Source organism: Bacillus sp. AFS017336, from assembly GCF_002555445.1.
Lineage (GTDB): Bacteria > Bacillota > Bacilli > Bacillales > Bacillaceae_G > Gottfriedia.
Window position 1 is genome coordinate 1 of record NZ_NUCO01000139.1, and the last position, 97683, is coordinate 97683.

Consider the following 97683-nt stretch of genomic DNA (forward strand, 5'->3'; position numbering starts at 1 on the left):
AGCGGGAAGGCTGAGACCCCACAGGCAAAGCCGAGGAGGCTCAGGTCTCGCCCCATGGAAAGCGAGAATTCTGTAGTGGAAATCAACCACATTCAGCCTCTTTTCAATGAAAAAATTATTGATTAATTGACAAGTTCATTTTTTCAACAGCATGCAAAAAGAGGATGATCAATTTCATCCTCTTTTTTTATGTATTCATTATCGATAGTTCAAGAATTGAACATCAACTGATAAGTCTGCAGATTTTACAGCTGCGATGATTGATTGTAAATCATCTCTACTTTTTGCAGTTACACGGACTTGATCATCTTGAATTTGTGATTTAACTTTTAATCCACTATTTTTAATAATTGTATTAATTTTTTTTGCGTTTTCTTTATCAATACCTTGAACTAATTTAGCTCTTTGTCTAACAGTACCGCCTGAAGCACCTTCAACTTTACTATAATCTAGGTTTTTGATAGGAACATTACGTTTAATTAATTTGCTAATTAATACATCTTTTAATTGCTCTAATTTATAATCATCATCAGAAATTAAAACTAGTTCTTCTTTTTCTAATGAAATTGAGCTTTTGCTTCCTTTGAAATCATAGCGAGTTGCGATTTCCTTATTAGCGAGTTGAATCGCATTTGAGACTTCTGGTAAGTCTACTTTTGAAACAATATCAAATGAACTTTCCTTTGACATAGATAGAATCCCTCCAATTCGTTAATACTTGTATTATAGTGTATGATAGACGAAGTAACAAACTTTCATTATGCATGATATAATAATTTTTAGTTTGGAAGTTTAGAGAGGATGTAACAAAGAATGAGTTTACAAGCAGGAGAGATTGTCACTTTAGAGTGCAGTCGAGTAACTGAAATAGGGTATATGCTTGCCCAAGGTCAAGAAGAAGTGTTTTTACATAATAACGAAGCATCAGGTGAAATTGAAATAGATCAAGAAGTAACTGTTTTCTTATATCATGATTCTAAAGGAAGATTATCTGCAACAATGGAAATGCCTTTTATTACGACTGAAGGTTATGGATTTGCTAAAGTAGTAGATAAACTTGATGGAGTAGGTGTTTTTGTAAACATCGGTATTTCAAAAGATATCCTTTTAGAAAAAGGTGACCTTCCACCTCTTCAAGAAGTATGGCCTGAAGAAGGTGATGAAATTTTTTGTACGTTAAAGCAAACAAATCAAGGTAGATTATTAATTAAACTTGCAACTGAACCTGTTATGAAAGAGTTCTCAGTGCAAGCTGAGCCTAGTATGCTTAATAAAAATGTTTCAGGTATAATCTATCGTACATTACGAGTAGGGTCATATATTTTAACGGATGAGCGATTTATCGGTTTTATTCATGAATCTCAAAGAAAAACTGAGCCACGTATTGGTGAAAGAGTTAGCGGACGCATTATCGATGTCAAAGAAGATGGTAGCACTAACGTTTCGCTATTACCTAGGGCTCATGAAGGTTTAGATCTTGAGGCAAATGAAGTTTATGAATATATGATGAGTCGCGGTGGGGCAATGCCGTACTGGGATAAAAGTGATGCAGAGGATATTAAAGCGCGATTTAAACTTAGCAAAGCTGCATTTAAACGAGCAATGGGTAGATTATTAAAAGAAAATAAAATCTATCAAGAAGACGGCTGGACATACGCAAAAGAACTTTTTGAGAAAAAAGAGCAATAATTAAGTTTTGAAACCACTTCAATAAGAGAAGTGGTTTTTTGTTATGTAAACACGAACAGACAGTGAATAGCTTGAATAATAGGGAAAGTGGCTTAATAAACAAAGAAAGCAGCATCCAAATACTATCTTGTATACCCAACTCATTAAATGAAGTTGTTTTTTGCTATTATTTTACAACTTACAGGCATACTAAGCTTATGAATAATTAGGAGGAAACTTATAAGTGAGTGACAAAAAGGAATTGTTTATAAAAGTTCTTGTTGTAATATTTGGGGCATTAATGAATGCATTTGCTATGAATTGTTTTTTAATCCCTGTAAGTGTTTATTCAAGTGGTTTTTCGGGGCTTGCTCAATTACTTTCAAATTTATTGAATGACTTTACTTCTTTATCGGCTTCTACTGGTATATTACTTGCGATATTAAATATTCCTGTAATCATTTTAGCATGGAAAAAAATAGGTCCATCTTTTACGTACTTCACGATTTTAAGCGTTGGTATTACAACTTTATTTTTAGAGATTATACCAGTGACACCTTTATTTTCAAAAGACATTTTACTAAACTCAGTTTTTGGAGGTCTAATCGTTGCTGTTGGGATTGGATATACATTAAAATTTGGTGCATCAACAGGTGGTTTAGATATTGTTGCGCTAGTGTTATCGCGTTCTAAAGGAAAACCAGTTGGCACATATTTCTTTTTGTTTAATGCGTTAATTATTTTAACGGCCGGTTATATTTATGGGATGGAAAAGGCTCTATATACACTTATAAATTTATATGTAACTTCTAGGTTCATTGATGCGATTCATACTAGTCATATTAAGGTGACTGCTTTTATTGTTACAACGAAAGGTGATGAATTACGTAAAGTGATTCATTCAAAACTAGTTCGTGGGATTACGGCGATTAATGCAAAAGGTGCATTTACGAATCAAGATAAACAAATATTAATGATGGTATTATCACGATATGAACTCTATCATTTATCAAAAGTTATTAAGTCAGTTGATGAAAAGGCGTTTACAAATATTGTTCAAACGATTGATGTGTTTGGAGAATTTAGGAAATTTTAGAGGTGAGAAGTAAGAGTTGAAAAGTTGTCTAAATTCTTGGAATAAATAGTTAAAAAAACTGTTCAACCTTACAAAATTGACTCGTAAGGTTGAACAGTTTTATTTTTTGAATCTTATCAATAATAAGGCTTTTTCTAGTTTTTAAAGTTCTTATTGTCTTTCAGAAATAAATAAATATACTTAAATTATTGGATGAAATTCTACGTTGAAAATGATGTTTTTTAAACTGTTTAAATTAGGAATTAAAATTAAAGATGATCGACACTTTTAGAAAAAGATTTCTTACCAGCTTGTGCATTTTTTCTTTCTTGAGCATTTTTCTTTTCTCTTATTGCGTTATTATCTTTTGCTTTTTTGTCATTATCACTAGTATGTGGCATATCGAGTCTCCTTTTATAAATGATAATGTTAGGTTTGCCCATATCATTTGAAATATGTATGATCGTACGTTTTTAACTGTCTGACAATGTGAGTGTAAGTAAGGTTTTATTTTATGGTTTCAACTTTTTTATATAGAGAGATTGGTTATTTTGTTTTTAGGAGGATCTGAGTTGGTGGAAAGAAATAAAGAGCTTTTATTTAAGTTAGTCGTAGTAATAGTCGGTGGTTTCTTAAATGCATTTGCAATGAATTGTTTTTTAATCCCTGCTAATGTTTATTCAAGTGGTTTTGCGGGACTTGCGCAATTACTTTCAAATATTATTACTGACTACACGCCGTTTACAGTAACAACGGGGATTTTATTGGCGTTATTAAACATTCCAGTTATCGTTTTAGCTTGGAAAAAAGTTGGTCGTTCATTTACTTTTTTCAGTTTCTTTAGTGTAGGTGTAATGACATTATTTTTAGAAATATTACCTGTTAAACATCTTTTTTCTAGTGATATTCTACTTAATGCCGTGTTCGGTGGTTTAATTGCTGCGATTGGAATCGGTATGACATTAAAATTTGGTGGCTCTACTGGTGGATTAGATATCATTGCCTTAGTTCTTTCGAAATCAAAAGGTAAACCAGTAGGAACGTATTTCTTCTTGTTTAATGCAATCATTATTATTACTGCTGGTCAGCTATATGGAATGGAAAAAGCTCTTTATACTTTAATCAACTTATATGTTACTACTCGTGTAATAGATAGTGTTCATACAAGTCATGTTAAGCTAACAGCAATGATTATTACAACTAAAGGTGAAGAACTAAGAAAAGAAATTCATGCGAAACTTGTTCGTGGAATTACGCAAATGAACGCTACTGGGGCGTTTACGAAACAAGATAAAGATATATTAATGATTGTTTTATCTCGTTACGAATTATACGATTTAGAACGTATTATAAAAAAGGTAGACCCAAAAGCTTTTACAAACGTAGTACAAACAGTCGATGTGCTAGGGGAATTTAGAAAGATTTAAAAAAATGTTATGACTAGCAAAAGTTAAAATTGCTAGTCATTTTTCATTTCTATATTCTTTTTTAATTTCTTATTTATAAACTTTCATTGGCAAGGAAGTTAAAGACTGCCCAGTAGCTGAAGCTGTTAAATTTTTTTCCAATTCAAATCCTTCCACCGGTGCAATAGAAGAAAACTTTGTTAAGAAGGCCTCTAATGCAATTTTCATTTCCAATCGCGCAAGAGGTGCCCCTAAACAGAAATGAGGACCATTTCCGAAAGTTAAATGTTTTTTATTGTTAGAACGATGAATATGTATAGAGAATGGGTCTTCAAACATACTTTCGTCCATGTTGCATGCACTCATCCAAGCTATAACAGCATCTCCTTTTTTTAAATCTATACCTAGTAAATTATTGTCTTGTTTGACTGTGCGATCTCTTCTAGACATATGGAAGCGATATCGTAGCATTTCTTCGACTGCGTTTGGTACTAATTCCATATTACTTCTTAGCTCTCCGTATAATAACTCATCATCATAAAGCAATGAATAAAAAGTATTCGCTATCGCATGGCTTGTTGTTTCAACACCAGCACCTAAGAGTAACATTGTAACTTGGACAATTTCGTCATCTGTAAATTTTTCACCATCTACCTCAGCTTGGAGTAAGTCTGAGATAATATCATCGGAAAGATTCGATCTTTTTTGAACGACAATTGGGTATAAGAATTGGAAGTATTCTTTTGCAGCCTGTTGTTTTTGTAACTCAATTTCATCAAGTCTTTCTTGGTTATAAGGTTGGAAAAGGATATCTACCCATTTTTTAAATTGATATCGATCTTGAATTGGTACCCCAAATAAATCAGCGATAACTAAACTTGGCAGAGGGGATGCAAGTGCTTCAACAATATTTACAATAGAGTTTTCTTGAATGTCATTTACAAGTTCGGTTGCAATTTGTTGAATACGCGGTTCCCAGTTTTTTAAACTGCGAGGAGTGAAAGCTGCTGCTAATAAAGAGCGGCTCTTTCTATGATTTGGAGGATCTACATTTGTAATGTTAGTTATAGAAGATTGTTCTTGTTTGTTTTTAGCTCCAACAAAAATAGTCGTTCTAGTACCTTCGCTTGAAAAGAATTCATAGTTACTTAACACTTGTTTTACATGCTCATACTTAAATAAATTCCATGTATTTGTATTTTCATGATAATAAATAGGATGATGTTTCAGCATATCTTTATACCATTCAATTGGAAAAAATTCGTCTGAACGTGATTTGAAATTTGTGATTTCATTAACTGGAATGACTTCTTTATTCATTTTATTCCTCCTAGAAAATGGATTACATAACCCATTTTTTTATTTTTACTCCCTAATCTACATTAATCTAATAAGAATAGTTTTTATAGAGGAGATGGTAGTAGGACATGGAATATGATTGGAAATACTTTAAGAGGCGATAGTAGGAGTTTTATTTTTGTGGATGAACGAGATAAAATAAAATATTTCACTTAATTGTTGAAAATAATTTCTAGTTTCTTTGGTATAATTTAGCAAAAGGATCTTAAAAAGGTGGGGATTATTTTGAAAAAGGGAGCGATTCTCTTGTTAGCTTGTACACTGCTTCTTTCGGCATGTGGTGCAAATAGTGAAAAGGAAGTAAAACCAGCATCAAGTACTAAAGAAACAGTAACTCAAAATAATAGTATAGATGTGGAAAAATTTTCACCAAAGCTAGAAGTTACTGAAGCGAATGGCCAAGTTACAATGAAATATTCACTTCACAATGGGAATACAATCCCTGCAAATTTTTCATTCTCATCATCACAAATAGTCGATTTTACAATTAAAGATGAAAGTGGGCAAGTTGTTTATCAATCTTCAAAAGATATGATGTATGCTCAAGTGCTTACTAATATAACTATTCCAGAAGGTAAGACACAGGTTTGGGAAGAGAAAGTAAATTTCGTTAATAAAAAACTTCCGTATGGTAATTACGAGATCACTGCAAATTTTGTTTCAACAAAAGTTAATGATGAGGATCTGAATGGTGGGATTAAACTTGTTTCACAACCTTTTTCTTATCATCAAAGTTCAGCTGTGAACGAAGAGGACTCGAAGATTATTGTAAGTGGCGAAAATGGTCAATACGCAGTTAAAGGGATGTATATATCAGACAAGGATACAATTTATTACTCAGTTGAGGATGGACATAATAATTTAATTGATGAAACAAAGCTACCAATTAAAATGAAATCTGGTACAGTCAATTTAATTGATTTTAATGTAAATATTCCAAAAGAGGTTTTACCTTCTAATGGTACTGTTACACTTGAGATTTACGAAAAAGGCAATGATGATCAAATTTCAAAATCAATGTCAATTACATTGCAACAATTTAAATAGAGCAGCGGGTATGTACGAAAAAATAGAAAACAACCATGGAATAATCCACGGTTGTTTCTATTTTTAATGCTTACGCATTGAAGCTTTGACTATTATTCGCTTTTCGCTCTTCAGCTTCAGCTAATGTGAAGTGATAAGGGAACTTTTCAGAGTATTTTGTAACAGAATCAGAACTTTGTTGAATAAAGCGCTTAGACTTATTACTTTTGCCCATGAGAAATCCCTCCAAAATAGGAAAGCTTTTTTTGTTGACTTCATTAAGAACTTCCAATAGTAATTGATCGATATCAAAAATTAGATAATCCTTTTGTTGAAGTCCTTTATAGATTGCACAAATAATAAATTATTATGATTGGTTATTATTACTGAGATTGTTATTAATTACATATATTTAGTTTAGTTATGATTTTAAATTAAAAAAATCTTCCAAGAAAATAGCAATTCCATCATTTTGATTAGAGAGGGTTGTGTGTTTTGCTAAGTTTTTTAATTGTTGTATAGCATTTTCCATAGCGACCCCATGTCCAGCATATTCAATCATTTCTAAATCGTTATCTTCATCGCCAAAAGCAATAATATTTTTTCGGGGAATATTGTAGTATGAGGCTACCTTTTGCAAGCCAATCGCTTTATTCATACCAGCTTTAACAATTTCTATAATATGATGTGGTGCAGCCCAACGACGATGATCAATTACTTCAGCATGTACATCCGATAAATGGTTACGAATGCTTGCGACATGATGCTCTTCACTATCAATTAAAAGGCAAGTTGGTGCTTGTTTAAGATTATTAACTAAATCGCCGTGAATAATATCTTCTTTTAAATAATGGAAAAGTGGGATAATTTCCTCTTCATGTTTATGTGCATAAACATCATCCATTACTTCAGCGTACATATTTTTTAATTCATATTCTTTACAAGAACTTATGACTTCTTTTGCAACGTCTAATGGTAGAGATTCGTGAAAAACTCCCCATGAATGATCTAATGGGTGATGAACATAAGCACCGTTAAAATTTACAATTGGAGTTGTAAGATTCAATTGTTCGTAATACATTTTACTTGCTCTATAAGGTCTTCCTGTTGAAATGCATACTTCATGACCTGCATTTTTCAACTTTTGAATCGCTTTTAAAGTTCGTTCGGATATTGTTTTTTCATCCGTGAGTAAGGTGCCGTCTAAGTCGAGTGCAATTAAGTGTTTTGTTTTCATATTCATCACCTTTTTATGTTTTAATTTTCATCTATTAAAGAAAAAATATTATTGGATTTTACGCCAATAATTACTAATAATACCATCTTTTTAAAAGAAATAACTTTTATTTTAGAGGAACAATAAGAACCTAAATAAAAGGAGGAATGGACCATGGGACAAGCACATCAATTTCGACCAGGTGATAAAGCACCGAATAATGGGATATACGTAGAAATCGGTGAAACAGGAAGTAATGTAAATCGACCAAAACAAATTAAACTTCAAGCTGGAGAAGTTTTTCCTGAAACACAAAACCATAATAGAAAATGGTCATACAAATCAAAGTTTAAATAATTTATTAAGTAATGTTTTAAAAAAAAGGTAATAAAAAAGCGCTTTCGATTATTTGATCGATGCGCTTTTTTTTAGTTCACAACATCCAAAATTTCAAAAAAGAAGTCGGGATTTTTGGATTCTATTAATAATCTATAACCATAAATGGTGGCATATGTATGTACCAAGTTGAACATTTTTGGGTGCTACAACATATGTTATATATAGATTTTAGTGGTGTTTTGCAACAGGTTCATTTGGAATTAATGCTTCGCTAATAACTGAAATCGCTACTGATAATACAACAGCCATAATTGAAGCAGTAGTGAAATTATATTCTCCGCCAGTCATTGAACTTAAAACATAAGCTCCCATTTGGCATAAAATAAAGCTCCAGAACAATGTCATAATAAAACGCACTTTAATCACTCCTATCTAGTTGGTTCTTATCATATTATATACCTAGAAAATTGATAATTGAAGTTATAATTAAAAAGTTTTAATTAAAAAAATAACTTAGGGATATTTTTATGCCTATTTTATAATTCCCCAAAAATAATACATTAATAATAAGGTGATAGGAATGCCTGTAACTGAGAGATTTTTTAAACAAGAAGATCAATATGCAGTTATTCATCTACCTATTAGACCGAATGGTTTCGGAGTTCTCTATATCGGTGGGAATACGCACTATGTGGATAGTAGTCACAGTTGCTTATTGCAGCATTTTGATAAAAAGAAGTTATTATCAACATTAACAGATGAAGGGTATACAGTGTTCACTTCAAATTTATATGGAAAAAATTGGGGTTCTGATGATGCTGTCGCATTAGCCGAAAGCTTATACCATTCAGTTTTAAGAAAAGAAATATTGAATCCATTTATTCATATAATTGGGGAAGGTACAGGCGCATTAGTCGTATGTAAATTACTTGGTTATTTAAAAGGCAAAGTTAGAAGTATTTCATTATTAAATCCATCATTAAATTTAAAAAATGAATTAGATTTAGAACTAGAAAATAAATTTTTCTATAAGAGAACAGTTCATGAAATTTTAAAAGCATATAAAGTCTCAGACCTCTATATGGTTATAGATAGAGAATGTTTTTTCTACGAAACCATCTCACCAATTAAAATCTATTCAACTACAAGAAATCATTTTAAATGGAAACGAGATATTCGACTACTAGAAGAAGAGCGGAATAAAAATAATTTACCTATTTCAATTTTGATTTCGTTAGAAGAGAAGAAATATGACTGTGGAAAGAACTTAATTAGGTTTTTGAAGAAACATCAGACTATATTATAAGCTAATTTTATTTGATGTAAATTTCTGAAAAGAAGGAGGTTAATAATGAAAAGGTGTGCGGTTATTGGTTCTAGTGGGTTTATAGGATATGAGCTGGTCTGTCAATTAATGGAGTATACTGATGTAACAGCAGTAATGGTGGATAGAGGGAATGAAAGTGAATTAATTAGTGAAGAGAAGATTTTCTCCATTGGTAGAAACGCAAGAGTTGTTTTTTTAGATGAGGAACAATTTTTGTCAGAGAATGAGCAATATGATACCGTTTTTATTTGCCATTATTATGATGAATTAAAGTTAAAAGGTACGACAAAAGATATGGAGTTAAACGATTCAATCTTTAACAATATTAGTACAAAATGCAAAGACCTAATCATCTTATTATCTGCAAATAATGAATTATCAACATTTGAAAGAAATATAAATGATTTAAGTGAGAATTTGAATAGTAATATAACGTTTATTGAAATTCCATCTTTATATGGACCTTGGGAGCCATCTTCCGGTTTAGTACATGAATTAATCGTTCAAGACTTAGGCAAAAGAAATGATTCAAAGAAAAATGTATACGGATCGAATGAAATTCTATTTGTAGAAGATGTAGGAAAAGCAATAAGAATTATTTCTGAGAAAGAATTAAAGGAAAGTAAATATTTTATTACGGCGAAACAATGTATGTACTTACCAGAAGAGGGTAATTTCACTGGAATACAAAATATGATTGATGGAATAAAGTTCTCACAGATGAGAAATTATAAAGGTGCAACTCCTTTTGTAATTATTAATACTACTTCACTAGAAGAAGGTATACAAAAACAAAAGCAGCAAATTCAACAACATTTTCATCTTTACTAATTAAAATGAATTGTGATAAATTCAAAAGGCTGAATCGAAGGAAATGGTTCTTTTTGAACTGTTTCCTTTTTTGCATATTAAGAAAGTATAAATTGGCAACGGTGAAGAAAAGTCGATGTAGATGCCAATTTTAGGTATAAGTATAAGTGCAAATGCGCCTCTGTCTACGCCTGTCGGTTCGCCAATCAAATCAGTGAGTTTTCTTTATAGATTATGAAGAAAAATTGACGTACTTTCCAATTTTAGGTATAAGTATAATTGCAATTACACGTCAAATTTCATCTAAAGGCTTGCTAATCGATGAATTTTATATAGTGCAAAGTATGTAAACTGTACTATATGCCGTGTTTTTATATGAAAGATCACTCTTTTTAACTTACTCTAGCTTTTAAGAGATAAAAATGTAGACAAAGTACTTTTTATTTCATAAAATTAGTACCAGGTAATAATAATAAGACATAAAAAAATAAAAAACTAAGGCGGGATATTATTATGAATGCTGGAATTTTAGGTATTGGCTCATACGTACCCGAAAAAAAATTAACAAATTATGATTTAGAACAAATGATGGATACTTCAGATGAGTGGATTGTTAGTCGTACGGGTATTAAAGAAAGAAGAATTGCTAGTGACGAACAAGATACTTCTGATTTAGCATATGAAGCTGCAGTAGCGGCATTGAAAGATGCGGATGTTAAAGCTGAAGAACTTGACTTAATTTTAGTTGGTACTGTTACACCAGATAAGTCGTTTCCATCTGTTGCATGTGTAATTCAAGAAAAACTTGGAGCGAAAAATGCTGCCGCAATGGATATTAGCGCTGCTTGTGCTGGGTTTATTTATGGAGTTGTTACTGCAGCTCAGTTTGTAAATACTGGTACATATAGTAGAATTCTTGTAATCGGAGCTGAAAAGTTAACTAAAATTGTTAACTGGGAAGATCGAAATACGGCAGTTTTATTTGGTGACGGTGCAGGTGCAGCGATTATCGGACCAGTAAGTGATGGAAGAGGAATTCTTTCTTATGAACTAGGTGCAGATGGAACAGGTGGAAAACACCTTTATAAAGGTGGGGACCACTTAATAATGAATGGACGAGAAGTCTTTAAATTTGCAGTTCGTCAAATGGGAGATTCTTGTGAGAGTGTATTAAAGTTAGCTGGATTAACAAAAGAAGAAGTAGACTTCTTAATTCCTCATCAGGCAAATACACGTATTATGGATGCAGCAAGAGAAAGATTACAGCTTCCTAAGGAAAAAATGAGTGTGATTATAGATCGCCATGGTAATACTTCTTCATCTTCAATTCCGATTGCATTGGTAGAAGAGTATAAAAATGGTAATATTAAAGAAGACGATGTATTAGTATTGGTTGGATTTGGCGGCGGATTAACATGGGGTGCAATTGCACTTCGATTCGGAAGATAATCTAGTTCGAAGGGAGATTTTTTGATATGAATAAACGAGTTGTTATCACTGGTATAGGTGCGGTATCGCCTATCGGTAATGATATAGATACAATATGGGAAAGTTTAATGAATGGAAAGAGTGGAATTGGACCTCTAACTCGAAAAAATCCAGATGATTTTCCAGTAAAAGTTGCAGGAGAAGTAAAAGACTTTGATCCTGAAAAATATATTGATAAAAAAGAAGTAAAACGTATGGACCGTTTTACTCACTACGCAATCGCGGCCTCGAAAATGGCGTTAGAGGATGCTAACTTTACAATCAATGAAGAGAGCGCTCCTAAAGTTGGTGTGTGGATCGGTTCTGGAATCGGTGGAATGGAAACTTATGAAGAACAGTTTAATACTTTCAAATCAAAAGGTGCACGTCGTGTAAGTCCATTCTTCATCCCAATGCTAATCCCAGACATGGCATCTGGACAAGTCTCAATCTTAACAGGAGCTAAAGGTCCGAACGGATGTACAGTTACAGCTTGTGCTTCTGGTGCAAGTTCGATTGGTGATGCATTTAAAATTATTCAACGTGGCGATGCAGTTGGAATGATTACTGGTGGTGCAGAAGCACCGATTACTGATATGGGTCTTGCAGGTTTCTGTGCTGCTAGAGCTCTATCATTAAATCCAGATCCAGTTTCAGCATGTCGTCCATTTGACAATGCTCGTGATGGCTTTATTATTGGTGAGGGTGCAGGTATTGTATTCCTTGAAGAATTAGAACATGCATTAGCTCGTGGTGCGAAAATTTATGCTGAAATCGTCGGATATGGAACAACTGGTGATGCACACCACATTACAGCACCAGCTCCAGGCGGAGAAGGTGGAGCACGCGCAATGAGAATGGCATTAGATGATGCAGGTTTATCAGTTGAAGACGTACATTATATCAATGCACACGGAACAAGTACTGAATTAAACGATAAATTTGAAACAATGGCGATTAAAGAAGTATTTGGAGAACATGCGTACAATGTACCGATCAGTTCAACAAAATCTATGACTGGTCATATGCTTGGAGCAGCTGGTGGTATTGAAGCAATCATTACGGCGTTAACAATTCACAATAAAGTAATTGCTCCAACAATTAACCACCAAGAAACTGATAGCGAATGCGATTTAGATTATGTACCAAATGTTTCTAGACCATTTGATGTAAAAGCGGCTATCTCAAACTCACTAGGGTTTGGTGGACATAACGTAACATTAGCATTTAAAGAGTTTACTAAATAAATTAATCAATCATTTAAAAAAGCTTAGGTTTTTACCTGAGCTTTTTTTATTTGGATAAAAAAATAAGGGGAATGGTAAATTCGTTCAATATTTATTTTCATGCTCTTGTTTTTGTAACTTTTAGTGGGTAAATATCATACTTTATATAAATTGAGGTGATTAACTTGGGATAATGCCAACGTATAAATGGATTGATTTTATTGGAAGTAAACAAGAAGTTATGAAAAAACTACTACCTTATTTCCCAAAATACGATGAGGATAGTTTGTATAAGTATCTTCTTTCCCATGGTTTATCAAAGCTGACAATAGAAAGTAAGGATGATCTGACTAGTTTGTATGAAAAAAATATATGGAAAAGCCTATCGGATGAGTTTGAGAAATTAAAAAAAGAATTTAATGGACCTGACTTACCTATATTTATTTTACCTTGTCACCAAACGAGAAGTATGTTTAAAAACAAGACTTATCATAGAGGTGGAATAGCATATAAAAATTGTATTTGTTTATTTTTATCTCCATTAGAAGGAATTTTGCAACATAAAGCAGTATTATTACATGAGTATCATCATATTGTAAGATTGACTAAGTTATATAAAAACAAAAAAGTCACATTACTAGATGCAATGATTTTAGAAGGGTTAGCAGAAACTGCAGTTTTAGATAAGTACGGTGAAGCGGTACAAGCGCCATGGACAAATCAGTATTCTTCTGCGCAATGTGAAATTTATTATAAAAGATATTTAATTGATAAACTTAATTTAACAAGTAATGATGATGACTTTTCAAAATACTTGTATGGTGGGAACGGAATTCCAAAATTATTGGGTTACAGTGTTGGATATGACATTGTTAAAAGTTGTACAGAACAAACAGAATGGTCAACTGAAATTCTTTTACGAACGCCAAGTAAAAAGATTAAGGAAAATGCGATTCAATATATTACACTTTGAGTGCAAACGATTCCAAATAAGTTGTAATAAATCGACTTGTAAAAATCATCAAAAATATCTAGAACATTGATATTTTAATGCTTTTTTGGCCATTATTTATTCAGTTTGTTAAAACACTTTTTGTAATTCAGTGGATAAATGGAATAATTTAGTGAATCACTGACCATACTGAAAGTTACATACAGTTGTGAAGTGAGGGGTAGTAAATGTTGTATTTACATGATGTATGGGTCAATTGGTTTGAAGGTGAAGAAAATGGTTACAATGTCTGTCATTTTTTTGAATGGAGAAAAGATGATAGTGTTGAATTATTAGACCAAGTTCCAGTCATTAAAGTTACTCCAGAGATCTATCAGTATATTGAAAATGAACTATTAGAGCTTCCATCCGGTCTATTAACAGAAGTGTTTCAAAAGTCCTATGTAAGAAAGAACCATGAACGTATTCAGTTAGATTATTGCTTTGTAGTAACAGATGGTAATGGAATTATTGCGGTGGACACAATTGGATATAATATTCCGATTAGAAAAAGCCGTTTAATTCCAAGGCAAGAACAAATGGTATATGATATGACAGCTGAGCTTGAGGAAATTCAATATAGTCTTCATAGTTTAATGACAGAAGAAAATAAAGAACATCATATACTGTCACCGTCGCCAATTATTATGAGCGGACTAACAAGAAAAGAAAGACAACTGAAGCAGTTATTATTTATGGCATTAGATCAACTGCATTCGTCAAAAAATCCTTCGGAAATCCGATATTGGTACACTGAGTGGAATCCAACATCGTATCAACAAATACAGGATTTGACATTTGAGGATATTTGGTCTCAATTATATGATGAAATAAAAAGTGGATGGTCCGATCGTCATGAGCAATTATGTGGAAGAATCGTTAAAGGTCAACCTTTCTTTGAAAAGTTATGGGAAATGGAACACGAGCAAAAAGTAAATTAAAGCGGGGTCCTTTAAAGATCTCAAAGAACAAACCCACAAGGAGATAAAAATTCCTTGTGGGTTTTCTTTGTTTACAACTAGATTATCAAAGAAAAAAGAGTATCTAAAGTTCTGTAACTTTAAGATAACTCTTTTAATTAGTGGTTATTTTTTTCTTTTGCGACCTAATCCCATTGCATTTTCCATCTTTTTAATCATCTTATTTGCAACTGCATTTGCTTTCGCAGCACCAGCATCTAAAATATCATCTAATTCAGTTGATGAGATGATTTCTTGATATCGTTCTTGTAAAGGTCGTAAGCCATTTACAACTACATCCGCAACATCTTGTTTAAATTCTCCATAATTTTTACCAGCGTATTTATTTTCTAGCTCTTGGATTGTTTCGCCTGTAAATGCTGAGTAAATGCTTAGTAGGTTCGAAATACCAGGTTTATTTTCTTTGTCATATTTAACGATTCCTTCAGAGTCAGTTACAGCACTTTTAATTTTCTTTTCAATGACTTTAGGTTCATCTAAAACAAAGATTGTAGCTTTTTGATTTTCATCAGATTTACTCATTTTTTTAGTAGGCTCAGCCAAGCTCATTATTCTAGCAGCGTCTTTACTAATTCTAACTTCTGGTACTGTGAAGATCTCGTTGTATTTCTTATTGAAACGTTCTGCTAAGTCGCGTGTTAGTTCTAAATGCTGCTTTTGGTCATCACCTACTGGAACTAAGTGAGTACCGTATAAAAGGATATCTGCAGCCATTAAAGGTGGGTAAGTTAATAATGCTGCCGATACACTATCTTTTCCAGATGATTTATCTTTAAACTGTGTCATACGCTCTAACTCGCCGATATACGAAACACATTGCATCATCCATCCAGCTTGTGCATGCGCTGGAACTTCTGATTGGATGAAAATTGTCGATTTTTCTGGATCTAATCCAGCTGCAACATATATTGCAGAAAGACTTTGAATGTTTTTACGTAATGCTAGTCTGTCTTGTGGTACTGTAATTGCATGTTGATCAACGATACAGAAATAACAGTTATAATCATTTTGTAATTCAATGAATTGCTTTACAGCACCTAAATAGTTACCTAATGTAATACCTCCAGATGAAGTTGGTTGAATTCCGCTAAATATAGTTTGCATTTTAAAATCCTCCTATTAAAAGCTAATTAAAATAAAAAAAGCGGCATAATCTCTCTATTTACATAGAGACGATTAAACCGCGGTACCACTCTAGTTATTCCATTAAGGAATCACTCATGCATGAAATCATGCCCTCATCTATCGTTTGAGTTACGTCGAAGCCTACTAAACTGTTCGGTTCGAAGCTCAGAAGCCCATTCGACAGGAGGCACGACTTGTTTTCACCATCCACAAGCTCTCTTAACATGCCAATTCTGTGTACTACTCTTCGTCATAGCTTTTATATACTTTCTATAGATAATATCTTAATTATATTCAACTTACAAGATGCTGATACATCATTTAATAAATAATGATAAAACTGAACAGATAAGAGATGATCACTAAAGTGATGGACGTCCATAGTAAAGGCTTTGTTATTGAAAAATTATATCTTCTATAAATCATATCCTTATCGACTGTTAGTGTTTCATCACCTGTCATTTCGGCCATTTGCTTGTCACGTGTACCAAAAACTTTACGCATTCCAAAACGAGTAATATTAAAGAATCCACTTTGGACGATTAATAAGAATCCGCCGATTACAAATAATGTTAGTCCAATATAGAAAGTAACATTGGTGAAATGAAGGAAAAAATGTAATGTTCCCTGGGTGAGAGAAATGATTGCTGCAAGTAATATCCCCGAAAATACGCTAATAATATAGTGTTTTGCCATTTAGTTTAAGATCCCCCTATTGGAAAGAATTATATATTGTAGACCTATTATTGCTATACTATAATAACATTGTAAACAGTTTCAACTAATATTTACAATTTTATTTTAATTTTTAGCATTTTTGAGAGAATTCTCTTAATTTCAACAAATTTATTAATTTAATTTTGTCAAAATTGTTGTAAAACTCTAATAAAAATGTATAATAAAATTTGTAGAAAAAAATCGATTACTATCGAAAATTCTACTATAAAAATTCAGAATTGTATATTAACTTTCTGCATTTTAACCTACATTGCATTGCATCTTAGGGGGTATACATCATGGATTGTGAGATATGTTACGATAAATAGTTTGTTATACTAAAATTGCATTTTGAAATCAAAGTATACTTTCATTTTTTTACTAAAATTTATGAATAAATATCTGAATGAGCTATTTTAATAAGGATTCCAATTTTAAATGAACAGGAATTTCTAATTAAAATTATCAGTCTAGAATAATAATTTTGAATTTTCGAGTAAAAAAAATATTGACCAATAACGTCATTGCGAATACGCTTACATTATTGGGAAAAAAGCTTAAGCAAATTTTTACACCAATTTACATTAAAAGAAAAAAATGGACTAAATGATTGAATCCATGTTTGAGAATAATATGGACAAGAAGCAAAAGCGATCGAAACAGTCTAGAAATGAAAATAAGAGTATTTTAACTACTCTCATTTTTAACAAAAAAAATATAAAAAAATTTTTAAAATTAATAAGGGGGTGCTGTTGTGGGACGTTACGTGCTACAGAGATTTATTTACATGTTTGTCACACTATTTTTGATTTGTACTGTTACATTTTTCTTAATGAAGTTGTTACCAGGTTCTCCATTAAAAAACCCAGAGAAATTAACGCCTGAACAAAAACAAATTATTTTTGCAAAGTATGGGTTAGATAAGCCTATTCCAGTTCAGTACGCAACGTACATGAAGAATCTAGCAACAGGAGATTTAGGAGATTCATATAAATACGATAACCGTAAAGTAACTGATATGATTAAAACTCGTATTGGTCCATCAGCTCAATTAGGTGCTCAAGCTTTATTATTAGGAGCATTTATAGGATTAATCTTAGGGATCATTTCAGCATTAAAAAACAATACAATTTTTGATTACGGAGCTACAGTTCTAGCAGTTCTTGGGATCTCGATACCTTCATTCGTATTCGGGGCCATATTACAATATTATTTAGCAGTACAACTAAAGTGGTTCCCAGTAGCATATTGGGAAAGCTTTAAATTCACGATTTTACCGACTATTGCATTATCAGTATTCGTTATTGCAACGGTAGCTCGATTCTCAAGATCTGAATTAATCGAAGTAATGAACTCTGAATATATCGTAACTGCTAAAGCAAAAGGTATTTCTCAAGTTGGCGTAGTTATTAAACACGCATTAAGAAATGCATTAATACCGGTTGTTACAATTTTAGGCCCTATGGCAGTAAACTTAATGACTGGTACATTAGTTATTGAAAATATGTTTGCTGTACCTGGATTAGGTTCTCAATTCGTGCAATCAATCCAAACAAATGATTACTCATTAATCATGGGTACAACAATTTTCTATAGTGCATTATTATTAATTGTAATCTTCGTAGTAGATATTTTATACGGTGTAATTGATCCACGTATCCGTTTAGCAGGAGGTAAATAAGAATGAACAATAATACAGCTCAAAAAATTTCATCTGATTTATTTCAACCTGCAAACGTAGATTTAAATAATGCAGATAAAATTTCAAGACCCTCAGATTCTTTCTGGAAAGATGCAAGAAGACGTTTTATGAAAAATAAAGGTGCGATGTTAGGTTTTATTATCCTAGGCATCTTATTAATCTTCACTTTATTTGGTCCAATGATTAGTGGCCATTCTTACAAAGATCAAGATTTAAAAAGATCAAAATTACCACCAAAAATTGGTGTATTAGCAAATGTAAAATTCTTACCATTTGATGGATATGATCAATATGGAAATGACGTTTATAAAGAAAAGGGAATCAAAGAAAATTACTGGTTTGGTACAGACGATCTTGGACGTGACCTTTTCACAAGAACATGGGCTGGTGCTCGTGTATCAATCTTAATCGGTTTACTAGCAGCAGTAATTGATATGATAATCGGTGTTACATTTGGTGGTATCTCAGGCTTCTTTGGTGGACGTGTGGATACAATCATGCAGCGTATTGCCGAAGTTTTAATGGGTATTCCATATTTAATCGTAGTAATCTTGTTTATCCTGATCTTTAAAAACCCAGGTATTCTTTCAATCGCTTTAGCGATGGTTATTACAGGCTGGGTAAGTATGTCACGTATCGTACGTGGTCAAATGTTAAAATTAAAAAATCAAGAATTCGTTTTAGCTTCAAGAACATTAGGTGCGACTAATACTCAATTAATTGCAAAACACTTAATTCCAAATATTATGGGTCCAATTATCGTAATGATGATGTTTACAATTCCAAGTGCTATCTTCTCTGAAGCGTTCTTAAGTTTCATTGGTTTAGGTATTGCACCACCAAAAGCATCATTAGGTTCTTTAGTAAGTGATGGCTTTAAGTCATTACAAACTTTCCCTCATATGATGATTATTCCGGCGATTGTAATCAGTTTGTTAATTTTAAGTTTCAACTTAATTGCTGACGGCTTGCGCGACGCTCTAGATCCAAAATCGAGTAAGTAATTTTGAAAGGAGAATGAACAATGAGTAAATTATTAGAAGTAAAAGATCTGTGTGTCTCCTTTTATACTCATGCTGGTGAAGTTCAAGCAGTACGCGGAGTTTCATTTGACCTAAAAAAAGGTGAGACATTAGCAATTGTAGGTGAATCTGGTTCAGGTAAATCAGTAACATCTAAAGCATTAATGGGGTTAATTCCAAACCCTCCTGGAAAAATTAAAAGCGGTGAAATCTTATTCGATGGAAAAGATTTAGCTAAAATAAGCGAAAAAGAAATGCAAGCTATTCGTGGAAAAGATATTTCAATGATTTTCCAAGATCCTATGACTTCTTTAAATCCAGTATTAACGATTGGATATCAAATTACAGAGGGTCTAATGAAGCACCAAAAAATGAGCAAAACTGAGGCAAAGAAAATTGCGATCGAATTAATCAACCTTGTTGGTATTCCACAGGCTGAAGAACGTTTTAAACAATACCCGCACCAGTTTTCAGGTGGTATGAGGCAACGTGTTGTTATTGCAATGGCGCTTGCTTGTAATCCAAAATTATTAATTGCCGATGAGCCAACGACAGCTCTTGACGTTACAATTCAAGCTCAAATCCTTGAGCTAATGAAAGATATTCAAAGAAAAACTGATTCAGCAATTATCTTTATTACACATGATTTAGGTGTAGTAGCGAATGTTGCCGATAAAGTAGCAGTTATGTATGCAGGTCGAGTAGTTGAAATTGGAACTGTAGACGATGTTTTCTACAATCCAAAACATCCTTATACTTGGGGACTTTTAGCTTCAATGCCTGACTTAGATAATGAACAAGGAGCAGAATTAGTAGCTATTCCTGGTACGCCGCCAGATTTACTAAATCCTCCAAAAGGTGATGCGTTTGCACCACGTAATCCAAATGCTTTAAAAATTGACTATGAAATGGAACCTCCTATGTTCAAAGTGTCTGATACACACTACGCTGCAACATGGTTATTACACGAGGATGCTCCTAAAGTTGAACCACCTGAAGCCGTTAAGAAGCGTATTCAACGAATGAAGGAAGGTGAAGTAAATGTCAAATAAAACAGCAGAAAAATTAGTTGAAGTTAAAAATTTAAAACAATACTTTAATACAGGTAAAACAACTGTTAAAGCAATTGATGATGTTACATTTGACATCTTCCGTGGAGAAACATTCGGTTTAGTAGGTGAATCAGGTTCTGGTAAATCTACAACTGGCCGTGCAATCATTCGTTTATACAATGCTACGGATGGACAAGTAATTTTCGATGGTGAAGATGTACATGGAAAGAAAAGTAGTAAAGAATTAAAGAAATTTAACCGTCGTATGCAAATGATATTCCAAGATCCATACGCTTCACTTAACCCGCGTATGAAAGTTGCTGATATCATCGCTGAAGGTATTGATATTCACGGCTTAGCTCGTAACAGACAAGAACGTACGAAAATGGTATATGACTTACTTGACACAGTAGGTTTAAATAAAGAGCATGCTAATCGTTTCCCACATGAATTCTCAGGTGGACAACGTCAACGTATCGGTATTGCAAGAGCACTTGCTGTACAACCAGACTTTATCATTGCCGATGAGCCAATTTCAGCTCTTGACGTATCGATTCAAGCTCAGGTTGTAAACTTAATGAAAAAGCTTCAAAAGGAAAAAGGCTTAACATATTTATTTATTGCCCATGACTTATCAATGGTTAAATACATTAGTGACCGTATCGGTGTAATGTATCACGGTAAAATCGTTGAGCTTGCAGATAGTAATGAATTATATGATTACCCAATGCATCCTTATACAAAATCTTTATTATCAGCAATTCCGCTTCCAGATCCAGTGTATGAGCGCAACCGTAAACGTATCGTTTATGATGCATCTCAACACGACTATTCTAACGAAGAACCAAAATTACGTGAAGTTCGTCCAGGACATTTCGTACTTTGCTCTGAAGCAGAATTTAAAAATTACCAACAAATGTATAAATAAAAACAGTGCCTAGTGAATAATTCGCTAGGCATTTTTTTATTGGGGTTAGGGACGGGAAGAAGGATAGGAAATTATATTAAGGTGTAGATAAAAAAGGTTCTAGAGTTAAAAAAACGGAAGAAGCATAGAATTTTTAACTCATAAAGGGTTCATGAGTTAAAAAAAACGGAAGAACCATCGAATTTTTAACTCATAAGGTGCTCACCAATTAGAAAAAGTAAAAAATCTAACTCTAATGAATCTCAAGGTATTATGAAATTAAAGGAAAATTAAGATGAAAGTTCTAAAGTTATCAATGCAGGCAAGGGTAGGTAGAAGAATGGGTGGACTAGCTGTGGAGAAGAAGGAAGAACAATAGTGTATAATGGTGCGGTATAAATTTATTTTCAAAGCCCCTGAATCTAATATTCCTTAGAATACTGAACCAACTATACCTTAAACATCTCCTAAAGACTCAACCTTTTTTGAAGCAAAAAAAAGAAAGGGCTTTTGCCCTTCCTTTTCCTAAAACCTTTGTTCTACCTAATACCTGCACTATTAATAAGTTTTCTTACGGAATTTGCCTTGGCCACCAACTTGTTTGAAGTTAGCAGACATTCTGTCAGACATCTCAACAAATTGACTTTTTTTACTTCTACCGAATATTTTTTCGCCGATCGCGTTTGTAAACACACCATTAAGTGCAGTAATTCCAATTACTAACACTGCAACAATCAATAAATCAGTTATGTAAGCTGCCATTAGATTAGCCTCCTAGGAATGTAAGCGTTACTATTATTGTATTAAAAAAGTGGTGAAATATAAAGCGTAATTGGGTATTTTCAAAATAATTATTTTGAATTTATTGGGTTTTAAATTTACTGAAAATTGTACACCTTTTGTATAGGTTTTTTTAAATTTTTTTACAAATTAGTCTATATTTATCTTAAGCAATACTGTATAATGTGAACATATAGTGGTAGATTAAACTTATTATAATTAACCAATTCTTATAAATTAATAAACATAACTATATTACTTTTTTTAAAAGAATAGTTAGGGGGAGCGCAAAATGGTAATTTTGTATAATTCACCAAGTTGTACGTCTTGTAGAAAAGCAAAAATGTGGCTAGAAGATAATAATATTCCTTATAAAGAAAGAAATATTTTTTCAGAACCATTGTCAATTAATGAGATTAAACAAATATTACGCATGACTGAAAGTGGTACTGATGAAATTATATCAACAAGATCAAAAATATTCCAGGAATTAAACGTGGACCTTGAAAGTCTTCCTTTACAAGACTTATACGAAATCATTCAAAAATATCCGGGTTTATTAAGAAGACCTATAATTATTGATGAGAAACGTTTACAAGTTGGTTATAATGAAGATGAAATAAGAAGATTCTTACCACGTTCAGTTCGCACATATCAATTACGAGAAGCACAACGTTTAGTTAATGAGTAATCTTTTGATTTGAATTGTGAAAAATATTACAATTCTTGATTAACATTCTCATTCATATTGAACAAATACTTATGAATAATATATAAAAAGCTGTAAAAAGTTTATTGAATACTTTTTACAGCTTTTTTTTAACAATTAAGAAGTTCGCTTACGATATCGAATATTATTAAAATAGTAACCTATAATAATCGTGAAAATGACACAAGATGAACTGACAATTAACTCCATATCGTTTCTCCCGTTAATATACGCATTAATAGCTGGTTCGTCTATTAACATTTTGCTTGCTGTAATTGAAAGAACGGAAGCACCAACAAAGCTAAGGACTGGATATCGTTCTAAAAACCATAAAACGACCTTACTTCCCCAGATAATAATTGGAATCGAAATCGAAAGACCTATAATTACTAATGATGGCTTTCCATTCGATGCCCCTGCAATTGCTAATACGTTATCGATCCCCATTACAAGGTCAGCAAATACAATTGTACGGATGGCATGGAAAACGGTATAGTTTTCCTTTATGGAAGAAAGATTGTCCTCTTCCTGGATAATTAGTTTGCATGCTATGTACAAAAGTAATATTCCGCCGATTAAATGTAGAAAAGGAACCTTTAAAACATAAATTGCACCAATTGTTAAAATGATTCGTAAAACAATTGCGGTTATACTACCCAAAATGATCGCTATGTTTCGTTGTTTATATGGTAATTTTCTACATGCTAATGCAATGACAATAGCATTATCACCACCTAAAACAATATCTATGATGACAATCATTAAAAAGGACCATATATACTCAAGATCTATCATGAATTCACCTCACTTACAAATGCTTTATGTTTGTCCTAATAATACTAGGTATATGATGATTTTTAAAAAATAGGTGAATTTTATTTCCAAAATTTTAATTTGTATCATAAAATAGAAGTGTAGTTACTATTCGCATTTAATAATTTTTCATGGTAAGATAGATAAAAATTTACTTATTAAAGCTAAATTTTTAAGAGTATTTTTCTAATTTACTATTTCAGAATTTTATATTTAATATAAAATTCTTTAACTATATTTATTCTATTTCGTCTAACGCAATTACTTGTTGTTCATTAAAGGAGGGGGAAAACAATGGAAATAGAAAGAATTAATGAGAATACGTTTAAATTCTCCATATCCTACTTAGACATCGAAGAGAGAGGTTTCTCGAAGGATGAAGTATGGTTAGACCGAGAAAGAAGTGAAGAGCTTTTCTGGGAATTAATTGATGAAGCGCATTTGACTGAGGAATTCATTGCAGGTGGCCCCCTATGGATTCAGGTACAGGCACTAGACAAAGGCTTAGAAGTAGTTGTCACAAAAGCTGTAATTTCTAAAGATGGTAAGAAAGTAGAAGTTAACTTAGGTGAAGGAGAAAAGAATTTAGAAATACCTTTTATTTCTGTAGATGATGACGATGATTCAGAAGAAGATGATGATGACGACATTTTTGAATCGATGGATGAAGAGGAAAATGAAATTATTTTATCCTTTAAAAATCTTGAAGATCTCATTTCTTTATCTCATTCTGTTAATCAAGAATCATTTGAAAGTACACTTTATTCCTTCCAAGATTATTACTATCTTTATGTTAAATTTGAGGAAGATTTACTTGATGAAGTTCAAGTTGAATACCTATCATCAATGTTACTTGAATATGGCCATCGTTCAAAGGTAACTATTCATGTTTTAGAGGAATACGGAAAATTGATTTATGAGAAAACAGCATTACCTCATTTTAAATCAATTTTTCCATTACTGTAATAGCCGATGCCTTAGGGATCGGTTTCTTTTCTGTATAAAGGAGAATATTGATGCAATTTCGATTAAAGATTTTAATATTTTTATCAATTGTAGTATGCATTTTATATTTTGCTTCTCCGACTATTAAATTCATTTGGCTAATGAATTTTGCTTTTTTTGAGAAATCTACTGTTTTTAGATTAATAAGTATTATGTTTTCGATAACGGCAATAGGTGTATCGATTATTATTTTCTTAGAAAATAGAAATCCTGCTAGAACCTTAACGTGGATCATTCTCTTGGCCATATTTCCGTTGTTTGGTTTTGTTTTTTATTTAATTTTTGGACAAAATTACAAAAAGAAAATGGTTTATCGAAAAAAAGCAATTAATGATCAGAATGCAAATGGGTTAATCAATGGGTCAGATGACGAAGAAGTGAAAGATTTTATTTATCAAAATAAAAGATTGGAATATTTAATTAATATCGCTGCAAAACAGAGTAATACACCAGTCACTATGAATACTTTTACGAAAGTTTTAACGAATGGAAGCGAAACATTTCCTAAAATTATTGAGGAATTAAAAAAAGCAAAACATCATATTCATATTGAGTTTTATATAGTAAGAGATGACGAAATTGGTAAACAGCTTAAAGAAATTCTAATTGAAAAGGCAATGAGTGGAGTAAAAGTTCGATTTTTATATGACGCTGTAGGAAGCTGGAAGTTATCAAGAAGTTTTGTAAAAGATTTACGAAAAGCTGGAGTAGAAATACTACCATTTTCCCCTGTGAAAATTCCAGTATTAAATGATACCATCAATTACCGGAATCATCGTAAAATCATTGTAATTGATTCAAATGTCGGTTTCGTCGGCGGTTTAAACATTGGAGACGAGTATTTAGGCAAAGATCTTTATTTTGGTAAATGGAGAGATACACATCTATACCTTAATGGAGAAGGTGTGCGAACACTACAATTCATATTTCTACAAGACTGGTATTATATGACGAATGAGTTAATTGATAAAAAAGAATATTTTGATATTAATTCAAATGATTATTCCTCAAAAGGAGCAATTCAATTAGTTTCTGGAGGACCAGATCGGAAACATGAAGTCATTAAAGAGTTATTTTTTGCCATGATTACTAGTGCAAGAGAAAGTATTTATATTGCTTCACCGTATTTTGTACCGGATGAAGATATATTAACTGCGCTTAAGGTGGCAGCAAATGGTGGGGTAAAAGTAAAAATTCTAATGCCAGATCGTCCAGATAAAAAGATTGTATTCTATGCCTCACGTTCTTATTTTCCAGAGTTATTAGAGGCCGGAGTAGAAATATATGAATATAAGCAAGGGTTCTTACACAGTAAAATATTAATTGTAGATGGAGAAGTCGCTTCTGTGGGAACAGCAAATATGGACATGCGAAGTTTTCGTTTGAATTTTGAAGTAACTGCATTTTTATATTTGGAAGAAAGTATTGATCACTTAGTTAATGATTTTAAACATGATATCCTTGATTCAGAAGCAATTATATTTAACGAATTTAAAAAGAGACCTATATACAAAAGGATATTTGAATCATTATCAAGGTTAATGGCACCACTACTTTAAGTGCAGAATTACTTGAAAAAGATTGGGAATTTGTATGAATAACTTCATTATAAAGAACAATTTTATATAAATGCATAGACAAAAAAAGCCTACCAAATTGAAAATTCAATTTTTGGTAGGCTTTTTTACACATTAAGAAAGTATAAGTTGGCAACTGTGAAGATCAGTCGGCGTAGATGCCAATTTTAGGTATAAGTATAAGTGCAACTACCCCTCTGTCATCGCCTAAAGGCTCGCCAATCGGCGAGTTTTCTTTAATTGAAAAATCGTTTTTTATTTTTTTGAAGGATATTATGAGGAGGATAGTGAAGTAGAGTGGAAAGGAGGTAGTTTTTTTCATGATCGTTGCATTAAATTCAAAGAAAGATATTATTAATTTATTTGAAATGAAAACTCCAGAGGAATTAGTCAGATTGAAAAAAGTTGGGCCATACTATTGCCCTAATTGCCAAAAACCGGTGAGGCTCAAAGCTGGTCTAAAGAATGTTCCACATTTTGCTCATATTGATTTGACGGAATGTGAAAATGAAGGAAAAGAAAGTCTTGAGCACATAAAGGGGAAATTTGCTTTATATCAATTTTTTAAAAAATTAGCGTTAAATGTTGAAGTTGAAAAATTTTTTCCAGAATTAAATCAAAGGCCAGATTTGTATGTTAGTTTACAAAGTTTTCAATTATGTATTGAGTATCAATGTTCTATTATACCGTTAGATCTAATGGTAAAAAGAACTAGTTCCTTAAAGAATAGTGGAATGAAAGTAATGTGGATCTTAAATGATAAGCTATTAAAACAAAAAAGATGGTCATCGTTTTCTCTAAATTCACTCTCCGTTTATTCTCTTATTAAGGTTAACGTAAATTCTCTTCTGTATTATAATCCTACGATGGATTCATTTATTGTCCTTTCCTCACTAATAGCATTCTCCCCAGTCCAATATATTGGACAAAAGCAAGTTTATCCAATAAATCATTTTAATCTAAAGAAATTATTATCCCAAAATAAAATTGATAAAAAAGAATTCATTGATCGATGGAATCGTTTAAAAAAAGATTATAGACTTTATCAACATCTGCATACTAAAGGTAAACTTAAAATTTTAAAACAATATTTGTATAAAGCAAATATTGTTTATTTTCCGGCTCTAATCGGTGTGCCATTAGAAAGTAACTGTATTATTAAGGAACATTGTATCTTATGGCAAGGGCTAATATATTTTAAATTTTTTCATCATGTGGAGATTGGACAACGGATTGATATCGAGAATATTAAGCAATATGTAAATTTAGAAGTACAGAATAATCATTGGAGGATTAATCAGTTTCAGGATAACGAAATAGGTAATTTGGAGAAATGTGTAGAAAAGTATATTGACTTTTTAGTAAAATTTAGAATCGTAAAACGGATTAAAAATGGTAAAATAATGAAGATAGCTAATGCTATTATTCCATCATCATTCGAACAAGCATTGGATGAAGACTGTCTGAGTGCTAATACAGCATTTGATTTATTGTTTAACGTAGAAACCGATTCAAATGATTATTAATATCAGGCGTTGGAAGGTTATTAATACAATAATAATAATAATTTAGGGGGATCAGACATGCTAGAACAAAAAGCTGTAAAAAAACTGCCGACTAGAAATGAAGTTCAAGAAGAATTAACTTGGAAGTTGGAAGATATTTATGCAACTGATGCTAAATGGGAAGAAGAGTACAAGAAAGTACTTGAATTAATCCCATCATTTTCAGAATTTAAAGGCAAATTAGGAGAATCTTCTCAAACGCTTTTAAATGCATTAAAAAAGCAGGACGAAATCTCGTTCTTATTAGGTAAGTTGTATACATATTCTCATATGCGTTACGATCAAGATACAACAAATTCAACATATCAAGCGTTAGATGATCGCGCTAAAAACTTATATACTAAGGCTGGAAGTGCAATGTCATATTTCGTGCCTGAATTACTAACAATTTCAGATGATACATTGAAAAAATTTATTGATGAAAACAATGACCTAAAATTGTACGAGCATTCTTTAGAAGAAGTTTTAAAACAAAAACCGCATGTTCTTTCAGCAGCTGAAGAAGAAATTATGGCTCAAGCATCTGAAGTATTATCATCTTCTAGTAATACATTTGGAATGTTAAATAATGCGGATTTAAAATTCCCAACGATTGAAGATGAAAATGGTGAAGAAGTAGAAATTACTCACGGTCGTTATATTCACTATTTAGAAAGTGCAGATCGTCGAGTTCGTAAAGATGCATTTGAAGCAGTTTACAATACGTATGATGCGTATAAAAACACTTTTGCAAGTACTTTAAGTGGAGCTGTTAAGAAAGATAATTTCAAGGCTAAAGTAAGAAAATACGATAACGCTCGCCATGCAGCATTAAGCAATAATGCTATTCCTGAAGTTGTTTATGATCAATTAGTTTCTACTGTAAATGATCATTTAAGCTTATTACATCGCTATATTGATATTCGTAAGAAAGCATTAAAATTAGACGAAATTCACATGTATGACTTATTTACTCCTTTAGTTGAAGAAGTAAAAATGGAAGTTAAATATGATGAAGCAAAAGAAGTATTATTAAAGGCATTAAAACCTTTAGGTGAGGAATACATCGAAATTCTTAAAGAAGCATATGAAAACCGCTGGGTAGACGTTGTAGAAAACAAAGGAAAACGTAGTGGTGCATATTCTTCTGGTGCGTATGGAACGAATCCATATATCTTAATGAACTGGCAAGACAATGTAAATAATTTATTTACTTTAGCACATGAATTTGGACATTCAGTGCACAGTTATTATACTCGTAAAAATCAACCATATGTTTACGGAGACTATTCAATTTTCGTAGCAGAAGTTGCGTCTACATGTAATGAAGCGATATTAAATGAGTATTTACTAAAAAATACAGAAGACCATAAACAAAGATTATATTTATTAAATCACTATTTAGAGACGTTTAGAGGTACTGTTTTCCGTCAAACAATGTTTGCAGAATTTGAGCACAAGATTCATGAATTAGCTCAAAATGGTGAAGCATTAACGCCAGATTTACTAACAAAAACATATTATGAACTAAATCAAAAATATTTTGGTGAGGATATCGTAATTGATGAGTTAATCGGGTTAGAATGGAGCAGAATCCCGCATTTCTATTACAACTACTATGTGTACCAATACGCAACAGGATTCAGTGCGGCTACAGCTCTTTCTAAACAAATTTTAGAAGAAGGCGAGCCAGCAGTTGAGAGATATTTAGGCTTCTTAAAATCAGGAAGCTCTGATTATCCAATTGAAGTATTGAAAAAAGCTGGAGTAGACATGACTTCTTCACAACCAATCGTAGAAGCATTAAAAGTCTTTGAAGAAATGCTAAACGAAATGGAAGAATTACTATTTAACTAAAATTTTTAAGTAACCAGACATGTGTAAGAGTAAATCTTATGTGTGTCTGTTTTTTTTGGTATTATCCCATTTGCTCATATTCTCAATTGAATCGTTAAGCCTACGGTATATTTTCAGGTTATTTTGGTTGATCTTAAAGCATTATCCTAGAATTGTATTTGTGTCTAAAATGTGAAATATTTCTCAAGTGGTTGCCAAACGCTAAAATAAATTGTATTATAAGGGTGTGAATTACTTCACAAACACAAATACCCCTTTGTTGAACGTGAAAATTTCTCCCATCCCCTTGATGTAATTTTACATCAAAAAAAGGACCTAGCGAAAGCTAGGTCTTTTTTTGTCGTTTAAACAACGTATTGATAATAAATATTATCTTTTTGAACAATTTTCTTAACTTTTCTACGTAAAATTAGTTTCTTTAATTCTAGCTCCATGCATTGAGTAGATTTCTCATAGATCGTACAAAGTTCTTTTATTGTAACAAAAGGTTGAAATTTAATAAATTCGGCTAAATCAGGAAGTTCTCTTTTTTCTAGCTCTGTATTAGTCATTAGTTTTAAAATTTTTACATAGGTTTGATAGCTCTCAAAACCAGATACCTTCAAACCTTCTTCTTCAATATTCTCATTAAAAAATACAACACTCGGTATTTCAGTTACATGCATTTCTTTTGTAACTTTAATATCGCATTGTAAAGCTTTAATTGAGTGGATACTGTGTAAATCTTCCATAAACTCTTTGACATCAATATTTATATCTTTAGCACATTGAATAAGAACTTCTTGATCTGTAATGTCTAAGTCCATTAAGAAATAATATTCTTGTAGCTTTTTTAAATAACTAACGCCAGCTACTCTACCTTGAAGCTCAGCTGCTTTTATTGCAATTGCCGAGTAATAAGGATAAAGCTCTTTATTATCAATCCAAAGGTGATCATCACAAAGTATATCTGACCTGCTAGCTGTCTTTTCCCAAACGAAAGAAAGCTGAGATGGTCGTTTTTCTAATAGTTTTTTTGTAGTGTAATATCGATTAACTGGAATATAAGTAGATGAAAAATATTGACCATATTCTAAGTGGAACTTCTTTAAAAGTGTACTAAAATCCCAACAATTTCTACATAGTGGATCTATGAATACATACAATTCAATCGATTTTTTTGTACAGTTCTTCTCGGGAAGCGTGATTGATTCCTTTTTATATTGTTTGTCATTCATATATTTCACCCTTATTGCAATTCAAATGTCCGTACTATAACAGACTTGAAAATTAATTTGTAAGATATAACACGTTTCATCTCTAATCGTATTGTAGCAACGGAGAGTTAATATTTCAAATATGATGCACTTTTTTTCCATAATCTATTAAATCTTTTTAATTAAGTAGAGTCTAATGAAAGGAAGTAGTGAACTAAGTATAGTCGATCTTAAAGAATTCGCCTGAGTTGTAAATAAAGTAAATACTGCAAATAAATTTTGAAAATCGCAATTAAAATCGTCAAAACTGCAAATAAATTTCTGGAAATCGCAAATAAAATCATCAAAACTGCAATTAAAGTCTCAAGAATCGCAAATAAGAAAAAGAAATACCCATACCCGTTTGGGCATTTTTCCCTGAAATTGGCCAAAATCAGTTACTTCCAAATACCTAACTCGGAATATTACTTTAATTATATAAAAAAATGATAAAAATCTGTTAAATTTTGATTGGAAGGATCATTAAAATAGATTATGAATTAAAAAACTTGGAATTATACCCTCTATTTTCTTCCCTCGGCTGACTAGGAGAGGCACACAGCTTGGCGTTTATTCGTATAGCTTATAAAAAAAGCCTCTCATCCATCAGTTAGTCTGACTTTTGAAAGGCTTAAAAAACCAAATATATCACTTCTTATCAAGCTCATTTTTGACATTAAAAAAGCGTTTAATTTTATTAAGAGTTTTACGCTCTGGAATTTGATGATCCATTAGAAGGTTGATGAACTGCTGTTTGCCAATGTTTTCATCGGTTACTTCGAATTCTAGTTCATAATCCTCATGATTTAAATATGTACTATGGTCTAAGACTAAGAGTCCATCTTCATATGGGAATTCTACTCGATTTGTTGTTAACTCACCTATTAAATTTAAATCATTTAAGTTTAACTTTACTTCGTTGATATATTCTTTTACTTCACCATCTGGTAATACGGATGTTTCCAACATGTTTGATGCTTCAGATTCACTAATTTTTTGATTAATTTCTAAATGACCGACAGTTTGTCTAATTTTCAAAGTTAATGTATAAGAAGTGGCTGACTTTTTGCGAATTCTTAAAGCTCCACCATGTTCTTTAATTGAAAAACTGGGAGTTTCAAAATAATAATTAGTTTGCGAACGGAACCTAGATTCATTAATTTGAAAAAAGGTTTTTAGGTTTTCAAATTCTTCTTTTGTTAATAAGTTTTTAAATTCAATTTCAATTTCTTTAGCCATAAGAAGCTCCTTCTTTTTGTATTATTTGTGTTATTGTTTGTGCTAGTCGTCTATTTTCTATTTGATATGTTACAATATAATTGGTCAAATTAGAATAAAATACATACATTAAAAAGGTTGAGGTTTTACGATGAGAAAAATGCTTGAAATAAATGGAACAATTATAAATGAAGATGGTTTATTTTTATTACTTGATCAGTCAAAATTGAATTTAGAACAATGTAGTGAAGTTGGGACAATGATTGCAGACTCGGATGAAAGTTCACTATTGTATATAATAGAAGAAAAAGAAGAATTTGTATATGTTACGGTTCCTTTTGAAAATTGGTCTGATTTAAAAAAAGCAAGTGATCAAAATTTAAATGTATTTTTAAAAGTCGCTGAAGAAAACCTGGCACTAAATAATTGGAATGATGAATTATCTTATTTAGTTCAAAATGTAGAAGGTAATTTTAACTATGGGGAAGAATTTGTTAAGCAGATTCAAAGCGTGTTTTTAGAAGAGAAGTAAGGTAGTGGGTGATTGGATATGAATGGTCAATGGGAAAGTTTTTTAGCACCATATGAGCAAGCAGTAAATGAATTGAAAGTTAAGTTAAAAGGGATTAGAAAGCAGTTTGAAGAAACTCACCAACATTCCCCTATTGAATTCGTTACTGGGAGAGTAAAACCAATTCATAGTATCGTGAATAAGACAATTAGAAAAGGTATTCCATTAGCGAATTTGGAAACTGAACTACAAGATATTGCTGGTCTAAGAATGATGTGTCAATTTGTTGAGGATATTAAAAATGTCGTGGAACTTCTTCGTAAACGGAAGGATTTTAAAATTGTAGAAGAGCGCGATTATATTACGAATAAAAAGCAGAGCGGCTATCGTTCATACCACGTTGTAGTTGAATATCCAGTTCAAACGATTGAAGGTGAACGTAAAGTGCTTGTGGAAATACAAATTAGAACACTTGCGATGAATTTTTGGGCAACAATAGAGCATTCTTTAAATTATAAATATAAAGGGCAATATCCTAAAAACATTCTTGAACGATTACAAAGAGCAGCTGAAGCAGCGTTTTTACTTGATGAAGAAATGTCTCTAATAAGAGGAGAGATTCAAGAAGCACAAGCCGAATTTTCGAAAAAAAACGACCAATAAGGGAAGGACAAGAAAATGAATTTTGTAATTATGTCTAAGGGTGATCAAGAGTCCAATGAGCTGATGAAACGAATGAGAGATTATTTAGAGAGCTTTGATTTTAAATTTGATGAAGAAGAACCTGAAATTGTCATATCCGTAGGTGGCGATGGGACTTTGCTTCATGCTTTTCATCATTACACTCATCTTCTCGATAAAGTATCTTTCGTAGGGGTTCATACTGGACACTTGGGATTTTACGCTGATTGGGTACCAAGCGAGGTAGAAAAACTTGTTATTGCAATAGCGAAGACTCCATTTCAAGTAGTTGAATATCCTTTATTGGAAGTTATCATTCGTTACAAGGATGGAAGAAAAGAAATGCAAACACTAGCTTTAAATGAGTGTACGATAAAAGGACTTGAAGGTACTTTAGTGATTGATGTTGAAATAAAAGGTCAGCATTTTGAAACATTTAGGGGTGACGGGCTTTGCATTTCTACTCCATCAGGTAGTACTGCATATAATAAGGCTTTAGGTGGTGCGATTATTCATCCATCAATTGAGGCGATTCAAATTGCTGAGATGGCATCAATCAATAATCGAGTTTTTCGTACTATTGGCTCACCACTTGTTTTACCTAAGCATCATACTTGTTTACTTAAACCAGTAAGAAACGCAAACTTTCAAATTACATTAGATCATAAAACAATTGTGCATCAAGATGTTAAATCGATTCAATGTAGAGTAGCTCATGAAAAAGTACGATTTGCACGTTTCAGACCATTTCCATTTTGGAAGCGTGTTGTGGATTCTTTTGTTAAAGAATAATGGTGAAGAAAATGAAGCAATTTAGTTTAAAGTGGGAAGTAAAAAAAGAACATAATGGCATTTTACTTAGAGAGTTTCTTAAATTAAAGGAGCTCTCTAAACGTGCGTTAACAGACATAAAATTTCAAGGTGGAAAAATCACAGTAAATGATGAAGAAAAAACTGTCCGTACAATATTAAATGAATCAGATCTTGTACAAATCTATTTTCCAATCGAAAAGCCAAGTGAAGAACTAATAGCTGAAGAAATTCCTTTTGAGATTGTTTATGAAGATGATGCAGTTTTAGTCATAAATAAACCTTCTGGAATACCGAGTATACCTTCTAGAGAGCATCCTAAAGGTACTCTAGCAAATGGTTTATTATATTATTATCAATCGATTGGACTTCAATCTACAATTCATATTGTAACTAGATTAGATAAAGATACTTCAGGATTAATGCTAGTTGCTAAAAATCGTTATATTCATTATTTATTTTCTAAAAATGAGTTAAAAAGTGTTCAAAGAAAATATATAGCAATTGTTCATGGGCATATGAATGAATCTATAGGGGTTATACGGGCAAAAATTGCTAGGAAAACTGATAGCATTATTGAAAGAGTTGTTTCTGAAAACGGGCAAGAGGCAATTACTCATTATAATGTCCTGTTGGCAAATCGTAAATATTCAGTCGTAGAACTAGAATTAGAAACTGGTCGAACACATCAAATTCGTGTTCATATGTCTTCATTAGGACATCCGTTAATTGGGGATGATTTATATGGAGGGAAAAATGATACGTTAAAGAGACAGGCGTTGCATAGTTATAAGTTGTCATTTATGCATCCAATTGACCATTTTAGGAAAAATCTTGAAATCGCTTTACCACCTGATTTAATAGGCTTTTTGGAATCGTAAAATGTCAAGAGATAAATTTGTCTAAATTTTGTAGAATTTATTGACAATATATGAATAATAGATTATTTTTAATTATGTAGTGTTTCAACCATGGGGATGGAAGAGACTAAAATATAACGCTGATAAGTGGACGCCTGCTTAATCAGCAAAAAAGTAGGTTCCACTTGGAAATCTACTTTTTTTTTGTTCTATTTCTAAAATTTATAAGTAATCTAATTATTTTTTAAATGCTTTTAACCTCTTCATAAAAGCTAATTTTTTCCTCAATATAAGGCATTGAAGACTGGACCTGTGTAATTTTTCGTTCCGGGTATGAAAATGCAGTAAGTTTGCCTCCAAAAACTGCACCTGTATCGATATTTATTGTATTATTTAATTCCCTTGGTTCCTTAATAGGAGTATGACCATAAATTATTAAGGCTTTACCTTTATAATCTTTAGCCCAATCTTTTCTTACAGGCATTCCATTAGGAAGTACCTCTCCATTAATATCACCATATAAAACAAATGTTTTTACATTATTCGAATGCTTACCAATCATATCCTCACGTATACCAGCGTGACTAACAACTAACTTTCCATGATCAAGAACATGATACAATGGTGAGCCTTCATAAAGCTTTTTAAATGATTCTTCATAATGACTTCTTTCTTTACCGTTTAGTGCTTCTAATTCAGCTACAGTCGTTTCAAGACCATGTTGAATTTTCACATTACGTCCAAGAAAATAACGATAAAGCTTATTACAATGATTGCCCGGTGAATAATATGCTTTTTTATGTTTCATCACTAATTCATATACTACTTTTATAACTGCTAAAGAATTTGGTCCTCGATCCGTTAAATCACCAACAAAAACCAACTTGCGATCATTAGGGTGGATAGGGATATTATTTTCCCACAAATAGCCAAGCTTTTTAGTTAACGCGACAAACTCATCATAGCAACCATGAATATCTCCTATTACATCATACTTCATCTTATCAATCCTTATTAAGAAAATTGAAACAATTAATTTCTATTAGTATGTACAGTAAATAATAGAAAAAACAATAAATCTAAATGTTAAAGCGGCGTTCAAAACCTCGCAGTAGCAGAAAAAATTCTAAAAAAGACTTCCATTGTTTCTCTAAAGTAGAAATAAAAAAGAGGGGCAAGATTTAAAAAATCTTGCCCCTGCTTTCCTTTATCATTAGCCATATTTAGTCAAACATGTATTTATTTGTTCGAGATCTTACGTTTAGGATGAAACCTATTGCTAGCAGGTTGGTTGCTAGTGAACTTCCTCCATAGCTAACGAATGGTAGAGTGATCCCTGTAATTGGTAGTAGCCCAATCGTCATACCAATATTTTGGAATACTTGGAAAGTGAACATACCAACTACTCCTGCACAAATATAACTACCAAATTTATCATTACTTTCTAACGCGATATGAATCATTCGATAAATTAATAAGAAGAATAATGAGATTACTATACTTGCTCCTATGAAACCATATTGTTCGCAAATTACTGTGAAGATAAAATCTGTATGCGGCTCAGGGAAGTATGCCTCACCGTTATGGAAACCTTTTCCTGTTAGCATACCAGAACCAGCTGCCATTAATGCCTGAGTAAGCTGATACCCTTGAGATGGATATTCATATGGTGCTAACCAGCCGTAAAAACGATTTAACTGGTATTCTTCCAGTATGTGAGATGTGAAAAACTCAAAATGGTAAAAGTATAGATAAACCATCAATGCACCAAGGCCGACTGTTAAAGCAACTAGTCCAAGGATATAGCGCCAACGAATTCCAGAAACTAAGATCATTGATGCAATAATTGCGCACATAACCATTGTATTTCCTAAGTCGGGCTCTTTAGCAATTAATAGTAATGGTGGCAGAGCAAAACCAAATATTTTACCTAAAAGTAAAATATCTTCTCTTTTTCCACGTACTGCATACGTTTCATTGTGTCTTGAAATGACTGTTCCTAAAATGATGATCATAAAAATTTTCATTAACTCAGATGGTTGGAAGTTACCTACACCGGGTATACTGTACCATGCGGTAGCACCTTTAATCGTTTGAGCACCTGGGATATGTAATTCTAATCCAAGAAGTAGGATTAAACCAAATCCATACATATACCAAATTACATTTTTATATCGATCAAAATCAATTATCATAATAGCTGCAATACCAACTAATCCAATGATATACCATTTAATTTGTTGAGCAGCGAAATTGATGTTTCTTAGATTTGCAGGAAGGCTAGGCATTGCACTTGTAATTGCAAGATAACTTACAACTGCTATACAAAATAGAATGAATAGTAATTTAAAATCAATTTGAAAGGGAGATGTACGGTCTTCCTTCATGTCCTCACCTCTCTATATATTATTTTATTAGTATGCTTTTAAATAAGCATTTTAAATGTACGACATTCATCATTATAATTTATTTTTGTCTTTAAAGGAATTAAAAAACGATAAACTCTTTTTAATAAACTATTATATCTCTGTTTTTTTTGTATAAAGCTATATTTAACTTTACTATTTTCAATTGATTGTATTTGTGCTACTATTTTAGTATCTAGTACTAATAACTAATAATAAAGGAGACTATTGATATGATTTCATTAAAAGGTAAAACATATGTAGTTATGGGTGTAGCAAACTTCCGTAGTATCGCATGGGGAATTGCACAATCATTACATAGCGCTGGAGCAAACTTAATTTTTACATACGCAAATGAAAGATTAGAAAAAGGGGTACGTGAACTAGCTGAGTCACTAGAAAATCCAAATAATATTCTTGTTCAATGTGATGTAACTAGCGACGAAGATTTAGCAAAAAGTTTTGCTACAATTAAAGAGAAAGTTGGAGCAATTCACGGTGTAGCACACTGTATCGCATTTGCAAATAAAGAGGATTTAAAAGGCGATTTCGTAGATACAAGTCGTGACGGATACCTTTTATCACAAAACATTAGTGCTTACTCTTTAGTAGGTGTAGCTCGTGAAGCTAAGGAATTAATGGCTGAAGGCGGTAGTATCGTTACGTTAACTTACTTAGGTGGAGAGCGTGTAATGCAAAACTACAACTTAATGGGTGTTTCAAAAGCAGCTTTAGAAGCTTCTGTACGTTATTTAGCAAATGACCTTGGTAGATATAACATTCGCGTAAACTCAATTTCTGCAGGGCCAATCCGTACGCTTTCTGCAAAAGGAGTAGGTGACTTTAATTCGATCTTAAAAGAGATTGAAGAAAAAGCTCCGTTACGTAGAAATGTAACACAAGAAGAAGTCGGAGATTCTGCACTATTCTTATTTAGTGACTTAGCAAGAGGTATTACTGGAGAAAACATTCACGTTGACTCAGGATACCATATAATGGGATAAAGATAGTAAAAAATAGAAGCTCTAGGAGCTTCTATTTTTTTATCGTAGAAAATGTAATGCGGGATGGAAGAGAATTAATCTTCTCTTTTCCTGCTTTAGTTATGCCCGCAACACTCGTTTGATTTTTACGGAATAAAAATTGATTTTAAGTGACGAAGACCTACTAATTTGCTTTCTCCTCTTGATGTCGTTAACTCTATGAAATTTGAGTCAATCGAGCTCAACTTACCTATATATTCGTAATGCTCTCCACTGTTCATAACGACTAATTCACCAATCAATTTATTTAATTGAACGTCTAGAGTGCGTGCTAAAGGGATATTAGAAGGATTTACAGGTAAAAGGTTATTACTTAACATATAAGGGGTTTTATCAGTGAGATAGGGGGTTAACCATTTTAAATGCTGTAATGATATATACATGACTTTATAGATTGGGGAATAAAAAACGAAGTAATTATTCATGATTGTTGTAATAAAGCCATGAAAAGAATGATTGTTTGAAAGACTAATTTCAACAAAAATTCCTTTAGCAGCAGTTAATACTTTACGTAAAGATAGCTCATCTTTTTCGTGTTCTAATTCCTGTAAGGAAGGAACAACTCCGTAGGATTCTTCGATTAAACTTTCACTTAGATTATGAATATGCAGTAGTGGCATATAAAGAAAATTTTCACCATTGAAAACAACTAATAAATCATTTCCAACTTCAATTAAGATTCCATCAACATTACTGTTACCAGATATTTCAATTGTAACTTGTTTGTTGAGAAAATTTTTGAAACTTGCCATGATTTTCTCCTTTCTTAAAAAGATAAATCATTACTATTCAGACATGTTCATTTCTGAAAAAGGATTTTCATTTTAGATTAATTGGGCATATCTTAGAACGATAGTTTGTCTAAATAAAATCAATCATTTCATTAAAAGAATGGCAAGATTGTTAGTGCCTGTCTATTATGAATGAAAAAAGATTATTTGGGTTGAAAATTTATAGTTGAATTAGTTAATTAAACATACTTCCAATGATCTATTGATTACCACTCAAAATTAAGTATAGTTTCAAATTACATTATTATTTTTAAACATAATTAGAATGGCATCGAGGTAATTGTTTAAAAAAAAAGGGTCGTTTTATTTGAATAAAACGACCTTTCTAAACATTATTTTCTTCTTCTTAATGTTTGGCTTGTCGTATTACTTCTTTCGTAAACTTCAAATTTTTCTCCGAAACTTACACTTTTAATATGATAAGTAGCAATATATACTAGTTCATCGTTTAAAGAAATTTCTACATACTCATGATTTGCATCAAGAAGAATACCTTCGATTTTGTCGTGGCCACCACGATTAATTTTTACCCATTGTCTGCATTGAGAATTTAATAAATCTACAAAATTCTCGTTAGGTAATAATTCAATCGTATTGAACATTTCATCATAAGATAATTTACCTTTTGCAAATGAAGTTAAACTTTTTACATGAGTGTAAGGGAAATAAATTACACCATCTGTCTCTGTAAAAAGAGCAATATGTGTTCCAAATGCACCAAGTAATAAACCTTCTTTAGATTCATGACCTCCTCGACCAATTCTAACTCCTTTACCTACGAATACTGAGAATAACTCTTTATTCACTTTTTCATCGCTCCTTGTTTTTTCTGTGCGGTTACAATGTATTTATATGTGCCCTGTCAATTGTTTGTACTAGGATATTTGTCCAATTTATAAGATTATGTACAAAATTGGTCAAGTGTTGATAGGCATTTATTTCTATTTTAGGTACTTTTCTAGGTTAATTAATTGAGAAAAAGTTAACATGATACATATTGTCCGTTCATATAATTTATGGGGGCACACTTACGAGGGAGGAACAACAATGGCAGGTAAAGAGTCTAAAGAGGGAGTAAAGCCATTATTATATATTGCACAGCCTGATTTTGAAGAAGCAAAGTTAAATGTACAACACTCTTATGTAGTGAAAGTAAATAAACAGGATCAAAAAACAAAGGAAGAAAATTATGTAGAATCTAAATATGAAGAAGTGGAGGAATTAGAAGAAGAAGTTGTTATAGAAGAAGAAGAAGAAGAAGAAGAAGAAGAAGTTGAGCCGGAAAAACAATCTGAAGTAGATAATGCTTGGATGAAAAAACCATTCAAAGCGATGACAAATGAAGAGAAGGTTTTGTTTATGATCAATAAGCCTCATTATATTCCAAAAGTGGAATGCCGAATTAGAACAGAAAAAGATTTATTTATTGGTTATATTATGGGTTACAACGAAGGGAAGGTTTCAATTAAAGTTTCATCAAAAATTAACGATATTGAACTGGATATTGCAAGCATCTTAAGTATCCAAATGGTTGGAATTTAGACCTATTAAAAAGGTGGTAGATCCATGATCTACCACCCATAGTTTTTTAGTTTACATTAAACTTACAGATTTGAAACGTGTACGTCACGTAAGCATTGGATTGCACAGAAGCAATCTAAGTCAACAGTTACACAAGTATTTGATGCTACAAACATATCAGCTTCAACTAAATCACAGAAACTATTGTTGTTATTGTTGTTTTTGTTATTGTTGTTATTGTTGTTAACTGGAACTAATGCTCTTAATACTGCACAGCTATCTTCATCAACGCTTTCAACACGGAATACAACTGTATCTTGGCAATTGTTGATTTGTGCGTTTTTGTTTTGGTTTTGGTTTTGATCGCCGCCTTGAGCTTGTTGAGCCATGATTGGCATCATAGTATTATTAAATGCTGGTACTCTAAATAATTCACCGTTTGCTAAATACAATAGGAAAGGGCGAGTATTTGCAAGTGGTACATTAGGGTTAGCACCTAAAAATGGAACGTCACAACCTGTTGGGCAAGTGTTTGTTGCGCAATCTTGTAGATCATTTATGAATTTTACAACGTCACTTACACAGTGGTTTCTTTTTTTGTCGTGGTTGTCTTTGCAACTCATCTTTTTCACTCCTTATCACTTATGATGGATATTACATTAATATGATATTAAGCAGGCGAAAAACGGTTACTGAAGATTGTTGCTTTTTTAGATAAATGGGCGAGGGGGATAAAACAGGGCGAATGATATAGAAATTAAAGGATGGTAAGGACAGTAGCGTAGAAATGAATAGAGGGAGGAGACGGGGTAGAAGGGATAGGTAGAGAAAAAATATACTGGGGAGGGAAGCAAAAGCGAAACAGAGTGGTTTTTATGCCTCCCTAGTATCCTTATCCCATGTCCCTGCATCACTAATGGATATTAGCTGGTTTTTATTGTTCATATTAATTCTGGCAAGTTTTCGATTAACCCGTTTAGTGGTTCATGATAAAATAACGTCTTTTTTGAGAAGACCTTTTATTGATGAGATAACGATTGAGGAAAATGGAATGCCGGTTACGTATACAAAGATCAAGGGTAGTGGACTACGATATTTTTTTGGTGAACTATTAAGTTGTACTTGGTGTAGTGGAATTTGGAGTACTGCGTTTTTACTATTATTATATATGTTCTTTCCTCATGTGGGAGAGTTCATCATTATTTTATTAGCGATTGCTGGAGCAGCAGGTGTAATAGAAACAATTGTTAGTAGATTGAATTCGTAATTTAGGTAGAACGATTGAAATTTCCTTTCATATACTAAATTGAATAGACTTATTTAGGAGGGAAGTTATGTATAATCAAGGACAAATGACACCTTTTCAATGGCAACAACTTCAACAGCAGCAACAGTATCAAATGCAACAACAACAAATGCAACAACAACAAACGAATCAAGCAAACTATAACCCGTATTATCAAGGAGCACCAGCTGGTTATGTGAAAAAATCAGGTTGTGGCTGTAGTGGTAGAACGACTAGACGATAATCCATACAAAAAGGTGAGCATTGTCTGCTCACCTTAATTTTTTATTATTTTTGTTATGGCTATTTTTTATTTATAAATCGTTTAATCAGTCGAGAAGGATTAGCTTTTTTTCCTCGTCTTCTTTGAAGAAGCGATAAGTATAATTGCTTTCTAGCTCTTGTACAAGCAACATATAAAAGGCGACGTTCTTCTTCTAATTGATCTAGGTTGCCGTTCTTTAACGACTCTAGAGCATAATCATGTGGAAAGCCACCGTCTACTACTCCTAATATATATACATAATCATATTCTAAACCTTTAGAGCGGTGAGCCGTTAAAAGCGAAATATTACCTTGTGATGATTGGTTTTTTTTCTGCTTGTATTCTTTAAACTTAGCTGAAATATGAAATGCGTGTTCTACAAACTCTCGAATTGATTTAAAGTTTTTGCTGACGACTTTTAAATCTCTTAAATCATCTGAAGGCCGTTCTATTTTATTAGATTCATTTCCGCGCTTTTTTATATAGTCTGTAAATGCAGGGCTTTCTTCAATTCGTTCAATCGCTTCTAATGGTGAAGCGATTTTTAAATAACGCAATATTTTAATTAGGTTTTCAATTTTTTTAATTTGAAATGGTGCAGCACTTTTTATCGTCGTAAATGCTTCTAAGAATGTTAGATTTTGCAATACACTGTTCATTTTTGCATCTTGAAATGCTTGCTGTTTTAGAAAAAAGACAGGCAATATTTCTTTTAAAGCGGACTGATGATCTTCATCTTCAATTAACAATAAGAAAGAGATCATTTTTCGAATAATCGGTCGATCATAAAATGAGTCTCCGTCTTGATCGATTGTAAATGGCAAACTTGTGCCAATTAAACGCTCAAAAACAGCCCTTGAGGCAGTATTAGTACGATATAAGATTGCAAACTGTCCTGGATTTGCACCATTATTAATTTTTTCTTTCATATCATTAATAATCATCGTAGCTTCCTCTTCTTCATCATACGGAAAGAAGAAAGAAGGTACCTTATCGTAGTCATATTGTGCATGCATTGATTTTACAAAACGATTTTTATTAGGTTTAATAACTTCGTTAGCCAAAGAAACAATACCATGAGTGGAACGATAGTTTTCACTTAAGTGATATATTTTAGCTCCTGTAAAATGCTCCTTAAAGTCTAAAATAAATCGAGGATCGCTTCCTCGAAACGCATAGATTGACTGGTCATCGTCTCCAACTGCTGTAATATTCTCTGTATGTTGAAAAAGAACTTTTAGAATATTAAATTGAATCTTATTAATATCTTGAAACTCATCGACTAATAAACATTTAAATCGATTCTGATAATGCAGTAGTAATTCATTATTTTCATTTAACATTTCAAAGCAGCCAAGTAACATATCATCAAAATCAAATTGTCCGTTTTGCTTTTTTAATGATTCATATTCTTCATAGAGTGAAGCGACCTGATTTTCCCAAGTATCTTTTGACCTAATCTCATGTGGATAAACGCAGGAGTTTTTCCATAAGCCGATTTGCTGAATAGCTTGGTCATATGCAAATGATTTTTCATCAATTTCAAGTCGTCTCCCAATTTGCTTTAACATGATTTCTTTTTGGAAATCTGACTTAATTAATCGACTAGAATCCCATTTTGTACGATCAAAGCGCAAAAGCATTTTATAAAAAATACTATGAAACGTTCCAATTTCCATCTGTTGCGTAGAATAACCAAGATTTTTCATGCGTTCTTTCATTTCTGCTGATGCTTTTGATGTAAACGTTACTAGCATCATTTCGTGTGGAAGTATACCGTTATTCATTAAGTACATTGCTCTAGTTGTAATTACACGGGTCTTACCACTTCCTGCTCCGGCAAGTACAAGTAATGGAGAACCCGTATGTGTAACGGCATCCCATTGTTGTGCATCTAATGAAATTTGATTGATCACATAGTCATCCGTTTTTTGCTCAACTTTTTTATATGGAGGAATGTGGTAAAAGGGTAGTCGATTAATAAATTGATTTTCATCTGTTTTTTCGATTGTAGATGTATTTGAGATTGAACGATTAGTAGGTAATTTAATCGTACCATCTTGATAATTTTCAGTAGTAGTTGTAGCAGCTGTTTCAAATCTAGCAATGATTGCTTCTTCTAATTCGATCGTTTTGTTTTTACATGCTAGATTTTGTTCTTTGTTTATATGATAAAAATGAGGAATATCATAAATAGTTAATGTGAAGCTTAAATTTTGCTGACAACTAGCACATTTCACTTCACCGCGAATACTGGCTTGATATATTTCCTCATATCTTGAACGAGGGAATTCTGGTAAATAGATTGTTTGATTTTGATAGTTTGCAATTTTCATTATTTTCCCCCTTAAATTTAATGCAGACTCATATATGTTAACAGAAAGACAGGCTTAATGGAAGGTAGGGAAGAGGTTCAAAGAAAAGAAATTAATAGACTTCCTTCCACTATTTTTCTTATTTTTCCTATCCTTTTAATGTCGATAAATGTTCATTATTCCAGCTATTTCCAAAAAAAGATCGAAGCTCTATAAGAACTCCGATCTTTTACCAGCTTATAATTTTAGATTCATTTCAACGTGTGGAATACCAGCTTCAAAAAATATTTCGGAAGTGATCGCGTAACCTAATTTTTCATAAAAAGGAATTGCAGATTCTTGTGCGTGAAGAACTAATTGGCTCAAGCCTTTTTCCTTTCCAGTTTTATGGATTAAGTACATGATTTCATTTCCAATTTTTTTTCCTCGATAGTTTTCTAGAACACAGATTCGTTGCACTTTTCCTGTCGATTCGATTAATCTTAGTCGACCAGCAGCAATCGGTTGTTCTTCATCATAAGATACGAAGTGAACACATTCAGCGTCTAGTCCATCGAATTCTAGTTCTTTTGAAATTTGTTGTTCTTCTACAAAAACTTCAACTCGAACCTTTAGGGCATCTTGTATTTCCTTTTCTGTTGCTGCAACGATCGTACGAATTGTCATTTATTTGCTCCTAATTTAAATGTTTCATATACTTCCCAAGCACCGTTTTCTAATTGGTAAACTAATTTAAAGCTATCAACTACTTCATTATAACTAAATTGAATCATGCGTAACTGACCAAGAATATCTGCAAATTCAGCATCTTGTAATTGCTGACCAATTGTAATATGCGGTACGAATGCATATTCTTTTGTTTCAGGGAACGTACCAGTGTACATTTTTTCATGAAGCTCTTTTAACGCTTCAACAGGTGTAACTTTTAAATAGATGACATTATTAACGGGTGCAAAAGAACTAACTTTATTAATTTCCAATTCAAATGGTTCAATTTGAGTCGCAATTTCATTTAATTGTGAAATAATATTTGGAAGTTGATCTTCATTAATCTCAAATCCACTTCTTAATGTAACATGAGGAGAAATTAACGTATAAGCTGGATCAAAACGTTTTCTATACTCATTTGCCTTTTCTTGAACGAAATTAGATGGAAAAATAACAACGCCACATTTCATAAAAATTACCTCCTGTTTTCGATACTTTTTATTTTAATTTAAAAAATTAACGATTTTAAAAACTACCAATTTTAATTATACCAAATTTTTTGAAAATCGATAAGTTTCGCGAATTATTTCGCTAAACTAATTTTTAACAATTCTTCTAATTGCTTTTCCCAATTAGTCCAAGTATGGTCTCCATCATATTCAGCATAATGTAATTCCACTGGGAAGTTGGCTAAATATTCTTTTAACTGTAATCCACCTTCGACAAAATTAACCCATTGCTTGCTTGGGGTAAAAACATTATCTTCTTGTTTTCCAACAGTTTGAATAATTGAAAGAATCGAATTTAATTTTGAATTCTTTAAAAACTCGATTACATCATCATTAACAAACGGAGACTGCATAATAATTTGTCCAAATGTATTTGGATATGTAAATGCTGCTTGTAGTGAAACCGTGGCACCTAATGAATCGCCTATTAACGTTCTACTATGTGCTAAACCAAGCAGTGGTAAGTGATCATCTAAATATGGTAGTAATTCTTCAGCTAAAAAGCGAATATAATTTTTTTGGCCAGGTTGAGATGGATGATATAGCTTAAAACGTTCTTCTGGTGAAGCATATGGAATTCCAACTACAATTGTAGGTTGGATCGATCCTTCTTTCGTTAATTTTTCGATAACTCTATGTACTTTTCCTAGATTAAAATAATCTTGACCATCTTGTGTAATTAATAAGTGATGTTTTATTAACGGAGTGTACTGGCTTGAATAGTATATTGTAAATGTAACTTCTTTTTGAATGTGTTCACTATATAATGTATGTTCTTCTCTTGTACCATTTGTTTGAATCATAAATGTCTCCTCTTCTTTTCCCTAGGATGATATAATTAGATGTTACTTTATATAAAAAAATTAGAAAAGTAAAAAGTGTTAAACGCTTACAAATTAAGTCATAATGAGGTGAAACATGAGTAAAAAACAACCTAATGCAATGATGTCATTATTAATATTGTCCATTGTTGCCATTTCAACTTCAGCTATATTAGCTAAATGGACGGATGCCTCTCCATCTGTTTTAAGCATGTATCGCCTCTGGTTTACATGTATATGGATGCTACCATTTGTATTGAAGCGAAAAAATGAGTTAAAAGCTTTAAAAAAATCTCATTATAGGTCATTCGCTTTAGGTGGATTAATGTTAGCGATTCATTTTATTTTATGGTACGGTTCATTAGTGTTTACTTCAGTGGCAAGCTCAACCATTATATTAGCTCTTCAGCCACTTGTAGCAATGATTCTTGGTTACTTTGTCTTTAAAGAACGAACTTCCATGCAATCTAAAATATGTATGATCATCGCGATTATTGGTGTATGTCTAATAGGATTCGGTGATATTGGTTTAAGTATGTCAGCTTTTAAAGGTGATATTCTTTCGTTTTTAAGTGTAATTGCCGCAGTGCTCTATTTAATGGTTGGACAAACTACCGTAAAAAATACGTCTCATTGGGTGTATAGTTTTTGGGTATTCGCATTTTCAGCGGCATTTTTAACAATTTATAATATTGTAACAATGGATAATTTCTTTGATTACCAATCAAAAGATTGGATCATCTTTATTGCATCAGCTATTATTCCATCATTAGCTCATATTATTAATAACTATTTATTAAATTACGTAAATGCTACAACGATCTCAATGAGTATACTTGGAGAACCAGTTGGTGCCTCTATTTTAGCAGTATTCCTTCTTCACGAAATGCTATCATCATTTCAGTTAATCGGAGGCACAATCGTAATCTTAAGTGTATTCCTGTATTTATATCAACAACAAAAAGAAGTTTCATCGATACAAGTGAAATCGGATAATTCTTCATCAGCATAAAAACGTTAAGATGACTTTCAAATCTTTCTATTGATTTGAAAGTTTTTTTGTTTTTTTACTAAAAATAGGTAGAATAGATAATAACAATTAGTAAAAAATTCCATGAACTTTTATCCCGTAACTTAAAGGAGAAAAAGAGCTACTTATGAAAAAAAAGAAGAAACCAAAAAATCCTCTCCATTACATATTCATTTCCTATATATTAATTACATTTTTATTTTCATTTTTATACTATCTGCCATTTACGAGAATTTCTACAATTAGCTATATTGACAGTTTATTTGTTTCAACTAGTGCGATTAGCGTGACTGGGTTAACAACAGTAAACTTAGTTGAGACATTTAATGTGTGGGGCAAAATATTATTAATGATTCAAATGGAAATTGGTGCGATCGGAATTGTTGTATTTATTAGCTATGGATTTATGATCCTTGGTATTCGGATTACAATTTCAAATTTATTAGTCGTATCAAAAGATCAAAATCAAAGTAGTATAAAGTCAATTAGACGATTAAGTTTGTCGGTTTTATTTACATCATTAATTTTTCAATTTATAGGTGGTTTATTTTTTTATAGTCAATTTAGGGATAAATATGACACCGTATTTGAAACATTATTAGTTACAGCATTTCATTCAATTGCAAGCTTTACAAACACGGGCTTTGATTTATTTGGCAATAGTTTAATCTCATTTCAAAAAAATAATCTAGTCTTAATTGTAACAGCGGCACTAATTTTTATAGGTGGATTAGGCTATCCAACTATAATGGAATACGTCTATAAATATAATAAGAAAAAATCTTTATTTACGAGAATCAATATGCGACTACATTTTTCGTTTATGATTCTAGGAACGATTATTTTTTGGCTTTTAGAAAGAGGGCATGCTTTTAAACATTTAAATTTTTTAGATCAACTAACAAACTCAATGTTTTTATCGGTTACAAGTCGTAATGGAGGGTATGCACCTCTTGATATTGCAGAATTGACATTACCTGCAATATTGATTCTTTTAGTGCTTATGTATATCGGTGGAGCTTCCTCGAGTGCAGCTGGAGGGATACGCTTAACAACAGTTTCGGTGTTAGCAGCAAAAATGTTTGCGGTCATTAAGTCACGAGATGATACGATTATATTTAGAACAAGTGTAAAGAAAGAAGTAGTTGACCGTGCATTTGTTATAGCGATGAGTTTTATCATTTTGATCACAGTTGCAACAATCATAATTTCTATTTTTGAACCGTTTCAATTAGATTTGATTTTACTAGAAGTAATTTCAGCAATTACGAATACCGGACTATCATTAGGGATTACAACAAATATACATAGCATATCGAAAATAATATTAATTCTACTTATGTTTATTGGTAGAATTGGAATTTTCACGCTAATTTATTTCGTACTTCGAGTAGATAACCAAAAGTTAAGATATGTTGAAAAAGATTTAGCAGTTGGGTAAGGAGGAGAGTTTAAATGCCAAAGCAATACTTAGTAATTGGTGCTGGTCGATTTGGTCGAGGGATTGTAAAAGAATTAGATCGATTAGGTCATGAAGTTGTGGTATGTGATAAAGAAAAAAAGACATTAGATCAATTAGAGGAGTATACAGAATATGCAGTAATCGGCGACTTGCGTGAGGAGTCCATTCTAGAAGATTTAAGTGTAAGTCAATTTGATGCAGTATTTGTTGCGATTGGAACGGATTCCTTAGCCTCTATTTTAATCACGAGAAGATTGAAAGAGAGGAAGGTAAAAAGAATTATTTGTAAAGCAAATAATCGTGAAGTAGGAGGGATTTTAGAAAGTATAGGTGCCGACTTAGTCATTTATCCGGAAGAGGAAGCAGGACATAAAGCAGCACGAATGGAAGCGATGAGCGGAATCATTGAGTACATCGAAATTACAAAAAATGTTGCAGGTGTAGAAACGGTCATCCCAGAAAAATTAGTCGGTAAAACATTAAGGGAAATGAACTTTTCCGTGAAGTACGGTATAACAGTTGTACTAATCATCCGTGATGGCGAGCCAATGGTATCCCAAATCGGAGACGTTGTTTTTCAAACTGGCGACTTAATTTTTATTGTAGGAGAAAAAACAAAAATTGAAATATTTAAGAAGAAAGTTGGGTAGATGCATTTCGGGCTTAATTATATTTACCTATTTGGAACGTTTAAACGCCTTAGATGAATATACTAATCCTAAATGACTAATCAAGGATTGGTGTTTCTATAATGAGCCAAGTGATGGAGGTTATTGGTTCATGGGTAAATGCGATTGGAACAATCAGTTCAGCAATAAGTAGTACACCCATGAGAGGATTAAAAGGAGAAAACCGAAAAAGATGGGAAGATATAAGTTTTCATCTAGATTTTGGTGGAAATTCATTTCAAGCGATCGGAAATATCATTGAAGCATACTTAGGTGAATCAAGTGCATTAGAAGATGCAGGGGAAATTATCCAAGCTTCAGGTAATGTCACCGTATTATTTAGTTTATTAGCCGCAGAAGCAGAGGAAGAAAAAGAAGAAGAAGAAAAAAATCCAGATCGAGCGATAAAATTAAATATAACAGGGAATGCACAACAAGCATTTGGTGGCTTAATAGCAGCTCTAGAAGAAGTAAGTGAAGAAGATTTTGATGTGTCTGGTTTCATGGGAAACTTTTTACAAGCAATCGGAAATACATTACAAGTATTGGGTGGATTAGTAGAGTTAGAAATTGAGGATTTAAAAGACTATTTAGAAGAAACTGGGCAAGTAGAAGAACCTAGCGATTTATCAGATGGAGTCATATTTGACGTACTTCATGATTATCCAGGAAGTGCTCACCAGCCCGAGGGTAGTGAACTTTCCGACGGAATTATATTTGATGAAGTTCAAGAATATCAGGGTAGATTATCAGAAGCTAGTGATCTATCAGATGATAATAATCAGAAAACAATAGTAAAAACAAATGAAGAAATTTTAAGTGAAATAGAAATGCTTTTTGGTAGAATACCAGATTACGAACCGATTGAAGTACCGGATGAACCGATTTCAAGTCAACCGGAAGTACCCAGTGATTTAGCAGATGGCGTAATTTTTGATGTACTTCAACAATATGAAGAAGAAACTGAAACAAATCCATTAGTTAAGGAATACGAAGAGCTAGCATTACTACTAAAGTATAGCGGCAGCTGGATTCAAGCTGGCGGTTCAATCATATCCGTCTATTCTGAGCAAAAAGAGTTACTAAGAGTGAAATCTGAACAAAATGAGGAAGATAAACAGGCATTAGAAAGTAAGAAGAATACTAAAAGAACTAGAAATAGTAAGAAAAAAATGTCCGAAACTCCAACAGAATCAAAGGAAAACAAAAATACAACTTCTGATTACTCGGTGTTCAGGAAAAAGAGCTAACAAAATAAGCGTTCGTGTTAATGTTAGTTCTAGATACATAGAATTGATTTGAGATAATAAAAAGGTACAACGGAAACTCTAAAATTAAAAGAATTAAACGTTTTTATAATAATGAAGATGATCACTGTATTAGCTACTAAGATAGATAATAATTAACGATTACAAAATTATTTTGATTACATAATAGGCAAACTGGCAAATATTAATAGTAAAAGAGTGTTTAATTCTAACACTAAGGAATATTAATATTTAACTAACAGGAGAGAGGCCTATGAAAAACAGAATGATGAAAATCGTTAAAAACTATCATGTGCAAACAGTTGTCTTTGGAATTGGTGTCCTACTATTATTCTTAACAATTGTAATTGGTAGCATTCTCTTAAGTAATATCCCAAGTGACCACGATATGAGATGGAAAGATTTAATGCACACAATTAGTAACTTAGAAGCAAAATCGAATAGATGAATGGCTGATTAAATCTATTCAATAGCATTTATATTCAGAATTTATTGTTAAAAATTGGTTGAAGTGAACGAGGTAAAACAGTATAATAGAGTTTAACATAGTGATTTAATCTCACTATATATTACGATTCCATAGCTCAGCTGGGAGAGCACTACCTTGACAGGGTAGGGGTCGCTGGTTCAAGTCCAGTTGGGATCATTAGTACAGAGCCTTGAAATGCTATTCATTTCAAGGTTTTTTTTATATAACAGAAATTTAAGTTTGAAGTAGTACAGGTGAATTGGTGGCATATTGGTGGCAAAAATATTAATTTATCTTTTGTTTATTCAAAATTACATAATTATGTTAGCTATTTTTTTGTTTTTCAAAATACATATTAAATTGTGCTGCCGCTTTTTCATCAGCGCTCTCAAGTGTATGACCATATAAGTCCATTGTTGTACTAATTTTAGAGTGACCAAGTCGATCACTAATTACTTTCATGTGGACACCTTGATTTATTAATAACGTTGCTGAAGTATGACGTAAATCATGAAAAGTAATTGATGGCAAATTATATAATCTCAATCGTTTTCTCCACCATGACGATACACTTGAAGGATGCATAGGTAATCCGTCCCATGTAGAAAAGATCAAGGATTTATTTCCACCATTCCATTTATCACCAATAGACAATTTTTCTTTTATTTTTAATTGTCTATATTTTTTAAGTTGATCAAGAATAGGTTTTGGTAAAGATATAGATCTATTTGAGCTTTTTGTTTTTGTTTCCTTAAAAATATGTCCTTCATTTTTTGTATAAGATAATGATTGTTGAACCATTAATTTTCCTTGTTCAAAATCAACATGCTCCCACTCTAATGCAAGTAGTTCACCTCGTCTGATTCCTGTTGTAATTGCAAGTGTTACAATCATCTTCCATTTCAGTTCTTCTTTGTTTAATTTTTCTAATAGAATTTGAACTTGACTTTCATCATAAACTGCTTTTTTATTTACGATTACTTTTGGTTTTTTAATTCCGCTTACTGGATTAACTTTTAATATCTTCCATTCTACTGCACGAGTAAATATGTTTTTTAATATTCTATGGTAGTATTGGATTGTTGCAGAAGAAAGCTTCCCCGATTTACCATCCTCCCTCATTCCATCATTTTGCAAATTATCTAAAAAATCAAGGATGAGTAATGTATTGATTTGATCCAATTTCATATGTCCAAATACTGGAGTTATGCGATTTGAAATATATATCATATAGGTTTCATAAGTACTTGGGGATAGTTGTTTTCTTGCATATTTTTCTTTCCATTCTTCGATAAAGTATTCAAATGTCATTTTCTGAGGAGAGATATATGCACCTGCCTCAATTTCAGTTTGAAATATTGCTAATTCCTTTTTTGCTTCAGATTTATTTTTACAAGTTATAGTTTTTGTTTTTCTTATTCTTTTACCTAATGAATTAAAACCTACATCTACAACTAATCTATATGAGTTGTTTCCTCTTTTTTCAATATAAGCCATTATTAGCTTTCCTTTCTCTATATCGCTTTTTTTTAGCAAAATTAATACATGTTGAACTGCAATATATATTATTAACTCTAGCAGGAGTAAAAGGAGATAGACATGCTTTACATACTTCTTGCTTTTTTGTAATCAACATTAGTAATAATACGTATATTGCTTCTTTCATATTTTTAACTTCAAGAATAGGTTCAATTGTTAATTCCTCTATACTTCTAAAGGCATTTATTTGCTCAACATGAATTTTATCCGGTCTAACAACAAGATTTAAATCTTGTTTATAAAGTATGGTAGTTAGATACAAAAAACCGAATAGTTGATAGCTTGCGGTTTCATTTTTTAAAAACTCGCTTATATCTGTTTCGAACTCTATTACATCTACATTAAACGACGAGCATTTAAAAAATACGCGGGATTTAGTACCTCTTTTGGCAGATAAAGTTTCTTCATTTTCAATATAATATTCTTTTCCATCAATAGTTCTAGTAATTTGATTTCTTGGAGAACTTAATATAATCCAATCTTTTAAGTTAGATAATTCTTTATTTATCACTTGAGCATATCTTGCGATTAAAATATTAAATTTTTCAATTTCGATCCAGAATGTATTCATGGACTGCTTAAGATCATTATTAATAAAACCCCATTTTTCAACAAATTGTTGAAATAGAATCTTTTCATTTTGTTTCGTTCTTTTATTACAAGTAAAGTGTATGTCCTGGATTAAACCTCTTTTTTTCATCCAAGTCTCCTCGTAATAAACATCATAACTCTTATGAATTTTTCCATTAGAAATTGCAAAATAATCACCATCTGACTCTTCAAAAATTAACTCATATACATTTTGTGTAAATTTAGTATCGATACCATAGAGTTTTTTTTTCATTTTATCCCTCCTGAATTATTTTTGTCCACCGTTTTTTCCACTATTTAAATATTAAAAGGTAGACAATAATATAATACAACAATATCAATAGCATTTACAAGTGCCTGAAAGGAGGTGATAAAAATGAATAATAAAGAAATGAAATTAGCAATTAAAAAATCTAATTTGTTTCAATGGCAAATTGCAGAGATCTATGGTGTAAGTGAAAGTCAGTTCTGCAGAATGCTAAGACACGAACTGCATGATGATGTAAAAAAAAGAATTAAAGAAATAATTAAAGAAATTGGGTGATCAAATTGCTTAGGCTCACATTATGTGCACAAGAAGTTGCAAGTTATTTAGGAGTTTCAATAGATTCGATTTATAAACTAGTTAGAGAAAAGAAAATTCCATACATTAAAGTAGGGAAAAGAATATTATTTCGAGTCTCATCAATAGACGAATGGATATGTAAACAAGAAAACCAAAACCATAATTATAAGGAGTAAGGAGAATGATGATATTTGACATAATAAAAGCTGAATTAACAATAATAAAAGCTTTAGAAAAATATACAAATACCCAAATAAATAATAACAGCATCAACAAAAAACAATTTAATATTAGATGTCCTTTTCATAAGGATAGAAATCCAAGCTTTACTATATATAATGATACAAATACGTTTCGTTGTTGGGCAGGATGTAATAAAGGGAAATCTGGAGATGTAATTGATCTGGTATCGCTTGCATTAAATGTAAATATAAGTCTTACTTTAAAAATTTTAATAAAAGACCTAGGAATTTTAAATTGTAGTAGTAGTAATTTAAATATTTCTATTAGTAATAGATCGAAAAATAATGATTTTAATAAATTATTTTAAAAAAATTTCAAAGAAAAAATTGATAATAGAATAAATATACTTTCCGATTTATTAAGATTAATAAATAATAAGTTATTTTCAATTACTACAATTAAAGACTTTGAAAAAATTGGAAGTCTATATCATCATAGAGAATTAATTAATTATTGGTTGGAGGGTTTATTAAGTATAAATTCAATTGATCAATTTGATGCGTTAATATCATCTGGAAAATATTTTAGAAGGAAAAATATATAAATGAACTTTGATCTAAATGATCTTCAAAATTATTTTAGTAAAGAAGATTTTATTAATGAAGATATACTTTCTAGTCAACAAATTGAAAATATGTCAAATGATGTATGGGAAGAACCAGTACAATTTGAAAATTATGATGTGCCGAGTTTTCCAATCAAAATATTTCCTAATTGGATAAAAGAATTTATTGAATCTGTAGCAGAAACAACTCAAACTCCAGTTGATGCGGCTGCCATGATTGCTCTATCAATAATTTCAACAGCTTGTGCTAAAAAAATAAAAATCAATCCGCATGGAGATTGGTACGAACCCGTTAATTTATTTATGGTAGTTATTCTATCTCCAGCTAATAGAAAAAGTGCTGTCTTTACTTTAATGCAAGAACCACTTTTATTATTTGAGAAAGAAATCAGAGAAAATAATAAAAAATTAATTTTAAAACAAAGTACTGAAAAAGGGGCTTTAATAAAAAGAAAAGACCGATTAGAAAATGAATATTCTAAAAATGGTGATAGCGAAATTCTTGAAGAGTTAATAATCCTAAATGAGGAAATCGAATCAAAAGAAGTGAACATTACACAACGTTTAATAACAGATGATGTTACTTCAGAAAAGTTAGTTAGTTTATTAGTAGAGAACAATGAGAAAATGGCAATTTTATCTGCAGAAGGAGGTATATTTGACAATATTGCCGGAAGATATTCTAAAAATTCAAAACCAAATTTAGAAATATACCTAAAAAGTTATAGTGGTGATTATTGTGCAGTAGATAGAATGGGACGTACGGAGACATTAAATAATCCAGCTCTTACTATTGGTCTATTTATTCAGCCAGATGTAATAATGGGATTACCAACAACTTTTATTAAAAGAGGTTTATTAGGTAGATTTTTATTTTCTATGCCAAAATCATTAATTGGATACAGGAGAGTAAGACCTAAATCTTTAAATAAAGATATGAAAAATATATATTATGAAAATATATATAAAATATTGAGATTTAATGTAGATAAGGAAATTGTTCTTAAATTTAGCAATCAAGCAAATGCAAAATTTAAAGAGTTTGAAGAAAAGATAGAATTAGCACTTAGGGAAGACGGGAAACTATCTGATATTGAACATTGGGGTGGAAAATTAGCAGGTCAACTAGTACGTATAGCTGGATTGCTTCATATTACCAAAATTTTAGAAGTAAATAGTAATGCTGAAATTACTTGTGAAGATATATTAATAGAAATTGATTCGGATATAATAATGAATACAATAGAGTTAGCATACTACTTTTATGGACATGCAATAAATGCCTTTAAAGAAATGAAAATGGATCTAAAAATAAACGATGTAAAATATTTATTAAAAAAAATAAAGTCATATCAATTAAATGAAATTAGTTATAGAAGAATACAGCAGGATACAAAAACTAAATTTAATAGTGATTATCTTAAACAACTTTTAGTAGTTCTAGAGGAGCACAAATATATTAAATTCTATAAAGATGGTTTATCAGGTAATAAAGGAACTATTAAGGTGTCACCTTTATTTTTAAAAGATTAATGAATACCCCAATTACCCCTTTTTTTAAATTAGAGCTAACATGGGGTAATTGGGGTAAATGTTTGATAAATGTAAAATATATGCTATGTTTTTGTACATTTTGCTATTAAAAAATCAGTCTAAGCCCTTTTGTATCAAGAATTTAGGAGGGAGTCTATTTTGTTTGATCCAAAAAGTAATATACGATTAAATAAACCTCAAGATGTTAGAAGATTATTAGCTAGGGTAATAAATGAATTGATGAAAAAAGAACCTTCTAGTATTGAGCGTGCAAGAGTCATAGCTACATTATCAAATAGTATTATTAAAGCTATGGAAGTAGGGGAGCTGGATGATCGAATCAATGAAATAGAAAAGAGATTAGGCGAAATATGATCTTAAAACAGCGTTTAAATAAAATATATAAAAAGCTACCTAAGATAGAAATAAAAGATAATCAAGTTGAATTAATTAAGAGTATTTGTAGCTTGCTAATTGAAAACAACCATAAGGAATTCATTGAGGCATTAAAAGTTAAATATTGTTTAGAAGCAAATAAAGAATTACTAAATGAAAATCAAAAAGAAGAGTACCAACGTATTATTATTCGTGTAAAAGAAATTATTTTAGAGAATATGGAAAATTAAGAAATTTAAAAATGACTTTAAAAATTCAATCTTGATATTTTTAAAATATAGGCTCTGTTAAAGTAAATTGTTGATATTTGCCCATTAAAAAAAATAAACCTTCTAATAATATTAGAGGGTTTATTTCGCTTCGCTCTATTCTTTCCATTAGTTTTCCTACACTATTTATTATCCTTATTAATAGCGTCAAACAATTTAGCTGGGGATAATTTTCTTAATTCAGTATTACTTTCTAGTCTAGGCTTCGCGATGTTATAAGTAAACACATTCGCATCATGGGCGTCAAAGCCCTTTTCCAAAATTAAGTATTGAGTCAATTCTCGACAAGGATACCATATAATTTTCTCAAATTGGAGCATAGACATTGCGCTCTCTCGGTTAATATTACATATCTTCATCAAAACGCGCAGAATTTCATAATCCTTAACCTTTGCTTCATACAGCGCGGCAGTCACTTGTTTTATCTCATTATGCCTAATTCGACGTTCTTCTATAGAACTTAAATTCATGCTCATTTCCTCCTAAAATTAACTAATGTTTATATTTATTACAGGTTGACTTAATGGAGATCAACAAAAATTGAATAGCCCAATTTATCATAATCCTTTTACACAGTAGTTATCTTATGTGACATAATTATAGCATTTTTTACCATAACATTTTGAAATAAACAATCTTTTTTAATAGAGCCAAAATATAAAAAAATTACTCATTTACAATGAAACGAATTGCTAAGCATGCGATTGTTGAATAACAAAAGGAGCTGAGATTGCCTCGGCTCCTTTTTCAATTAGTGGCCATTCTCTTATCTCAATATCAATTACATAATGCAAACAAATATTTTGAAATTTATTGTATTACAGAAATTCAATAGTAAATAATGGTGGTCATTTAGATTTAACTGATTTACCAAATATAGCTCGAAAATGAATTTATCAATAAATATTATCGTAGGAAATGGAAACGATTCAAGGCAATTATTATGTTATAGAATAAGGGAAATATGAAATTAAAAAGGATCTGATTTTATAGAGCCTTTTTATTTTTTGATAACCCGAAAAAATGAATTGTTTCATAGTACAATAGATACAACGATTAGTAAATTAAGGAGTATGAATAATGGATAAAATACTGAATAAATTAGATCCTTATTTAGAACGAAGAAAAGACTTAATCAGTAATCTTGAATCGATTTTAATTGGACCAATAGAGGAAAAAGAAATATTAAGTAGTAAAAAAACACCTAATGCACTCTATCTAACGGGGAAATTGGTTCCTTTTGGTTCAACTGTTGAAGTAGTAAACGAAGAAGATTATGAAATTCAAACGAATGAAATATTAGATACAGAGAAAGTAGATGAATTTATTGCAAATCGTAATCCTTTTCGAGCATCGTCAATGGGATTTAGTTTTCGATTGAATAAATTAGTTCCTATTAATATTACAATTTCATGGGGAATGTATGATGAGGATTATGAAAGAAAACCAATTACATTTCAATTAAATAATATCATTCCAGAAACAAAAGAGTGGCAGTTAGAAGAACCTGGATTATTACGATGTAAAGTTAAAGAAAGAGATGGAGTTTTTCATGTTAGTTTTTATCTTTTAAATGGATACAAGCGCAATTCATATCCACTTCAAAGTGAAATTATGTTCCAAACAAAAATATCAATAAAGTTTCAAGACAATGCGATTTTAAAATTTGTATCGAGAGCGGATCAAAGTAATTTGGAGGATGAATTACTATATCGTCATGTAAATGAGTATGCAATCGGACATGGTGTTGGTGTAGATTATAAATTCGAGGATAAGTTATGTTTATTAGAAACTACATGGTTACCTACTGCTGAAGTACCAATAGTAGAACATAAAGTAATTGATGGATTGGATACATCAATGATGAGTATAGCGAAAATGTCAAAGCAAGATCTTAAAACTAATTTAAGCAAAATTGTTGATTCTTATACAGAATGGGTAACTTCTGAGTATGCCAAGTTTGAAGGTATATCTCCTCATTTACATGAAGTAGTTAATGATTATTTATTGAAGGTCAAGGTTATTATTGGAAGAATTGAAAGTGGTATCAATTCTATTGTTTCGAATGAAAGAAATTTTAAGGCATTTCAATTTGCTAATAGAGTAATGGCAATACAGCAGGCACAATCGAAAGTAGCATTAAGATATCGATCTACTGAAGAAAGAATTCAACCGGTGTACACTGGGACTTGGAGACTTTTTCAGTTAGCATTTATTATTATGAATATCGACGGTATCAGTAATCCACATCATAATGATCGAGATTTAGTTGATTTATTATGGTTTCCAACTGGAGGAGGAAAAACTGAAGCATATTTAGGTATTTCTGCTTTCTTAATAGGGTTAAGAAGATTAAATGGTGTTTCACATCGTCGTGAAACTTATGCTGGGATAACTGTAATGATGCGATATACGCTAAGATTACTGACAACGCAACAATTTCAACGAGCAACAGCTATGGTATGTGCAGCTGAATTTATTCGTCAGAAGGATGCATTAACATGGGGAATTGAACCATTCTCTATTGGATTGTGGATTGGTCAAGCATCTACTCCAAATAAAATTGTAGAAGCTAAGGACAAAATTCAACAAATTTTAGATGGGAATGAAGTAACCGAGGGAAATCCAATGCAATTAGAAAATTGTCCGTGGTGTGGTAATCCTCTAACAGCACATAATTATCATTTTGAAGATCATAAACAAAAAATAACATGTAGTAATCCAGAGTGTTATTATGCTAGTAATGGTGGTATTCCAGCGTTTACTGTGGATGAGGTTATATATAATCAAGTACCAACTATTCTAATTGGTACGGTAGATAAAATTGCTCAAATAGCTTGGAACAAACGTTTCTGTGAATTGTTTGGATGGAAAACACACTATAGTCCAATTGAAGGTTTTGTAAATGACTTGGAATATAAGAGCTATCATTTGATTAATAAACAGAAAATTAATACCGAAGAAATAGATCATTTGATTCCACCTGAATTAATTATTCAAGATGAGCTTCACTTAATAAGTGGACCTTTAGGTTCTTTAACTGGCTTGTATGAAGTGGCAGTTGATTATCTATGCCAAAATAATAGAGTAGGACCAAAAATTATTGCATCAACAGCAACGATTCGTGGTGCAGAAGAACAGGTTAAAAGATTATTTGGAAGGAAAGTGTCTCAATTTCCTTTGTCTGTAACAGATGCTAGAGATAATTATTTTTCATATCAAGTTCCATTAGATAAAAAACCTGGACGTTTTTATTTAGGAGTATGTTCACCAGGAGTAAGTGGTGCAATCCATACAGTTCACGTTTATGCTGCATTATTATCCATAATTCGTAAATTAGAAGATAAGGATGATTCAATCGATCCGTATTGGACAGTCCTTGGATATTTTAATACTGTGAAAGAATTATCAGGAACATCTACTAAATTAAAAGATGAAATACCAATTCGGATAAAACTATTAAGAGGACAAAATCAAAAAGAAGATCAATTAGTTTCAGAGGAATTAACCTCTCGAAAAAAAGCAGCAGAAATTCCTCAAGTATTAAGTGCTATTGAGCGGAAATATGATGAAAACGGATTAGATGTAGTATTAGCAACAAATATGATTTCTGTTGGTGTAGACATTGATCGTTTAGGGTTGATGGTTATGCATAGTCAGCCAAAGACTGCTTCTGAATATATTCAAGCAACCAGTCGAGTAGGAAGAAGTTATCCTGGATTAGTTGTTACTTTATTTAATTCAATGAGAGCAAGAGATTTATCACACTTTGAACGTTTTAAGTCATTTCACCAGGCAATGTATCGGTTTGTAGAACCAACAAGTGTGACATCATTTGCTAAAGGAAGCTTAGAAAGAGGTCTTACAGGTCTTGTTGTTGGAATGATACGACAAACAGATTTTGCTCTTCGAAAAGAAAATGGAGCAAAAGAATTTTCTCAAACAAGCATCACAGAAGAAATACTTGAATTTATTTCCAAAAGAGCCACTTCGACAAGTGAAGTTGAATTTGAGGAAATAAGAAATGAAGTGGAGAAAATCTATACATGGTGGGAAGAACGGGCTAGTGTTGAAGAAAAACTAAGCTACCGACAGGATGTTAAACATGGAAGAGTAAAGCATTTGTTAAGAGGTTTTAAAGAGAAAACTAATTATAGATTTGCTAGACCAACTTTAAATTCACTTCGAAACGTAGAAGGAGAGATTAAAGTTATTGAGGTGAAAGACTATGAGTAAAAAAGAAATAGGAAAACTTCGACCGACTCAATTACTTCACTATCATGGACCAGGAGCAATTGTCGATTTATTAGAAGATAGTGTGATGATTTCAGCAGCTGATGAATGGGCTATTCCAAGAGAAAATCGATTTCATGAACCAAGGTTAGAAAGAATGTTAAACATTGACTTTATTAAATTAATAAGTGAAGAAGAGGATCGTATAAAAGTTGGAGCAAGACCATTTCCTAAATGGAGAATTTGTCCTTCTTGCGGAATGATGGATTCATTTGCTAGTAAAGAATGTTTTTATTGTAAGAAAAATGAAGACAAGAATGTGAAGTTATATCCTTCTCGATTTATTACAGTTTGCGAAAAAGGCCACATAAGTGATTTTCCATGGATAGAATGGGCTCATAAAGGTAAAAAATGTTCTAAGGAAAAACCAATATTAAAATACAAATCAAAAGGTGCTGCAGGATCATTATCAGATATTGTAGTAACATGCGTAAAATGTGGAGAAAGAAATACTCTATCGCAAATCATGAAAGCTGAAGAAATAGAAAGATATATCACTCATTGTACTGGAGAACGCCCTTGGTTAAATGACAAAGAGAAATGTTCAGAAAAAATGAAGACTAGCCTAAGAGGAGCATCAAATATTTATACGCCGGTTATTACAAGTGTCTTATCAATTCCATTAACTGCTTCACAAAACGATGAGCTCATGTATATTGTTGACAGTAAAAGAGATGTTATAACTAATTTGTTAGAAATTCCTGGTTTTGATGAAAATGCAAAGAGGACCTTAATTTGTCAGGCTTTAGGAAGATCAGAAACAGAGTTTGAAAGAATTATAAATTTTTTTAAGAATGAAGAAGTTGTAACGTTTGATTCAATTCGTAAACAAGAATGGTCGACTTTAATTATAGGTGATATAAATGATGAAGATGAAACAGGATTTGTAAGTAAAAAAATGTCACTCCACGAAGAGTTACAACAGTATTTTAAATCGATTGTTAGAGTAGATCGTTTGCGTGAAGTAAGAGTATTAAATGGATTTTCACGCTTACAATACCCAGATCCATTTTTTGAAGAAGCGATAGATGGCCTTCCGATCATGAAAGATAGACAAAATTGGTTACCTGGTGTTCTAGTTCATGGAGAAGGAATATTTTTTGAGTTTAATCCTAAAGCCATAAATAAATGGCAAACAAACAGTTTTGTAAAAAATGAATTGGGGAAAATAATAAAGAAATATAACTTCATGAGAGAAGAACTGGGATACCATCAAAGAGAATTATCACCCAAAGATATACTGATTCATACTTTTTCTCATATGCTAATTAAAGAATTTGCAGCACATTCGGGCTATTCGACTACTTCTTTAAGAGAAAGACTTTATTGTGGACCAGATATGATGGGAGTTTTAATTTATACAGCCTCGTCTGATTCTGAAGGAAGTTTAGGTGGTTTGATTGAACTATCGAAACCTGAAAAGTTATTTCCTATTTTTCTAAGAGCAATAGAGCAATTTGAACATTGTTCATCTGATCCACATTGTTCGGATGGAGATTTTGAATTGCAAACATCTATAAACGGTGCAGCTTGTCATGCTTGTTCATATGTGTCTGAAACATCATGCGAATGGAATAACCATCTTTTGGATCGTAGAACAATTACTCAACTACTTGATTTTGAAGAGGTGGCGTTTTTTAAATATTAATTTGTAAATAGGTAGCAAAAGCTACCTATTTTTTATCCATAATTAATTACTTTTAGGTAAATTCATTATTTCATTTTTAAATGTATTTTAAACGTATTCAAATTTTTGATAAAGAATTAAGTTATAATGAAACGATAGAAATAAAAATAGAATTAATATTAATATTTTGTTTAAGTATGAAATATTTATTGTGAGCATACAAAAATTATATTAATCTAATAATTGTTAAAAATGCGTGTTAAGATCATTTAATTATTATTAAAACACGATATTTGACCTGTATGCGGAATTTATTTAAAATGACTTATTTTTAAAAAGGGTGTAATCTCTATGAATTTTGATGATTTGAATCAAGAAATAAGTAATTTAAAGTATCAATATCATAAATTGCTATTTCTTTGTAACGATAATTTATTACACAATAAGATTTTAAAAGAAAATAAAGAAATTCAAGTTGTTAATGTGAATCTTTTATTAAGTGAGTTACTCTTAACAATTTCCAAAAAACAATATAGTTTATTTGTTGATGAATTTTTGCGAAAAGTTTTTATTGATAAAGAAAAAATCTATGTTTTAGACAGAATTAATGTTCTTTTTGATACCAGCCTACAAACAAATCCAGTACGATTGATGGAAAACATTAGTAAACAGCATCAGTTAGTTGTAGTTTGGCCAGGAAAATATGAAAATGGTGAATTAATTTATGCTGAACAAAGTCATCCAGAGTATTTCACTTGTTCCAATTTTGAAGGCAAAGTAATTAGTTAAAAGGAGAGAAGACAAATGTTGCGTTATGCAGATTTAATTAAATTTGAGGCAGTTGAATCAGTAGTTCAGCTAAAAGATGCAAATGATAAAGATAATGCAATCACTTTATTAAATACATATGTAATTTCTGAAAGTATGGCAGATAAAATTACAAATGAAATTATTGAGAATATACAGTTTGATCGATGGGTTGACAATAAAGGAATGCTAATTGTTGGTAACTATGGTACAGGTAAATCGCATTTGATGAGTGTCATTTCAACAATTGCTGAAATTGAAGGTGCTAGTAAGCATCTTAAAAATAATAAAGTAGCAGAAAAAGCAAAAGAAATCGAAGGTAAATTTAAAGTTATCCGTGCAGAATTTGGGGCAGTTACTATGCCTTTGCGTGATATTGTTTGTAAAGAATTGGAACGTGGCTTAGCAGCTATAGGAATAGATTTTACTTTCCCAAATGCCAATGAAGTTACAAATAACAAAGAAATGTTCTTCGAAATGATGGATTTATTTGAAGAACAATATCCGGGTAAAGGTTTACTTTTAGTTATTGATGAATTATTAGATTATTTACGTGGACGTAAAGAACAAGAATTGACTCTTGATTTAGGCTTCTTACGTGAAATTGGTGAGGTGTGTGGTAAATCACGATTTCGTTTTATTTCAGGTGTTCAAGAGATGCTATTCGAAAATCCCAAATTTAGTTTCGTAGCAGATTCATTAAATCGTGTAAAGCAGCGTTTTAATGAAGTAAGAATTGTTAGAGAAGATATTGCATTTGTAGTTTCTGAACGTTTGTTAAAAAAGAATGAAGAGCAAAAAGCATTAGTACGTGAACATTTAAGTAAGTTTAATAAATTATACAATGGTTTAAGTGAGGATATGGAAACTTATGTCGAACTATATCCGATTCACCCAGCATATTTAGAAACCTTCGAAAAGGTGAATATTGCTGAAAAACGTGTAGTACTACAAACCATCAGTAAAGAAATAAAAAAATTGTTGCAAGCAGAAGTGCCTGAAGAAGCAACAGGAATTGTATCATTTGATCGTTATTGGCAATATATTGAAGAAGATTCGTCACTTCGCTCAAAAGATAATGTAAAACTTGTTATGAACAAGGTGGAAATTTTAAAAGGTTGCATTCAAAACAGTGTTAAGCGTCAGTATAAAAATATGGCAAACCAATTAGTTAATGCACTAGCAGTTTATCGTTTAACAACCGATGATTTAAAAACACCAATTGGTTTAACTTCGGAACTACTTAGAGATAAATTATTTGTAAGTAATCCAATGCTTTTAGAAATGGATGAAGAGGCTGCAGAATTTTTAACTACTATGATTGATGCTGCAATGAAAGAATTAATGATGGCTGCAAGTTACCAATTTATTTCTTTAAATAAAGACAATGGCCAATACTATATTGACATCCAAAAAGTAACAGCCGTTGACGATTTAATCCTACAACGTGGAGAAGGATTAACAGATAATTTACTTGATAGTTTTTATTTTGAAGTGTTAAAACAATCTACTGAAGTAGCAGATTCAGCGTATGTTTCAAACTACAAAATTTGGTTGCATGAAATTCCATGGGAAAGTCATCGGGTTAAACGTCAAGGGTATCTATTTTTTGGTGCACCAAATGAACGATCTACAGCACAACCTGAACGAGACTTTTATATATATATGCTTCAACCATTTGAAGAACCAAAATTTAAAGACGAAGAAAAAGAAGATGAAGTATTCTTCAGACTGAAAAGGAAAAACGATGACTTTATAAAACTTTTACGTTTGTATGGTGGAGCAAGTGTTATGTATAATGACACGACTACAAATAAACATCTGTATAAACCAAAAAAAGATGAGTATTTAAAGAAGTTAGTAAAATGGTTAAAAGATAATTTTGAAGATGCATTCGAAATTACATATTGTGGGAAAAAAGAAGATGTGATAGAACACCGACTATTCATCAATGATACTGATACATTAATGGGGACAATTGACGTTGTAGTTGAAAGTTTATTATCACAATGGTTTGAAGTTAAGTATAGTGATTATCCATCATTTAGAAAACTAGATAAAACATTTCTAACAAAAAGTAGCTTACATACTTATGTAAAAGATGCTTTAGATTATATTAATGGAAAAAGGACAAATCAAGGTGAAGCAATACTTTATGGATTAATTCTACTGGACAAAAATGGTAATATCAATACTACTACATCCGGCTACGCAAAATGGGTTTTAGATCTTCTAAATAAAAAAGAGCATGGTCAAGTATTAAATCAAAATGACTTAATTGAGTTAGTTACTACTGTTCAAGGTACACAAGATCAACGATTAACACGTGAATTCAAGATGGAACCTGAGCTATTATTAGTAGTATTAGGGGCACTAGTTCAAAGCGGTGAAATTGTTGTTATTGTAAATGGAACGACTTACGAAGCCATGAATTTCAATGAGTTTGTTCGATTACCTATAAATGAACTAACATATTTCAGTCATATAAAAAAACCAACTGGATTAAATATACCTGCTGTTAAAGCATTAATAACTATGTTTGATGCACCAGCAGCAGAATTTAATGATCCCGGTGCAGTAGATTTTACAATCAAACAGATTATCTCAAGTGCAACAAAAGCAACAGTAAAAACAGTTGAAATGATTAGTAATTTACAAAATAAATTCCAAATTTGGGATGGGCAACTATTTACAACAGAGGAAAAAGAAGAAAAAATCAAACAATTAACAAGCTTAAATGAATTTTTACAAGGTCTTCAAGTGTATAACTCAAGAGCAAAAATGGTGAATTTAAAGTATGATATATCTCGAATTGGAGATGAAGCCAGCCATCTAAAATTAGTAAATAAGTTAGAAACTTTACAAGAAAAAATTAATGATTTTACTAAAGTTGCAGATTATTTAATAAAAGCAAAATATATTGTTTCACCAAGTCAAGAATGGGTAGATTCAGTTGAAATTGCTCTTGACAACTTAAGCTATTCATTGAAGAACAGTGAGGACTGTCATAAAGAGATCAAGGAATTAGAAACTTTGAAAAATAAATACATTGTACATTACATGGCAATACATGCAAATGTTCGTTTAAATGCAACGGATAATCGAAAGAAAAGTCAGTTGTTGAATGATTCGAGGTATGCAGCTCTAAATACATTATCAACTAAAATTAATTTTTTACCAAGTTCGGTCTTTGAAGAGTGGCAGTACCGTATTAAATCGCTTAAAGATTGTTACAGTTTAACAGCTGAGAAATTACAACATTCACCAACATGTCCCAATTGTAAATTTAATCCGAGAGAAGAACAAAATAATACTAAAATCTCACTTTCTGAATTAGAAGATCAGTTAGGAGAATTACTAAACTCTTGGACTGAGACATTGTTAACGAACTTTAATGACCCAACCGTTAAAGAAAGTATTGGATTGTTACAAGGCGATCAAAACCTATTAATGGAAGAATTTATTGCCAATAAAGCATTTTCAATGCCAATATCTCTTAATTTGGTAAATGCTATCAATATTGTTCTTAAAGGCATTCATAAAGAGCCTATTGAAATTGAACATTTAGTGAAAATTTTTGGAGATGGTAATCCAATTTCAATCGAAGATGTTAAAAGGAATTTTGAAATGCTAATAAAAGGATTAATCGGTTCAAACGAAAGCAGTCGTGTACGAATTATGGTTAAGAAGTAAAGTGAGAAAGAGGGGTATTGATATTGAGCAAAAACAATGAACAGTTAACGTTAATTCATGAAAATAACCAAGCAGACAACGGTCCAGTTGTCTGCTTAGGTAGAAAATTTAACAATGATAATGAACGTAGGGAGTATTTTCGTGATGAATTAAGGGAGAAACTGCCAGAATTAAAAGGAATTGAAGGATATCCAATAGGTGAAGATGAAGAAATTATTGCACTATCAGATCCTCCCTATTACACGGCTTGTCCAAATCCTTGGATTAATGATTTTATTGATGAATGGGAAAAAGAAAAGGTTGCCAAATATGGTGGATCTGAAAATGTGGATTATCACAGGGAACCATTTGCTGCAGATGTAAGTGAAGGTAAGAGCGATCCAATTTATAATGCTCATAGTTATCATACAAAAGTACCTCACAAAGCAATAATGAGGTATATGTTACACTATACTTCACCTGGAGATTTAATATTAGATATATTTTCTGGGACAGGAATGACTGGAGTCGCCGCAAATTTATGTGACAATAAGGAAGAAATAGAAAAATTAGGTTTTATTGTTGAAGGCATAAATATTAAATCAAAAAGTGGAGATATAATAACCAAAAAAGGAAAGAGAAATGTAATATTGAATGATATTTCTCCAACAGCAACTTTAATTACAAATAGTTATTTAGCATCAGTTAAATCTAAAAATGACTTTTTAAAAGTTGGAAATGAAGTATTAAACCAAATCGAAGAAGAAATCGGATGGATGTTTAAAACAAAAGTTGACGACAAGTACTATAATATAAATTATTCTGTATGGAGTGATGTATTTAATTGTAACGAATGTACTAAGGAGTTATTATATTGGGATATTGCAGTAGATATAGAAAAAAAAATAATGAGAGACGAAATGTTTTGTCCTAATTGTCATTCAAAAGTTATCAAAAAGGATCTAAATAGAACTTTTATTACTATTTTTGATAAAGCTTTAGATAAGATAATAAAAGTACCTGCTCAAAAATTAGTTTTAATAAATTATTCTGATGGCAAGAGTAGGTATAATAAAATTCCTGATGAATATGATTTTAAATTATATAATAAGGTTGAAGAAATGAACTTTAAATATTCATATCCGTTAGTTGAACTTAAAGATGGAGATAAAACTATCGAACCAATACGAATTGGATTGAAGTATGTTCATCAATTGTATACTAGACGAAATTTGTACGTTATAGCAATGTTTATTGAAAAAATTAAAAATACCAAATATGAAAATTTGTTATTAAATACATTAAGAAGTAGTTTAAGTTATTCTAATAAAATGGTAAAAGTAAATGTACCTAGATTATTAGATAAAGGTGGCTTATTTGCTTTTGGTTTTGTAAGTGGTACATATTATATACCAAGTATTACTGGAGAAAGACCGATAATTGATGCTTTAAAAAGTAAATTATCTTCAATATCCAAAATAATATTTGAAGAAAAAAATCAATATTGTGTAACTACTCAAAGTGCAAGTCATTTCTTTAACCTAAAAGATAATAGTATTGATTATATTTTTATTGACCCACCGTTTGGTGCAAACCTTATGTATTCCGAATTGAATTTTTTATGGGAAGCTTGGCTAAATATATATACTAACAATATTGATGAAGCAATCATTAATAAGTCACAAAATAAAAATATCCAGGACTATAAGGAGTTAATGACTAAATCATTTTTAAATTGTTTCCGTGTTTTAAAACATGGTAAGTGGATAACCATTGAATTTAGTAATTCGCAATCGACAGTATGGAACGCGATACAGGAAGCCCTTCAAAAAGTAGGTTTTGTTATTGCAAATGTTTCTGTATTAGATAAAAAACAAGGTAGTTTTAATGCTATTACCTCCACCACCGCTGTAAAACAAGATTTAGTAATATCAGCATATAAACCAAAATTCGAAAATATAGAAAAAATAAAAAATGAACAAAATACAATTGAATCGGCATGGACTTTTGTAAATCAGCACTTAGAACAATTACCAGTTTTTATTGGTATTAAAGGTGAGGCACAAATTATTTCTGAACGAACGCCACGTATCCTGTTTGACAGGATGGTAGCTTATCATGTTCAAAATGGTATATCTGTACCAATTTCATCAGCAGAATTTCAAGTGGGAATTTCACAGCGTTTTCCTATGCGAGATGGAATGGCTTTCTTAGAAAGTCAAATTGCTGAGTATGATAAAAAACGTACATTAGTGTCAGAGTTTGCACAAATGAGTTTATTCGTATCTGACGAAAATAGTGCAATTGAGTGGATACGTCAACAGTTGATAAAGAAACCTCAAACTCGTCAAGATATTCATCCAAGTTTTATGAAGGAAATTCAACATATAGCAAAGCATGAGTTATTACCCGAATTAGATGATTTATTAAATCAAAACTTCTTGCTATATGATGGTGAAAGGCAAGTGCCAGATCAAATCATTTCTTATTTACGAAGAACATACAAAGACTTACGTGGTTTAGATGCAACTGATCCAGTTGTTGTTCAAAAATCAATTAATCGTTGGTATGTTCCAGATCCAAATAAACAAGCTGACTTAGAAAAACTTCGTGAAAAATCATTATTACGTGAATTTGAAAGTTACGTTGTAGAACTTGAAAATTCGAAGGGAAAGAAAAAGTTAAAACAATTTAGAACAGAATCTATTCGTGTTGGTTTCAAAAAAGCGTATAGTGAAAAAGACTTTGAGAAAATTGTGGAAATTGGAAAACGATTACCTGAAAGTGTAATTCAAGAAGATGATAAGTTATTAATGTATTTTGATAATGCTTGTGTTCGATTAGGGTTATAAAAGGTGATGAGATGAGTAATTGGCGTGAAGAAATAATTAAAAAAATCCAGTATTTAGACAAACATTTAGTATTCGTACGTGACTTAGATCTACTCATGGATGATGAAAATCTTATAAAATTAGTTTCTGATTTAGGTTATGATGTTGTTCGATATGAAGATAGTATATATTTTCGTTTTTTTTACGAAAAAGAATTACTTGAAATGAACGATACAAAATTACTTGTTTATTCAAATGATGATGTTATTTTTCCCTATGACCTAACTATTACATCAGCTATAATAACGATAAATATGGCGATTATTTTTCCAAAGTTTTCTGCATCGATACTCCGAAAAATGAATCGTGAAGAGTTAGATGCCTTGTATACTGTCCATGAACAGTATCAAGGCTCTTCTAATGATTATCATACTTTAGAGTTTATTGTTAAGAAATTGTATAAATTACCCTTTGAAATTGTAGATAGTGAAGTTGAATTATTCAAAGTATTATTATCAATGCATTATCGGAATATAGAAGTACCATTAGTTGTGAAAGAATTTCTTCATGAAATATGGAAAGGTATTTCTGGTTTCTCAATCTTGCCATTAAAACAGCTGATTTATAGTTCTTCATATTTTAATAAATATATTGAAGATCAATGGCAACAAATTGTTGATGATTATTCGGATATATCAAATAATAAAATTTTTGAAATTCCTCATAAATATGTAGCACATCCATTTGAAAATAATGATGTCCGTCGTTTAATGAACGATTTATTTCTAGACGGAACACTTTCAAAAGTAAAATTTAATAATGCTAATATTTTGCCAAAATGGTCACTTTATGGGATAGAAATTAATCAAGACGCTTCGATTCGACAACGTTTAGAGTTTTTACATTCTAAAATTATTGAAAACTTACTTGTGATTAACACTTATAAAGATTGGCTTGTCATTGTTAATTTGCTTTCTGAATATAATAATATTTCAGTAAAGTTAAATGATAAAGATCAGGATGGCCTATCACAATCACTTCTATCTCAGGTAAATGAAACGTTTCACAGATGGATGTTAGAACAGTATCAAACATTAATCAGCTTAGCTCCATTTCCAAAACCGAAAATGGTTCATCATATACCACATGCAATTTGTGCTAGTAAAAATAATAATGAAAAAATTGCTTTAATCGTACTTGATGGAATGAGCTATTTTCAATGGAAAGTGATTAAGCAAACTTTAATGAAATTTAATTTTTCGTTTGAAGAAAATGGTGTGTTTGCTTGGGTACCTACAATTACCTCTATTTCAAGGCAAGCGATCTTTTCTGGAAAACTTCCGCTGTCTTTTTCTAATACTCTATCCACTACAGCTAGTGAAGAAAAACAATGGAAGGAGTTTTGGGATAATCAGGGGATTTTAAAACAATATGTTGCATACCAAAAAGGATTAGGAAAAGAAACCTACATTAAAGATAATATTCTTGCTCTAAAACGTTCCTCTATTAAAGTTTACGGAGCCGTTGTAGATATCATAGATAAATTAATACATAATGCAGTTCTAGGTGAAAAAGGACTAGAATCTCAACTTCAGCTTTGGTTAGACTCTCAATATCTAGTTAACTTATTATTGGATTTACATAAAGCGGGTTTTACTATTTATTTAACCTCAGATCATGGTAATACAACATGTAAAGGGATTGGGAGAATATCAGAAGGAGTTCTTGTTGACCAGAGAGGTGAACGTGTACGTGTTTATAATGATAAAACGTTGTATACAACATCTAGAGATAAAATTAACAGTATTCCTTGGACTGGTATTGGATTACCAAAAGATTATCATGTATTATTAGCTAAATATGGTGAATCTTTCACAACAAAAGGTGAAGAAATATTCAGTCATGGTGGTATTAGTATTGAGGAAACAATTGTTCCTTTTATAAAAGTACAACCAAAGTAAGGAGAGAATACACATGACAAAACCTGTTGGGTTTGATCAAAAAGTATTGTTACATCATTTAGATTTTACTGCAACAAATGTAAAAAAATTTTCTCGAAAAGAAATGTATGAACTTTTAGACGGATTTTTAAGAAATGATATTACAGGAGCAAAATCTCGGAAAAATGCAATTACAATGCTCATGAAAATCTGGTATTTAATTGATGAGGAACTTATACCTGTTAGAAATAAAATCCTCACATTATTACCTGAATTAACAAAAGAAGAACGACTTGTTGTCCATTGGGGAATGACTTTAGCAGCGTATCCATTTTTTAAGGATGTTGCTGGTGAGATAGGTCGATTATTATATCTTCAAGATACAGTATCAAGTAATGTCATCGGGAAACGTATTAAAGAAAGTTATGGTGACCGTAGACGAGTCGAAGTTGCAACAAGTGCTGTTTTGATGAGTATGAAAGCTTGGGATGCCATTAAACCTGAAAAAAACAAAACATATAGTCTATCTGATAAAATAATGATAAGTAATCCACAAATCCAAGTATTTATTGTTCATATTCTTCTATTTGTGTTAAAGAACAGAGCAATACAAGTGGATACAATTCAGAACCATATATTACTATTTCCATTTTCTTATGAATTCAATTTATTTGAACTTCGCCAAGATTCAGAACTTATTTTCCATCGTCAAGGTGTAAACGAATTAGTAGTAGAACGTAAAATTAGTTAAACCTTATTCATTTTATGGATAAGGTTTTCTTTTAAGGAGGGGTAACGTGCTAACGATTGGTGAAATTGTTTCAAGCTCTCAGTTTCCTGAAAGTGTTGAAATAAAAAAATGTGAAGAATTCGCTGAATACTTCATCATAGAATCAATTGGACAAGAAACAAATCAATACTACGAAATTATGATAGAAAAAGATAAAATTAGTGAATTTAAGCGATTAAAACAAGAAAAAGAAATTTCCCATATTAATGCAATAGACGTACAAAAATACCTACATTATTTATTGTTGAAAAATGAAATAAAATACTCAAAGACAAGAGCTTTGGGTAATCAAAACCTATTACCATTACCTCACCAGATTGAAGCTGTATATGGTCGAATGCTACAAGTACCTCAAGTGCGATTTTTATTAGCAGATGACCCAGGTGCTGGAAAAACAATTATGTCAGGTATGATTATCAAAGAATTAAAAGCTAGATTAAGTGTAGAGAGAATATTAATTTTGGTTCCACCCCTTGTTTTGAAACAATGGCAAGAGGAACTAGAAGTAAAGTTTGAAGAAAATTTTCATATTATCACTCGATCTACATTAAAAGAATATGGAGGGGAAAATCCATTTATACAGAATCGACTATGCTTAGCTTCGATGTATTGGGCTATGAGAGATGATGTAAAGGTATTGATTCAAGAAGCACAATTTGATTTTATTATCGTTGATGAAGCTCATAAAATGGCTGCTTATACACATGGAACAGTTAAAAAGAAGACATTTCGAACGAAACTTTATCAATTAGGTGAATCATTATTGAGTAAATCAAATCATTGCTTATTGTTAACAGCTACTCCTCATAAAGGAGATACAGAAAACTTTAGACACTTAATGAAACTTATTGATGAAGATATTTTCTCTAGTAGTAAATCAAATGCTAGTTTAAAAGAAAAGACAAATCCTTTTATCATTCGTCGTTTAAAAGAGAATCTAAGGAACTTTGATAATACTCCAATATTTCCAAAGCGTACTACGAAAACCATTCAATATAAACTTACAGATGAAGAATTAGCACTGTATGAAGCTGTTACTGAATATGTTAGTGAACATTTTAATCGAGCTATGAATAATGGTAGTAATTCAACTGCATTTGCTATGATGCTTTTGCAACGAAGATTGAGTTCTTCTATTGATGCTATTTATTTATCATTAAAACGAAGATATACAAGGTTATTAAAATTATACAAACAAACTGAAACTGAACGAAGTAAATATGTAAGAAAATTAAAAACTATTGAGACAGAAAATTACTTAGAAGAAGGAAATATAGAGCAAGAAAATATTGAAGCTCAGATTGAACATGCAACTGACTTGATTGATACGAAAGAGTTAAAAAAAGAGTTAATTGAATTGAAGAAATTAATAGAACAAGCAAGCTATATTAAGCTTTATGCAGTAGAAAAGAAATATCAAGAGTTAGAAGAGACATTATTCGGTCAAAATGGGTTACTTAATTTAAATGAGAAAATTCTTATTTTTACTGAATCAGCAGATACATTAAAGTACTTAGAAGAAAAACTTTTACAGCGTGTTCCGCAAGTAGCAAAAATAGTAGGAAGTTTTTCAATGGATCAGCGTCGTAAGCAAGTTGAATTGTTTAGAAATGAATGTCAAATTATGATTGCAACAGATGCTGGTGGGGAATCGATAAACCTTCAATTTTGTAATCAAATGATAAATTATGATATACCATGGAATCCGAACAAACTGGAACAACGGATGGGTCGTATTCACCGTATTGGGCAAAAAAATGAAGTGTTTGTGTTTAATTTAGTTGCTCAAAATACACGTGAAGGTAGTGTAATGAGTAGACTTTTGGATAAGATGGAGCAAATGAAATCTGATTTAGGCTCAGATTTAGTATACGATTTTATTGGTGAAGTGTTAGAAGACCATTTCGATAGTCTGGCTGAATTAATGCAGCAAGCTATTGTTAACCGTGAACATTTAGATGAAATCATTAGTGGAATGGAAAAAACTTTAACTGATGAGCACAAAAAATTATTACGACTAATGCAAGAAGAACGATTGATAGATGATCAAATAGACTTACCAACTTTAAAACGTGAAAAAAATGATATGATCGTTCAAAAAATACCAAGACGTATATATTCAGATTTAACAACTTATGCTCTAGAGAAAAAAAGGGTACGAGTGATAAAATCTCAAGATTCTAAAGTAATGCGGATTGAAAGACTACCTAAATTTATCCGAGATTATATGCCTGAGTTGTCAGATTATCAAGGAGAGAGTTATCGATTCACAAATTCATTAGAACATGAAAGTGATGACTTACCGATTATTAATGAAGATCATCCATTATTTAATGTTGGCCTTGGAATCATAAAAAGAGAAATTGAGGGACAATCATGGCATCAATACCAAGTAACTGGAGATGTTCCTGAAAAACTTCACATTGAAATCTATCATTCGAGTGTAATTGATGGTACTGGCAGAGAATTAGATAATCAATTGATTCATTTAGCTAAAAGAATCAATGGAGAAGTAATTGTAATTGATCCATATTGGATTTTCTCTAATGAATTTAAAAGTAATAACTTTGGTGTAAATAAAGATGTAAGGTATGAGTGTACGAAAGAAATTATGCAGCAATCTATAGAGTTACGCAATGAAGCGTATAAAAAAAGAGAAAAGCAATTAGAAAAACTTTCTACTTTCCTTGAAAAAACTTTTAATCAGCAATACACAGAAACCCTTGAAAAATTAGATAAATACCAGCAAGAAAATATGGAAAATCGCAATAGTGCCTTAATAAATCAAATGAACGCACAATTAATTGATTTAGATATAAAAAAAGAGGAAAGATTAAAACAAATCAATCGTCAGAAGAACATTTCGATGAAACCACCAAAGAAAATTATTTCATTAGATATCATTCCTGAAGATGCATGCAATAGAGTATTAGCAAAAGATTATTATAAAATAGTAAATGAATATGAAAGAGCAAATGGACGACTAAATGTTAAAATGTTTGATAATCTTGGTTTAGTTGATTTTTATAGTGAGCGTTTTAACGGAGAAGAAAGGTACATTATCCTTACTGAAAATTTAAACTTTTATCCAGATGAATTTTATCTTGAGGATCTCCATTCTATACTTGAGAAAGTATTTATTTATATTGTTAGTAATGGTGAGGTAATCAAAGAGCGGGCAATGAAGAATGAGATTATTTCTAGTAAAATTGAAAAGTAGAGAAAAGAATTGTACAAGTAATAAGGATGATAGTAAGGATAATTATTTAGCTCTAGCTTGATCCCCTGTGATTTCAATGGGATTGCGGAAGCTTCTTCTAAAAATGAATTTTATTCTAAAAAAAGAGCATAAGTCGCAGGATGTAATTTTATAAAAATAAACTGTTACCTGAATACTTAATGATGTGGTTCTTTCTTTAATCGATTATTTAAATACAGAAATACAATATTTTACATGTTGAATTGCAGATATGAAAGAGATTGTTGGATTAAAACCTAAACAAACACATAACCGACTAAATTCAAACGAAAGAAAATATGTTTGACCAGAAGATAAAAAGCCATTTATTTTAGAAGGCTTTAAGCAGTTAAATATTATTTAGAAGTCGCTAATATAGGCGGTTTTTATTTTTCCATGAGTATTGTCGAAATATCATTATTAAAATAATATAATAAAAGTGAAGAGTACACATTGATGAACTAGAAAAAGAATGTTTGAAACTTTTAAATATATAATTGGAACAAAATTTTAAGAGGAGCATCTATTTATTAGAGGTTACTCTTAAAATATTTATTTAACTCTAAAATTATAGATTTCAAGTCGAATCAGAATATATTTAATTTATAAAATTTTTTGAATATACATTACAGTATTTTGTGATAAAATAGTAAATAATTACCATATTTACTTTGGAGTTGATACTTTAATGACAAATTGGACCAACTTTTTAAATACTCAACAGACATCACAGATCCCAGATTTTATGCCTAACGGAAAGTTGCCACCTGGGATACATAACACCTCATGGGAGGAATTTAAAAATAGATATGAATTAAACTATAAAAGAAAAATGCAATTAAAGGGTTTAGAAAAAGCGATTGAAGAATTCTATAAAGCGGGTTGTACTTGTATTTATGTAGACGGTAGTTTTGTTACAAAAAGAAGTAATCCAGGTGATTTTGATGCTCTTTACGATTTAGATGAAGTTAATATAGAGTCAATAAATCCATTATTATTAGATTCTTCTCTTAATGGACGAGACGTACAAAAAAAATATTATGAAGGTGAATTTTTTCCAATGAATGCAAAAGCTCATCCAAATGGAACAAAATTTTTAGACTACTTTCAAAAAGATAAAAGAACAGATGAACCAAAAGGTATAGTAAAAATAAATTTGAGGTGATTGATTTGATAAAAAATGACTTTGAATTGGGAATTACCAAAGAAAATCTCAAGCAATTAGAGTCATCATTTGAGAATTGTGATAAAGATGAATCTTTGAATGAAATGTCAGCCATGAAACAAAGTATCTATCGTAAAGCTTTAATTGGAGAAATAGAAAACTTAAGTAATCAAATTAAAGAGTATGAAGATTTGAAAAATGGTGATCCAGTGCAATTTAAGTTAGAAAATGCTATTGATTTGCCAAAAATGATTATTAGAAGTAGAATTTCAAAGGGTTTGAGTGAAAAAGAGTTATCATCAAAAATTGGAATGGATATAAATGAATATTCCGATTTAGAAGATGAATTATTTGCAGATTCAACGCCAGAATTAATCAATCAAATAATGGATGTTCTTAATATCTCTGTAGAACAGTCATTAAATGAAATATTGTTGAAATCACCAATTCAAATAACTAAAATCTTACAGAAAAGATTAGGTGAACTGTACAATAAATTAATCCCCTATGAATTAGTAGAAAACGAAAATATTTTTTATGGATATTTAAAATTAATAACTTCTTTAAAGAGGATATTTAGTGATCAGTTTAATCAAATATTGTTAGGAAATGAAATTAACTATTCGAAAATGACTTCGGCAAGATATAAAGTTCCGCAAAATACTAATACTGAATTGCTTTATTTATACACTGCGTATTCACAACATATTTCAAAAAAAATCAGCGAAATTATAGATGTACCGAAAAAAAAGCTAACTACTGATCCTAAACAGTTCAGAGAAGAGGTTATTGAAAAATATGGATATCTAACTTTTGATACGTGTGCCAACTATATATGGGATTCAGGTGTAGCGATATTACCAATGGATTTACGTGGTGGTTTCCATGGTGCATGTTGGAGATTCGAAGGGAAAAATATTATTGTTTTAAAGCAACAAAGCAAATCTAAATCAAAATGGTTATTTGATTTACTTCATGAATATTGGCATGCAACACAGGAACCAGAGTTATTAGAAAGAGATGTAGTTGATATTAATGAAGTATTAACATCGGGTAATAATGATAAAGAAGAAATCGATGCAAATAATTTTGCTAATAATGTAATTTTTGATGGAAATGGTGAAAGCTTATTAGAACAATGTATTAAAGAATCAAAAAATAGAATTGGTCTTTTAAAAGCTTCTGTACAAAGAGTTGCGATTAAAAATGAAGTTGATGTTAGTTCATTAGCAAATTATGTAGCACATAGTGTTTCAAAAAAAGGAAGAAATTTTTGGGGAGCAGCCCAAAATTTACAACTAAAAGAAAATCCTTATCTAACAGCAAAAACAATTCTTGAGAGCAGAATCTCATTTTATAAAGTTGATGATTTATTAGAAAAAGAACTGTTAGAAAATGAGTGGGTAGAATATAACTAAGTTAAATCGCTGTTTATTAATAGGCGATTTTTTTTTATGCGAATTTGTAGTACATAGTTGGTTAAGTTTAAATAAATTGATTTTATAAAAAAGAAAAAGAGAAATTTATTTAATATAAGTAATTTACTATTTAAACGACGATATTTTAATTAAAAGAGAGAGAAATTAGTAAAATCTTTCATTTTAGATGTTATTTGAGACTGAATGAAGAACTATAATTTACAAATTTTCTTTTAATTGATTTTCTTAATCAAATTAGTATATATAGTGAGAATTAGTACAACTTTAATATGTGTCTATATTCAGCACATTAGTAATGTACCATACGGAGTCAATTGGGAGTATACTGGTGGCAAATTGGTGGCAAAATCTATCATACTACCACCAATTCTAACTGTATTAATCCTAATTAACTTAAATTCCAGCCTGTTTAATAAAGCTTTTCATATTTAATCTGTTATAATCCAATTCACTTTACTACCTTGACAGGGTAGGGGTCGCTGGTTCAAGTCCAGTTGGGATCATACGAATTAGAAGGCTCAAACCTAGGTGTATCAAGGGTTTGGGCTTTTTCTTTGTTTTCAGTTACTTCCAAATTTTGTAATGAATATTATTCATTGCACCAAAACTGCACAGACATTTCACATACTTACTAATTTAAAAATTTCACATCAAATCGATCAGCTGTTATTTTCTGCATTTCTTCATTTGAATGAGAGTAAATACCAAGAGTTGTTTCAACTCTTGAATGTCCCAATCTTTCACTCACAATTTTAGGATTCTCTCCCATTCTCATTAAAATTGTCGCATGAGTGTGGCGCAAATTATCCCTTTGTGGTTTAACTACCGAACCTTAATAAATATGATTGGATATAAAACCGAACTTATATATTAATCTACTAGATTTATAAGTACCAGTTGTTCCAACTTAAATTTCTTGAACGATTTTCTAGCTTCTCACAGGACACAGGTAGTTTGAAGAATTCGTGATTAAAGAGCAAAAGACTAGGATATTCCACTAGTCTTTTTTATATTACACTTTTTAAACAGTTATATTTGATAGTAAAAAAGACCAATGTTTTAATGATGTACGATATAATAGTCTTACAAAAATGAAATTTTGTTTTATTTAAAAGATTCACTACTAGTTGCTGATGATGCAGTCGGCGGTTTTTTTGCTCTAAATGGTGGGGCATTTGATGGTGAAACAGGCAATATCTTTTATTTAGCTCCAGACACGTTAGAATGGGAAGATTTAGGGATGGGTTATGCAGAATTTATAAACTGGTCATTAAGTGGAAATATAATGGGGTTTTATGAGAGTTTTCGCTGGAATAATTGGAAAGAAGAAGTTAGTCTTATTTCAGGAGACAAAGGTATATTAATTTATCCATATTTATGGGCTGAAGGGGAAGAGTTGAACAATCGTTCAAAAAGTGGGGTTCCAATTATCGAATTGTGGGGACTCAACCAAGATAACAGGCTTAAATTAGGTATTTCGTAAATGGGGAAAGGTCACAGTGATGAATTCTGATTACTTTGGCTTTTTATTTTGCTGAATCCACTTCTGCAATGGTTTTAATTTCATATTTACTAGAAAAATTGAAGTAGAAAACTACCTATTAAACTGTAAGGCAAAAAATGGACGGAAGCATTCTGCAAGCAGATCATGTCAGTATCGCCGATCTCTCCGTGCACATGACGATCATTGTTGGTGAAATCGTCTATCAAGCAGGATAGTTACCGAAAGTGGGGTTAGAAGCCGGTGGTTTTCACTTACCTATAATTTACTTAAGTAATAGCAAATAGATTAAATTGAAAATGGTAGCGCGGGTGCTTATCCTGCGCTACCATTTTTTTAGATTAGACAAGAAAAGGGGAGCTGTCTCATCAGTGAACTAGCCTATTTTTCATACAGACTCTTTTTTATTTTCTATTTTTTACTAGCCAAATACATTAACATGTGGAATTTTTCGTCTTTTTTATGATAATCAAAAAAAGGACCTGGATCTGTACAGTAACCGATATTTTCACTATGCATGGTTTGAAATTCGTTGACTGATAAATTTTCTTCCAAGTATTTTGGATACAAAATACGATCGTGGGAATTTGGATATAAAGTTGAAATATTTTTCAAGGATTTAGCTGAGCTATCATAATACGAGTACCCACCAACAATTGTTGAACTGCTATGGAAACAGTTTTTTAGAACATGAATTGGGAACTTCGGATTGAGCAGTGAAAAATCAGCAACTGTAAAACTATCTACAAAAACATCGATGCAAAGCGGTTTCAATGGCAGATTTAAATCAGAATTAAGAATATAAAGGACGTTTAGCTTCGGATTTATACGCTCAATTCTTTTTCTGACCTTCTTGAGCATCGCAAGCGAATAACCACAGAATACATAGGATGCACTCGTTTCGAGAACGTCGATATATTTGGGGAGTGACACAAAAACGTCGACATTTGTTTCCACAATTAATTTGTTTTTCAATTCTATATTTTGCAGAACTTTTTGAAACCAAAAATTACTTTTTTCAAATAAATTAATCATTTTGGGATTAATCTCTTTAATCGTTTCCTTATCGTAAAAATATGATGGATAAGGAGACGTCTCGTACAAGTTCGAGGTTATGATAATACCTTCCTCGATAGCTGCCTCGTATCCACAGGTACAAGTTAAACACCCCGTTTGTATGTAGATTTTTTTAATCGTTACGTCTTCCATTTCAAGTGGAATGTGGCACTTCGGACAATAGAGTAGATTTACAAAGGAAAGTGGGACCCCTGTATAATTCTCTTCTTTGAATGAAGGTGAGCTAGTTTGCACTGCTTTTTCAATCAATTGGATAGCTTTTGATATGTCTTCTTTTTTCTCGGTCAGCTGGTTCTTTTTATCCATGAGCAAATTGTTGTAGTAGTCGATATCCTCATGGTCCAAGAAGTTTGTGACACGTTGATAAGATAAAATTTGTTGAATTTCTATCAGTGAAAAATGAAACTTTTTCAGCTCAGTAATAAAAGCCATGTCGTCGAGACACAATTGGTTCATTTGATACTGGGTGTTTTTTTTGTCTGCTATTAATAATCCCAGTTCAATGTAATAGCGAACGGTATCAGTCGTAACATGAAAAAGCTTTGCAAATGTACCAATTTTCATAGAGGCCCTCCTATTGAAGAAAGTGGAGTTATTCCACTTTTTTACGAAAATGAATTCAAAAATCTCTCAAATGGCTATTGACTTGGAGGAAGCTTCAAGTTATATGATAGACCCACGAAGTTCGAATAGTCAGAATAATCTTGACGGTATTGTAACATACATGTCACATAAGGAGAAGAACAAGCTATGGATAAGATGGATCGAATGGATACTCTCTCACTGTGGGCAGCGACTGCAAACAGCTATGAAAAAGGGAATTTTCTTGAAGGAAATGAAGAGGCGGATGTGGTCATTATTGGCGCAGGTTTCACAGGTCTTTCTTCTGCTTATCATTTGCAAAAATTGGGGAAGAGTGTCATTGTCCTTGAGCAAGAAACGGTCGGATATGGTGCCAGCGGTCGTAATGGCGGGATGGTATTGCCTGGCTATAAGCCAACAATGCAGGAGCTTGCCAAAAAGTACGGTGCCGACGAGGCGAGACAACTCAATGATCTCTCCCTGCTTAGCGTTGAACTGGTTAAAAACATCATTGACGAGCATCAAATCAACTGTGACTTTAGAAAGACAGGTCACATTGTGGCGGCTTACAAAGCCAAGCATTTTGAAGCATTGAAACATGAAAGCGAATACTTAAATAAAAATTTCGGATACGAATCAAGCGTGCTTGATCGAAGTCAGTTGCATCAAGAAATCGATTCCACACTTTATTATGGGTGCTTAGTCGACAGCTCGAGTTACTCATTCCAGCCACTGAACTATGCAATTGGTTTGGGAGATGCAGCTAAATCGATCGGTGCAAAAATCTTTGAGCATTCGAAAGCACTATCTATTGAGTACGGTCGAAACAGTGTAAAAGTTGTAACAGAAAAAGGTGTTGTTACTGGGAAAGACATTATTGTGGCTACTGATGGTTACTCCGGAAAAATCATGAATGAACTGAACAAAGGCGTACTGCCACTTTCGGCACGTATTATTGCTACTGAGCAGCTTCCAGAATCACTTGTGAATACTGTTATTCCTAAAGATCGCATGGTTTTTGATACAAGTAATTTCCTTTACTATTTCAGACGTACACCAGATAATCGAATCGTATTTGGCGGTGGTGATGTTCGTCCAAACTTAGGTGATGCCGTTTATCAAAGTGTTTACGATGCCATGGTTAAAATAATGCCAAAAATGGCAGGAAGCAAGATTGATTTCCAGTGGGGGGGATTCATCGGGGTTACAATCGATACGTTCCCGGTTATCGGCAGATCTAAAGAAGGCGCATATTTCGCAATGGGTTATACGGGCCACGGCGCTTCACTCTCAACATTGTTCGGTAAGTTATTGGCACAATGGATTGTTACGGGGAGTGCAGGTGGATATCGATTTGAAAAGGAACGGCTCAAATCATTCCCGTTCTATAATCAAAAAACGATGCTGGTAAATCTGGCACATATCGGTTTCAAACTTTTCGATATTATTTCATAAAGGAGAGTTGTTTATGAATATTAACATGTTTATTGATGGGAAATGGGTAGAAGCATTATCCGGTGTTAGAAGAAACATTATTAATCCTGCGACCGGAGAGGTGATCGCAACGTCTGCTGATGGATCGGCAAATGATGCGAAGATAGCAATCAAGGCGGCTCGTAAAGCGTTTGACAACGGGGTCTGGTCGAATTTATCAGCTGATGAAAGAGCTGACTATCTCTATAAGATTGCAGATCGTCTTGAAGAGAAGGCAGCTGAAATTGCAAGTTTGGAAACTGCAAATAACGGTAAGGTTATACGTGCAACCACCTATGTAGATATTCCGGTATCGATTCAATGCTTCCGCTATTATGCTGACTTGATTAAAGGCATGAAAATGGAATCTTATACTCGTGCTGATTCTTCGGAAACTATTATTATTCATGAACCGATTGGTGTTTGCGGACTTATTGTACCTTGGAACTTCCCGCTTATGTTAGCTGTTTGGCAAATTGCTCCTGCACTCGCCGCAGGGAATACAGTTGTCCTTAAGCCTGCTGAGGAAACTCCTGTAAGCGCATTCAAATTGTTTGAAGTTATCGAAGAGGTGGGACTTCCGTCTGGAGTAGCAAACTTGGTATTGGGACCTGGATCAAAAGTTGGGAATGAGCTTGCCGAGAGCAATGATGTTGACAAGATTGCTTTTACTGGTGGAACAAAAACAGGTCAAAGCATTATGCACGCAGCTGCGGGCAATATGAAAAAAATCACACTTGAACTGGGTGGTAAATCTCCACTTATTGTGTTCGACGATGTAGATTTTGAAACTGCAGTCGAGAATGCGATGTTTGGTATTTTCCACAATGCCGGGCAAGTTTGTTCAGCAGCATCTCGTTTGCTTGTACAAGAGACCATTTATGATAAGTTTGTTGAAAGATTAGCCGAGCGTTCAAGTAAAATTGTAGTTGGCAACGGGGAAAGCGAGAACGTTGAAATGGGAGCTCTCACAAACGAGTCTCATATGAATAAAGTTTTAAATTACATTAAGAGCGGAATCGAAGAAGGTGCAAAATTAGTTTGTGGTGGTAAGCGCATAACAGAAAGTGGGCTTGATCGAGGATTTTTTATTGAGCCGACAATCTTTGCTGATGTAAAAGCGAATATGGCTATTGTTAAGGAAGAGATTTTTGGTCCAGTCCTTGTTGTACAGAAATTTAAAGATGAGGAAGATGCCATCAAAAAAGCGAATGATTCCATTTATGGATTAGCTGGTGCTGTATTTACTGAAGATATGGACCGAGCAAAACGTGTTATTAGTAAATTGCGTGCGGGAATTACTTGGATTAATAGTTATCATCTTGCTTATGTTGAAGGTCCTTGGGGAGGGTATAAGCAAAGTGGAATCGGCAGAGCGTTAGGGGCTGTTGGGCTGGAGCACTTTATGGAAACGAAGCAAATCAATATCCACCAGCGTGCCAAGCCTGTAGGTTGGTATGCGAATTAATTGGGCTTAACTTGCTACATAAATTATTTTTAGGGGGATATGCTCATGGAAATAGAAGCCAACCGTCTATCATCGAAGATAGAACAACTAGAAGAAATGAATAAGCCAGCGTATGACTCAGTGCTGGGAACCAAAAGTATTCCGTTACTATATTTACGGTTTGCTTTAGCAGGAATCATGGCTAACGCGATTCTAGGAGTTGTAGCGGTTGTCGATGGCTATTTCGTTAGCGGCTTTCAGGAGCTGGAAATCGAAGGGATCGGAATTGGATTTACGGTCATGGTTATTACCCGTATGTTCGGCGTTCTTTTGGGTGTTGGAGCGGGAGCGGTCATTTCACTTCGACTTGGAAAAGGGAAAATCGAAGAAGCTAGAAGTATTATGGGGCAAACCTTATGTTTTACTCTTTTCTTCTCCATTTTACTAGCTGTACTTGGAGTAGTCTTTGAAAATAAAATTATGATCTTATTCGGAGCAAGTGATGAAGTGCTTCCATATGCGGTGCAATATAGCCGCCTGCTATGGATTTCATTGCCATTAACGATATTGGCTGTTGTATTAAGTATTTTAACCAATATCGATGAAAAACCTGTATTATCAATGAACAGTTGGTTAGTCGCAGCAGCTGTTGGTGCGATTACAGAATGGATTATGGTAACGAAGTATGACATGGGAATGATGGGTTCCTCATGGGCCAATACGATTTCGCAATCGATCCCTGTTTTACTAATCTTTTATTTCTGGTTTGGTAAAACAAAACTTAAGCCAAAAATGAAAGATTTGATGATTAATCTCAAGACGATTGGCGAAGTGGCTTGGACGGGTTTTGCATCTTTCTCGAGTCAGTTTATGATGTTTATTGCAATTATTTTCTTCAACAACTTACTGCAAAGCTACGGTGGTGGTCTGCATGTTGCCGCTTTTACGATTCAAAATGGTTATATTACAAATCTGCTCGCCTTAGTAGCGCTCGGAGGGATGACAGGACTTCAACCGATTATTAGTTATAACTACGGTGCGGGCAACCTTGCTCGTGTTAAACAAGCAATTAAGGTGGGACTCATTTTTACGGTTGCCTTCTTTGTGATTTTGACAGCTATACTAATCATTTTTGCAGATCCAATTGTATCATTTTTTTCCGGTGGTAATCCTGAATTGCAGAAACTGGGCATTTGGACGACAGTTGTATTCAATTCTTTATTTACGCTTAATGCAGTCAGCTTGCTTGTCTCCGGTTATTTCGAATCGCAAGAGAGAAACTGGTCCGCTACTTTTATTAGTGTTAGCAAAGTACTGTTGTTTTCGTTCCCATTTCTATTTATTTTCCCGAAATTCTGGGGTGTAGAAGGTATATGGTACGCAGGTCCTGCTGCAGAAATTCCTGGCGTTCTCATTGCCATATATTTTATGAAAAAAGAGTTCAAACGTTTAAAAGATACAAATGTTAAGACAGTACTTTAATGAACATATTCCTTCAAAATTACCTATAAGAAAGAGAGATGATCATCATGTTTTTTGCGAAAAAACTTACAGCAGAAGAAGCGCAACAACTAGGTGTTGACACGTGGGAACCATGGGTAGGCGAACCGGCTAAAGGAACGTGGCATCTAGAAGAACAGGAAGTTTTCTATGTGACAGATGGTGAAGTGTTTATTACTGTTGATGGAGAAAAGTATCATATTACAAAGGACTGGGTCGTTTACTTGGCTAAGGATCTTGTCTGTGAATGGGATTGTCCAGTATTTTTGAAAAAAAATTATAAAATGAACCATGAGATCATTCTGAAATAATGTGAAGTGGACAAATGCTAAGCAGATGACTGCTCCTGCGTATTTAATGGATAAGAAATTCAGAATAGTAAAGCGAAATGTATTGAAATTTAAGTGAATAAATTGACATACCGTCTAATGAATGTGCTTTCTTTTACAGATGTAATAAATACTTAGGGCGGTTATCTTAAAATAGGAGGTTTCCCCATGGTAGAAACGAAAAATGAACAAACTTTGAAAAATTATATTGGCGGAAAATGGATTGAATCCACAAGTAAACAGGTTGCAGATGTACCAAATCCAGCAACAGGGGAGATCATTGCTCGTGTGCCGCTTTCGACTAAAGAAGATTTAGATAGAGCTGTAACAACTGCTAAAGAAGCATTCAAAACATGGAGAAGGGTCGCTGTGCCTCGGCGTGCTCGTATTCTATTTCGCTATCAACAGCTATTGATTGAAAACTGGGAAGAGTTAGCTAAACTAGTTACCCTGGAAAACGGAAAAAGTTATAAAGAAGCTTACGGTGAAGTACAGCGGGGGATTGAATGTGTTGAATTTGCCGCAGGTGCACCCACTTTAATGATGGGAGAGCAACTTCCCGATATTGCTACTGGTGTTGAATCAGGGATGTATCGTTACCCGATCGGAGTAATTGCAGGAATAACGCCATTCAACTTTCCGATGATGGTTCCATGCTGGATGTTTCCACTCGCGATTGCATGCGGAAACACGTTTGTATTAAAACCATCTGAAAGAACACCGCTTCTGGCTAATCGCTTAGCTGAACTGTTTAAAGAAGCAGGTCTTCCACATGGAGTATTAAATGTTGTGCATGGTGCACATGACGTTGTTAATGGCATTCTTGATAATGAGGATGTGAAGGCTGTATCTTTCGTTGGTTCTCAACCTGTGGCTGAGTATATATATAAAACAGCAGCAGCTAACGGCAAACGTGTACAAGCTCTTGCAGGGGCAAAAAATCATTCAATCGTATTAAAAGATGCGGATCTTAGTTCTACAGCGAAAGAAATTACAAATGCTGCCTTCGGTTCAGCCGGTGAACGATGCATGGCGGCGGCTGTTGTTGTCGTGGAAGAAGACGTTTCAGATGAGCTCGTTAATAGACTGCTTCAAGAGGCTAATGTTATTACTATTGGCAATGGCTTGGAAGAAGGTGTTTTCCTTGGTCCCGTTATTCGTGAAGGACATAAAGAGCGGACACTCGGCTACATTCAATCCGGTGTAGAGCAGGGAGCGACACTTATTCGTGACGGACGTGAAGACGGTGCAGCGAACGGGGAAGGTTATTTTGTTGGCCCAACGATTTTTGACAATGTGACACAGGAAATGAAAATCTGGCAGGATGAAATCTTCGCTCCGGTTCTTTCTGTTGTACGCGTAAAAGACTTGTCGGAAGCGATTAATGTTGCTAATGCATCGCCATTCGCAAATGGTGCATGCCTGTACACCAATAGCGCTAAAGCCATTCGAGAGTTTCGTGAAGAAATTGATGCAGGTATGCTTGGGGTCAATCTTGGAGTTCCTGCTCCAATGGCATTCTTCCCATTCTCAGGTTATAAGAAATCCTTCTATGGCGATCTCCATGCAAATGGAAAAGATGGCGTAGAATTCTATACTCGTAAGAAAATGCTTACGGCTCGTTATTAAAAGAGTTATGAAATCATAAAAGGATAGAATGGGGTTGGTGATTGTGCAAGCGACGGAACAAACACACATTTTGCAAAAAGTAGATGAAAAGTATCTTTGGCATGCTATGAGAGGAGCAGCTCCTAATCCAACGAATTTAATTATCACAAAAGCAGAAGGGGCATGGGTGACAGATATTGATGGAAACCGTTATTTAGACGGTATGTCCGGTCTTTGGTGCGTGAATGTTGGCTATGGTAGAAAAGAGCTTGCAAGAGCGGCTTTTGAACAGCTTGAAGAAATGCCGTACTTCCCTCTGACACAAAGTCATGTTCCTGCCATTAAATTAGCAGAAAAATTGAATGAATGGCTTGGTGACGAATACGTCATTTTCTTTTCTAACAGTGGATCGGAAGCGAATGAAACAGCGTTTAAAATTGCGCGTCAATATCATCAGCAAAAAGGGGATCATGGACGCTATAAGTTTATTTCACGCTATCGCGCTTACCATGGTAATTCTATGGGGGCTCTTGCAGCAACAGGTCAAGCACAACGAAAGTACAAATATGAACCTTTGGGGCAAGGATTTCTGCATGTAGCACCGCCTGATACGTATCGCAATCCAGACGATGTTCATACATTGGCAAGTGCTGATGAAATCGATCGTGTCATGACATGGGAGTTAAGCCAAACAGTAGCTGGCGTGATTATGGAGCCGATTATTACCGGGGGAGGAATTTTAATGCCTCCTGATGGATATATGGCAAAAGTAAAAGGAATTTGCGAGAAACACGGTGCATTGCTAATTTGTGATGAAGTTATATGTGGATTTGGCCGGACAGGGAAGCCGTTTGGATTTATGAACTATGGAGTCAAACCAGATATCGTTACAATGGCAAAAGGTATTACAAGTGCGTATCTTCCTTTGTCAGCAACAGCAGTCAGACGAGAGGTTTATGAGGCATACATAGGCAGTGAAGATTATGATCGCTTTCGCCATGTGAATACGTTCGGAGGAAATCCTGCAGCTTGCGCCTTGGCTTTGAAGAATTTGGAAATTATAGAGAATGAGAAACTCATTGAACGCTCCAAAGAATTGGGTAAACGACTGTTATATGAACTAGAGGATGTAAAAGAGCATCCAAACGTAGGAGATGTTCGCGGAAAAGGCCTTCTTTTAGGTATTGAACTAGTGGAAGATAAGCAAACAAAAGAACCAGCTGCCATTGAAAAGGTGAACAAAGTCATCAATGCTTGTAAAGAAAAAGGTTTAATTATTGGTAAAAATGGTGACACCGTCGCAGGTTACAATAATATTTTGCAGCTTGCTCCTCCATTATGCATCATAGAAGAAGACTTTACTTTCATTGTTAAAACAATAAAAAAATGTTTATCTCAACTTTAACTAATTATTGATAAATCTCGTTAAAAAGTGGAATAGCCTATCGAGAGATATAGCTTTAGATACTGAACTCTAAAAGAGTAATTTCGAAAGGGATGAGTTTATGAAAGCTGATGTTGTATTGATAAATGGAGAAGTTATTACAGTAGACCAAAAGAATACAGTAGTCGAAGCTGTAGCAATAAAAGATAATCGTATCGCAGTTGTTGGTTCAAATCAGGAGGTTAAGAGTTTTATAGGAGAAAAAACAGATGTAATTGACTTACAAGGAAAAACACTTCTTCCTGGATTCATTGATTCTCATATTCACCTCATTTCTTATGGGATGAATCAGTTGGCGGTAAGTTGTAAAGCTGAACATATCGATTCTATCGAGGCCTTGTTAGATGACCTGAAAAAGAAAGCCATAGAAACCCCTAAAGGTGAATGGATACGTGCTTGGGGCTTTAATGAAACCGCTGTGAAGGAAAAGCGTTATCCAACAATCAATGAGTTGGATGAAATTTCAATTGAACACCCCATTATTGTATCCCGTACTTGCGGCCACATAAGTGTGGTGAACAGTAAAGCATTAGAAATTGCGCAAATTAACGAGAACACACCGGATCCTAATGGCGGGATTATTGAAAAGAATCAGGCAGGAAGGCTTACAGGAAAATTAATTGAAGCAGCAAATATGGGTATAAACGAGGTTAATAGTTATACAGAAAGTGAACTGATGAAGGCTGTGAAAATTGCATCAGATCATTTCGTTGCAGCGGGCATAACAAGTATACATGAGGCAGGTGGAAATGGCCCTGAGAGTTACCGTTTACTGCAACAAGCTGTGAAGAGTAAGGATATTCGTGTCCGAATATACGCAATGATATGTCAGTTAAATAACTCCCATGAATTTGTTTATAAAATGCTCGAAGCTGGTGTGGTAACTGGTACCGGAGATGAGAAATTCAAAGTTGGACCAGCTAAATTGTTTACAGATGGAAGTAGCACCGGACCAACAATTGCAACCCGTGAGTCGTACTCCAGTGACTCTAACAATTATGGTATTCTTTATTATAGTGAGGAAGAAATCTACCAGGTTTTAGGTGAAGCACATAAAAAAGGCTATCAAATCACTGTACATGCACAAGGTGATAAAGCCATTGAAATGTATTTAAATTGTGTAGAAAAGGCGTTGGAGGAATCACCAAGAAAAAACCATCGTCATCGGATTGAGCACGCGGGAATTTCTTCACCAGATTTACAAGAGAGAATGAAAAAACTCGAGATGGTTCCTATTCCAAATCCTCCATTTCCATATGAATTCGGAGAGATATATGTCCAACACTATGGTGATCGTGTTAATTACATGTACGCTGTTCGTGATTTTATTGATCGTGGCATAATAGCAGCAGGTGGATCAGACGCGCCAGTTACTGACTATAACCCTTTATTAGGGATTCATGTTGCTGTCAATAGAAAAAGCCAGTCTGGAATGGAGTTTGGTGCTAATCAATCTATAAGAGTAATGGAAGCTATTAAACTATACACCTGGAATGGCGCATATGCGAGTTTTGAAGAAGAGATAAAAGGGAGCATAGAGGTCGGAAAGTTGGCGGATTTAGTTATATTAAATGACAGCATTTTAAGTGTTAACCCAAACCAAATTAAAGATTTAAAAGTAGAAACAACTATTATTGATGGTGAAATTATCTATCAAGAAGAACAATCAATTAAAATTTGATGTATCATAGTTTGCATACCACGTATGTTGCCAGAAAACCATTTAATGAGTTATGAAGAGGAAGCAGAAAGATTAGATATGAAAGACGGCATAACAGAAGAATTTAATTTTTCATGTGAATATTCCACCAGTGAGGGAGTGGCTACGTTTTACGGGGAAATTTGCGAAGAATATCGTTCAATATCCCCATTCAAGAGCCTCCATCCTATTACCACAACTAGGAAATGTTCACGATCTACTTCAGCAATTTATAAGCATCCTCTGGTGACTTTACTAATCTTTCTTTGTAAAGAAGGCTTGATTCCTTTACTAGTTTAATTGAAACAATGTTAATCCGTTTTGCTGATTGTACTTCTTATATAAATAAGCTCATCTGTTCAACAATCTTTTAGCTCTCCTTTATAAAAAAATAAAAGCCATAACCTATTTAGGGTTATGGCTTATTCATGATAATAAAATGTACATTTTTCCTCTTCAATTAAATCAATTAATCATAAGTGAAACACTATACTAAGCCAAGAAAAAAATCTATTTTACTAAAGGGGAGCAACACCTTGATGGACAAGAGGCACTTGCATATTCTCGTATGAGAAAACGAGATAAAAAAAATGGTGACTTTGGACGTCAGGAGCGACAAAGGCAGGTTCTTACTGCGATTTTAAAAGAAATCAAATCTCCGAAATCAATTTTAAAAACTGATACATATGCAAAAGAATTCAGTAAAAATATTCGTACAAATATAGGTATGAGAGATGCTCTTTCTTTATATAGTAGTTTACCAAAAGATATTACTACTCATATTGAGCCTTTAAAGTACGATGGCGAAAATGAAAAAATTAATGGAGTATATTACTAAGTGGCGGATCAAAAAAGCGTAGAAGATATTTCATATGAAATTAGAAATCATCTTGGCTTGAAAGTAGATCAAGTAGGAAAAGCAATTCAATAAGTTTATAAATTTCTCATACTAATGCAACTAACGCATGCATTAGTTGAAGATTACCAGGTGGTTATCCTTCAAACTTTTCTCATAAATAATATAAAAACAAGAGGAATAAAAATGAACCGTAAAATATATATACTTTTAAAAATTGTAATTAATGATTTATCTATTTTAGTATTTAGTTTGATATCTAAATTATTGGGAATTAGTGAATTTATAGGAGTAATAATTGGAATAGTAGTTTGTGCATTCATTTTGGTAAGATATTTTGAAAAATATGATCCAGATAGTAATTAATACATAATACTTAAGCAACTAACGCATGCAATAGTTGAACAACTTGATCGGCTGTTTAGTCGATTATAATGTCTATTTTCATAAATTTTCTTTAACCATTTTGATACTAGAATTTTCCCTTTAATCTCAGTTTTTTTCCTCTCGCTTAGGAAATCTTTGTTAAAGTATTGAAAAAATTTATTTACAAGCTAAATCCCGAAGAGGAATGTTAATGCGGGTGGTGACAACCACTGGTACTCCCCAAATTAAGGAGCTAAATACCTTTCCTACAAAATAAATAGATGTTATTTGAAAAAAGTGATCGCTAAATTTCTATTGGGCGATCACTTTTTTGGTTAAAAATTACATCTCATTATAAAAGCCCATATTTCTTCATTTTGTTATAAAATGTCACCCTGGAAACACCAAGCATTTTTGCAGCAGCTGATTTATTCCCATATGTTACTTTTAGGGCATGTTTTATTAGTGACTTTTCATCCCCTCCGAGTAATTCTGCTTCTTCGAGAATAGGCGATTGAGACTTTGTGTGTCTTTTAAAAAATTCATTTGGCAATTGTTCAGATTTGATTATATTATCATCTGTAAATATCATTACTCGCTCAATTATATTTCTTAGCTGCCTGATATTGCCGTTCCAAGGAAAATGCATGAATGTTACCATCACTTCCGGAGAAATGACTGGAACCGGTTTCCGGTATTTGATGGAAAACTCTTTTAAAAATAATCGGACAAGTTCAGGAAGGTCTTCCTTTCTGTCTCTGAGGGGTGGGATAGGGATCGTAACCACATTTAACCGATAATATAAATCTTCACGAAATAATCCTTCTTCCACCATTTTCTCCAAATTCCGGTTAGTTGCTGAAAGAATTCGTACATCTATAGGGATAGGTTGGTTTCCGCCAACTCGATAGTATTGTTTCTCCTGCAAGACACGCAGCAATTTTACTTGAAGCTCTAATGGCATTTCCCCAATTTCATCGAGAAATAATGTTCCACCCTTTGCTGTCCCTATTTTTCCTAGCTTCCCTTCTTTTATTGCCCCTGTAAATGCACCTTTTTCATAACCAAATAATTCACTTTCAAAAAGCGCAGAGGGAATGGCCCCGCAGTTAAGATCAACAAATGGCCCTTTTGAACGGGGACTTGCTTTGTGAATAGCCTGTGCAAACAACTCTTTACCAACACCGCTCTCACCAGTAATCACGACGGTTGCATCTGTATGGGCGACCTTCTTGGACAAAGAAATGGAAGTTTTTATCGCCTGGCTTCTTCCTTTAATTTTGTGGAAGGGATCGATAATATCCTTGTTCCCAATCTGATTTTCCAAATCTTGAATATACGCAGTGGTAGTTGTAAGTTCATTATTTAGTTTTACAATTTCTGTAATATCACTTTCAACGGAAATTCCCCCTACCACCTTATCCCTGATGAATATTGGTAAGGTGTTAATTAATACATGGACATCTTCCTGTGGCTGGCTATAATGCCGAATAACCCCTTTTCCTTCCTTCATTGTGGACATTAAAACTACAGAATCCTCTTTAAAGCGATTCGTAATTTTAGAGCCGATCATTTCTTCAGCAGAAGTTTTGTACAAATCTTCTGCCTTAGGATTCCATGCAACAACTTTTCCATCACTGTCAACTATTGTAATGGCATTATCTACGGCACGCAGAAGGGTCTGATAAACACCTGAAAGCTTTTGCCACTCTTGAAAAATAGCATTTATTAATGTAGTAAAGGGGACCCTGCGCACTTGCCTTCCAGCTTCATCAACAAGAACAATATCTTGGTCTAGAACTATTTCTTCAACCTCTGAAAGCAAGGTGTCGACAGAGAATTGTTTTATTTTTTCTGTATGAATCTCTTCATCTAAAGGAAGGGAAATGGACAGAAGTGAAACTTTTTCTTTTAACATATCCAATCACCTTATCACTGTTTAATTGTTTACAAAAGTGTTTATATTTTACACTTCGTTTACACTTTTGTATATATATAGTTTACACAAATTTCGAAAAATCAAGTATAAAGTAGTTTTTTAATTTGGCACAAAAATTGCATTTAAATAAAGCATCAAAGGATTTGAGGACACATCAGAAATATTTTAACTAGATTTAGGTAGCAGGAAAATATGGGAGGAATCATTATGTTATTGAAAGATTTTTTTATGGCCTTGTCACAAAACCAATTTCTTAACAGTGCCGCTAAAAAGTATGGTTTAAAAATGGGGGCGCAAAGTGTTGTAGCTGGTACAAATATTGAAGAAGTAATTAAAAGCATTAAAGAGCTAAATAAACATGAAATCTCATGTACGGTCGATAACTTAGGGGAATTTGTCTTTAAAAAGGAAGAAGCAATCCAGGCTAGAGAACAAATTCTGAAAGTCATCGAAGCCATTCATAAGAATAAAGTAGATGCACATATCTCGTTAAAACCGACTCAATTGGGCTTGGACATTGAGTACTCTTTTTGTTTGAGTAATTTAAAGGAAATTGTTCACCAGGCACATCAATATGGGATTTTTGTTAATATTGATATGGAAGATTATGGACACTTAAAGCCTTCGTTTGATCTTTTAGATGAGCTTTCTTTGGAGTATGATAATGTGGGAACCGTTATCCAGGCATATTTCTATCAGTCACAAGAAAATCTCGAAAAGTATAAAGATTTTCGCCTTCGTATTGTAAAAGGTGCATATAAAGAGCCAGAGGAATATGCGTACCAAGACAAGAAAGATATTGATAAAAACTTTATTAAGTTGATAGAATGGCACTTGTTAAATGGAAAATTCACTTCTATTGCAACACATGACCACAAAATCATCCAACATGTTAAAGATTTTGTAAAAAGAAATAATATTCCGAACGATAAATTTGAAATCCAAATGCTGTACGGCTTCAGAAAAGACCTTCAAATGAAACTAGCAAGTGAAGGCTGCAATTTCTGCACTTATGTGCCATTTGGAAAGGATTGGTACGGTTACTTTATGCGTCGGCTTGCGGAAAGACCACAAAATTTAAACCTTGTAGCAAAACAGGTCTTTAATAAAAAAAACAACACCATGATTGGCTTAGCGGTCGGTGCCTTTACATTAGGAAGATTATCTAAAGTAAACAAGAAAAAACAGAAATAATAAAAAAATAACGCGTTCATAATTTAAAGCGAAGTTGGCTGAATTCACAACAACAAACTTGCATGAATTTCATTGTGATTCCGTCATGTTAAATACGTTTGTTAAATAAATTTAATAGCAATAGGCAAACAACTAAAAGAGGATGATCATTAATCGATCATCCTCTATTTCATTATTTGGCAGTTTAATACAATTAAATGAATAACGCAGTTTCATTTGTGAAGATATCGATGATGCTTAGTTTATCTGTCAATTAGCAGGACAGAAGTAATATCAAAAAGAGTTTAAGATAGGTAGTTTGTTTTATTTAATATCTTACAGGAGTAAGTTACTTCACAATAGCTATTCTATATGTTAGAATTTTCGGAAACATAGATGTGATGATTTTCAACTATGTTAATAGTTTCATTATGTGAGCCAAAAGGAAAAATAATCTTGATAACTTTGAAAGGGAGGAATGAAGAATGGATGTCAAATTAACATCAAAGGAAGTCATTACTCAGATCAAAAAGTTACATAACGAAGGGAATTCTCTACGTAAAAAAGAGGTAAAACAACATTACCCTGATTTAATGCGGAGTGCTTTGCATTATTACCCAAGTTGGCAACATGCACTAGATGAAAGTAAAATAAGCTAAAATATCTAATTTTTAACAGAACAATTGAATGATATAACTCTATTAAGTCATAACCACCAGTTAAAATGGTGGTTATGATTTTTTTATTCTTCACAAAAAATAAATGATAACCCTTGTTCATCTGGTTCAAACAAATTGTTAATGAATGATTTAAAAACTGCTTTATTCCTTCTTATTTCATCATATTCATTATGAAGTGTAATTTAAATTATTCGTATCAACTATACGATAAGGTAAAACTACATATTTTGTCTCTAATGAGTCTCTCGCTAATTTTCAAGAATATGATTATATCAATAAGAGTAAAGTAAAAAGAGGACTTTACTAAAGAGAAAAATTTCTATCTGTATCAGTCATTTAGAATTTCAAACCAACTACTGTATTCATACCATTAGTAATAATTCATTACTATCTCCATTATCGTCCCAAAAAGATGGCGGTTTGGAAAAACTCCAGGATATACATGTAATTCCTGCTCCATTTTTAGCTTCAACTTATAGCCGAGGCCGGTGGAGAGAAAAAAATTGATGCCATCTACGGAGCTTTAAAAGGTAACTATATTAAGACGTTAATAACAGATGAAGCTACAGCTATTTCATTACTCAATTTGGAGGTGAAATAAACTAATGGCGTACATTCTGGCATTTGATGCTGGTACAGGTAGTATTCGCGCTGTTTTGTTTGATCAATTAGGAAATCAAGTTGGGTTTTCACAAATAGAATGGAACCATTTATCAAATGAAAAGTATCCAGGATCTATGGATTTCGATTGGGAAACAAACTGGAAGTTAGTCGTTCAGTGTGTAAAGTCTGTTATTGAAGAAACAGGAGTTGACGCAAAAAAAATAAAAGCGATAAGTGCTACGAGTATGAGGGAAGGAATTGTCCTTTATGATGAAATGGGTAAGGAGATTTGGGCTTGTGCAAATGTAGATGCTCGAGCTTCGGATGA

The 97683-nt window shown here is 32.4% G+C and carries 88 protein-coding genes, 1 tRNA gene, 3 pseudogenes and 1 other annotated feature; of the genes and pseudogenes, 64 read left to right on the top strand and 28 right to left on the bottom strand.

Annotated elements, in window-relative coordinates:
• Positions 1–198 precede the first annotated feature (198 nt).
• The gene (locus CN601_RS23505; RefSeq protein WP_098117218.1) at positions 199–690 is read right to left on the bottom strand and encodes a YajQ family cyclic di-GMP-binding protein; all 492 of its coding nucleotides are present in this window, start codon (positions 688–690) and stop codon (positions 199–201) included.
• Between the two features lie 123 nt (positions 691–813).
• Here CN601_RS23505 and CN601_RS23510 point away from each other — a divergent pair, with 123 nt between their 5' ends.
• Positions 814–1689 (top strand): CvfB family protein, encoded by an 876-nt coding sequence (locus CN601_RS23510; RefSeq protein ID WP_098117219.1) that lies wholly within the window; start codon positions 814–816, stop codon positions 1687–1689.
• A gap of 223 nt (positions 1690–1912) precedes the next feature.
• A complete protein-coding gene (locus tag CN601_RS23515; RefSeq protein ID WP_257131800.1) occupies positions 1913–2764 on the top strand; it encodes a YitT family protein in 852 nt (283 codons plus the stop codon).
• 248 nt (positions 2765–3012) lie between these two features.
• Here the strand turns inward: CN601_RS23515 and CN601_RS23520 are convergent, their stop codons facing one another.
• On the bottom strand, positions 3013–3144 hold the full coding sequence (locus CN601_RS23520; RefSeq protein WP_098117220.1) for a DUF3941 domain-containing protein: 132 nt from the start codon (positions 3142–3144) through the stop codon (positions 3013–3015).
• Positions 3145–3318: 174 nt separating this feature from the next.
• On the opposite strand from CN601_RS23520, the gene CN601_RS23525 reads away from it, so the two are divergent.
• Positions 3319–4170, top strand: a complete 852-nt coding sequence (locus CN601_RS23525) for a YitT family protein (RefSeq protein ID WP_373605003.1) — start codon at positions 3319–3321, stop codon at positions 4168–4170.
• Between the two features lie 69 nt (positions 4171–4239).
• Here the strand turns inward: CN601_RS23525 and CN601_RS23530 are convergent, their stop codons facing one another.
• On the bottom strand, positions 4240–5469 hold the full coding sequence (locus CN601_RS23530) for a cytochrome P450 (RefSeq protein ID WP_098172493.1): 1230 nt from the start codon (positions 5467–5469) through the stop codon (positions 4240–4242).
• 264 nt (positions 5470–5733) lie between these two features.
• Between CN601_RS23530 and CN601_RS23535 the strand changes: the two genes are divergently transcribed.
• Complete coding sequence (locus tag CN601_RS23535) at positions 5734–6555, top strand: BsuPI-related putative proteinase inhibitor (protein ID WP_098172494.1); 822 nt, start codon at positions 5734–5736, stop codon at positions 6553–6555.
• Positions 6556–6625: 70 nt separating this feature from the next.
• On the opposite strand, the gene CN601_RS27130 is transcribed toward CN601_RS23535, so the two are convergent.
• Positions 6626–6769, bottom strand: coding sequence for a hypothetical protein (locus CN601_RS27130; protein ID WP_172445653.1), 144 nt, complete (start codon positions 6767–6769; stop codon positions 6626–6628).
• Positions 6770–6955: 186 nt separating this feature from the next.
• Entirely contained in the window at positions 6956–7771 is an 816-nt protein-coding gene (locus CN601_RS23540) for a Cof-type HAD-IIB family hydrolase (RefSeq protein WP_098172495.1), read from the bottom strand.
• 153 nt (positions 7772–7924) lie between these two features.
• Between CN601_RS23540 and CN601_RS23545 the strand changes: the two genes are divergently transcribed.
• Positions 7925–8107 (top strand): YjzC family protein, encoded by a 183-nt coding sequence (locus tag CN601_RS23545; RefSeq protein ID WP_098117223.1) that lies wholly within the window; start codon positions 7925–7927, stop codon positions 8105–8107.
• A 210-nt stretch (positions 8108–8317) separates the two neighbouring features.
• Here the strand turns inward: CN601_RS23545 and CN601_RS23550 are convergent, their stop codons facing one another.
• Complete coding sequence (locus tag CN601_RS23550; RefSeq protein WP_098117224.1) at positions 8318–8506, bottom strand: YjzD family protein; 189 nt, start codon at positions 8504–8506, stop codon at positions 8318–8320.
• Between the two features lie 163 nt (positions 8507–8669).
• Here CN601_RS23550 and CN601_RS23555 point away from each other — a divergent pair, with 163 nt between their 5' ends.
• The 6 genes from CN601_RS23555 to CN601_RS23580 all read left to right on the top strand — a co-directional run bounded on the left by CN601_RS23555 (position 8670) and on the right by CN601_RS23580 (position 14851).
• Positions 8670–9395 (top strand): alpha/beta hydrolase, encoded by a 726-nt coding sequence (locus CN601_RS23555; RefSeq protein WP_098117225.1) that lies wholly within the window; start codon positions 8670–8672, stop codon positions 9393–9395.
• Between the two features lie 45 nt (positions 9396–9440).
• Positions 9441–10247: a hypothetical protein gene (locus CN601_RS23560; RefSeq protein ID WP_098172496.1), complete on the top strand. Its 807-nt coding sequence runs from the start codon at positions 9441–9443 to the stop codon at positions 10245–10247.
• Between the two features lie 492 nt (positions 10248–10739).
• The gene (locus tag CN601_RS23565) at positions 10740–11675 is read left to right on the top strand and encodes a beta-ketoacyl-ACP synthase III (RefSeq protein ID WP_098117227.1); all 936 of its coding nucleotides are present in this window, start codon (positions 10740–10742) and stop codon (positions 11673–11675) included.
• Positions 11676–11701: 26 nt separating this feature from the next.
• Positions 11702–12940: a beta-ketoacyl-ACP synthase II gene (gene fabF / locus CN601_RS23570; RefSeq protein WP_098172497.1), complete on the top strand. Its 1239-nt coding sequence runs from the start codon at positions 11702–11704 to the stop codon at positions 12938–12940.
• A gap of 172 nt (positions 12941–13112) precedes the next feature.
• A complete protein-coding gene (locus tag CN601_RS23575; protein WP_098117229.1) occupies positions 13113–13892 on the top strand; it encodes a DUF2268 domain-containing putative Zn-dependent protease in 780 nt (259 codons plus the stop codon).
• Between the two features lie 206 nt (positions 13893–14098).
• Positions 14099–14851, top strand: a complete 753-nt coding sequence (locus CN601_RS23580; protein WP_098172498.1) for a YjbA family protein — start codon at positions 14099–14101, stop codon at positions 14849–14851.
• A gap of 144 nt (positions 14852–14995) precedes the next feature.
• Here the strand turns inward: CN601_RS23580 and trpS are convergent, their stop codons facing one another.
• Together trpS and CN601_RS23590 are read right to left on the bottom strand one after the other, a co-directional pair.
• Positions 14996–15994 (bottom strand): tryptophan--tRNA ligase, encoded by a 999-nt coding sequence (gene trpS, locus CN601_RS23585; RefSeq protein ID WP_098117231.1) that lies wholly within the window; start codon positions 15992–15994, stop codon positions 14996–14998.
• Between the two features lie 61 nt (positions 15995–16055).
• Positions 16056–16278 (bottom strand) — a binding site (T-box leader).
• A gap of 58 nt (positions 16279–16336) precedes the next feature.
• A complete protein-coding gene (locus CN601_RS23590) occupies positions 16337–16711 on the bottom strand; it encodes a DUF3899 domain-containing protein (protein ID WP_098117232.1) in 375 nt (124 codons plus the stop codon).
• A gap of 775 nt (positions 16712–17486) precedes the next feature.
• On the opposite strand from CN601_RS23590, the gene opp3b reads away from it, so the two are divergent.
• The 4 genes from opp3b to CN601_RS23610 are packed head-to-tail and all read left to right on the top strand — an operon-like array spanning position 17487 to position 21436.
• Positions 17487–18413: an oligopeptide ABC transporter permease gene (opp3b, locus tag CN601_RS23595; RefSeq protein ID WP_098117233.1), complete on the top strand. Its 927-nt coding sequence runs from the start codon at positions 17487–17489 to the stop codon at positions 18411–18413.
• 2 nt (positions 18414–18415) lie between these two features.
• Entirely contained in the window at positions 18416–19438 is a 1023-nt protein-coding gene (gene opp3C / locus CN601_RS23600) for an oligopeptide ABC transporter permease (RefSeq protein WP_098117234.1), read from the top strand.
• Positions 19439–19458: 20 nt separating this feature from the next.
• On the top strand, positions 19459–20508 hold the full coding sequence (locus CN601_RS23605) for an ABC transporter ATP-binding protein (protein WP_098172499.1): 1050 nt from the start codon (positions 19459–19461) through the stop codon (positions 20506–20508).
• Positions 20498–21436 carry an ABC transporter ATP-binding protein gene (locus CN601_RS23610; RefSeq protein WP_098117236.1) on the top strand — a complete coding sequence of 313 codons (939 nt, stop codon included), beginning with the start codon at positions 20498–20500 and terminating at the stop codon, positions 21434–21436. The genes CN601_RS23605 and CN601_RS23610 overlap by 11 nt, the downstream gene beginning before the upstream one ends.
• 537 nt (positions 21437–21973) lie before the next feature.
• Here CN601_RS23610 and CN601_RS23615 read toward each other — a convergent pair.
• On the bottom strand, positions 21974–22177 hold the full coding sequence (locus tag CN601_RS23615; RefSeq protein WP_056473635.1) for a hypothetical protein: 204 nt from the start codon (positions 22175–22177) through the stop codon (positions 21974–21976).
• A gap of 310 nt (positions 22178–22487) precedes the next feature.
• Here CN601_RS23615 and spxA point away from each other — a divergent pair, with 310 nt between their 5' ends.
• The gene (spxA, locus tag CN601_RS23620; protein WP_056473638.1) at positions 22488–22886 is read left to right on the top strand and encodes a transcriptional regulator SpxA; all 399 of its coding nucleotides are present in this window, start codon (positions 22488–22490) and stop codon (positions 22884–22886) included.
• 135 nt (positions 22887–23021) lie between these two features.
• Here the strand turns inward: spxA and CN601_RS23625 are convergent, their stop codons facing one another.
• Complete coding sequence (locus tag CN601_RS23625; RefSeq protein ID WP_098172550.1) at positions 23022–23696, bottom strand: TerC family protein; 675 nt, start codon at positions 23694–23696, stop codon at positions 23022–23024.
• Positions 23697–24011: 315 nt separating this feature from the next.
• Between CN601_RS23625 and mecA the strand changes: the two genes are divergently transcribed.
• The 4 genes from mecA (at position 24012) to pepF (ending at position 29700) form a co-directional block, all read left to right on the top strand.
• Complete coding sequence (mecA, locus tag CN601_RS23630) at positions 24012–24683, top strand: adaptor protein MecA (protein ID WP_098117237.1); 672 nt, start codon at positions 24012–24014, stop codon at positions 24681–24683.
• 50 nt (positions 24684–24733) lie between these two features.
• Positions 24734–26281: a cardiolipin synthase gene (cls, locus tag CN601_RS23635; protein ID WP_098172500.1), complete on the top strand. Its 1548-nt coding sequence runs from the start codon at positions 24734–24736 to the stop codon at positions 26279–26281.
• A 338-nt stretch (positions 26282–26619) separates the two neighbouring features.
• Positions 26620–27825, top strand: a complete 1206-nt coding sequence (locus CN601_RS23640) for a competence protein CoiA (protein ID WP_098172501.1) — start codon at positions 26620–26622, stop codon at positions 27823–27825.
• A gap of 57 nt (positions 27826–27882) precedes the next feature.
• Positions 27883–29700 carry an oligoendopeptidase F gene (gene pepF, locus CN601_RS23645; RefSeq protein ID WP_098172502.1) on the top strand — a complete coding sequence of 606 codons (1818 nt, stop codon included), beginning with the start codon at positions 27883–27885 and terminating at the stop codon, positions 29698–29700.
• 344 nt (positions 29701–30044) lie between these two features.
• Here pepF and CN601_RS23650 read toward each other — a convergent pair whose 3' ends face one another.
• The gene (locus CN601_RS23650; RefSeq protein WP_098172503.1) at positions 30045–30917 is read right to left on the bottom strand and encodes a DsbA family protein; all 873 of its coding nucleotides are present in this window, start codon (positions 30915–30917) and stop codon (positions 30045–30047) included.
• Between the two features lie 666 nt (positions 30918–31583).
• Positions 31584–32174, bottom strand: a complete 591-nt coding sequence (locus tag CN601_RS23655; RefSeq protein WP_098172504.1) for a CYTH domain-containing protein — start codon at positions 32172–32174, stop codon at positions 31584–31586.
• A gap of 130 nt (positions 32175–32304) precedes the next feature.
• Between CN601_RS23655 and CN601_RS23660 the strand changes: the two genes are divergently transcribed.
• Genes CN601_RS23660 through CN601_RS23675 form a run of 4 tightly spaced genes read left to right on the top strand, consistent with a single transcriptional unit; the run spans position 32305 to position 35036 of the window.
• Entirely contained in the window at positions 32305–32685 is a 381-nt protein-coding gene (locus CN601_RS23660) for a UPF0738 family protein (RefSeq protein WP_098172505.1), read from the top strand.
• An 18-nt stretch (positions 32686–32703) separates the two neighbouring features.
• Positions 32704–33327, top strand: coding sequence for a GTP diphosphokinase (yjbM, locus tag CN601_RS23665; protein ID WP_098117244.1), 624 nt, complete (start codon positions 32704–32706; stop codon positions 33325–33327).
• Between the two features lie 15 nt (positions 33328–33342).
• Entirely contained in the window at positions 33343–34137 is a 795-nt protein-coding gene (locus CN601_RS23670; protein WP_098117245.1) for an NAD kinase, read from the top strand.
• A gap of 11 nt (positions 34138–34148) precedes the next feature.
• Entirely contained in the window at positions 34149–35036 is an 888-nt protein-coding gene (locus tag CN601_RS23675; protein ID WP_179865672.1) for an RluA family pseudouridine synthase, read from the top strand.
• Positions 35037–35259: 223 nt separating this feature from the next.
• Here CN601_RS23675 and prpE read toward each other — a convergent pair whose 3' ends face one another.
• Entirely contained in the window at positions 35260–36015 is a 756-nt protein-coding gene (prpE, locus tag CN601_RS23680; RefSeq protein WP_098172507.1) for a bis(5'-nucleosyl)-tetraphosphatase PrpE, read from the bottom strand.
• 223 nt (positions 36016–36238) lie between these two features.
• The gene (locus CN601_RS23685) at positions 36239–37402 is read right to left on the bottom strand and encodes an FtsW/RodA/SpoVE family cell cycle protein (RefSeq protein ID WP_098172508.1); all 1164 of its coding nucleotides are present in this window, start codon (positions 37400–37402) and stop codon (positions 36239–36241) included.
• A 251-nt stretch (positions 37403–37653) separates the two neighbouring features.
• On the opposite strand from CN601_RS23685, the gene fabI reads away from it, so the two are divergent.
• Positions 37654–38424: an enoyl-ACP reductase FabI gene (gene fabI / locus CN601_RS23690; protein ID WP_098117249.1), complete on the top strand. Its 771-nt coding sequence runs from the start codon at positions 37654–37656 to the stop codon at positions 38422–38424.
• A 125-nt stretch (positions 38425–38549) separates the two neighbouring features.
• Here fabI and CN601_RS23695 read toward each other — a convergent pair whose 3' ends face one another.
• Positions 38550–39215: a DUF2642 domain-containing protein gene (locus tag CN601_RS23695; protein WP_098172509.1), complete on the bottom strand. Its 666-nt coding sequence runs from the start codon at positions 39213–39215 to the stop codon at positions 38550–38552.
• Positions 39216–39586: 371 nt separating this feature from the next.
• Positions 39587–40060 carry a hypothetical protein gene (locus CN601_RS23700; protein WP_098172510.1) on the bottom strand — a complete coding sequence of 158 codons (474 nt, stop codon included), beginning with the start codon at positions 40058–40060 and terminating at the stop codon, positions 39587–39589.
• 241 nt (positions 40061–40301) lie between these two features.
• Between CN601_RS23700 and CN601_RS23705 the strand changes: the two genes are divergently transcribed.
• A complete protein-coding gene (locus CN601_RS23705; protein WP_179865673.1) occupies positions 40302–40796 on the top strand; it encodes a CotO family spore coat protein in 495 nt (164 codons plus the stop codon).
• A 62-nt stretch (positions 40797–40858) separates the two neighbouring features.
• On the opposite strand, the gene CN601_RS23710 is transcribed toward CN601_RS23705, so the two are convergent.
• The gene (locus tag CN601_RS23710; RefSeq protein WP_098172512.1) at positions 40859–41398 is read right to left on the bottom strand and encodes a CotY/CotZ family spore coat protein; all 540 of its coding nucleotides are present in this window, start codon (positions 41396–41398) and stop codon (positions 40859–40861) included.
• A 293-nt stretch (positions 41399–41691) separates the two neighbouring features.
• Here CN601_RS23710 and CN601_RS23715 point away from each other — a divergent pair, with 293 nt between their 5' ends.
• Both CN601_RS23715 and CN601_RS23720 read left to right on the top strand, forming a co-directional pair.
• The gene (locus CN601_RS23715; RefSeq protein ID WP_098172513.1) at positions 41692–42042 is read left to right on the top strand and encodes a DUF1360 domain-containing protein; all 351 of its coding nucleotides are present in this window, start codon (positions 41692–41694) and stop codon (positions 42040–42042) included.
• 67 nt (positions 42043–42109) lie between these two features.
• Positions 42110–42304: a hypothetical protein gene (locus tag CN601_RS23720; protein WP_098172514.1), complete on the top strand. Its 195-nt coding sequence runs from the start codon at positions 42110–42112 to the stop codon at positions 42302–42304.
• Positions 42305–42363: 59 nt separating this feature from the next.
• Here the strand turns inward: CN601_RS23720 and CN601_RS23725 are convergent, their stop codons facing one another.
• From CN601_RS23725 to CN601_RS23740, 4 genes are all read right to left on the bottom strand, one after another.
• Positions 42364–44661: an ATP-dependent helicase gene (locus tag CN601_RS23725; protein ID WP_098172515.1), complete on the bottom strand. Its 2298-nt coding sequence runs from the start codon at positions 44659–44661 to the stop codon at positions 42364–42366.
• Between the two features lie 216 nt (positions 44662–44877).
• Positions 44878–45306 (bottom strand): GNAT family N-acetyltransferase, encoded by a 429-nt coding sequence (locus CN601_RS23730; RefSeq protein ID WP_098172516.1) that lies wholly within the window; start codon positions 45304–45306, stop codon positions 44878–44880.
• Positions 45303–45818 carry a YjcG family protein gene (locus CN601_RS23735; protein WP_098117258.1) on the bottom strand — a complete coding sequence of 172 codons (516 nt, stop codon included), beginning with the start codon at positions 45816–45818 and terminating at the stop codon, positions 45303–45305. The genes CN601_RS23730 and CN601_RS23735 overlap by 4 nt, the downstream gene beginning before the upstream one ends.
• Positions 45819–45931: 113 nt before the next feature.
• Positions 45932–46660 carry an alpha/beta hydrolase gene (locus CN601_RS23740; protein ID WP_098172517.1) on the bottom strand — a complete coding sequence of 243 codons (729 nt, stop codon included), beginning with the start codon at positions 46658–46660 and terminating at the stop codon, positions 45932–45934.
• A gap of 115 nt (positions 46661–46775) precedes the next feature.
• Between CN601_RS23740 and CN601_RS23745 the strand changes: the two genes are divergently transcribed.
• The 6 genes from CN601_RS23745 to CN601_RS23770 all read left to right on the top strand — a co-directional run bounded on the left by CN601_RS23745 (position 46776) and on the right by CN601_RS23770 (position 51752).
• The gene (locus CN601_RS23745; protein WP_098172518.1) at positions 46776–47690 is read left to right on the top strand and encodes a DMT family transporter; all 915 of its coding nucleotides are present in this window, start codon (positions 46776–46778) and stop codon (positions 47688–47690) included.
• A gap of 145 nt (positions 47691–47835) precedes the next feature.
• Positions 47836–49149 (top strand): TrkH family potassium uptake protein, encoded by a 1314-nt coding sequence (locus CN601_RS23750; RefSeq protein WP_098172519.1) that lies wholly within the window; start codon positions 47836–47838, stop codon positions 49147–49149.
• A gap of 14 nt (positions 49150–49163) precedes the next feature.
• Complete coding sequence (locus CN601_RS23755; protein WP_098172520.1) at positions 49164–49820, top strand: potassium channel family protein; 657 nt, start codon at positions 49164–49166, stop codon at positions 49818–49820.
• A gap of 101 nt (positions 49821–49921) precedes the next feature.
• On the top strand, positions 49922–51088 hold the full coding sequence (locus tag CN601_RS23760; protein WP_098172521.1) for a DUF6944 family repetitive protein: 1167 nt from the start codon (positions 49922–49924) through the stop codon (positions 51086–51088).
• 271 nt (positions 51089–51359) lie between these two features.
• Positions 51360–51554 carry a hypothetical protein gene (locus CN601_RS23765; RefSeq protein ID WP_098117264.1) on the top strand — a complete coding sequence of 65 codons (195 nt, stop codon included), beginning with the start codon at positions 51360–51362 and terminating at the stop codon, positions 51552–51554.
• A 125-nt stretch (positions 51555–51679) separates the two neighbouring features.
• A tRNA-Val gene (locus CN601_RS23770) sits at positions 51680–51752 on the top strand.
• A gap of 147 nt (positions 51753–51899) precedes the next feature.
• On the opposite strand, the gene CN601_RS23775 is transcribed toward CN601_RS23770, so the two are convergent.
• Both CN601_RS23775 and CN601_RS23780 read right to left on the bottom strand, forming a co-directional pair.
• A complete protein-coding gene (locus tag CN601_RS23775; protein ID WP_098172522.1) occupies positions 51900–53072 on the bottom strand; it encodes a tyrosine-type recombinase/integrase in 1173 nt (390 codons plus the stop codon).
• The gene (locus CN601_RS23780) at positions 53059–53958 is read right to left on the bottom strand and encodes a hypothetical protein (protein WP_098172523.1); all 900 of its coding nucleotides are present in this window, start codon (positions 53956–53958) and stop codon (positions 53059–53061) included. The genes CN601_RS23775 and CN601_RS23780 overlap by 14 nt, the downstream gene beginning before the upstream one ends.
• Before the next feature lie 123 nt (positions 53959–54081).
• On the opposite strand from CN601_RS23780, the gene CN601_RS27135 reads away from it, so the two are divergent.
• The 6 genes from CN601_RS27135 to CN601_RS23805 all read left to right on the top strand — a co-directional run bounded on the left by CN601_RS27135 (position 54082) and on the right by CN601_RS23805 (position 57237).
• Positions 54082–54249, top strand: coding sequence for a hypothetical protein (locus CN601_RS27135; RefSeq protein WP_179865674.1), 168 nt, complete (start codon positions 54082–54084; stop codon positions 54247–54249).
• Positions 54246–54446 (top strand): helix-turn-helix domain-containing protein, encoded by a 201-nt coding sequence (locus CN601_RS23785; protein WP_306659842.1) that lies wholly within the window; start codon positions 54246–54248, stop codon positions 54444–54446. The genes CN601_RS27135 and CN601_RS23785 overlap by 4 nt, the downstream gene beginning before the upstream one ends.
• A 5-nt stretch (positions 54447–54451) precedes the next feature.
• The gene (locus CN601_RS23790; protein WP_098172525.1) at positions 54452–54820 is read left to right on the top strand and encodes a CHC2 zinc finger domain-containing protein; all 369 of its coding nucleotides are present in this window, start codon (positions 54452–54454) and stop codon (positions 54818–54820) included.
• Positions 54821–55057: 237 nt separating this feature from the next.
• A complete protein-coding gene (locus CN601_RS23795; protein ID WP_098172526.1) occupies positions 55058–56611 on the top strand; it encodes a YfjI family protein in 1554 nt (517 codons plus the stop codon).
• A 159-nt stretch (positions 56612–56770) separates the two neighbouring features.
• The gene (locus tag CN601_RS23800) at positions 56771–56986 is read left to right on the top strand and encodes a hypothetical protein (RefSeq protein WP_098172527.1); all 216 of its coding nucleotides are present in this window, start codon (positions 56771–56773) and stop codon (positions 56984–56986) included.
• Positions 56983–57237: a hypothetical protein gene (locus CN601_RS23805; RefSeq protein WP_098172528.1), complete on the top strand. Its 255-nt coding sequence runs from the start codon at positions 56983–56985 to the stop codon at positions 57235–57237. The genes CN601_RS23800 and CN601_RS23805 overlap by 4 nt, the downstream gene beginning before the upstream one ends.
• Positions 57238–57398: 161 nt before the next feature.
• Here CN601_RS23805 and CN601_RS23810 read toward each other — a convergent pair whose 3' ends face one another.
• A complete protein-coding gene (locus CN601_RS23810; RefSeq protein WP_098172529.1) occupies positions 57399–57746 on the bottom strand; it encodes a hypothetical protein in 348 nt (115 codons plus the stop codon).
• 610 nt (positions 57747–58356) lie between these two features.
• Between CN601_RS23810 and drmA the strand changes: the two genes are divergently transcribed.
• The 10 genes from drmA (at position 58357) to CN601_RS23860 (ending at position 79057) form a co-directional block, all read left to right on the top strand.
• Positions 58357–61512 carry a DISARM system helicase DrmA gene (gene drmA, locus CN601_RS23815; RefSeq protein ID WP_257131802.1) on the top strand — a complete coding sequence of 1052 codons (3156 nt, stop codon included), beginning with the start codon at positions 58357–58359 and terminating at the stop codon, positions 61510–61512.
• A complete protein-coding gene (drmB, locus tag CN601_RS23820) occupies positions 61505–63217 on the top strand; it encodes a DUF1998 domain-containing protein (RefSeq protein ID WP_098172530.1) in 1713 nt (570 codons plus the stop codon). Before drmA ends, drmB begins: the two co-directional genes overlap by 8 nt.
• 330 nt (positions 63218–63547) lie before the next feature.
• The gene (brxF, locus tag CN601_RS23825) at positions 63548–63985 is read left to right on the top strand and encodes a BREX-3 system P-loop-containing protein BrxF (protein WP_098172531.1); all 438 of its coding nucleotides are present in this window, start codon (positions 63548–63550) and stop codon (positions 63983–63985) included.
• Between the two features lie 15 nt (positions 63986–64000).
• The gene (locus CN601_RS23830; RefSeq protein WP_098172532.1) at positions 64001–67696 is read left to right on the top strand and encodes a DUF6079 family protein; all 3696 of its coding nucleotides are present in this window, start codon (positions 64001–64003) and stop codon (positions 67694–67696) included.
• Positions 67697–67719: 23 nt separating this feature from the next.
• Positions 67720–70527 (top strand): DNA methyltransferase, encoded by a 2808-nt coding sequence (locus tag CN601_RS23835; RefSeq protein ID WP_098172533.1) that lies wholly within the window; start codon positions 67720–67722, stop codon positions 70525–70527.
• 11 nt (positions 70528–70538) lie between these two features.
• Positions 70539–72467 carry a BREX-3 system phosphatase PglZ gene (pglZ, locus tag CN601_RS23840; RefSeq protein ID WP_098172534.1) on the top strand — a complete coding sequence of 643 codons (1929 nt, stop codon included), beginning with the start codon at positions 70539–70541 and terminating at the stop codon, positions 72465–72467.
• 13 nt (positions 72468–72480) lie between these two features.
• On the top strand, positions 72481–73197 hold the full coding sequence (locus CN601_RS23845; protein WP_098172535.1) for a hypothetical protein: 717 nt from the start codon (positions 72481–72483) through the stop codon (positions 73195–73197).
• Between the two features lie 46 nt (positions 73198–73243).
• Positions 73244–76456, top strand: a complete 3213-nt coding sequence (locus tag CN601_RS23850; RefSeq protein WP_098172536.1) for a DEAD/DEAH box helicase — start codon at positions 73244–73246, stop codon at positions 76454–76456.
• A gap of 706 nt (positions 76457–77162) precedes the next feature.
• Complete coding sequence (locus tag CN601_RS23855; protein ID WP_098172537.1) at positions 77163–77639, top strand: DUF6932 family protein; 477 nt, start codon at positions 77163–77165, stop codon at positions 77637–77639.
• 5 nt (positions 77640–77644) lie between these two features.
• Positions 77645–79057: a helix-turn-helix domain-containing protein gene (locus tag CN601_RS23860; protein ID WP_098172538.1), complete on the top strand. Its 1413-nt coding sequence runs from the start codon at positions 77645–77647 to the stop codon at positions 79055–79057.
• 652 nt (positions 79058–79709) lie between these two features.
• On the opposite strand, the pseudogene CN601_RS23865 reads toward CN601_RS23860, so the two are convergent.
• A pseudogene (locus CN601_RS23865) lies at positions 79710–79883 on the bottom strand (tyrosine-type recombinase/integrase); the annotation flags it as partial.
• Positions 79884–80177: 294 nt separating this feature from the next.
• Between CN601_RS23865 and CN601_RS23870 the strand changes: the two are divergent.
• Positions 80178–80561: a DUF2625 family protein gene (locus CN601_RS23870; RefSeq protein WP_179865675.1), complete on the top strand. Its 384-nt coding sequence runs from the start codon at positions 80178–80180 to the stop codon at positions 80559–80561.
• Between the two features lie 429 nt (positions 80562–80990).
• Here CN601_RS23870 and CN601_RS23875 read toward each other — a convergent pair whose 3' ends face one another.
• Positions 80991–82220, bottom strand: coding sequence for a MerR family transcriptional regulator (locus tag CN601_RS23875; RefSeq protein WP_098172540.1), 1230 nt, complete (start codon positions 82218–82220; stop codon positions 80991–80993).
• Positions 82221–82406: 186 nt separating this feature from the next.
• On the opposite strand from CN601_RS23875, the gene CN601_RS23880 reads away from it, so the two are divergent.
• The 7 genes from CN601_RS23880 to CN601_RS23910 all read left to right on the top strand — a co-directional run bounded on the left by CN601_RS23880 (position 82407) and on the right by CN601_RS23910 (position 91720).
• Positions 82407–83693, top strand: coding sequence for an NAD(P)/FAD-dependent oxidoreductase (locus CN601_RS23880; protein ID WP_098172541.1), 1287 nt, complete (start codon positions 82407–82409; stop codon positions 83691–83693).
• A 13-nt stretch (positions 83694–83706) separates the two neighbouring features.
• Positions 83707–85179 (top strand): aldehyde dehydrogenase family protein, encoded by a 1473-nt coding sequence (locus tag CN601_RS23885; RefSeq protein ID WP_098172542.1) that lies wholly within the window; start codon positions 83707–83709, stop codon positions 85177–85179.
• Positions 85180–85224: 45 nt separating this feature from the next.
• The gene (locus CN601_RS23890) at positions 85225–86640 is read left to right on the top strand and encodes an MATE family efflux transporter (RefSeq protein WP_098117269.1); all 1416 of its coding nucleotides are present in this window, start codon (positions 85225–85227) and stop codon (positions 86638–86640) included.
• A 47-nt stretch (positions 86641–86687) separates the two neighbouring features.
• A complete protein-coding gene (locus CN601_RS23895) occupies positions 86688–86969 on the top strand; it encodes a cupin domain-containing protein (RefSeq protein WP_098117270.1) in 282 nt (93 codons plus the stop codon).
• 186 nt (positions 86970–87155) lie between these two features.
• The gene (locus tag CN601_RS23900) at positions 87156–88616 is read left to right on the top strand and encodes a CoA-acylating methylmalonate-semialdehyde dehydrogenase (protein ID WP_098172543.1); all 1461 of its coding nucleotides are present in this window, start codon (positions 87156–87158) and stop codon (positions 88614–88616) included.
• 28 nt (positions 88617–88644) lie between these two features.
• Positions 88645–90000, top strand: coding sequence for an aspartate aminotransferase family protein (locus CN601_RS23905; RefSeq protein WP_179865676.1), 1356 nt, complete (start codon positions 88645–88647; stop codon positions 89998–90000).
• Positions 90001–90100: 100 nt separating this feature from the next.
• Positions 90101–91720, top strand: coding sequence for an amidohydrolase (locus tag CN601_RS23910; RefSeq protein ID WP_098117273.1), 1620 nt, complete (start codon positions 90101–90103; stop codon positions 91718–91720).
• 238 nt (positions 91721–91958) lie between these two features.
• Here the strand turns inward: CN601_RS23910 and CN601_RS27755 are convergent.
• Positions 91959–92054, bottom strand: a pseudogene (locus CN601_RS27755) (DNA repair protein RadC); the annotation flags it as partial.
• Between the two features lie 192 nt (positions 92055–92246).
• On the opposite strand from CN601_RS27755, the gene CN601_RS23920 reads away from it, so the two are divergent.
• Together CN601_RS23920 and CN601_RS23925 are read left to right on the top strand one after the other, a co-directional pair.
• On the top strand, positions 92247–92576 hold the full coding sequence (locus CN601_RS23920; protein ID WP_098172545.1) for an LCP family protein: 330 nt from the start codon (positions 92247–92249) through the stop codon (positions 92574–92576).
• Positions 92577–92780: 204 nt separating this feature from the next.
• Positions 92781–92960: a hypothetical protein gene (locus tag CN601_RS23925; protein WP_098172546.1), complete on the top strand. Its 180-nt coding sequence runs from the start codon at positions 92781–92783 to the stop codon at positions 92958–92960.
• 352 nt (positions 92961–93312) lie between these two features.
• Here CN601_RS23925 and CN601_RS23930 read toward each other — a convergent pair whose 3' ends face one another.
• Positions 93313–94878: a sigma-54 interaction domain-containing protein gene (locus CN601_RS23930; protein ID WP_098172547.1), complete on the bottom strand. Its 1566-nt coding sequence runs from the start codon at positions 94876–94878 to the stop codon at positions 93313–93315.
• A 228-nt stretch (positions 94879–95106) separates the two neighbouring features.
• Between CN601_RS23930 and CN601_RS23935 the strand changes: the two genes are divergently transcribed.
• The 4 genes and pseudogenes from CN601_RS23935 to CN601_RS23945 form a co-directional block, all read left to right on the top strand.
• Positions 95107–96093, top strand: coding sequence for a proline dehydrogenase family protein (locus CN601_RS23935; RefSeq protein ID WP_098172548.1), 987 nt, complete (start codon positions 95107–95109; stop codon positions 96091–96093).
• Between the two features lie 464 nt (positions 96094–96557).
• On the top strand, positions 96558–96731 hold the full coding sequence (locus CN601_RS27140; protein WP_179865677.1) for a hypothetical protein: 174 nt from the start codon (positions 96558–96560) through the stop codon (positions 96729–96731).
• A 493-nt stretch (positions 96732–97224) separates the two neighbouring features.
• Positions 97225–97353: pseudogene (locus tag CN601_RS23940) on the top strand (sugar-binding domain-containing protein); the annotation flags it as partial.
• A gap of 4 nt (positions 97354–97357) precedes the next feature.
• Positions 97358–97683 (top strand): FGGY family carbohydrate kinase (locus tag CN601_RS23945; RefSeq protein ID WP_257131803.1); only part of this gene is annotated, 326 nt, incomplete at its 3' end.

Bases quoted from the DNA above. Each gene is read 5' to 3' on its own strand.
- brxF (WP_098172531.1), top strand. From the start codon at position 63,548: ATGAATTTTGATGATTTGAATCAAGAAATAAGTAATTTAAAGTATCAA.
- CN601_RS23615 (WP_056473635.1), bottom strand. From the start codon at position 22,177: ATGGCAGCTTACATAACTGATTTATTGATTGTTGCAGTGTTAGTAATT.
- CN601_RS23710 (WP_098172512.1), bottom strand. From the start codon at position 41,398: ATGAGTTGCAAAGACAACCACGACAAAAAAAGAAACCACTGTGTAAGT.
- CN601_RS27135 (WP_179865674.1), top strand. From the start codon at position 54,082: ATGAATAATAAAGAAATGAAATTAGCAATTAAAAAATCTAATTTGTTT.
- CN601_RS23545 (WP_098117223.1), top strand. From the start codon at position 7,925: ATGGGACAAGCACATCAATTTCGACCAGGTGATAAAGCACCGAATAAT.
- fabI (WP_098117249.1), top strand. From the start codon at position 37,654: ATGATTTCATTAAAAGGTAAAACATATGTAGTTATGGGTGTAGCAAAC.
- CN601_RS23740 (WP_098172517.1), bottom strand. From the start codon at position 46,660: ATGATTCAAACAAATGGTACAAGAGAAGAACATACATTATATAGTGAA.
- CN601_RS23875 (WP_098172540.1), bottom strand. From the start codon at position 82,220: ATGAAAATTGGTACATTTGCAAAGCTTTTTCATGTTACGACTGATACC.
- CN601_RS23605 (WP_098172499.1), top strand. From the start codon at position 19,459: ATGAGTAAATTATTAGAAGTAAAAGATCTGTGTGTCTCCTTTTATACT.
- cls (WP_098172500.1), top strand. From the start codon at position 24,734: ATGCAATTTCGATTAAAGATTTTAATATTTTTATCAATTGTAGTATGC.
- CN601_RS23845 (WP_098172535.1), top strand. From the start codon at position 72,481: ATGACAAAACCTGTTGGGTTTGATCAAAAAGTATTGTTACATCATTTA.
- fabF (WP_098172497.1), top strand. From the start codon at position 11,702: ATGAATAAACGAGTTGTTATCACTGGTATAGGTGCGGTATCGCCTATC.
- CN601_RS23540 (WP_098172495.1), bottom strand. From the start codon at position 7,771: ATGAAAACAAAACACTTAATTGCACTCGACTTAGACGGCACCTTACTC.
- CN601_RS23670 (WP_098117245.1), top strand. From the start codon at position 33,343: ATGAATTTTGTAATTATGTCTAAGGGTGATCAAGAGTCCAATGAGCTG.
- CN601_RS23735 (WP_098117258.1), bottom strand. From the start codon at position 45,818: ATGAAATGTGGCGTTGTTATTTTTCCATCTAATTTCGTTCAAGAAAAG.
- trpS (WP_098117231.1), bottom strand. From the start codon at position 15,994: ATGCAAACTATATTTAGCGGAATTCAACCAACTTCATCTGGAGGTATT.
- CN601_RS23760 (WP_098172521.1), top strand. From the start codon at position 49,922: ATGAGCCAAGTGATGGAGGTTATTGGTTCATGGGTAAATGCGATTGGA.
- CN601_RS23895 (WP_098117270.1), top strand. From the start codon at position 86,688: ATGTTTTTTGCGAAAAAACTTACAGCAGAAGAAGCGCAACAACTAGGT.
- CN601_RS23830 (WP_098172532.1), top strand. From the start codon at position 64,001: ATGTTGCGTTATGCAGATTTAATTAAATTTGAGGCAGTTGAATCAGTA.
- CN601_RS23750 (WP_098172519.1), top strand. From the start codon at position 47,836: ATGAAAAAAAAGAAGAAACCAAAAAATCCTCTCCATTACATATTCATT.
- CN601_RS23695 (WP_098172509.1), bottom strand. From the start codon at position 39,215: ATGGCAAGTTTCAAAAATTTTCTCAACAAACAAGTTACAATTGAAATA.
- CN601_RS23590 (WP_098117232.1), bottom strand. From the start codon at position 16,711: ATGGCAAAACACTATATTATTAGCGTATTTTCGGGGATATTACTTGCA.
- CN601_RS23720 (WP_098172514.1), top strand. From the start codon at position 42,110: ATGTATAATCAAGGACAAATGACACCTTTTCAATGGCAACAACTTCAA.
- CN601_RS23730 (WP_098172516.1), bottom strand. From the start codon at position 45,306: ATGACAATTCGTACGATCGTTGCAGCAACAGAAAAGGAAATACAAGAT.
- drmA (WP_257131802.1), top strand. From the start codon at position 58,357: ATGGATAAAATACTGAATAAATTAGATCCTTATTTAGAACGAAGAAAA.
- CN601_RS23900 (WP_098172543.1), top strand. From the start codon at position 87,156: ATGGTAGAAACGAAAAATGAACAAACTTTGAAAAATTATATTGGCGGA.
- yjbM (WP_098117244.1), top strand. From the start codon at position 32,704: ATGAATGGTCAATGGGAAAGTTTTTTAGCACCATATGAGCAAGCAGTA.
- CN601_RS23685 (WP_098172508.1), bottom strand. From the start codon at position 37,402: ATGAAGGAAGACCGTACATCTCCCTTTCAAATTGATTTTAAATTACTA.
- CN601_RS23795 (WP_098172526.1), top strand. From the start codon at position 55,058: ATGAACTTTGATCTAAATGATCTTCAAAATTATTTTAGTAAAGAAGAT.
- CN601_RS23715 (WP_098172513.1), top strand. From the start codon at position 41,692: ATGGATATTAGCTGGTTTTTATTGTTCATATTAATTCTGGCAAGTTTT.
- CN601_RS23565 (WP_098117227.1), top strand. From the start codon at position 10,740: ATGAATGCTGGAATTTTAGGTATTGGCTCATACGTACCCGAAAAAAAA.
- CN601_RS23855 (WP_098172537.1), top strand. From the start codon at position 77,163: ATGACAAATTGGACCAACTTTTTAAATACTCAACAGACATCACAGATC.
- pepF (WP_098172502.1), top strand. From the start codon at position 27,883: ATGCTAGAACAAAAAGCTGTAAAAAAACTGCCGACTAGAAATGAAGTT.
- opp3C (WP_098117234.1), top strand. From the start codon at position 18,416: ATGAACAATAATACAGCTCAAAAAATTTCATCTGATTTATTTCAACCT.
- CN601_RS23890 (WP_098117269.1), top strand. From the start codon at position 85,225: ATGGAAATAGAAGCCAACCGTCTATCATCGAAGATAGAACAACTAGAA.
- CN601_RS23655 (WP_098172504.1), bottom strand. From the start codon at position 32,174: ATGGCTAAAGAAATTGAAATTGAATTTAAAAACTTATTAACAAAAGAA.
- CN601_RS23505 (WP_098117218.1), bottom strand. From the start codon at position 690: ATGTCAAAGGAAAGTTCATTTGATATTGTTTCAAAAGTAGACTTACCA.
- CN601_RS23520 (WP_098117220.1), bottom strand. From the start codon at position 3,144: ATGCCACATACTAGTGATAATGACAAAAAAGCAAAAGATAATAACGCA.
- CN601_RS23510 (WP_098117219.1), top strand. From the start codon at position 814: ATGAGTTTACAAGCAGGAGAGATTGTCACTTTAGAGTGCAGTCGAGTA.
- CN601_RS23885 (WP_098172542.1), top strand. From the start codon at position 83,707: ATGAATATTAACATGTTTATTGATGGGAAATGGGTAGAAGCATTATCC.
- CN601_RS23935 (WP_098172548.1), top strand. From the start codon at position 95,107: ATGTTATTGAAAGATTTTTTTATGGCCTTGTCACAAAACCAATTTCTT.
- mecA (WP_098117237.1), top strand. From the start codon at position 24,012: ATGGAAATAGAAAGAATTAATGAGAATACGTTTAAATTCTCCATATCC.
- CN601_RS23805 (WP_098172528.1), top strand. From the start codon at position 56,983: ATGATCTTAAAACAGCGTTTAAATAAAATATATAAAAAGCTACCTAAG.
- CN601_RS23905 (WP_179865676.1), top strand. From the start codon at position 88,645: ATGGGGTTGGTGATTGTGCAAGCGACGGAACAAACACACATTTTGCAA.
- CN601_RS23705 (WP_179865673.1), top strand. From the start codon at position 40,302: ATGGCAGGTAAAGAGTCTAAAGAGGGAGTAAAGCCATTATTATATATT.
- spxA (WP_056473638.1), top strand. From the start codon at position 22,488: ATGGTAATTTTGTATAATTCACCAAGTTGTACGTCTTGTAGAAAAGCA.
- CN601_RS23555 (WP_098117225.1), top strand. From the start codon at position 8,670: ATGCCTGTAACTGAGAGATTTTTTAAACAAGAAGATCAATATGCAGTT.
- CN601_RS23925 (WP_098172546.1), top strand. From the start codon at position 92,781: ATGAACCGTAAAATATATATACTTTTAAAAATTGTAATTAATGATTTA.
- CN601_RS23790 (WP_098172525.1), top strand. From the start codon at position 54,452: ATGATGATATTTGACATAATAAAAGCTGAATTAACAATAATAAAAGCT.
- CN601_RS23810 (WP_098172529.1), bottom strand. From the start codon at position 57,746: ATGAATTTAAGTTCTATAGAAGAACGTCGAATTAGGCATAATGAGATA.
- CN601_RS23660 (WP_098172505.1), top strand. From the start codon at position 32,305: ATGAGAAAAATGCTTGAAATAAATGGAACAATTATAAATGAAGATGGT.
- CN601_RS23580 (WP_098172498.1), top strand. From the start codon at position 14,099: ATGTTGTATTTACATGATGTATGGGTCAATTGGTTTGAAGGTGAAGAA.
- CN601_RS23640 (WP_098172501.1), top strand. From the start codon at position 26,620: ATGATCGTTGCATTAAATTCAAAGAAAGATATTATTAATTTATTTGAA.
- CN601_RS23650 (WP_098172503.1), bottom strand. From the start codon at position 30,917: ATGAATGACAAACAATATAAAAAGGAATCAATCACGCTTCCCGAGAAG.
- CN601_RS23745 (WP_098172518.1), top strand. From the start codon at position 46,776: ATGAGTAAAAAACAACCTAATGCAATGATGTCATTATTAATATTGTCC.
- CN601_RS23610 (WP_098117236.1), top strand. From the start codon at position 20,498: ATGTCAAATAAAACAGCAGAAAAATTAGTTGAAGTTAAAAATTTAAAA.
- CN601_RS27140 (WP_179865677.1), top strand. From the start codon at position 96,558: ATGGATGTCAAATTAACATCAAAGGAAGTCATTACTCAGATCAAAAAG.
- CN601_RS23775 (WP_098172522.1), bottom strand. From the start codon at position 53,072: ATGGCTTATATTGAAAAAAGAGGAAACAACTCATATAGATTAGTTGTA.
- CN601_RS23780 (WP_098172523.1), bottom strand. From the start codon at position 53,958: ATGAAAAAAAAACTCTATGGTATCGATACTAAATTTACACAAAATGTA.
- CN601_RS23560 (WP_098172496.1), top strand. From the start codon at position 9,441: ATGAAAAGGTGTGCGGTTATTGGTTCTAGTGGGTTTATAGGATATGAG.
- CN601_RS27130 (WP_172445653.1), bottom strand. From the start codon at position 6,769: ATGGGCAAAAGTAATAAGTCTAAGCGCTTTATTCAACAAAGTTCTGAT.
- pglZ (WP_098172534.1), top strand. From the start codon at position 70,539: ATGAGTAATTGGCGTGAAGAAATAATTAAAAAAATCCAGTATTTAGAC.
- CN601_RS23910 (WP_098117273.1), top strand. From the start codon at position 90,101: ATGAAAGCTGATGTTGTATTGATAAATGGAGAAGTTATTACAGTAGAC.
- prpE (WP_098172507.1), bottom strand. From the start codon at position 36,015: ATGAAGTATGATGTAATAGGAGATATTCATGGTTGCTATGATGAGTTT.
- CN601_RS23530 (WP_098172493.1), bottom strand. From the start codon at position 5,469: ATGAATAAAGAAGTCATTCCAGTTAATGAAATCACAAATTTCAAATCA.
- CN601_RS23725 (WP_098172515.1), bottom strand. From the start codon at position 44,661: ATGAAAATTGCAAACTATCAAAATCAAACAATCTATTTACCAGAATTC.
- drmB (WP_098172530.1), top strand. From the start codon at position 61,505: ATGAGTAAAAAAGAAATAGGAAAACTTCGACCGACTCAATTACTTCAC.
- CN601_RS23930 (WP_098172547.1), bottom strand. From the start codon at position 94,878: ATGTTAAAAGAAAAAGTTTCACTTCTGTCCATTTCCCTTCCTTTAGAT.
- CN601_RS23675 (WP_179865672.1), top strand. From the start codon at position 34,149: ATGAAGCAATTTAGTTTAAAGTGGGAAGTAAAAAAAGAACATAATGGC.
- CN601_RS23880 (WP_098172541.1), top strand. From the start codon at position 82,407: ATGGATAAGATGGATCGAATGGATACTCTCTCACTGTGGGCAGCGACT.
- CN601_RS23755 (WP_098172520.1), top strand. From the start codon at position 49,164: ATGCCAAAGCAATACTTAGTAATTGGTGCTGGTCGATTTGGTCGAGGG.
- CN601_RS23575 (WP_098117229.1), top strand. From the start codon at position 13,113: ATGCCAACGTATAAATGGATTGATTTTATTGGAAGTAAACAAGAAGTT.
- CN601_RS23765 (WP_098117264.1), top strand. From the start codon at position 51,360: ATGAAAAACAGAATGATGAAAATCGTTAAAAACTATCATGTGCAAACA.